The organism is Citrobacter sp. Cpo015, from assembly GCF_030333035.1.
GTDB classification, from domain to species: domain Bacteria; phylum Pseudomonadota; class Gammaproteobacteria; order Enterobacterales; family Enterobacteriaceae; genus Citrobacter; species Citrobacter portucalensis.
Map to the genome: position 1 here is coordinate 1 of NZ_JAOWGS010000023.1, position 109,553 is coordinate 109,553.

General features: G+C 52.3%; 94 protein-coding genes and 1 pseudogene. 35 read left to right on the forward strand and 60 right to left on the reverse strand.

The window, feature by feature from the left end:
- Window positions 1-52 precede the first annotated feature (52 nt).
- The 3 genes from OGY67_RS07155 to OGY67_RS07165 all read right to left on the reverse strand — a co-directional run bounded on the left by OGY67_RS07155 (window position 53) and on the right by OGY67_RS07165 (window position 4,742).
- Window positions 53-757, reverse strand: coding sequence for an IS6-like element IS26 family transposase (locus OGY67_RS07155; protein WP_001067855.1), 705 nt, complete (start codon window positions 755-757; stop codon window positions 53-55).
- 799 nt (window positions 758-1,556) lie between these two features.
- Window positions 1,557-3,104: a DEAD/DEAH box helicase family protein gene (locus tag OGY67_RS07160; protein ID WP_283090789.1), complete on the reverse strand. Its 1,548-nt coding sequence runs from the start codon at window positions 3,102-3,104 to the stop codon at window positions 1,557-1,559.
- 75 nt (window positions 3,105-3,179) lie between these two features.
- Window positions 3,180-4,742: a recombinase zinc beta ribbon domain-containing protein gene (locus OGY67_RS07165; protein ID WP_275377468.1), complete on the reverse strand. Its 1,563-nt coding sequence runs from the start codon at window positions 4,740-4,742 to the stop codon at window positions 3,180-3,182.
- 41 nt (window positions 4,743-4,783) lie between these two features.
- Here OGY67_RS07165 and ppdD point away from each other — a divergent pair, with 41 nt between their 5' ends.
- The 3 genes from ppdD to hofC are packed head-to-tail and all read left to right on the forward strand — an operon-like array spanning window position 4,784 to window position 7,772.
- Entirely contained in the window at window positions 4,784-5,185 is a 402-nt protein-coding gene (gene ppdD, locus OGY67_RS07170) for a prepilin peptidase-dependent pilin (protein ID WP_048227090.1), read from the forward strand.
- A gap of 9 nt (window positions 5,186-5,194) precedes the next feature.
- The gene (gspE, locus tag OGY67_RS07175; RefSeq protein WP_286573817.1) at window positions 5,195-6,580 is read left to right on the forward strand and encodes a type II secretion system protein GspE; all 1,386 of its coding nucleotides are present in this window, start codon (window positions 5,195-5,197) and stop codon (window positions 6,578-6,580) included.
- Complete coding sequence (gene hofC, locus OGY67_RS07180; protein ID WP_071446600.1) at window positions 6,570-7,772, forward strand: protein transport protein HofC; 1,203 nt, start codon at window positions 6,570-6,572, stop codon at window positions 7,770-7,772. Before gspE ends, hofC begins: the two co-directional genes overlap by 11 nt.
- A 57-nt stretch (window positions 7,773-7,829) precedes the next feature.
- Here hofC and OGY67_RS07185 read toward each other — a convergent pair whose 3' ends face one another.
- Window positions 7,830-8,873 carry a GMP reductase gene (locus OGY67_RS07185; protein WP_003829510.1) on the reverse strand — a complete coding sequence of 348 codons (1,044 nt, stop codon included), beginning with the start codon at window positions 8,871-8,873 and terminating at the stop codon, window positions 7,830-7,832.
- Between the two features lie 225 nt (window positions 8,874-9,098).
- Between OGY67_RS07185 and coaE the strand changes: the two genes are divergently transcribed.
- From coaE to yacG, 3 genes are read left to right on the forward strand one after another with little or no spacing between them, the layout of a single operon-like run.
- Window positions 9,099-9,719, forward strand: coding sequence for a dephospho-CoA kinase (gene coaE, locus OGY67_RS07190; protein WP_003829511.1), 621 nt, complete (start codon window positions 9,099-9,101; stop codon window positions 9,717-9,719).
- A complete protein-coding gene (gene zapD / locus OGY67_RS07195) occupies window positions 9,719-10,462 on the forward strand; it encodes a cell division protein ZapD (protein WP_003829513.1) in 744 nt (247 codons plus the stop codon). Before coaE ends, zapD begins: the two co-directional genes overlap by 1 nt.
- 9 nt (window positions 10,463-10,471) lie before the next feature.
- The gene (gene yacG, locus OGY67_RS07200; RefSeq protein ID WP_003018740.1) at window positions 10,472-10,666 is read left to right on the forward strand and encodes a DNA gyrase inhibitor YacG; all 195 of its coding nucleotides are present in this window, start codon (window positions 10,472-10,474) and stop codon (window positions 10,664-10,666) included.
- Between the two features lie 172 nt (window positions 10,667-10,838).
- Here yacG and mutT read toward each other — a convergent pair whose 3' ends face one another.
- The 23 genes from mutT to leuO form a co-directional block, all read right to left on the reverse strand.
- A complete protein-coding gene (mutT, locus tag OGY67_RS07205) occupies window positions 10,839-11,228 on the reverse strand; it encodes an 8-oxo-dGTP diphosphatase MutT (RefSeq protein WP_008786200.1) in 390 nt (129 codons plus the stop codon).
- A 56-nt stretch (window positions 11,229-11,284) separates the two neighbouring features.
- Window positions 11,285-13,990 carry a preprotein translocase subunit SecA gene (secA, locus tag OGY67_RS07210; protein WP_003829517.1) on the reverse strand — a complete coding sequence of 902 codons (2,706 nt, stop codon included), beginning with the start codon at window positions 13,988-13,990 and terminating at the stop codon, window positions 11,285-11,287.
- A 60-nt stretch (window positions 13,991-14,050) separates the two neighbouring features.
- Window positions 14,051-14,557, reverse strand: coding sequence for a secA translation cis-regulator SecM (gene secM, locus OGY67_RS07215; RefSeq protein ID WP_003829520.1), 507 nt, complete (start codon window positions 14,555-14,557; stop codon window positions 14,051-14,053).
- Between the two features lie 283 nt (window positions 14,558-14,840).
- Window positions 14,841-15,758 (reverse strand): UDP-3-O-acyl-N-acetylglucosamine deacetylase, encoded by a 918-nt coding sequence (gene lpxC / locus OGY67_RS07220; RefSeq protein WP_006686706.1) that lies wholly within the window; start codon window positions 15,756-15,758, stop codon window positions 14,841-14,843.
- Window positions 15,759-15,858: 100 nt separating this feature from the next.
- Window positions 15,859-17,010, reverse strand: a complete 1,152-nt coding sequence (ftsZ, locus tag OGY67_RS07225) for a cell division protein FtsZ (protein ID WP_003018753.1) — start codon at window positions 17,008-17,010, stop codon at window positions 15,859-15,861.
- Between the two features lie 62 nt (window positions 17,011-17,072).
- A complete protein-coding gene (gene ftsA, locus OGY67_RS07230; protein WP_003018755.1) occupies window positions 17,073-18,335 on the reverse strand; it encodes a cell division protein FtsA in 1,263 nt (420 codons plus the stop codon).
- Window positions 18,332-19,165 (reverse strand): cell division protein FtsQ, encoded by an 834-nt coding sequence (gene ftsQ / locus OGY67_RS07235; RefSeq protein ID WP_003018758.1) that lies wholly within the window; start codon window positions 19,163-19,165, stop codon window positions 18,332-18,334. Before ftsQ ends, ftsA begins: the two co-directional genes overlap by 4 nt.
- A 1-nt stretch (window position 19,166) precedes the next feature.
- Entirely contained in the window at window positions 19,167-20,087 is a 921-nt protein-coding gene (locus OGY67_RS07240) for a D-alanine--D-alanine ligase (RefSeq protein WP_008786198.1), read from the reverse strand.
- Entirely contained in the window at window positions 20,080-21,555 is a 1,476-nt protein-coding gene (gene murC, locus OGY67_RS07245; RefSeq protein ID WP_003018763.1) for a UDP-N-acetylmuramate--L-alanine ligase, read from the reverse strand. Before murC ends, OGY67_RS07240 begins: the two co-directional genes overlap by 8 nt.
- 51 nt (window positions 21,556-21,606) lie before the next feature.
- The gene (gene murG, locus OGY67_RS07250) at window positions 21,607-22,674 is read right to left on the reverse strand and encodes an undecaprenyldiphospho-muramoylpentapeptide beta-N-acetylglucosaminyltransferase (RefSeq protein WP_003829528.1); all 1,068 of its coding nucleotides are present in this window, start codon (window positions 22,672-22,674) and stop codon (window positions 21,607-21,609) included.
- Window positions 22,671-23,915: a cell division protein FtsW gene (ftsW, locus tag OGY67_RS07255; protein WP_003829529.1), complete on the reverse strand. Its 1,245-nt coding sequence runs from the start codon at window positions 23,913-23,915 to the stop codon at window positions 22,671-22,673. The genes murG and ftsW overlap by 4 nt, the downstream gene beginning before the upstream one ends.
- Entirely contained in the window at window positions 23,915-25,231 is a 1,317-nt protein-coding gene (gene murD, locus OGY67_RS07260; protein WP_286573818.1) for a UDP-N-acetylmuramoyl-L-alanine--D-glutamate ligase, read from the reverse strand. The genes ftsW and murD overlap by 1 nt, the downstream gene beginning before the upstream one ends.
- A gap of 2 nt (window positions 25,232-25,233) precedes the next feature.
- A complete protein-coding gene (gene mraY / locus OGY67_RS07265) occupies window positions 25,234-26,316 on the reverse strand; it encodes a phospho-N-acetylmuramoyl-pentapeptide-transferase (RefSeq protein ID WP_003018774.1) in 1,083 nt (360 codons plus the stop codon).
- On the reverse strand, window positions 26,310-27,668 hold the full coding sequence (gene murF / locus OGY67_RS07270) for a UDP-N-acetylmuramoyl-tripeptide--D-alanyl-D-alanine ligase (RefSeq protein ID WP_032942363.1): 1,359 nt from the start codon (window positions 27,666-27,668) through the stop codon (window positions 26,310-26,312). The genes mraY and murF overlap by 7 nt, the downstream gene beginning before the upstream one ends.
- The gene (gene murE / locus OGY67_RS07275; protein ID WP_008786196.1) at window positions 27,665-29,152 is read right to left on the reverse strand and encodes a UDP-N-acetylmuramoyl-L-alanyl-D-glutamate--2,6-diaminopimelate ligase; all 1,488 of its coding nucleotides are present in this window, start codon (window positions 29,150-29,152) and stop codon (window positions 27,665-27,667) included. Before murE ends, murF begins: the two co-directional genes overlap by 4 nt.
- Window positions 29,139-30,905, reverse strand: coding sequence for a peptidoglycan glycosyltransferase FtsI (gene ftsI / locus OGY67_RS07280; RefSeq protein WP_003829538.1), 1,767 nt, complete (start codon window positions 30,903-30,905; stop codon window positions 29,139-29,141). The genes murE and ftsI overlap by 14 nt, the downstream gene beginning before the upstream one ends.
- Before the next feature lie 15 nt (window positions 30,906-30,920).
- Window positions 30,921-31,286 carry a cell division protein FtsL gene (gene ftsL / locus OGY67_RS07285; protein WP_000625651.1) on the reverse strand — a complete coding sequence of 122 codons (366 nt, stop codon included), beginning with the start codon at window positions 31,284-31,286 and terminating at the stop codon, window positions 30,921-30,923.
- The gene (rsmH, locus tag OGY67_RS07290) at window positions 31,283-32,224 is read right to left on the reverse strand and encodes a 16S rRNA (cytosine(1402)-N(4))-methyltransferase RsmH (protein ID WP_003018789.1); all 942 of its coding nucleotides are present in this window, start codon (window positions 32,222-32,224) and stop codon (window positions 31,283-31,285) included. The genes ftsL and rsmH overlap by 4 nt, the downstream gene beginning before the upstream one ends.
- Before the next feature lies 1 nt (window position 32,225).
- Window positions 32,226-32,684: a division/cell wall cluster transcriptional repressor MraZ gene (gene mraZ / locus OGY67_RS07295; protein WP_003018792.1), complete on the reverse strand. Its 459-nt coding sequence runs from the start codon at window positions 32,682-32,684 to the stop codon at window positions 32,226-32,228.
- 613 nt (window positions 32,685-33,297) lie between these two features.
- Complete coding sequence (gene cra, locus OGY67_RS07300) at window positions 33,298-34,302, reverse strand: catabolite repressor/activator (RefSeq protein ID WP_003018794.1); 1,005 nt, start codon at window positions 34,300-34,302, stop codon at window positions 33,298-33,300.
- Window positions 34,303-34,567: 265 nt separating this feature from the next.
- Window positions 34,568-35,059, reverse strand: coding sequence for an acetolactate synthase small subunit (ilvN, locus tag OGY67_RS07305; protein ID WP_003829566.1), 492 nt, complete (start codon window positions 35,057-35,059; stop codon window positions 34,568-34,570).
- A gap of 2 nt (window positions 35,060-35,061) precedes the next feature.
- A complete protein-coding gene (gene ilvI, locus OGY67_RS07310; protein WP_020996230.1) occupies window positions 35,062-36,786 on the reverse strand; it encodes an acetolactate synthase 3 large subunit in 1,725 nt (574 codons plus the stop codon).
- 318 nt (window positions 36,787-37,104) lie between these two features.
- The gene (gene leuO, locus OGY67_RS07315) at window positions 37,105-38,052 is read right to left on the reverse strand and encodes a transcriptional regulator LeuO (protein WP_020996231.1); all 948 of its coding nucleotides are present in this window, start codon (window positions 38,050-38,052) and stop codon (window positions 37,105-37,107) included.
- 654 nt (window positions 38,053-38,706) lie between these two features.
- Here leuO and leuL point away from each other — a divergent pair.
- The 5 genes from leuL (at window position 38,707) to leuD (ending at window position 43,565) form a co-directional block, all read left to right on the forward strand.
- A complete protein-coding gene (gene leuL, locus OGY67_RS07320) occupies window positions 38,707-38,793 on the forward strand; it encodes a leu operon leader peptide (RefSeq protein ID WP_048998978.1) in 87 nt (28 codons plus the stop codon).
- A 90-nt stretch (window positions 38,794-38,883) separates the two neighbouring features.
- Window positions 38,884-40,455 (forward strand): 2-isopropylmalate synthase, encoded by a 1,572-nt coding sequence (gene leuA, locus OGY67_RS07325; protein ID WP_008786191.1) that lies wholly within the window; start codon window positions 38,884-38,886, stop codon window positions 40,453-40,455.
- Window positions 40,455-41,546, forward strand: coding sequence for a 3-isopropylmalate dehydrogenase (gene leuB / locus OGY67_RS07330; RefSeq protein WP_003829570.1), 1,092 nt, complete (start codon window positions 40,455-40,457; stop codon window positions 41,544-41,546). The genes leuA and leuB overlap by 1 nt, the downstream gene beginning before the upstream one ends.
- A 2-nt stretch (window positions 41,547-41,548) precedes the next feature.
- On the forward strand, window positions 41,549-42,949 hold the full coding sequence (gene leuC / locus OGY67_RS07335; RefSeq protein ID WP_008786189.1) for a 3-isopropylmalate dehydratase large subunit: 1,401 nt from the start codon (window positions 41,549-41,551) through the stop codon (window positions 42,947-42,949).
- A 10-nt stretch (window positions 42,950-42,959) separates the two neighbouring features.
- Window positions 42,960-43,565 carry a 3-isopropylmalate dehydratase small subunit gene (gene leuD, locus OGY67_RS07340; RefSeq protein ID WP_003829572.1) on the forward strand — a complete coding sequence of 202 codons (606 nt, stop codon included), beginning with the start codon at window positions 42,960-42,962 and terminating at the stop codon, window positions 43,563-43,565.
- Window positions 43,566-43,610: 45 nt separating this feature from the next.
- Here leuD and idnR read toward each other — a convergent pair whose 3' ends face one another.
- The 5 genes from idnR to sgrT all read right to left on the reverse strand — a co-directional run bounded on the left by idnR (window position 43,611) and on the right by sgrT (window position 48,486).
- Entirely contained in the window at window positions 43,611-44,603 is a 993-nt protein-coding gene (gene idnR, locus OGY67_RS07345; RefSeq protein ID WP_032944294.1) for a DNA-binding transcriptional regulator IdnR, read from the reverse strand.
- Window positions 44,604-44,685: 82 nt separating this feature from the next.
- Window positions 44,686-45,969 (reverse strand): MFS transporter, encoded by a 1,284-nt coding sequence (locus tag OGY67_RS07350; RefSeq protein WP_003829574.1) that lies wholly within the window; start codon window positions 45,967-45,969, stop codon window positions 44,686-44,688.
- Window positions 45,970-46,027: 58 nt separating this feature from the next.
- Complete coding sequence (gene idnO / locus OGY67_RS07355) at window positions 46,028-46,792, reverse strand: gluconate 5-dehydrogenase (protein ID WP_008786186.1); 765 nt, start codon at window positions 46,790-46,792, stop codon at window positions 46,028-46,030.
- Window positions 46,793-47,070: 278 nt separating this feature from the next.
- Window positions 47,071-48,249, reverse strand: coding sequence for a sugar efflux transporter (locus tag OGY67_RS07360; protein ID WP_003829576.1), 1,179 nt, complete (start codon window positions 48,247-48,249; stop codon window positions 47,071-47,073).
- Window positions 48,250-48,357: 108 nt separating this feature from the next.
- Window positions 48,358-48,486, reverse strand: coding sequence for a glucose uptake inhibitor SgrT (sgrT, locus tag OGY67_RS07365; RefSeq protein ID WP_020996233.1), 129 nt, complete (start codon window positions 48,484-48,486; stop codon window positions 48,358-48,360).
- A gap of 99 nt (window positions 48,487-48,585) precedes the next feature.
- Here sgrT and sgrR point away from each other — a divergent pair, with 99 nt between their 5' ends.
- The 4 genes from sgrR to thiQ all read left to right on the forward strand — a co-directional run bounded on the left by sgrR (window position 48,586) and on the right by thiQ (window position 53,793).
- Window positions 48,586-50,241: an HTH-type transcriptional regulator SgrR gene (sgrR, locus tag OGY67_RS07370; protein ID WP_057067388.1), complete on the forward strand. Its 1,656-nt coding sequence runs from the start codon at window positions 48,586-48,588 to the stop codon at window positions 50,239-50,241.
- A 300-nt stretch (window positions 50,242-50,541) separates the two neighbouring features.
- Window positions 50,542-51,525, forward strand: a complete 984-nt coding sequence (gene thiB / locus OGY67_RS07375; RefSeq protein ID WP_008786184.1) for a thiamine ABC transporter substrate binding subunit — start codon at window positions 50,542-50,544, stop codon at window positions 51,523-51,525.
- Window positions 51,501-53,111 (forward strand): thiamine/thiamine pyrophosphate ABC transporter permease ThiP, encoded by a 1,611-nt coding sequence (gene thiP, locus OGY67_RS07380; RefSeq protein ID WP_174770706.1) that lies wholly within the window; start codon window positions 51,501-51,503, stop codon window positions 53,109-53,111. The genes thiB and thiP overlap by 25 nt, the downstream gene beginning before the upstream one ends.
- Entirely contained in the window at window positions 53,095-53,793 is a 699-nt protein-coding gene (gene thiQ, locus OGY67_RS07385) for a thiamine ABC transporter ATP-binding protein ThiQ (RefSeq protein WP_032942352.1), read from the forward strand. Before thiP ends, thiQ begins: the two co-directional genes overlap by 17 nt.
- A gap of 97 nt (window positions 53,794-53,890) precedes the next feature.
- On the opposite strand, the gene OGY67_RS07390 is transcribed toward thiQ, so the two are convergent.
- The 4 genes from OGY67_RS07390 to araC form a co-directional block, all read right to left on the reverse strand.
- On the reverse strand, window positions 53,891-54,658 hold the full coding sequence (locus OGY67_RS07390; RefSeq protein ID WP_003829584.1) for a DedA family protein: 768 nt from the start codon (window positions 54,656-54,658) through the stop codon (window positions 53,891-53,893).
- Window positions 54,659-54,924: 266 nt separating this feature from the next.
- On the reverse strand, window positions 54,925-55,347 hold the full coding sequence (locus OGY67_RS07395; RefSeq protein ID WP_174770707.1) for a hypothetical protein: 423 nt from the start codon (window positions 55,345-55,347) through the stop codon (window positions 54,925-54,927).
- Window positions 55,348-55,349: 2 nt separating this feature from the next.
- On the reverse strand, window positions 55,350-56,207 hold the full coding sequence (locus OGY67_RS07400) for a hypothetical protein (protein ID WP_286573819.1): 858 nt from the start codon (window positions 56,205-56,207) through the stop codon (window positions 55,350-55,352).
- 166 nt (window positions 56,208-56,373) lie between these two features.
- Window positions 56,374-57,219: an arabinose operon transcriptional regulator AraC gene (gene araC / locus OGY67_RS07405; protein ID WP_286573820.1), complete on the reverse strand. Its 846-nt coding sequence runs from the start codon at window positions 57,217-57,219 to the stop codon at window positions 56,374-56,376.
- A gap of 339 nt (window positions 57,220-57,558) precedes the next feature.
- On the opposite strand from araC, the gene araB reads away from it, so the two are divergent.
- The 3 genes from araB (at window position 57,559) to araD (ending at window position 61,582) form a co-directional block, all read left to right on the forward strand.
- Entirely contained in the window at window positions 57,559-59,268 is a 1,710-nt protein-coding gene (gene araB / locus OGY67_RS07410; RefSeq protein WP_103285774.1) for a ribulokinase, read from the forward strand.
- Between the two features lie 10 nt (window positions 59,269-59,278).
- On the forward strand, window positions 59,279-60,781 hold the full coding sequence (gene araA, locus OGY67_RS07415; RefSeq protein ID WP_174770709.1) for an L-arabinose isomerase: 1,503 nt from the start codon (window positions 59,279-59,281) through the stop codon (window positions 60,779-60,781).
- A 105-nt stretch (window positions 60,782-60,886) separates the two neighbouring features.
- Window positions 60,887-61,582: an L-ribulose-5-phosphate 4-epimerase gene (araD, locus tag OGY67_RS07420; protein WP_048227105.1), complete on the forward strand. Its 696-nt coding sequence runs from the start codon at window positions 60,887-60,889 to the stop codon at window positions 61,580-61,582.
- 40 nt (window positions 61,583-61,622) lie between these two features.
- Here araD and OGY67_RS07425 read toward each other — a convergent pair whose 3' ends face one another.
- Window positions 61,623-62,009 carry a DUF4751 family protein gene (locus OGY67_RS07425; protein WP_286573821.1) on the reverse strand — a complete coding sequence of 129 codons (387 nt, stop codon included), beginning with the start codon at window positions 62,007-62,009 and terminating at the stop codon, window positions 61,623-61,625.
- A gap of 575 nt (window positions 62,010-62,584) precedes the next feature.
- On the opposite strand from OGY67_RS07425, the gene polB reads away from it, so the two are divergent.
- The 3 genes from polB (at window position 62,585) to rluA (ending at window position 68,691) form a co-directional block, all read left to right on the forward strand.
- Entirely contained in the window at window positions 62,585-64,936 is a 2,352-nt protein-coding gene (gene polB / locus OGY67_RS07430) for a DNA polymerase II (protein WP_286573822.1), read from the forward strand.
- 177 nt (window positions 64,937-65,113) lie between these two features.
- Window positions 65,114-68,020 carry an RNA polymerase-associated protein RapA gene (rapA, locus tag OGY67_RS07435; RefSeq protein WP_048236149.1) on the forward strand — a complete coding sequence of 969 codons (2,907 nt, stop codon included), beginning with the start codon at window positions 65,114-65,116 and terminating at the stop codon, window positions 68,018-68,020.
- Window positions 68,021-68,031: 11 nt separating this feature from the next.
- Window positions 68,032-68,691, forward strand: coding sequence for a bifunctional tRNA pseudouridine(32) synthase/23S rRNA pseudouridine(746) synthase RluA (gene rluA / locus OGY67_RS07440; RefSeq protein ID WP_003018849.1), 660 nt, complete (start codon window positions 68,032-68,034; stop codon window positions 68,689-68,691).
- Window positions 68,692-68,786: 95 nt separating this feature from the next.
- On the opposite strand, the gene djlA is transcribed toward rluA, so the two are convergent.
- Window positions 68,787-69,602 carry a co-chaperone DjlA gene (gene djlA / locus OGY67_RS07445; RefSeq protein WP_008786173.1) on the reverse strand — a complete coding sequence of 272 codons (816 nt, stop codon included), beginning with the start codon at window positions 69,600-69,602 and terminating at the stop codon, window positions 68,787-68,789.
- Between the two features lie 379 nt (window positions 69,603-69,981).
- On the opposite strand from djlA, the gene lptD reads away from it, so the two are divergent.
- From lptD to apaH, 6 genes are read left to right on the forward strand one after another with little or no spacing between them, the layout of a single operon-like run.
- Window positions 69,982-72,342 (forward strand): LPS assembly protein LptD, encoded by a 2,361-nt coding sequence (gene lptD / locus OGY67_RS07450; protein WP_137377563.1) that lies wholly within the window; start codon window positions 69,982-69,984, stop codon window positions 72,340-72,342.
- Between the two features lie 53 nt (window positions 72,343-72,395).
- Window positions 72,396-73,682: a peptidylprolyl isomerase SurA gene (gene surA / locus OGY67_RS07455; protein WP_032942346.1), complete on the forward strand. Its 1,287-nt coding sequence runs from the start codon at window positions 72,396-72,398 to the stop codon at window positions 73,680-73,682.
- Entirely contained in the window at window positions 73,682-74,674 is a 993-nt protein-coding gene (gene pdxA / locus OGY67_RS07460; protein WP_008786171.1) for a 4-hydroxythreonine-4-phosphate dehydrogenase PdxA, read from the forward strand. The genes surA and pdxA overlap by 1 nt, the downstream gene beginning before the upstream one ends.
- Window positions 74,667-75,488: a 16S rRNA (adenine(1518)-N(6)/adenine(1519)-N(6))-dimethyltransferase RsmA gene (gene rsmA, locus OGY67_RS07465; RefSeq protein WP_003829609.1), complete on the forward strand. Its 822-nt coding sequence runs from the start codon at window positions 74,667-74,669 to the stop codon at window positions 75,486-75,488. The genes pdxA and rsmA overlap by 8 nt, the downstream gene beginning before the upstream one ends.
- Before the next feature lie 2 nt (window positions 75,489-75,490).
- Entirely contained in the window at window positions 75,491-75,868 is a 378-nt protein-coding gene (gene apaG, locus OGY67_RS07470) for a Co2+/Mg2+ efflux facilitator ApaG/CorD (RefSeq protein WP_003018867.1), read from the forward strand.
- A gap of 10 nt (window positions 75,869-75,878) precedes the next feature.
- Complete coding sequence (gene apaH, locus OGY67_RS07475; RefSeq protein ID WP_003829612.1) at window positions 75,879-76,727, forward strand: bis(5'-nucleosyl)-tetraphosphatase (symmetrical) ApaH; 849 nt, start codon at window positions 75,879-75,881, stop codon at window positions 76,725-76,727.
- A 90-nt stretch (window positions 76,728-76,817) separates the two neighbouring features.
- Here the strand turns inward: apaH and folA are convergent, their stop codons facing one another.
- From folA to OGY67_RS07520, 9 genes are all read right to left on the reverse strand, one after another.
- Window positions 76,818-77,297, reverse strand: coding sequence for a type 3 dihydrofolate reductase (gene folA, locus OGY67_RS07480; protein ID WP_003018873.1), 480 nt, complete (start codon window positions 77,295-77,297; stop codon window positions 76,818-76,820).
- A 198-nt stretch (window positions 77,298-77,495) separates the two neighbouring features.
- Window positions 77,496-79,358, reverse strand: coding sequence for a glutathione-regulated potassium-efflux system protein KefC (gene kefC / locus OGY67_RS07485; RefSeq protein WP_003829616.1), 1,863 nt, complete (start codon window positions 79,356-79,358; stop codon window positions 77,496-77,498).
- Window positions 79,351-79,881 (reverse strand): glutathione-regulated potassium-efflux system oxidoreductase KefF, encoded by a 531-nt coding sequence (gene kefF / locus OGY67_RS07490; protein ID WP_003829618.1) that lies wholly within the window; start codon window positions 79,879-79,881, stop codon window positions 79,351-79,353. The genes kefC and kefF overlap by 8 nt, the downstream gene beginning before the upstream one ends.
- Before the next feature lie 103 nt (window positions 79,882-79,984).
- Window positions 79,985-80,218: a YgdI/YgdR family lipoprotein gene (locus OGY67_RS07495; protein WP_003018880.1), complete on the reverse strand. Its 234-nt coding sequence runs from the start codon at window positions 80,216-80,218 to the stop codon at window positions 79,985-79,987.
- A 91-nt stretch (window positions 80,219-80,309) separates the two neighbouring features.
- Window positions 80,310-81,653, reverse strand: coding sequence for an MFS transporter (locus tag OGY67_RS07500; RefSeq protein ID WP_286573823.1), 1,344 nt, complete (start codon window positions 81,651-81,653; stop codon window positions 80,310-80,312).
- Between the two features lie 147 nt (window positions 81,654-81,800).
- Window positions 81,801-82,088: a ferredoxin-like protein FixX gene (gene fixX, locus OGY67_RS07505; RefSeq protein WP_000203736.1), complete on the reverse strand. Its 288-nt coding sequence runs from the start codon at window positions 82,086-82,088 to the stop codon at window positions 81,801-81,803.
- Window positions 82,085-83,371 (reverse strand): FAD-dependent oxidoreductase, encoded by a 1,287-nt coding sequence (locus OGY67_RS07510; RefSeq protein WP_003018887.1) that lies wholly within the window; start codon window positions 83,369-83,371, stop codon window positions 82,085-82,087. Before OGY67_RS07510 ends, fixX begins: the two co-directional genes overlap by 4 nt.
- Window positions 83,372-83,419: 48 nt before the next feature.
- A complete protein-coding gene (locus OGY67_RS07515) occupies window positions 83,420-84,361 on the reverse strand; it encodes an electron transfer flavoprotein subunit alpha/FixB family protein (protein ID WP_032942344.1) in 942 nt (313 codons plus the stop codon).
- 15 nt (window positions 84,362-84,376) lie between these two features.
- Window positions 84,377-85,147, reverse strand: coding sequence for an electron transfer flavoprotein FixA (locus OGY67_RS07520; RefSeq protein ID WP_286573824.1), 771 nt, complete (start codon window positions 85,145-85,147; stop codon window positions 84,377-84,379).
- A gap of 479 nt (window positions 85,148-85,626) precedes the next feature.
- Between OGY67_RS07520 and caiT the strand changes: the two genes are divergently transcribed.
- From caiT to caiE, 6 genes are all read left to right on the forward strand, one after another.
- Window positions 85,627-87,144: an L-carnitine/gamma-butyrobetaine antiporter gene (caiT, locus tag OGY67_RS07525; RefSeq protein WP_003829695.1), complete on the forward strand. Its 1,518-nt coding sequence runs from the start codon at window positions 85,627-85,629 to the stop codon at window positions 87,142-87,144.
- 34 nt (window positions 87,145-87,178) lie between these two features.
- The gene (gene caiA / locus OGY67_RS07530) at window positions 87,179-88,321 is read left to right on the forward strand and encodes a crotonobetainyl-CoA dehydrogenase (RefSeq protein ID WP_003018898.1); all 1,143 of its coding nucleotides are present in this window, start codon (window positions 87,179-87,181) and stop codon (window positions 88,319-88,321) included.
- A gap of 123 nt (window positions 88,322-88,444) precedes the next feature.
- Window positions 88,445-89,662 (forward strand): L-carnitine CoA-transferase, encoded by a 1,218-nt coding sequence (caiB, locus tag OGY67_RS07535; RefSeq protein WP_003018901.1) that lies wholly within the window; start codon window positions 88,445-88,447, stop codon window positions 89,660-89,662.
- 61 nt (window positions 89,663-89,723) lie between these two features.
- Window positions 89,724-91,277: a crotonobetaine/carnitine-CoA ligase gene (gene caiC, locus OGY67_RS07540; RefSeq protein WP_286573825.1), complete on the forward strand. Its 1,554-nt coding sequence runs from the start codon at window positions 89,724-89,726 to the stop codon at window positions 91,275-91,277.
- 54 nt (window positions 91,278-91,331) lie between these two features.
- Window positions 91,332-92,117, forward strand: coding sequence for a crotonobetainyl-CoA hydratase (caiD, locus tag OGY67_RS07545; RefSeq protein WP_032942338.1), 786 nt, complete (start codon window positions 91,332-91,334; stop codon window positions 92,115-92,117).
- A gap of 55 nt (window positions 92,118-92,172) precedes the next feature.
- Window positions 92,173-92,769, forward strand: coding sequence for a carnitine operon protein CaiE (gene caiE, locus OGY67_RS07550; RefSeq protein WP_103285785.1), 597 nt, complete (start codon window positions 92,173-92,175; stop codon window positions 92,767-92,769).
- A 76-nt stretch (window positions 92,770-92,845) separates the two neighbouring features.
- Here caiE and caiF read toward each other — a convergent pair whose 3' ends face one another.
- The 5 genes from caiF to OGY67_RS07575 all read right to left on the reverse strand — a co-directional run bounded on the left by caiF (window position 92,846) and on the right by OGY67_RS07575 (window position 100,087).
- Window positions 92,846-93,241, reverse strand: coding sequence for a carnitine metabolism transcriptional regulator CaiF (caiF, locus tag OGY67_RS07555; protein WP_003829705.1), 396 nt, complete (start codon window positions 93,239-93,241; stop codon window positions 92,846-92,848).
- Window positions 93,242-93,518: 277 nt separating this feature from the next.
- Window positions 93,519-96,743, reverse strand: coding sequence for a carbamoyl-phosphate synthase large subunit (gene carB, locus OGY67_RS07560; protein ID WP_003829707.1), 3,225 nt, complete (start codon window positions 96,741-96,743; stop codon window positions 93,519-93,521).
- A gap of 17 nt (window positions 96,744-96,760) precedes the next feature.
- Complete coding sequence (carA, locus tag OGY67_RS07565; protein WP_003829709.1) at window positions 96,761-97,909, reverse strand: glutamine-hydrolyzing carbamoyl-phosphate synthase small subunit; 1,149 nt, start codon at window positions 97,907-97,909, stop codon at window positions 96,761-96,763.
- Window positions 97,910-98,364: 455 nt separating this feature from the next.
- The gene (gene dapB / locus OGY67_RS07570) at window positions 98,365-99,186 is read right to left on the reverse strand and encodes a 4-hydroxy-tetrahydrodipicolinate reductase (protein WP_048227117.1); all 822 of its coding nucleotides are present in this window, start codon (window positions 99,184-99,186) and stop codon (window positions 98,365-98,367) included.
- 268 nt (window positions 99,187-99,454) lie between these two features.
- The gene (locus tag OGY67_RS07575; RefSeq protein ID WP_198802690.1) at window positions 99,455-100,087 is read right to left on the reverse strand and encodes an alanyl-tRNA editing protein; all 633 of its coding nucleotides are present in this window, start codon (window positions 100,085-100,087) and stop codon (window positions 99,455-99,457) included.
- Window positions 100,088-100,179: 92 nt separating this feature from the next.
- Here OGY67_RS07575 and OGY67_RS07580 point away from each other — a divergent pair, with 92 nt between their 5' ends.
- A complete protein-coding gene (locus OGY67_RS07580) occupies window positions 100,180-101,088 on the forward strand; it encodes a LysR family transcriptional regulator (RefSeq protein WP_032942336.1) in 909 nt (302 codons plus the stop codon).
- Here OGY67_RS07580 and rihC read toward each other — a convergent pair whose 3' ends face one another.
- From rihC to OGY67_RS07615, 7 genes and pseudogenes are all read right to left on the reverse strand, one after another.
- Entirely contained in the window at window positions 101,089-102,003 is a 915-nt protein-coding gene (gene rihC / locus OGY67_RS07585) for a ribonucleoside hydrolase RihC (protein ID WP_286573826.1), read from the reverse strand.
- A 66-nt stretch (window positions 102,004-102,069) separates the two neighbouring features.
- Window positions 102,070-103,020, reverse strand: coding sequence for a 4-hydroxy-3-methylbut-2-enyl diphosphate reductase (ispH, locus tag OGY67_RS07590; protein WP_003018925.1), 951 nt, complete (start codon window positions 103,018-103,020; stop codon window positions 102,070-102,072).
- A gap of 1 nt (window position 103,021) precedes the next feature.
- Window positions 103,022-103,471, reverse strand: coding sequence for an FKBP-type peptidyl-prolyl cis-trans isomerase (fkpB, locus tag OGY67_RS07595; protein WP_003018929.1), 450 nt, complete (start codon window positions 103,469-103,471; stop codon window positions 103,022-103,024).
- A 117-nt stretch (window positions 103,472-103,588) separates the two neighbouring features.
- Complete coding sequence (gene lspA, locus OGY67_RS07600; RefSeq protein WP_003018932.1) at window positions 103,589-104,086, reverse strand: signal peptidase II; 498 nt, start codon at window positions 104,084-104,086, stop codon at window positions 103,589-103,591.
- On the reverse strand, window positions 104,086-106,902 hold the full coding sequence (gene ileS / locus OGY67_RS07605) for an isoleucine--tRNA ligase (protein WP_286573827.1): 2,817 nt from the start codon (window positions 106,900-106,902) through the stop codon (window positions 104,086-104,088). The genes lspA and ileS overlap by 1 nt, the downstream gene beginning before the upstream one ends.
- Window positions 106,903-106,939: 37 nt before the next feature.
- Window positions 106,940-107,878, reverse strand: a complete 939-nt coding sequence (ribF, locus tag OGY67_RS07610) for a bifunctional riboflavin kinase/FAD synthetase (protein WP_286573828.1) — start codon at window positions 107,876-107,878, stop codon at window positions 106,940-106,942.
- Window positions 107,879-107,885: 7 nt separating this feature from the next.
- Window positions 107,886-108,101: pseudogene (locus OGY67_RS07615) on the reverse strand (DUF2575 domain-containing protein).
- Window positions 108,102-108,206: 105 nt separating this feature from the next.
- Here OGY67_RS07615 and rpsT point away from each other — a divergent pair.
- Window positions 108,207-108,470, forward strand: a complete 264-nt coding sequence (gene rpsT, locus OGY67_RS07620; RefSeq protein ID WP_003018940.1) for a 30S ribosomal protein S20 — start codon at window positions 108,207-108,209, stop codon at window positions 108,468-108,470.
- A 330-nt stretch (window positions 108,471-108,800) separates the two neighbouring features.
- Here the strand turns inward: rpsT and OGY67_RS07625 are convergent.
- Window positions 108,801-109,498 (reverse strand): IS1-like element IS1B family transposase gene (locus OGY67_RS07625; protein ID WP_095033700.1). Its coding sequence is split into 2 segments (ribosomal slippage): window positions 108,801-109,249 and window positions 109,249-109,498, totalling 699 coding nucleotides; the frame shifts between segments, so codons are not numbered across the junction.
- Window positions 109,499-109,553: the final 55 nt, after the last annotated feature.

Here is a 109,553-nt window from a genome sequence, read left to right on the forward strand (position 1 = left end):
GGCACTGTTGCAAAGTTAGCGATGAGGCAGCCTTTTGTCTTATTCAAAGGCCTTACATTTCAAAAACTCTGCTTACCAGGCGCATTTCGCCCAGGGGATCACCATAATAAAATGCTGAGGCCTGGCCTTTGCGTAGTGCACGCATCACCTCAATACCTTTGATGGTGGCGTAAGCCGTCTTCATGGATTTAAATCCCAGCGTGGCGCCGATTATCCGTTTCAGTTTGCCATGATCGCATTCAATCACGTTGTTCCGGTACTTAATCTGTCGGTGTTCAACGTCAGACGGGCACCGGCCTTCGCGTTTGAGCAGAGCAAGCGCGCGACCATAGGCGGGCGCTTTATCCGTGTTGATGAATCGCGGGATCTGCCACTTCTTCACGTTGTTGAGGATTTTACCCAGAAACCGGTATGCAGCTTTGCTGTTACGACGGGAGGAGAGATAAAAATCGACAGTGCGGCCCCGGCTGTCGACGGCCCGGTACAGATACGCCCAGCGGCCATTGACCTTCACGTAGGTTTCATCCATGTGCCACGGGCAAAGATCGGAAGGGTTACGCCAGTACCAGCGCAGCCGTTTTTCCATTTCAGGCGCATAACGCTGAACCCAGCGGTAAATCGTGGAGTGATCGACATTCACTCCGCGTTCAGCCAGCATCTCCTGCAGCTCACGGTAACTGATGCCGTATTTGCAGTACCAGCGTACGGCCCACAGAATGATGTCACGCTGAAAATGCCGGCCTTTGAATGGGTTCATGTGCAGCTCCATCAGCAAAAGGGGATGATAAGTTTATCACCACCGACTATTTGCAACAGTGCCTGTTCAGGTGCTCAAGAGTAGCACGCATATCAATAAACGATCGATAAAAACGATCGATTAATGACTTATTGATCGCTATAATCTATCAATAACTATTAATTCAATACAAATCAATAGGTAAAATCGATCAAGAGGATTCGTCATCCATGAAAGGTGTTATGTATCTGATTTCAATACAGGGAGTATTAGCGATACCATCACGCAAACGCTCTTAAAGCGTCGCTACGGCGTTTTGTAGGGTTTTGGTCATTCATGTGTGTCAGTAATGAACATCGCATTCAGGGGCTTCCTGTGCATTTTGTCCGAAACACCATCATGAAGGGGGACAGATCGGATCGGAGTCGCTTCGCTCTGGTCAGTACTGACAGGGCTTTTCCAGTAACTGAAACAACAGATACCCCACTAAGTACACAAAGGAATCATTTGTAGAATAAGTAATGAAATAACAGTCAGTTATGTACTGAATAACAGAACAGAAAAACGCGATTGGTTCGCTCTGCCAGTGACTGAAAGGAACGAAGCAGTAGAACCTAATCCAGCGAACAGTACACGCAAAGCGGGTACTGTTTAATTGTTTTATCTATGTAAACAATGGGATAGCTATCAAGTACTCACTGCGTGAGCACTCTCACTAACTACCCGAAACAGTTCGCTTGCTTCGCCGCTCCTGCTTTCAGGTAGTTAACTCGCTTTCTCACCTGGACTGATGTCCGTTTTTTCACTTAAGCATATATTATTAGGGGTTATTTTTGGACATATCGTTGCTTTTCATGTCGGTGTTTCGGACTGAATCTGCGTCTCTTTTTTGTACTGCCTTTTCGAATCGTCTCAACATGGCAGTTTTATCTTCAGTACTGAGATCGCGGTTAGTATCATTGTTCTGAAACTCACGGAACGAGTCTATTTCAAGTCCCGGATTTTCTTTTTTCCAGCGACTGAAACGCCTCGATTTTGTATCACTCAATTTAGGTAGTCTGTTAGCGTTTTTGGCTCCCTTTGGCCTTCCTGGTACACCCGGTGCTACGTTTTCCAATACTCCAGGAATATGTTTAATATTTGTACTCAATGACTCAGCCTGCCATTTATCAAACACGTAGACGGTTTGCTGTTCTTTACTGTCAAACTGACGCGATACCCCTCGTAATGCAAACTGGTATAGATTCTCGTACTCTCTGGCGATTTGAATATCCTCGCCCGTAATTTCTAATAGCAATTCGCATAGGCTAGCTTCAGTAGTATCAGGACGCATACAGGCAAGCCAGACACATGTATTCAGTTCTTTATAATCGTTTAAACCTCTGGCATCAGGACTTATCTTTGTACCGTGATGAAGTTTATGCTTATCATTATTGTTATTCGTCCAGTAAAAATCCTTGCCTGCAAGTTCATTATTAAGGTAATCGTAAATTCTTTGAAGTTGTTCGGGGTTATTATCCTTCCATGTTTTTGACAATTTTATTTCTTCAGAAAAATAAAAAACCTCTAAGCGTTGCTCTAAAGGTACTGTTCTTTGCTGAAGATTATTAATTGCTATACTTTCAAATGCTTCACTTCTAGCTTTATAAATCAAGGAGTTTTCAAAGTTGGCCCCCATGAAAGTTATTGGTAGCCCGAGGTATTTCGTGATATCTTTCCACCCAAGAATACTTAATTGAATTTTATCTGCATCAGTGAAATAGTCATTATTCATGATAAAAATATCATTCTCACTAATAACGGATAACTCCTGATATATTTTGTTTAATAAATCTCCACTTACAGTTTTCTTTTGTGCTGTTAAGTACTTTTGCTCTCCATCATCAAGAATCTCATGTTCTTTCATTAAGTCGCAATAAATTAATTTCTTGATAATGTTATTCCCATCATTAACTCTTTTGAAAGAATGAAAGTTAGTCACATCATCAAGCCATATTTCCCAACCTTCTAATAAATCGACAGGGATTTTAAAAAATGTCTTGTCACTAATGATCAGTACTCGTTCATTAGGTGACTTTAGAAAGTCCAGTACTGAATTGATTACGTTTGTCTTAGTACTGACAAGATCGCTAATTAACAACTTGCAATTACTGAAATTCTTAGCCGTTTGTTTAGCAAGTTTTTGTGTATTCTGTACTATAATAAATTTGCGTGTACTATCTTTAATATAATTATTAATCATCTTGCATAAAGCAGTAGTTTTACCTGAACCACACTCAGCAGTTACGTACTTAAACTTGTTATAAATAGGTGTAGGATTAATCATTTGTACACGCTCCATATTGATTAATTTAGAAAGGTCAGCCATTCCAGTGTCTGGCCTTTCGTTGTTTTAGTTATTAGTATTTAGGCATTGAAAAATAATTTTATTTGGCATAGTAAATCATGATTTATTGATTAAATACTCCACCGATTTTAGGTCATCATTCTGAACTGCCATAAATTCCACATCACCAGTTTTACTATCAATTACCATTGCTTGCTTCTCATTAACACCAATATAATTCACAACTAACATAATAGCATTTCCTAAACGCTTCATTTTTATATTTTTAATAACACGTTTAATCTTCACATTAAAATTAAGTCTTAAATTAGTATTCTTAGAGTCGAGCAAATCATCAGTGCACGATTCTTTTAAATCGCTAAATTTTTCATAACCAATATTTGATTGTTTTAACCTAGTAATTTCAGTTCGTATTTCGCTAATACGACGTTGGAGGTTTTTTAGTATACGTCTATCATTAGGGTCAGGTATGTATTCCTTTTCCATGTCTGCGAGTATTTCGCTACTATAATTTTCTTTTGTAGCTAGCTCTATTGAAAGATAGTTTATTTTGATTTGTATATCATCATCGTTTGACCTCAACATAGAAAAGTCAAAATTCCTGATATGTTCCAATAAAGCATTTTCTATAATCTTGTATTTGAAACCTCTTTCTTTGCATTTATCAATTTTCAATAGACTCCCACCACAACGAAAGTATGTATCACCTTTTTTATCGACAGAATTAACTTGGACATATCTGCCACAATTCATACATATACATAATCCTGCAAATAAATTATTAGCTTTTACATTTACTTTTCCCAACGGGTTTCTCTGCTTTCGTAAATCATTTACAGTTTCAAATAATGATTGTTCAACAACCACTGGATAGATAATCATACCATCTAAAATTTTACGTCCCGTAGAATTGAATTTACCAATAAGTCTTTGATCTTTAATTATTTTAACCAAATGATTAATAGTCGGCTCACTTTCATTTATCTGCATTTTTTTCTTTTTTAGTTCATCACGGATTGCAGCAGGTCCAAATCCATCAGCATACATTTTAAAAATAAGGTTGAACTTCTCAGCCTCACCTTCTTTTATCACATACTTATTATTTTTAACTTCTATCCATGATGGCACTCGATGTGTTAAAACAGATGTTCCTTCGATAGTATTTTTTATTCTTTCATCCCAGTTTTTAATACTTAAGCGAGCTTTGCGTTTACTTTCATTATGTGCTCGCTGTAAACCTCCTGAAATAATATTCAGATCACTATATTGGTGATGTATCATTTCTGTTTCTACTTCATGAATATCGCATCCAGCATTAATCAAGCTCAAGAATAATCCTGCGGCTCGGTTGGGTGCGGCTCTACTAAAGCGGTCTAGGTTTTCAATGACTAACACTGAATTAGTGATCTTTTTCTGTAACACATCATCTATAAAGTTTTTCAGTACAGAACCATCTTCGATATTTTTTCCGCTATATGCAGATACACCTTCGGCATACAACCAACTAATATCCCCAAACTCATAGCCACGGTTATGTTGAGAATCATCGTATGCAGCAACGTAATCTCGCAGCATTGTTTGCTGTCTCGACATGCCATAGCCATCTTTAGCTTGTCCTCTCGAACTGACACGAGCGTAGCAATACACCGCTTTTTTCATTTTATTTTCCCTAAAATCATAACAGTAAAAAGCAGTATATCATGGTGGTGATTGGCATTATTGCCATCCTTAGCGCCATCGGCATTCCGGCATATCAAAACTATCTGCGCAAAGCCGCGCTGACGGACATGCTGCAAACATTTGTCCCCTATCGCACGGCGGTTGAGCTCTGTGCACTGGAGCATGGCGGAACAAATACCTGCGATGCCGGAACGAATGGTATTCCCTCTCCAACAACTACCCGTTACGTCTCAGCCATGAGCGTTGAAAAGGGAGTTGTCAGCCTTAGTGGGCAGGAAAGCCTGAACGGGCTAAGCATCACCATGACGCCAGGTTGGGACAATGCCAACGGCATTACCGGCTGGAACCGAAACTGCGTCATCCAGAACGACAGCGCATTGCAGCAGGCCTGTGAAGACGTTTTCCGCTTCGATACCCACTAAGGAACAGAGATGAACACCACCCAACTTACGGCACTATGCCAACGTTATCAGGCAATATTACTGGATGCAGACAATGAAGTGGTGCATATCGCCGTCGTAGACGCCCCATCACACGAGCTGCTGGATGCGCTGCATTTTGCCACCACCCGACACATCGACATTGTCTGCTGGACACGTCAGCAAATGGAAGGCCACACGCATACACCGCAGAAAATGCTCCCGGCAGTGGTCACGAAAAGCAGCGCCAGCGCAGCAGACTTGCTGAATCAGACGTTTCATTCCGCTCTGACGCAACGGGCTTCTGATATTCATTTTGAACCCGAGGAAAATCACTATCGAATCAGATTACGCGTAGATGGCGTGCTTCACGCGTTACCGGAAGTCACGACCGAGATGGGCATAGCCATCACCGCAAGGTTAAAAGTATTAGGCAGCCTGGATATCGCCGAGCATCGGCTTCCACAAGACGGACAATTTACCGTTGAGATTTCAGGAGAGCCGGTCTCGTTTCGCATCGCCACCCTGCCCTGTCGCTACGGCGAAAAAGTCGTGTTACGGCTACTTCATCAGGTCGATCAGTCACTGGAGATCGCGGCGCTGGGAATGCAAGACGCGCAGCTGGCCGCATTTTCGCAAGCCTTGCAGCAGCCTCAGGGGCTGATTCTGGTTACCGGGCCTACCGGAAGCGGCAAAACGGTCACGCTGTACAGTGCGCTGCAAACTCGAAACACCCCGGATGTGAATCTTTGTAGCGTGGAGGATCCGGTAGAGATCCCGATCGCAGGCCTCAACCAGACGCAAATTCACCCACGCGCCGGTTTGACTTTTCAGGGAGTCTTACGCGCGCTGCTGCGCCAGGATCCCGACATTATCATGGTGAGTGAAATCCGCGATGGCGAAACGGCCGAAATAGCCCTTAAAGCCGCACAAACAGGCCATCTGGTTCTTTCTACGCTGCATACCAATTCCACCAGTGAAACGCTGGTGCGCCTGCAACAAATGGGTGTCGCACGCTGGATGATCGCCTCCGCGCTGACGCTCGTTATTGCACAGCGGTTGGTCAGAAAGTTGTGCCCCCATTGCCGACAACGTCAGAGTACGCCTATCACGCTCCCGAAAACTGTCTGGCCTACACCACTACCGAATTGGCAGGCCCCTGGCTGCAAACATTGTTATCACGGATTTTATGGCCGTACGGCATTGTTTGAAGTGCTCCCTGTTACTCCGGCATTACGTCAGAGTATTGCCAGTGGCACATCCGTAGACGAAGTGGAATCTGATGCTCAGCAATCAGGAATGAGAACGCTTTTCGAGAATGGCTGTCAGGCCGTCGAGCAAGGGTTAACGACATTTGAAGAGCTGATTCGTGTACTGGGCATGCCTCATGTCCACTAAACAGCTTTGGCGCTGGCAAGGCATTAACAACGAAGGTAGATCGCTGGAAGGAACGCTATGGGCCGATACCCGACCGTCATTGATGCTGGCTCTTGAGAAACAACAGATTACGCCGCTGCGCATTAAACGTATGCGTGTCAAAACCTCGCACTGGAGCCGTACAAGAAGTGCCGAAACCATACACCAGCTGGCGACATTGCTAAAAGCAGGGTTAACGCTCTCAACAGGGCTAGCTCTGCTTGCTGAACAGCATCCCAGCACTCAATGGCAGGCGCTACTGCGTACGCTGGCTTACGATATGGAACAGGGCATAACCCTCTCCGCCTCGTTATCACAATGGCAACACGTTTTTCCGCCCCTTTACCAGGCAATGATCCGTACCGGAGAACTTACGGGTAAGCTGGACGACTGCTGTTTTGAACTCGCCTACCAGCAAAAGAAACAACAGCAACTTGCTGATAAAGTTAAAAAAGCCCTGCGCTATCCGATCATCATCATAACAATGGCGGTGATGGTCGTATTTGCGATGCTGCAGTTTGTACTCCCTGAGTTTGCCGCTATCTACCAGACGTTCAACACCCCGCTACCGGCGCTCACTCAGTGGATTATTACCATCGCACACTGTAGCAGCCAATGGGGATGGCTGGCGGTAGCGCTTGGTCTGGTAGCAGTTGCCACACATCATTTGATAAAGCAGAAACCGTACTGGCTCATTCTGCGCCAGAAATTGCTGCTCAGCCTCCCGGTCATAGGGCCGATGGTGAGAGGGCAAAAACTCACGCAGATATTCACTGTTCTGGCGTTAACGCAAAATGCAGGCATTCCCTTTTTGCAGGGGCTTGAGAGCGTTACCGAAACGCTGGCTAACCCTTTCTGGTCTCAACGTTTAGCACTGGTTCAGCAGGACATCAGCTCAGGAAAACCGATCTGGTTAGCGCTTAAAAATAGTGGTGAATTCAGCCCATTGTGTATACAGCTGGTCAGAACTGGTGAAGCTTCCGGCTCGCTGGATGCAATGCTGCGTAATCTTGCTCATCACCATGGCGAGAAAACCATGGCTCAGGCTGAGAATTTGGCTGCATTACTTGAGCCTGCGTTGCTGGTCATTACGGGGCTTATCATCGGTACGCTGGTCGTCGCGATGTATTTACCGATTTTCCATTTGGGAGATGCGATGAGCGGGGTGGGATAGATTCAAATGCCGGATGGCGGCGTAACGCCATCAGGCATTTCACAGAACTAGCTGTTCTTACAAACTATTGAAAACGCGGTTTTCTTGTTCCTGTACACGAATAAACGTTGTACGTTTGGTCAGCTCTTTCAGACGGGATGCGCCCACATAGGTACAAGCAGAACGCAAACCGCCGAGGATATCGCGAGCGGTATTATCAACCGGGCCGCGCAGTGGCAGCTTGACGGTTTTACCTTCTGCAGCGCGGTACTGTGCAACACCACCTACGTGACGCGTCATGGCAGATTCAGAGCTCATACCGTAGAACAGCATGAATTTCTCACCGTTCTCTTCAACAATTTTGCCGCCACTTTCTTCATGACCAGCCAGCATGCCGCCGAGCATCACGAAGTCTGCACCGCCACCGAACGCTTTTGCCACGTCACCCGGCATGGTGCAGCCGCCGTCGCTGACAATCATGCCACCCAGACCGTGGGCTGCATCGGCGCATTCAATAACCGCAGAAAGCTGTGGATAGCCAACGCCGGTTTTTACACGCGTGGTACATACAGAACCTGGGCCAATGCCGACTTTGACAATATCAGCACCGGAGAGCACCAGCTCTTCGCACATTTCACCGGTGACCACATTGCCCGCACAGATCGTTTTAGTCGGCCATGCTTCACGCGCTTTCGACACGAACTGAACAAAATGCTCTGAGTAGCCATTAGCCACATCAATGCAGATAAAGTTCAGCGCGGGGTTGAGCGCCAGAATCTGTTTAGTTTTTTCGAAATCTGCATCAGACGTACCGGTTGAAACCATTACGTGTTTAAGCACATCGGCAGAGCTCTCTGCGATGAAGGCGGCCCAGTCTTCAACAGAATAGTGTTTGTGCACAGCGGTCAGGATGTCGAAGGAAGCCAGTGCCGTTGCCATGGCAAACGTCCCGACAGTGTCCATGTTCGCGGCAATAATAGGTACGCCGGACCAGGTCTGACCTGAATGCTTAAAGGTAAATTGACGTTCCAGCTCAACATCGGAACGGCTTTTGAGAGTAGAACGCTTAGGGCGGATAAGAACGTCTTTGAAACCTAACTTCAGATCTTCTTCGATACGCATGTGCGGATTCCTGGGGTTAATGGCGAAAAATCGAAACTCACAACTCCAGTGACGCTATCATACGCACTAATCAATGCCGCGCAAGACTGCGAAATTCTCTTTTTTTACGCTACAATCCCATAAATTTACCTGGCGAATAGTAGGTTAATCCTGCAGCAGCCTCGCCTTCGCACGCATAACTTTTAACTGTTTGATAATCAAACTTAAACTCCAGGATCGGCATCTATGAGGTATACGGTAGCCTTAACCGGCGGCATTGGCAGTGGTAAAAGCACCGTTGCAAATGCGTTCGCTGACCTCGGAATAAACGTCATTGATGCAGATATTATTGCGCGCCAGGTGGTTGAACCCGGCACACCTGCTCTTAAGGCGATCGAAGAACATTTTGGTTCCGACGTTATAGCCGCAGACGGATCGTTGCAGCGACGCATTTTACGCGAACGCATTTTTTCCAATCCTGAGGAGAAAAGCTGGCTGAATGCCCTGCTTCATCCGCTTATTCAGCAGGAAACCCAGCGTCAGTTTCAGCAAGCAACCTCTCCTTATCTGCTATGGGTTGTCCCTTTGCTGGTGGAAAATTCGCTGTATAAAAAAGCCGACCGCGTACTCGTGGTGGATGTCACCCCCGAAACCCAGCTCAGACGCACCATGCAGCGTGATGACGTCACGCGTGAGCATGTTGAACAAATTCTTGCTGCCCAGGCAACGCGTGAAGCGCGGCTGGCCGTGGCAGACGATGTTATTGATAATAATGGCGCACCGGAAGCCATCGCCTCGGATGTCGCCCGCCTGCACGCGCTCTATTTGCAATGCGCGTCGCAGTTTGTCTCACAGGAAAAACCGTAATGCACACCCAGGTCCTTTTTGAACACCCTCTCAATGAGAAGATGCGTACATGGCTGCGCATTGAGTTTTTAATCCAACAGCTCTCCGTTAATTTGCCTATTGCTGACCATGCCGGCGCTCTGCATTTTTTCCGCAATATCGGAGATTTACTGGATGTATTTGAACGCGGCGAAGTCCGTACCGAACTCCTCAAAGAACTGGAGCGACAGCAGCGTAAACTCCAGGCCTGGGTCGAAGTTCCCGGCGTCGATCAAAGCAGAATCGACTCTTTGCGTCAGCAGCTAAAAAGTGCAGGTAGCATTCTGATTTCTGCCCCGCGTATTGGACAGACACTGCGCGAAGATCGTCTGATTGGTCTCGTACGTCAGCGTTTAAGTATTCCTGGCGGGTGCTGCAGTTTCGATCTGCCGACTCTGCATATCTGGTTACACCTGGCACAGTCGCATCGTGACGCGCAGGTTGAAACCTGGCTTGCCAGCCTGAATCCGCTCAACCAGGCGCTGTCGCTGGTACTGGATTTAATTCGCAACTCAGCACCGTTTCGTAAGCAAACCAGCCTGAATGGTTTTTATCAGGACAACGGCGAAGATGCAGATCTGCTACGCTTGCAGTTGCCGCTTGATTCGCTGCTTTATCCGCAAATTTCTGGTCATAAGAGCCGTTTTGCCATCCGCTTTATGCCGCTGGATAGCGAGAATGGTCAGGTGCCTGAGCGCCTCGATTTTGAACTGGCGTGCTGTTAAGGAGTCAACATGTCTGAACAAACCATCGTCAACTGCCCAACCTGCGGCAAGCCTGTAGTATGGGCTGAGGTCAGTCCGTTTCGCCCATTCTGCAGCAAGCGCTGCCAGTTAATCGATCTGGGAGAGTGGGCCGCAGAAGAGAAACGCATCCCAAGCTCTGGTGATCTGTCAGAAAGCGACGACTGGAGTGAAGAACAGAAGTAATTCTGCTAAAACGGTGGGTCGGATTAGGCAACGCCGCACCCGGCATTTTATGTTGTTTTGCCTGATGGCGCTGCGCTTATCAGGCCTACGAACTAAAACGTAGGGCGGGCAAGCGTAGCGCCCCGCCATAATTTGCCGGATGCGGCGTTGCCTTATCCGGCCTACAGCACCATTAGCCAGCTATCAGCTTTTCAATGACCGGTGCATTCGCGGGCGGGAAATCCTGCGCATTCAGAGCATCTTGCGCAATCCACTGCGCCGGTTGCCCCTCTTTTCCCCACGGCTCGCCTTCCCAGCTTTCAACCAGCCAGAACCACAGAGTGATATGCCTGTCCGGAAACTGATACTCCAGCTTTTCGAACAATGAGCTTTGAGTCGGCGTGATCCCCACTTCTTCCTGTAGCTCGCGAATCAGCGCCTGCTCCGGCGTTTCGCCCGCTTCAATTTTCCCGCCGGGGAATTCCAGCTTATTTGCCATGTGGGCATCAGCCGCACGCTGGGTGATAAAAATTTCATGTTGCTGATTACGAATAATCCCGACGGCGATTTGCAGTATTTTCATCTTTATCGTCCATAAAAAAGGCGCAGAATTCTGCGCCTTTTCAGTAAGTTATTTTCTTAGCTCAGACGGCCGTGGCACTGTTTGTATTTTTTGCCAGAGCCGCAAGGACACGGATCGTTACGACCCACTTTACGATCGCCGGTTTGTGCTGCCAGCTCTTCTGCTGCGGCAGAATCGTCGCCTTTATGACTCAACTGCTGCATCTGCGCTAAGCGCTCAGCTTCTTCACGACGCTGCTGCTCCATGGCTTCGACTTCTTCAGGCATACGCACCTGAACTTTGCTCAGGGTGCTGATCACTTCATATTTCAGTGATTCCAGCATTGACGCAAACATAGAGAAGGATTCACGCTTGTATTCCTGCTTCGGATCTTTTTGCGCATAACCACGCAGGTGGATACCCTGGCGCAGATAGTCCATCGCAGCAAGGTGCTCTTTCCACAGAGAGTCGAGAGTTTGCAGCATCACGCCTTTTTCGAAGTGACGCATCATCTCCGCGCCCACTACTTCTTCTTTACGCTGATAAACTTCGATGGCGTTTGCCAGGATACGTTCACGCAGCGTTTCTTCGTGCAGCTCAGGCTCTTTATCCAGCCACTCAGAAATCGGCATCTCAAGATCGAAGTCGTTTTTCAGACGTTCCTGCAGACCCGGGATATCCCACATTTCTTCCAGAGACTGCGGCGGAATATAGGCATCAATAGTTGCTTTGAAGACATCTTCACGGATGCTGTTGATGGTTTCGCTAACGTCAGTTACGTCCAGCAGTTCGTTACGCTGGGTGTAGATAGCACGACGCTGATCGTTGGCAACGTCATCATATTCCAGCAGCTGCTTACGAATATCGAAGTTGCGGCTTTCCACTTTACGCTGCGCGTTAGCAATTGCTTTGGTCACCCATGGGTGTTCAATGGCTTCACCTGGCTTCATACCCAGTTTACGCATCATGCCTGACACGCGGTCAGAGGCAAAAATACGCATCAGCGCATCTTCCATCGACAGATAGAAACGGGAAGAGCCCGCATCACCCTGACGACCTGAACGACCACGCAGCTGGTTATCGATACGGCGAGATTCGTGACGCTCGGTACCGATAATATGCAAGCCACCGGCAGCTAATACCGCGTCATGGCGAACCTGCCACTCGGCTTTAATCTGCGCGATTTGTTCCGGAGTTGGGTTTTCCAGCTCGGCTACTTCCGCCTGCCAGCTACCGCCCAGCACGATATCGGTACCACGACCGGCCATGTTCGTCGCGATAGTCACGGCTGACGGATAACCCGCCTGGGCGACGATTGCAGCTTCGTTGGCGTGGAACTTGGCGTTCAGAACGTTGTGTTTGATACCCGCTTTGCTCAGTTCGTTAGATACCACTTCCGATTTTTCAATGGAGATAGTACCTACCAGCACCGGCTGGCCATTTGCGGTACGCTCTTTAATATCTTCAATGATCGCCTGAATTTTTTCCGCTTCGGTCATGTACACCAGATCCGGTAAATCCTTACGGATCATCGGACGGTTGGTCGGCACAACCACGGTATCCAGTTTGTAGATGGAGCTAAATTCAAACGCTTCAGTGTCGGCTGTACCGGTCATACCGGCCAGTTTTTCGTACAAACGGAAGTAGTTCTGGAAGGTAATAGATGCCAGCGTCTGGTTCTCGTTCTGGATCTCTACGCCTTCTTTAGCTTCAACAGCCTGGTGCAGACCATCGGACCAGCGACGCCCCTGCATGGTACGACCGGTGTGTTCATCGACGATGATAACTTCGCCGTCTTTCACGATGTAGTCTACGTCGCGGGTAAACAGCACGTGCGCACGCAGTGCGGCAGTCACGTGGTGCATCAGCATAATGTTGCCTGGAGAGTACAGTGACTCGCCCTCGTCCATAATGCCTTCGTTAACCAGCAGCTCTTCAATCAGTACCAGACCACGTTCGGTCAGGTTAACCTGGCGCGCTTTCTCATCAACAGAGAAGTGGCCTTCGCCCTGGAACGTGTCGGAATCTTCCTTCTCCTGACGGATCAGGTGCGGGATGATTTTGTTCACTTTTTTGTACATTTCCGAGCTGTCTTCAGCCGGGCCGGAAATGATCAGCGGCGTACGCGCTTCATCGATCAGGATGGAGTCGACTTCATCGACCAGCGCATAGTGCAGTTTACGTTGAACACGCTCTTCCGGACTAAACGCCATGTTGTCACGCAGGTAGTCAAAGCCGTATTCGTTGTTGGTACCGTAAGTAATATCGGCGTTGTAGGCTTCACGCTTGGCTGGCGCAGGCAGGCCAGACATGTTGATACCAACGGTCATGCCGAGGAATTCAAACAGCGGGCGGTTATTTTCGGCATCACGCTGAGCCAGATAGTCGTTCACGGTAACCACGTGTACGCCCTTCCCGCTTAATGCGTTCAGGTAGGCTGGCAGCGTCGCGGTAAGGGTTTTACCTTCACCAGTACGCATTTCCGCGATGCAGCGATCGTTAAGCACCATACCGCCCAGCAGCTGAACGTCGAAGTGACGCATACCGAACACACGCTTACTCGCTTCACGCACTACGGCGAACGCTTCCGGGATCAGGCTCTCAACGCTGGCACCTTTTTCCAGACGGGCGCGGAATTCAGCGGTCTTCGCTTTCAGTTCATCATCGGAGAGTTTTTCCATCTCCGGTTCCATCGCGTTGATGACATTGACCACTTTACGCATACGACGCAGCGTACGCTCGTTACGGCTACCGAATACTTTCGTTAATAATTTGATTAGCATAATAAAATCTCAAACGCCCCGCGGTGCGGAGTCAAAAATTATAAGTTGGAAGGTTCTTTTTTAGCTGAGGCGTTGAGGACCAGCGCGGATACCCTGCAGCTGGCTGATCCAGACCGGAACGCTAAACGCGGCCTGAGAGGTAAAGTGTGCGTATGTCACGCGACTTACTGTCGCGGGCGGAGTGCCTTCCTGCGTCAGCATCGCGCTGAGCGTATTCAGTAACGCAAGATGGTGCGCCTGGATTGGCAATGGCTCTTCGGCAACGGGCAACGCCTGAGGTGCCATGGCAAAAGAAAGATGGCGGATAACCGTACGAATGGCATGTTGATGCCAGTAATCGACGGTAAAATTTGGGCGGCGATTGGTCGCTTCCAGCAAAGCAAGCTGGCTAAAGTTAACTTTAGCGCCTTGATCGTGATTGCTGGCGGTCGCCTTCGCGGGGGTATTAGGTTCAGCAGCATTACCGAGCGCGGGCAGGCCAAAACTAGCCGCGACCATCCCCAACAGGAGATGCGGCCAGAAGTACCGTCTGCCTAACTGTCGCCAGCGCGTCAGTATTCCACTCACGTTATTGCCACCTGATATACCCTGCGTTTGGGGTTACAAATGCAAAACCATTTTTTGCGCACAAATCTTACCATTAATGCGTTCGCACCACAGCAGTAATGACAGCAAGTCGCGGGTAAATATGCTTAAGAAAGCAGCGATCGAACGGTATTTTAATCTACCTGTGAGGAAAAAGTCGCTTCAGATAAGGTGGTTTGCACTCGGAAGATAAAAAAACGACTGGCTCACCTGGCCGGAGAGAGTGCCAGATTGACCAGTCGAATTTATGCGACAGCGTATGTCGTTATGCCAGTACGGTCGATGGTGCTTTGAACGCCAACGGCAGTTCTGCATCGTCCTGGAAGGTCACATATTCCCAGGCTTCCTGTTTTGCCAGGACCGCCTGCAACAGTTTGTTATTCAATGCATGACCGGATTTATACGCGGTAAATGCACCAATAATGTTGTGACCACACATGAACAAGTCACCGATCGCGTCGAGCATTTTGTGACGAACGAATTCATCTTCAAAACGCAGGCCGTCTTCGTTCAATACGCGATAATCGTCAACAACGATGGCACAATCGAAGCTGCCGCCCAGGCACAGGCCGCGGGACTGCAGATATTCGATATCACGCATGAAGCCGAAAGTACGCGCACGGCTGATCTGACGCATGAACGCATCCGCAGAGAAGTTCATCGCGTAGCGCTGCGTGCTGGAGTCGATCGCCGGATGGTTAAAGTCGATGGTGAAATCCAACGTAAAACCATTATACGGCTTAAACTCAGCCCACTTATCGCCATCTTCGACACGAACGGTCTCTTTGATGCGAACAAATTTTTTGGCGCTGCTCAGTTCTTCAATACCTGCATCAAGCAGCAGATAAACGAACGGAGCGGCACTGCCATCCATGATCGGGATTTCCGGTGCGTTAACTTCAATAACGATGTTATCGATACCTAAACCCGCCAGAGCAGCATTAAGGTGCTCTACGGTTGAAATCCGTACATCATGCTCATTGACCAGACACGTACAGAGCATGGTATCACGCACAGATTTGGCATCGGCCGGGAAATCTACCGGAGGATTCAAGTCGGTGCGACGATAGATGACCCCGGTGTTGGCCGGCGCAGGGCGTAATGTCAGGGTGACTTTTTTGCCGGTATGCAAACCGACGCCAGTCGCCTGAACGATACGTTTAAGAGTCCTTTGTTTGATCATCGTATAATCTCGCCAAATTACCTATCCAACCGAAGTGTACTATACATTCGGTGGGCCAGTTTAGCACAAAGAGCCACAATTCCCAAATTCCAGCTAATTCTTAATCAGCTTGCTTACGCAGGAATGCTGGGATATCCAGATAATCCGGCTCTTTGGTGGTTTGCGGCGTATTGTCGTTAACCACTTTCGCTACCGGTTTCTGCTCTTGCGTCAACGGCGCCATGCCGTGCTGCTGGTAACGATCCATTACCGGCTGCTGTACCTGCTTGTTGGTCACCAGAGTGATTTCAGGACGTTTGTCCATACCAATTCCAGTTGCAACAACGGTGACGCGCAGTTCGTCGTTCATATCCGGGTCCAGAGAGGTACCGATAACCACGGTCGCATTATCCGATGCAAAGGCACGAATCGTGTTACCGACGGTTTCGAACTCATCCAGACGCAGGTCGAAGCCCGCAGTAATGTTGACCAGCACGCCGCGCGCACCAGACAGATCGATGTCTTCCAGCAGCGGAGAAGAGATAGCCATTTCAGCCGCTTCTTCTGCACGGTCTTCACCGCTTGCCACGCCTGAACCCATCATCGCGTAGCCCATTTCGGACATCACGGTGCGCACGTCTGCAAAGTCGACGTTCATCAGGCCCGGACGAGTAATCAGTTCAGCGATACCCTGGACTGCGCCTTTCAGCACATCGTTCGCTGCGCCAAACGCATCCAGCAGGGAGATACCGCGACCCAGCACTTTCAGCAGTTTGTCATTCGGAATAGTGATCAGAGAGTCCACATGTTTGGACAGCTCGGTGATACCCTGCTCCGCGAATGCCATACGCTTCTTACCTTCAAAGTTGAAAGGCTTAGTCACGACAGCAACGGTCAGAATACCTAAATCTTTTGCTACTTCAGCAACCACTGGCGCTGCACCGGTACCGGTACCGCCGCCCATGCCAGCTGCGATAAACACCATGTCTGCGCCGTCAAGCGCTGCACGCAGAGCTTCACGATCTTCGTCTGCCGCATTACGGCCTACTTCCGGGTTTGCACCCGCGCCCAGACCTTTGGTGATGCCGCTACCAATCTGAATGGTCTGTCCAACCGCCGTTTTACGCAACGCCTGAGCGTCGGTATTCACCGCGAAGAATTCAACACCTTCGATGCGCTCGCGCACCATGTGTTCAACGGCATTACCGCCGCCGCCGCCGACGCCGATGACTTTAATCACCGCGTCATTGGTAAGTTCCATAGGTTCAAACATAGTTTCTCTCTCCGTTGTGCCTGTCGCCTGAGACCGTTAATGTGCGTTGGTCTCTTTAAAAATTAAAACTCTTTTCGCAGCCAGCTATTGAGTCGTTTGATCCACGAGCCAACTGATGCCGTAACGCGTTTTTCTACTTCAGCCTCACCACTCAAATGGGATTCTTTCCCGTAGTGAAGCAGCCCCACTGCCGTTGAATAATAAGGCTCCTGGGCATAATCCGTCAGACCAGTGATATTCAGCGGTGCGCCAATACGTACTTGCGTATGGAACACGCGCTGTGCGCAGGCCGCAAGACCTTCAATTTGCGCAGCGCCACCGGTTAACACAATCCCCGCCGCCAGATGATGTTTCACACCCTGCTGGCGAAGCTGTTCTTGTAATTGCAAAATTTCTTCGTTGACCAGGTTGAGCAGCTCGGTATAACGCGGCTCAATGACCTCTGCCAGGGTCTGACGTTGCAGGCTACGCGGTGGACGACCACCTACGCTTGGCACTTCAACGCTTTCGTCTTTACCCACGATGGAGCCCAGCGCGCAACCATGACGCACTTTGATGGCTTCAGCATCGCTCGGCGGCGTACCAAAGGCATACGCGATATCGCTGGTCACTACATTCCCTGCATAAGGGATAACTTTAGTGTGGCGCAACGCCCCGCCAGTATAAACGGCGATGTCCATTGTACCACCACCAATATCCACCACGCAGACACCCAGCTCACGTTCATCTTCCGTCAACACGGAATAACTGGCTGCCAACCCGGCAAAAATCAGTTGGTCAACTTTCAGACCACAACGTTCAACGGCTTTGACAATGTTCTTCGCCATGTCGTTGTGGCAGGTAATAAGATGGACTTTTGCCTGCATACGCACGCCGGAAAGACCGACCGGATTTTTAATGCCTTCCTGGTAGTCGATGGCGTATTCCTGCGGAATAACGTGCAGAACACGATGTTCATCGCGAACGCGTACGGATTTTGCCGTATGTACCACGTTTTCCACATCTTCCTGCGTCACTTCCTCTTCGGAAATGGGCACCATACCAATTTCATTTTGACAGCTAATATGTTTACCGGAAAGTGCCAGATACACCGAGGAAATCTGGCAATCTGCCATCAGTTCAGCCTGGTCAATGGCGCGCTGTACGCACTTCACCACTGACTCAAGGTCATTCACCCCGCCTTTATCCATACCTCGCGATGGGCAACTGCCCACGCCAATGATATTGACCATACCGTCGGGCAGAACTTCCCCTACTAAAGCGGCTACCTTCGCGGTGCCAATCTCCAGTCCAACTACCAGTTTTCTGTCCGTCGCCTTGATCATTGTTGTTCTGCCTGTGCCTGATTCTGTTGCTGATTAGATTCCTCAGGAGGCAAGGGAACCCAGCCTACTGCCGCTCCTGAGTCATAACGCAAATCAACGTAGCTAATCCGTTTGCCATCGGTTTGCGCCTGCTGCTGTAAAACCGGGTAGAGTTCCACAAAGCGAGCCAAACGTTTTATCGTATCGCCCCTGCCCAGATTCAGCTTAATATCGTTATTCAGCGTCAACTGCCAGGAACGACGAGCGGTCATCGCCGCTTCCTTCAGGGTGAATCTATCCTTAGCCAGCACCTGCCCCATATCGCGGAACCCTTGCAACACTTCACTTGCGCTGCCTTCCGGTCCATACAACATGGGTAATACCTGCTTATTGGCCCGACCGGTTGGAACACTGAACGTATTTCCTTCAGCATCCACCATATGTTGGTCATTCCAACGCGCAATGGGCACATATTCAACCAGATGAATCTTCAATTCATCGGGCCATTGCTTTCTGACGCTCGCCTGTTTAATCCAGGGGAGGCGTTCAATTTGACTCTGGATGATGTTCACATCCTGAGTCATAAAGGTTCCCGGAGCGCCCAGTGCCAAAATGGACTGACGAATATCGTCATTGCGCGTGTAATGCCGTTCGCCGGTTAACACCAGTTTCGATAAAGGCAAACGTTGCGCATCTTCCATCCATCCCAACACTACCCAGCCGCTGACAAACACGGTGCACAGCACTGTCAGCAGGAACAATATTCCTGCAAGACGCGTTCCATTATTGCGGCGTGAGGAGTTTACTTCTTCTTCATCACCGTTTCGCGTGTTCAGCGCAGCCTGCGACATATCAGTCCGCCAACTCCAGAATTCTTACCACCAACTGCGAGAAGCTCAGGCCCGCCTGACGCGCCGCCATCGGCACCAGACTGTGGCTGGTCATACCCGGAGAGGTATTCGCTTCCAGCAGATAAAACTGGCCATCGCTGTCCAGCATGACGTCAATGCGACCCCAACCTTTACAGCCCAATGTGGTCCACGCTTTCAGGACTAATTCCTGTAAACGGGCCTCTTGTTCGACTTCCAGACCGGCAGGGCAGAAATATTGTGTCTCATCAGAGAGATACTTCGCCTCATAATCATAGAAGGTTCCCGCAGGTTGGATACGTATTGACGGTAAAATTTCTTCACCAAGTATCGCAACTGTAAATTCCGGGCCACTGAGCCATTTTTCGATCAGTACTTCTTCATCATGCTGAAAAGCCAATGCTAATGCACCATGCAAAGCATTTTCTTCTTCAACTTTTGACATCCCTACGCTTGAGCCTTCACGGCTTGGCTTCACAATCAGCGGCAAACCTAGCGCAGAAATCTCCGTAACCACCTCATCACTAAGACCTTTTTCGAACTCAGCGCGGGTCAATGCGACCCAAGGCGCGACCGGTAAACCAGCCCCCTGCCACAACAGTTTGCTGCGCAGTTTGTCCATCGAAATCGCAGAAGCCATGACGCCACTACCGGTGTACGGCAGTCCAATCAGCTCCAGCATGCCCTGCAACGTGCCATCTTCACCACCACGACCGTGCAGTGCAATAAACACCTTTTGAAAACCCATCGATTTCAAAAGCGTGACATCAACCTCTTTTGGGTCAATTGGATGAGCATCCACACCACCTTCGCGTAACCCTGCCAGTACGGCCGCGCCGGAATTCAGCGAAACGTCACGCTCTGCGGAGGTTCCCCCTAACAGGACCGCGATTTTATCAGCCATGTTGTTCTTCCTCCGGGTTTTGCGGCTTCAGTTTGATTTCAGCTAAGGAACGCGCGATTTTGCCGATATTTCCAGCGCCCTGCACCAAAATCAGATCGTTGCCGGTTAATACCGGCGCCAGCATGTCTGCCACCTGAGCCGGATCGGATACCAGAATCGGGTCGATCTTACCGCGACCACGGATCGTACGGCACAGCGAGCGACTGTCGGCTCCTGGAATCGCGGCTTCACCCGCGGCGTACACATCCAGCATCAACAGCGCATCGACCTGAGTCAGCACGTTGGCAAAGTCGTCATACAGATCGCGAGTACGCGTAAAGCGGTGCGGCTGGAACAGCATCACCAAATTTTTGTCCGGCCAGCCCGCGCGTGCAGCTTTAATCGTGGCATCCACTTCCGTAGGGTGATGACCATAATCATCCACCAGCATCGCCGTCCCGGCTTTACCGTTTACCGGCTCAAGCGGGAATTCGCCGAGGAAGTCAAAACGTCGTCCGGTGCCCTGGAAACTTTCCAGCGCGCGCAGAATTGCGTCGTCTTCAATGCCTTCTTCTGTTGCAACTGCTACCGCCGCCGCCGCGTTCAGCGCATTGTGACGGCCCGGTGCGTTCAACGTCACGCGTAAATCGGCCATCCCCTGACGCAGCAGCGTGAAGTGCCCTTGTGGGCCAATCTGCTGATAATCTTCGACGCGCACATCAGCATCATCGCTGAAACCATAGGTTGTGGTTTGACGACCAACTCGCGGCAACAACTCGCGGATCACTGGGTCGTCAACGCACATCACCGCACGACCATAAAACGGCAAGTTATGCAGGAAATTAATAAACGTCTGCTTTAAATTTTCGAAGTCGCCATGGTAGGTATCCATATGATCGGCTTCGATATTGGTAACAATCGCTACCATCGGCTGCAAATGCAGGAACGACGCATCGCTCTCATCCGCCTCCGCTATTAAATAACGGCTATGACCCAGACGCGCATGGACGCCTGCGGCCTTCACCAGACCGCCGTTGACAAACGTCGGATCCAGCCCCGCTTCCGCGTAGATACTGGAGACCATCGCTGTGGTCGTGGTTTTACCGTGCGTCCCGGCAATGGCGATACCGTGACGAAAACGCATTAACTCCGCCAGCATTTCAGCACGACGGATCACCGGAATGCGCGCTTCATGCGCCGCAACAATTTCCGGGTTATCCGCAGAAATGGCGCTGGATACCACCACCACGCTCGCATCGCGCACGTTTTCCGGGCGATGGTTGAAGAAAATCGTGGCGCCCAGATTCGTCAACTGCTGCGTCACCGGGTTCGGCGCTAAGTCAGAACCGCTGATCTGATAACCTTCGTTGGCCAAAACTTCGGCAATACCGCCCATACCAGCACCACCGATGCCGACAAAGTGAATGTGCCGAACGCGACGCATTTCGGGCACGATGGAACGCAGTTTTGCCAGTTGTTGTGTATTCATTCTTTAGCCATTAACTTCTTAGTTCATGCGATGCAAAAGGCATCACCACAATTACGCCCGGGCAGCCCGGCTCACTTCATTAGCAACGCGCTCTGTAGCATCCGGAATGGAAGCGGCGCGCGCACGTTCTGCCATGGTTAATAAGGTTTCTCGCGACCACCCGGAAAGGGTGTTAGCGACGGCATCCACAGTAAACTGCGGCTGCTCAAGAATTTTGGCGGCGCCCGCTTTCTCCAGCGGCAGCGCATTCCAGTACTGCTGTCGGTCTTTGTGCTGGAAAGGCACAAACAGCGCAGGCAAACCTGCGGCGGCAATTTCGCTTACCGTCAGCGCGCCGGAGCGACAAACTACAACATCCGCCCACGCGTAGGCAGCTGCCATATCATCAATAAACTCAGTGACCTTGTGCTGCGGTTGTCCCGCGTCGGCATACGCCTGTTCAACGGTTTGCTGCGCGCCTTTGCCACTCTGATGCCAGATAGTCACCGCGTCACCAAGCTTTGCGGCAACCTGCGGCATCGTCTGGTTCAATACGCGTGCGCCCTGAGATCCCCCGACGACCAGCACGCGAACCGGGCCTTCACGCCCCGCCAGACGCGCTTCTGGCAACGGCAGCGCCAGAACGTCGGTGCGTACCGGGTTCCCCACCACTTCCGCATTCGGGAAAGCGCCAGGAAAAGCCTGCATCACCTTCGTTGCAATTTTCGCCAGCCACTTGTTAGTTAATCCCGCAATGCCGTTCTGCTCATGCAGTACAACCGGAATGCCTAATGACCAGGCAGCCAGACCGCCAGGGCCGGACACGTAACCGCCCATCCCCAGCACCACATCAGGCTTAAACTGCTTCATGATGGCGCGCGCCTGACGCCAGGCATTAAAAATACGCACGGGGGCGGCAAGCAGCGCGTTGACACCTTTGCCACGCAAACCGGAGATGCGAATAAAGTCAATTTCAATGCCATGCTTCGGCACTAAGTCCGCTTCCATACGATCGGCGGTGCCCAGCCAACGAACCTGCCAGCCCTGGGCCATTAAATGGTGCGCGACCGCCAGCCCCGGGAACACATGCCCGCCGGTACCGCCTGCCATCACCATTAACCGCTTCGGTTGACCACTCATCGTGCACCTCGTGTAAACGCCTGGGCTTTTTCCAGACGAGTTTCATAATCAATACGTAACAAAAACATGATGGCCGTCGACATAATCAACAAACTGGAACCACCATAACTGATCAGCGGTAACGTCAGACCTTTTGTTGGCAGCATGCCTGCTGCCGCGCCGACGTTTACCAGAGCCTGGAAGCTAAACCAAATCCCGATGGAGCAGGCTAAAAAGCCTGAAAAACGGTGGTCAATTTCCAGTGCTTTGCGACCGATCGACATCGCGCGAAAAGCGACGAAGAATACCATTAAAAGCGCCAATACCACACCGATATAACCCAGCTCTTCCCCAATGATGGCGAAGATGAAGTCGGTGTGCGCTTCCGGTAAATACTCCAGTTTTTGCACTGAATTACCTAACCCCTGACCCCAAACCTCACCGCGACCAAAAGCCATCAGCGATTGCGTTAACTGATACCCGCTGCCAAACGGATCTTCCCATGGGTTCCAGAAAGAGGTTACGCGGCGAATACGATACGGTTCGGCAAGGATCAGCAGCACCACCGCCGAAATCCCCATGCCGATAATGGCAATGAACTGCCACAGTTTCGCACCAGCGAGAAACAGCATCGCCAGCGTCGTGACAAACAGTACCACTACCGTACCAAGGTCAGGCTGCGCCAGCAGTAAGACTGCCAGCACCAGAATCACACCCATCGGTTTTAAGAAGCCGCGCAGGTTATTACGCACTTCATCGACTTTACGCACAAGGTAGTTAGCGAGATAACAGAACAGCGACAGCTTGGTGAATTCCGCAGGCTGAATACGCAGTGGACCCAGCGCGATCCAGCGCGATGCCCCGTTAACGGAGCTCCCCACCACCAGCACGATCAACAACATGATGATCGAGGCGATCAGCATCGTTGTGCTGTACTTTTGCCAGAACTCCATCGGCAGACGCAGCGTCACCATCGCCAGACAGAACGCGAGGAAGATATACAGCGCGTCACGCTTAGCAAACAGGAAGGGATCGCCTGCCAGGCGTTGCCCTACGGGCATCGATGCCGATGTCACCATCACAAAACCGATCGCTGCCAGACCAAAAGTCAGCCACAGCAGCATGCGGTCATACATGATCAGGCTGTCCGCGTCTTTATCACGCGAAGCCATCACCCAGCCTTTAAGTGCCGCGAAGATCCACGCCAGGACACCCAGTCCCGGTACGCGCGGCATTTTCAGACGAGGGAGAGAGAAGCGCATCAACCCAACTCCTTCGCTAAACGGGTAAAGACGTCACCGCGTTGCTCAAAGTTCTTGAACTGGTCAAGGCTGGCGCAGGCTGGCGACAGCAGCACCATATCGCCCGACTTCACACGCGGTGCGAGCAGACGCATTGCCTGCTCCATGGTTTCAGTGTGTTCCGCAACCTCAGGACGCAGAGCGGCAAGCTGCGCGCCATCGCGACCAAAGCAGTACAGACGAATGTTGTCGCCAGTCAGGTAGCGTTGCAGCGGCATAAAGTCGGCGGATTTCCCATCGCCGCCCAGCAGCAGGTGCAACGTACCGTCAACGTGCAGACCATTCAGCGCCGCTTCGGTGCTGCCAACGTTGGTGGCTTTTGAATCGTTGATCCAACGCACACCGTTATGATTCAGTACCAACTGGAAACGATGCGCCAGACCGGTAAAGGTAGTCAGCGCTTTCAGGCTGGATGCCCGCGGCAGACCCGCAGCATCCGCCAGCGCCAGCGCCGCCAGGGCGTTGGTATAGTTATGCTGGCCGGTAAGCGTCATCTCTTTCACGTTCAGGACTTTTTCGCCCTTCACCCGCAGCCAGGTTTCACCCTGCTGACGATTGAGATGATAGTCACCCATGTTGATGCCAAAGCTCACGCAGCGCTCATCCGCCCCGCGAATCGGCATGGTCAGCGCATCATCGGCATTAACCACGCACACTTTCGCATTCTCATAGACGCGCAGTTTGGCCGCACGGTACTGCTGCAAGCCAAACGGATACCTGTCCATATGATCTTCGGTGACGTTCAAAATGGTAGCGGCTACGGCCTGTAAGCTGAAGGTTGTCTCCAGCTGGAAGCTCGACAACTCCAGTACATACAGCTCACGTTCGTCATCCAGCAACATCAGCGCGGGCAGACCGATATTTCCGCCAACACCCACGTTCACACCAGCCGCTTTCGCCATTTCTCCCACCAACGTGGTGACGGTGCTTTTCCCGTTGGAACCGGTGATCGCGACGATCGGCGCCTGCGCTTCACGACAGAACAGCTCGATGTCACCGACAATTTCGATCCCTGCATCAGCAGCGGCGCTCAGAGAAGGATGCGCCAGGGCAATACCAGGGCTGGCGACGATGAGATCGGCGGCCAGCAGCCAATCATCATTCAGGCTGCCAACATGACGCTCAACCGCTTCCGGCAATTTATCCAGGCCAGGTGGCGTTGCGCGGGTATCCATCACACGCGGCGTCACGCCACGCGCCAGAAAGAAATCCACGCAGGACAGCCCGGTCAATCCCAGACCGATAATGACGACTTTTTTACCCTGGTAATCAGCCATGATTAACGTACCTTCAGCGTTGCCAGGCCAATCAGCACCAGCATCAGCGAAATAATCCAGAAGCGCACAATTACGCGCGGTTCCGGCCAGCCTTTCAGTTCATAGTGATGGTGAATCGGCGCCATACGGAAGATGCGCTGTCCGCGCAGCTTAAAGGAGCCAACCTGCAGAATGACCGACAGCGTTTCCACAACAAATACGCCGCCCATGATTACCAGCAGGAATTCCTGACGCAGCAGCACGGCAATAATGCCCAGCGCGCCGCCCAGCGCCAGAGAACCGACGTCGCCCATAAAGACCTGCGCCGGATAGGTGTTAAACCACAGGAAGCCTAACCCCGCACCGACAATCGCCGTACAGACGATCACCAGTTCGCCGGCATGGCGTAAATAGGGAATGTGCAGGTAGTTGGCAAAGTTCATGTTACCTGTAGCCCATGCCACCAGCGCAAAACCTGCGGCCACGAACACGGTCGGCATAATCGCCAGACCATCCAGGCCATCGGTGAGGTTTACCGCGTTGCCAGTGCCCACAATCACGAAGTACGCCAGCAGCACGTAGAACAGCCCCAATTGCGGCATGACATCTTTAAAGAACGGCACCACCAGCTCGGTAGCCGGGGTATCTTTACCGGCGAGGTACAGCGCAAAGGCTACACCCAGCGCAATCACCGACATCCAGAAGTACTTCCAGCGGGCAATCAGCCCCTTGGTATCTTTGCGCACCACTTTGCGGTAGTCATCGACAAAACCGATAATGCCGTAGCCAATCAATACCACCAGCACGCACCATACGTACGGGTTCGACGGATATGCCCACAACAGAACGGAGATAACAATCGCGGTGAGGATCATGATCCCGCCCATGGTTGGCGTACCGCGTTTACTGAAGTGCGATTCCGGGCCGTCGTTACGTACGACCTGTCCAAAGGACATTTTTTGCAAGCGGGCAATCATGCGCGGGCCCATCCACAAAGAGATGAACAGCGCGGTCAGCAGGCTGACGATGGCGCGAAACGTCAGATAGGAAAAGACGTTAAAGCCGGAATAATATTTGACCAAATGTTCGGCCAGCCAAACTAACATGTCCCATTCTCCTGTAATGCGCGTACTACCTCTTCCATGGCGGCACTACGTGAACCCTTCACTAAAATCGTCATGACCTGATGTTCTGCAATCAATGCTTTAAGATGCGCGGCCAGCGCGCTTTTATCCGCAAAATGTTCGCCAACGCCGCTGGCGTCGCTAATTGCCTGACTCAATTTTCCTGTACTCAGTACGCGGTCGATACCTGCTGCTTTCGCAGCAACACCAACCTGTACATGGCATGCTTCACTTTCTGCGCCAAGCTCTGCCATATCGCCAACGACCAGTACGCGATAGCCCGGCATTTCAGACAGCACCTGCACCGCTGCGGTCATCGAACCGACGTTCGCGTTATAGGAGTCGTCCAGCAGCAGCTGATTTTCTGCGAGTTGAATCGGGAACAGACGTCCCGGTACCGCTTGCAGATCCTTCAAACCCGCTTTGATCGCCTCGTGCGTCGCGCCTACCGCCATAGAAAGCGCCGCCGCCGCAAGGGCGTTAGCGATATTGTGGCGACCCGGCAACGGCAGCAGGACATCAATGCTTCCGGTCGGCGTTTGCAGAGAAAATTCTGTGCCATGCGAGGTCACATGAACGTTGGTAGCAGAAAAGTCGCTGTTGGCCGCATTCGGGGAGAAGCGCCAGACTTTGCGTTCGCCGATGATGCTTTGCCAGTTCAACCAGTCGTTGTTGTCGGCATTCATAATGGCGATACCATTCTCAGACAGGCCGGTAAAAATCTCACCTTTTGCCTTCGCAACGCCCGCCAGAGATCCGAAACCTTCCAGGTGCGCGGCGGCCAGATTGTTCACCAGCGCCGCTTCCGGACGCGTCAGGCCGACGGTCCAGGCGATTTCGCCCTGATGGTTGGCGCCGAGCTCAATCACGGCATAGTCGTAATCGTTATTTAAGCGCAGCAGCGTCATCGGTACGCCGATGTCGTTATTCAGATTGCCCGCTGTATATAGGGTGTTACCACACTGGCTCAGAATGGCAGCCGTCATCTCTTTGACGGACGTTTTACCGGATGAGCCGGTCAGCGCGACAACGCGCGCCGGAACCTGAGCGCGAACCCACGCCGCCAGTTCACCAAACGCCAAACGCGTATCTTTAACAATCAGCTGCGGCAGGTTGGTGTCCAACGGGCGGCTGACCAGCAGCGCACCCGCCCCGCTCTCTTGCGCTTTGTCTGCAAAATCATGGGCATCAAAGCGTTCGCCTTTCAGCGCCACAAACAGGCAGCCCGGCGTCACTTTACGCGTATCGGTTGTTACGGCATCAAGGGTCAGATCGGCCCCTTTCAGTTCGCCACGGAGGATCTCCGCCAGTTGGCTGAGCGTTACGCTAATCATGCGATAACCCCCAGCAGACGCGCTGCGGTCACGCGGTCAGAATAGTCGAGACGCTGCGAGCCGACGATCTGGTAATCTTCGTGACCTTTCCCGGCCACCAGCACCACGTCGTTTTCTTTCGCCTGCATAATGGCGTTTGTCACGGCTTCTGCGCGCCCTTCCATCACCTTCGCCTGTCCGGCATCCAGCATACCCGCCAGAATGTCGTTAATAATGGCGCGCGGCTCTTCGGTACGCGGGTTGTCATCAGTCACCACGACAACATCTGCAAACTGCTCAGCGATTGCGCCCATCAACGGACGTTTGCCTTTATCGCGATCGCCGCCGCAGCCAAAGACGCACCACAGTTTGCCAGTACAGTGCAGACGTGCCGCCTGCAGTGCTTTTTCCAGCGCATCTGGCGTATGGGCGTAATCAACCACCACGGTGGTTTTACCCGGCGCGCTGAACACTTCCATACGCCCGCAAACCGGCTGCAATTGTGTCGCCGTTTTCAGTAAATCAGCTAACGGATAGCCCAGTGCCAACAGCGTTGCCAGCGCCAGCAAAAGATTGCTGACGTTAAACGCCCCCATCAGGCGGCTTTCAATTTCGCCGTCGCCCCATGAGGAGGTAAAACGAATCGTTGCCCCGCTGTCGTGATACTTCACGTCAACCGCTTTTAACCAACGACCATGACAGTTCGGGTTGATGTGGTCTTCCATCGAAACGGCAACCGCATCCGGGAGTTTCGCCAGCCAGCGACGGCCGACCTCATCATCCGCATTGACGATGGCCTGGCCGCAATGGTGCGTGGAATACAGCAGCCATTTCGCGGCTTCGTAATGTTCCATGTCGCCGTGGTAGTCGAGATGGTCACGGCTTAAGTTAGTAAATACTGATGCGGCAAACTTCAGCGCCGCCACGCGATGCTGAACCAGGCCGTGTGAAGAGACTTCCATCGCGCCAACCGTTGCGCCCTGCGCAGCCAGCCCCGCCAGCACATGCTGGACATCAACGGCTGAACCGGTGGTATTTTCCGTCGGGATCACTTTGCCCAGCAGGCCATTACCTACTGTTCCCATTACCGCGCTGGTTTCGCCAAGCAGTTGGCTCCACTGGGCCAGCAATTGGGTGGTGGTGGTTTTACCGTTAGTCCCGGTTACGCCGACCAGACGCATTTTCTCAGAAGGCTCGTGGTAAAAACGGCCCGCCAGTGCAGATAAACGTTCGTTAAGCTGACTGAGATAGATGACCGGAACGCCATGCATTTCACGGATTTCACCATCAGTAGCTTCATCTTTTGCTTCTGCAATAATGGCAGCCACACCTTGCGCTATCGCCTGCGGGATATACCGACGCCCGTCCGCCTGATGACCCAATACTGCGACAAAGAGATCGCCTGATGCAGCCACACGGCTGTCAAGCGTCATCTCCCGCAGTGCTCGCTCCGGTGCACCCGGCACCCATGGAGCAAGAAGGTCGCGCAAATTACGATCTGCCACCTGTTGCCTCGCCTTGATTATTCACAAATTCATTTTTATCGCCCGTTGTCAGCGCATCCGGCTCGATGTTCATGGTGCGCAGTACGCCGCCCATGATGGCACCAAAGACCGGCGCGGAAACGGCGCCACCGTAGTATTTACCCGCCTGCGGATCGTTGATAACAACAACCAGCGCGAAGCGCGGCTGACTCGCAGGCGCAACGCCTGCGGTATAAGCAATGTATTTGTTGATGTAGCGGCCATCCGGCCCTACTTTTTTCGCTGTACCGGTTTTAATAGCGATGCGATAGCCTTTAATCGCCGCCTTCACGCCGCCGCCGCCCGGCAGCGCCACGCTTTCCATCATATGCACGACGGTACGCACGGTATCTTCCGGGAAGATACGCTCACCCGGAACAGGAGGGTCTACTTTGGTAATCGACAGTGGACGATAAACGCCGTAGCTGCCGATCGTTGCATAGACTCGCGCTAACTGTAACGGCGTTACCATTAGCCCGTAGCCGAAAGAGAAGGTGGCCCTCTCTATGTCAGACCACCGTTGTTTTTGAGGATATAAGCCACTGCGTTCTCCGACCAACCCCAAATTGGTCGCTTTTCCCAGCCCAAAACGTGAGTAAGTATCTACTAACGCTGAGGACGGCATCGCTAACGCCAGCTTGGAAACACCGACGTTACTCGACTTCTGCAAAACCCCGGTGAGGGTTAATTCGCTATAACGCGCCACGTCTTTGATTTCGTGACCATTAATTCGGTAAGGGATAGTGTTAAGGACGGTATTTTCGCGTACCACGCCACGCTGCAGCGCGGTCATCACCACCATCGGTTTAACGGTAGAACCCGGTTCAAACACGTCGGTGATGGTACGGTTACGCATCGCGTCTTTTGGCGTACCGGTGAGATTGTTCGGGTTGTAGGACGGACTGTTGGCCATGGCCAGCACTTCACCGGTGTTTACATCCACCAGTACCGCACTGCCTGACTCCGCCTTGTTGAACGCCACGGCGTTATTCAGTTCACGGTAGACCAGTGCCTGTAAACGCTCATCAATGCTCAACGCGAGGTTATGCGCCGCCTGGCTGTCGGTAGAGGAGATATCTTCAATGACGCGGCCATAACGGTCTTTACGTACAATACGTTCGCCCGGTTGTCCGGTGAGCCACTTGTCGAAGCTCTTCTCTACGCCTTCAATCCCCTGGCTGTCGACGTTAGTAAAGCCGATGAGGTGAGCAGTCACTTCTCCGGAAGGATAGTAACGGCGGGATTCTTCGCGTAGGTGGATACCTGGCAGCTTCAGTTTCTTGATGTAGTCGGCCATGTCAGGGTTTACCTGACGCGCCAGATAGATGAAGCGCCCTTTCGGGTTGGCGTTAATGCGGGAAGCCAGTTGATCGAGCGGGAGATTCAGCGCGGTTGACAGCGCTCTCCAGCGTTCGCCAACGCTCACGCCGCCTGCATCATGTACTTCTTTCGGGTCGGCCCATATCGCTTTAACCGGAACGCTCACCGCCAGCGGGCGACCAGAGCGGTCGGTAATCATTCCGCGTGATGTAGACACTTCCTGGACGCGTAGAGAGCGCATATCACCCTGACGCACCAGCATGTCCGGCGCGATGATTTGCAGCCAGGCAACGCGCCCCAGCAGAAAACCCAGTGCCAGCAAAATACAGCCGCACAGTAACGCAAAACGCCAACTGATAAAGTTGGCTTGTTCTTCCTGGCGTTTTGGTTTGTGCGTTTTTGCCGCTGCTTTCATGCGTCGCGTTTATCCTTATTTTTGTACTACGATATTTTCTTGTGAGGGATCGACATGCTGCATTTGCAGCTTTTCCGTTGCGATCCGTTCAACACGGCTATGGTCGCCGAGCGCGTTCTCCTCAAGGATCAAGTTGCGCCATTCGATATCCAGCGCATCTCGCTCCAGAACCAGCTGCTCACGCTGCGCAGTCAGTAACCGCGTATGGTGTGCTGTTGTCACGACGGTAACCGCCGTCAAAATAATGCAAATGAACAGGCAGAGTGGCAGCTTCCCAAACCGCAAAAGATCGTCACCGATCACGCCAGGCAAGGCATGGCGCTCGTTGCTTCCTATCGATCCTTTAACTTTGCTGAGGGCTTCTGTCACTCTGCTGATCATGCGTTCGTCCTCTCTGCAATACGCAGAACTGAACTACGGGCACGAGGATTCTCAGCTACCTCTTCTTCACCCGGCATCATCTTGCCTAGTGCTCTTAACTCACGGCCGCCCAGCTTTTTGATCTGCGCTTCGGTCATCGGTATTCCAGCCGGTACCTGAGGACCACGGCTTTGTTCACGCATAAAGCGTTTCACAATGCGGTCTTCAAGCGAATGGAAACTGATGATCGAAAGGCGACCACCTGGAGCCAGCACGCTGAGCGAGCTTTTTAGCGCCTGCTCTATCTCCTCCAGTTCACTGTTCACCCAAATGCGCACCGCCTGGAAGGTACGGGTCGCGGGATGTTTGAATTTGTCCTTCACCGGCATTGCCGCTGCAATAACTTCCGCCAGCTCTTTGGTGCGGGTCATCGGTTCGATGCGGTTGCGCTCCACGATGGCGCGCGCAATGCGTTTGCCGAAGCGCTCTTCGCCAAAGGTTTTAATCACCCAGGCAATGTCTGCTTCATCGGCGGTTTGCAGCCATTCGGCCGCTGACTGACCGCGTGTTGGGTCCATACGCATATCTAACGGACCGTCACGCATAAACGAGAAACCGCGCTCTGCATCATCGAGCTGCGGTGAAGAAACGCCGAGATCGAGAAGAATCCCGTCGATCTTACCGGTCAGTCCACGCTCGGCGACATAGTCAGCCAGCGCAGAGAAAGGTCCATGTACGATGGAGAAACGGGGATCGGTAATCGTTTTTGCAACAGCAATAGCCTGCGGATCGCGATCGATTGCCAGTAAACGTCCCTCTTCGCCAAGCTGGGAGAGGATCAGACGTGAGTGACCACCGCGACCAAATGTCCCGTCAATGTAGATGCCGTCTGGACGAATATTCAGGCCGTTTACGGCTTCATCCAGCAACACCGTTGTATGTTTATAATTTTCCGTCATTTTATAGAGACAAATCCTGCAATCGTTCCGACAACGCGCCAGTAACAGACTGCTCAGCGTCGATATCTTCCTTGACCTGTTGATACCAGGTCGTTTCATCCCACAGCTCAAACTTATTGAACTGCCCAACCAGCATCACTTCTTTCGTTAGCCCTGCGTGTTGCCGCAGAATGGGTGCTATCAGTAATCGACCAGCGTTATCCATCTGACATTCGCTGGCATGACCCAACAATAAGCGCTGTACGCGGCGCTCAACTGGATTCATGCTCGACAGACGCGATAGCTTCTGCTCGATTATTTCCCATTCAGGCAGGGGGTACAGCAGCAGGCACGGGTGATGGATGTCAATGGTGCAAACCATTTGACCGGTAGCGCTCTCAAGCAGTTGATCCCGATAACGGGTAGGCACGGATAAGCGCCCTTTACTGTCGAGATTAACTAACGTTGCTCCCCGGAACATGCCAGTCTCACCCCCAATTACCACTTTATCCCACAAATTCCCACTTAAAGGAGTTTACGGAGCGGAGGAAAACCTTGTCAAGCAAGTCGCGGCGCTTAGCGGAGCAAAAAACCCATTGTTTACGGCTAATATCAGCGTTGAACAAATTCCGTACAGCAAACGAAGCAAATTAACGTCATGAATATTTGTAAGAAAAAAATCCAACAACTCATCATTGTTTAAAACAACTGAATATCATCCAAAGAAAATATAAAGTGTCAGTTTGCGACGCGAGCGGCATTTTAGGACAATATGCAGCGAGTTAACAGTACCAGTTAATCGGTCTGTACGCCGCGCAGAGCCGAGGTAAGCACCAGATGGCCGCAATACGAGAGCAAAGTGTTTGTTAATTCGGCAAATCCATACATGCATGTAACAAAATAATACAAGCGTAACGCGTCGTTACGTATCAATAACCCAAAAATGGATAGTTGCATTTTTAATTCGGGGTATTTCAAGAATGAATTTCAGATAATTCTAAAGAATATTCTTAAATATAATGCGGTTATTTCTGAGAATAGAAAAATTGAAGACGTCAGAGGCTTATCCCGCCGACGTCATCAATTGAGGAAACTTAGTTACGGCTGAGAATACCGCGACGGTACAGATTACGCCGTATACGCGTTAAACCTGGTTTTGGTTTACGCGGTTCGTCCAGACTTGCCAGTACAATCTCCAGCACGCGTTCTGCGACATCGCGATGGCGCTGTGCCACTGCCAGTACCGGGCACTGCAGGAAGTCGAGCAGTTCGTGATCGCCAAAAGTCGCAATCGCTAAATCAGACGGCAGTTGCCCATCACGACGCAGGGTCACATCCATCACGCCCTGCAACAGGGCAAACGACGTGGTAAACAACGCCTGAGGCATTGGGTGCGTTTCCAGCCATTTATCAAACAGCTGCGCAGCCGCTTCCCGCTCATAGCTGTTGGCGTACAGGAAATGGACTTCACGCGGATCGTCCTTCCACGCGGTACGAAAACCCTGCTCGCGCAGGAAACTGACGGATAATTCAGGAAGCGCGCCCAGATAGAGGACGGTTTCAGCAGGGAATTTGCGTAACTCCTCTGCCAGCATTTCCGCATCATCCTGATCCGCACCCACAACGCTGGTAAAATGTTCGCGATCCAGTGCACGGTCCAGCGCCACAATCGGGAATGAACTGTTTGCCCAGCGTTGGTAGAACGGATGCTCAGGCGGCAAAGAAGTCGACACAATAATGGCATCGACCTGGCGCTGTAAAAGATGCTCAATACAGCGCATTTCGTTATCCGGCTGATCTTCAGAGCAGGCAATCAACAGCTGATACCCACGCTGACGCGCCTGGCGTTCCAGATAGTTTGCGATCCGGGTATAGCTTGTGTTCTCAAGATCCGGGATCACCAGCCCGATAGAACGTGTGCGTCCAGCACGCAGCCCGGCCGCCACGGCATTCGGGTGGTAATTATGCTCACGCACCACCGCCATGACTTTTTCAACCGTTTTGTCGCTTACGCGATATTGCTTTGCTTTGCCATTAATAACGTAGCTTGCAGTCGTTCGCGAAACGCCGGCCAACCGAGCGATTTCATCCAGTTTCACAATTGCCCCTTGCGTAAAATGTACAAACCATAACCTTTTAGATGGCATGGGTTAAACTTCTTAACATCTAAGCGCAGAATAATGACTGCGGCAACCGCTTTTGTCTCTGGTTACTGCTGATTTCGCAAAAAAAAAGTGCAACCAGAAGCATCAGCGAAAGCGGGTTCGTTACCAGCAGGTAGGATAAGGCGTTTACGCCGCTATCCGGCATGACCTCCACGATGAGGCCTGATAGCGCTTTGCTTACCAGGCCTACGGTTGACGATTAGCGCATAATTTTATCGCCACGGGAGAGTCCCACCACACCGGAACGAGCAACTTCCACAATTTTGGCGACTTCACGTAGAGTTGCCAGAAACGCATCCAGCTTGTCGCTGGTGCCCGCCAGTTGTACGGTGTAGATAGACGGCGTCACGTCGATGATTTGCCCGCGGAAAATCTCCGTGTTGCGTTTCACCTCCTCCCGGCCATAACCGCTGGCCTGGATTTTCACCAGCATGATTTCTCGTTCAACATGGGCACCCTGCCCCAGCTCGCTAACGCGCAGAACATCCACCAGTTTGTGGAGCTGCTTTTCGATCTGCTCAAGGACTTTCTCATCCCCTACCGTCTGAATCGTCATCCGCGATAAGGTGGGGTCGTCGGTCGGCGCGACGGTCAGGCTTTCAATGTTGTATCCACGCTGGGCGAAGAGGCCAATCACCCGCGACAATGCACCCGACTCATTTTCCAGCAATACTGATAATATCCGGCGCATAATCAGGTCCTCTCCGTTTTGCTTAGCCACATTTCATCCATCCCGCCCCCACGAATCTGCATCGGGTAGACATGCTCACTGCCGTCGACGGTGACGTCGACAAACACCAGACGATGGTTACGCACATGCTCCAGCGCTTCACCCAGCTTGCTCTCCAGTTCATCTGGATGATTAATCTGGATACCGATATGCCCATAAGCCTCAGCAAGGCGCACAAAATCGGGCAGCGACTGCATGTAAGACTGGGAGTGACGCCCGGAGTAGATCATGTCCTGCCATTGTTTGACCATGCCGAGATAACGGTTGTTAAGGTTGAGCACCAGCACCGGCAGTTCATACTGCAGCGCCGTCGACAGCTCCTGGATGTTCATCTGAATGCTGCCATCCCCGGTGACGCACACTACCGTTTCATCCGGCAACGCCATTTTCACCCCTAACGCCGCAGGTAAACCGAATCCCATCGTGCCGAGGCCGCCTGAGTTAATCCAGCGACGCGGTTTATCGAACGGATAATAAAGTGCGGCAAACATCTGATGCTGGCCAACGTCAGAGGTCACATACGCTTCCCCTTTCGTCAGACGCCAGATGGTTTCAATCACCGCCTGCGGCTTAATGCTTTCGCTTTGCGTGTCGTATTTCAGACACTGACGGGCGCGCCAGTGCTCAATCTGTTGCCACCAGTCACGGTTATCATCCAGTGGCTGCTGTGATTTCTCTTGCTCCAGCAGTTCGAGCATTTGATCCAGCACCAGACGGGCATCACCCACAATCGGAATATCCGCAGTAACGGTTTTAGAAATAGAGGTCGGATCGATGTCGATATGCAGCACGGTCGCATTCGGACAGTATTTTGCCAGGTTATTTGTCGTTCGATCGTCAAAGCGAACGCCGACAGCAAAGATCACATCGGAATGATGCATGGTCATATTCGCTTCGTATGTACCGTGCATCCCTAACATGCCCAGCGCCTGACGATGCGTGGCAGGAAACGCGCCCAACCCCATTAGCGAGGAGACAACCGGCAGATTCAGCGCTTCAGCAATCTGAGCTAACTGCTCATGGCAAGCAGCATTGACCGCGCCACCGCCCACATAGACAACCGGTTTCTTCGCCGCGACCAGCGTCTGTAGCGCCCGTTTGATCTGTCCTTTGTGCCCCGTCGTCGTCGGATTATACGAGCGCATACTCACCGAGTCCGGCCAGCTATAAGGCAGTTTCTTCGCCGGATTCAGAATATCCTTCGGCAAATCCACCACCACTGGCCCTGGGCGACCGCTTGCTGCCAGCCAGAAGGCTTTTTTCAGCACCTGTGGGATATCTTCCGTTTGTTTGACCAGGAAGCTGTGTTTTACCACCGGGCGGGATATACCTACCATGTCGCACTCCTGGAAGGCATCGTAGCCAATCAGCGACGTTGCGACCTGTCCGGAGAGGATCACCAGCGGAATGGAATCCATGTAAGCCGTTGCGATTCCGGTAATCGCGTTGGTCGCCCCCGGTCCGGAGGTAACTAATACGACCCCCACTTCTCCCGTGGCACGCGCAAGGCCATCAGCCATATGTACCGCCGCTTGTTCATGGCGGACCAGCACATGATCAATACCGCCGACCGTATGCAGCGCATCATAAATATCGAGGACGGCCCCCCCGGGATAACCGAATACCTGCTTCACACCCTGATCGATGAGCGATCGGACGACCATCTCGGCTCCAGACAACATCTCCATGGCTTGCCTCACTCTTATAATGAATTACGGTTTAACAACACATTAACCGCTGACGATGACGCATGGCAATTGACTCCGAAGGGGTGTCACTGGAGTAAATAAGAATAAAAAGGAGGAAAGACGCGAATAAACGGAGAATTAAACCAGCATAAGCAATCAGTATGATAAATAATCGCTTAAAAATGGGAACTTACAGCAATTACTCTATTTTTTGACACTTTTGGACAGACGTAAAAAATAGAGTTCAGCATAAAATTTCAGTTATAAAGACAAAAGCAGAATAAACAGGATGTATTGTCCGGTTTACTCTGCCAAGTGCTACTGCTTACAAACGGAGACTAACAGCTCTTCCATCCATTGATGTCCTTTATCCCGGCCCGCGGCTTCATGCCAGGAAAGATAGCATGTGCGGCTGTTCAATTTTAACGGTAAAGGTAAGATCTGTAGTTCTAAAGAATCGGCAAATTCTTCTGCTAACCAACGCGGCGCAATAGAGACCAAATGCGTTTGCGACACAATATTAAGAACGCTAATTAATGCCATGCCCTGATAAGCTACGCAGGATTGTTTATCCGGTGTGTCATACCATGGTTGGCTGAATGATGCGAAGCGATCAAGTGACACCACCGCATGCTGTTCATTATAGACATCGCTTTCCAATAACGGACCACTAATGCGCGGATGCTTTTTACTTGCGACTAACACCATTTCGTCATTGAATAACGGAATACTGGTAAATTCAGGACGACGGAATTCTTCATAGCTAATAACGAATTCTGTTTCCTGGTAACGTAATTGATGCTCTGTATTTTGATTGAGTGAAGATTTAAATACGACATGAATGTTTGGTGCAACTTGCTCAACCCGATTATAAATCAACGACGTCAGAATATTATCCAATGGGCTGCATACGCAAAGATTGAATACGCGCTCGCTGCTGGCTGGCTCAAAACCCGATCCAGGCAGTTCATTTTGCACTAATTGCAATGCCTGGCGAACAGAACCAAATAGCTGGAAAGCTCTTGCTGTCGGCTGGATACCGCGTCCATAACGAACAAAAAGCTCATCATTAAACATCACTTTCAGGCGCGCGACCGCATTACTGACAGCAGGTTGCGACATTCCTAAAGTATGCGCGGCACGGGTAATATTTTGTTCTTGCATCACCGCATCAAAGACGGTTAATAAATTAAGATCAACCATGCGAAGCTGTGGCTTCCCCATATCTATAATATTTGTTTTATCTATTATTTTTACTTCTGGCATATTTAACTCCACTGTCACTCTAAACTCCCTTTTCCCAGACGGAGTGAAGAAATAATCTCCGTTAATATGATTTACCATACATATAAGATGAGAAAAAGAAAAAACATTAAAATTAGGAAAACATAAAGGTACAAACCTAAATGAACAAAAGACCAATGCGAGCGCAGTGTGGCAGGTGTCACTGCACGGTGATTCATATGTTTAAATTTCAAAAACAATATAACCATAAGCATGGCGAATATACAATCATACGTATCGTGAATACGTATTTAAGTTTTAATTAAATGTTTATATTATTAATACATTAAAAGTTAACATTAATTTATCAATTATGTGGTGTTACACTGCCCATAGCCATTCATGATTACTATAAAAACAGATAAATCATAAAGATATGAAATCCTAAGGGCGACCTTTTCTTCAGTTCGCCGTTACAATAAATGCAAATAATTATGCTCAAATATGTCAAACCATGAAAAGTATGTACAACCATCAACTGATTAATTTTATGTACTCCGAAAAATTCAGCACAATTCGCTTAAGTTTTGCAGAAACTTCTCCCCTCAAGTAAGGCATTTGCAGGAGTGAGGGTTGACATCAGTCTTCATATCCAGTACCACTAAAAGCATATCGCATTCGCCTGGAGCTTAATTGATGACTTACATTGCTCGTTTTAACGGTCTACTACTACTAAACGCATCTTCATTGCGCGGTAGACTGGTGGACGACATTCAGCATTAAGTCAGCTCCAGTTAAGACAAAAACCCGCGCCGTTGCGCGGGTTTTTTTATGCTCGAAGCAAGGCGCCCTAAGAAACCAAGGACCTAAACCATGAGCCAGCAAGTCATTATTTTCGATACCACCTTACGCGATGGTGAACAAGCGTTACAGGCAAGCCTGAGTGTGAAAGAAAAACTGCAGATTGCGCTGGCCCTTGAGCGTATGGGCGTGGACGTGATGGAAGTGGGTTTCCCCGTTTCTTCACCGGGCGACTTTGAGTCAGTGCAGACCATTGCTCGTCAGGTTAAAAACAGCCGCGTTTGCGCCTTAGCACGCTGCGTAGAAAAAGATATCGATGTTGCCGCAGAATCGCTGAAAGTTGCTGAAGCTTTCCGTATTCATACGTTTATCGCCACCTCGCCGATGCACATTGCGACGAAATTACGCAGTACGCTGGATGAGGTCATTGAGCGCGCGGTCTACATGGTTAAGCGTGCGCGTAATTATACCGATGACGTGGAGTTCTCCTGCGAAGATGCAGGCCGTACCCCTATCGCCGATCTGGCTCGCGTTGTTGAAGCTGCTATTAACGCAGGTGCCAAAACCATTAACATCCCCGATACCGTCGGTTACACCATGCCTTTCGAATTTGGGGCAATCATTTCTGGCCTGTATGAACGCGTACCAAATATCGATAAAGCCATCATCTCCGTACACACCCATGATGATTTAGGTTTGGGCGTCGGCAACGCGCTGGCAGCCGTTCACGCCGGAGCGCGTCAGGTGGAAGGCGCGATGAACGGTATCGGCGAACGCGCCGGTAACTGCTCACTGGAAGAAGTGATCATGGCGATCAAGGTGCGTAAAGATATCCTGAATGTACAGACCCGCATCAATCACCAGGAGATCTGGCGTACCAGCCAGTTAGTCAGCCAAATCTGCAACATGCCCATTCCGGCAAACAAAGCCATTGTCGGCAGCGGTGCCTTTGCCCACTCCTCCGGCATCCATCAGGACGGCGTACTGAAAAACCGTGAAAACTACGAAATCATGACGCCTGAATCAATTGGTCTGAACCAGGTACAGCTGAACCTGACCTCCCGTTCCGGACGCGCCGCGGTGAAACACCGTATGGATGAGATGGGATATAAAGAAAATGAATACAGCCTGGACAACCTGTATGACGCATTCCTGAAACTGGCGGATAAAAAAGGTCAGGTATTTGATTACGACCTGGAAGCGCTGGCCTTCATTAATAAACAGCAGGAAGAACCAGAGCATTTCCGTCTGGATTACTTCAGCGTGCAGTCCGGCTCAAACGACATCGCCACCGCCTCCGTCAAGCTGGCCTGCGGTGACGAAGTCAAAGCCGAAGCGGCGAACGGTAACGGTCCGGTCGATGCTATTTATCAGGCCATCAACCGTGTAACTGAGTACAACATCGAACTGGTGAAATACAGCCTGACCGCCAAAGGGCACGGTAAAGATGCGCTGGGTCAGGTGGATATCGTTGCCAACTATAACGGTCGTCGTTTCCACGGCGTCGGTCTGGCGACAGATATCGTCGAATCTTCTGCTAAAGCGATGGTGCATGTGCTGAACAACATCTGGCGCGCCGAAGAAGTCGAAAAAGAATTGCAACGCAAAGCTCAGAACAACGAGAACAACAAGGAAACCGTGTGATGTCGAAGAATTATCATATTGCTGTTTTGCCGGGTGACGGTATTGGCCCGGAAGTAATGGCGCAAGCCCTGAAGGTACTGGACGCAATCCGCAACCGTTTTAACATGCGCATTACCACCAGCCACTACGACGTGGGTGGTGCCGCGATCGATAACCACGGTCAGCCGCTGCCACCTGCAACGGTTGAAGGCTGTGAACAAGCTGACGCCATTCTGTTTGGCTCCGTTGGCGGCCCGAAATGGGAAAACTTACCGCCAAACCAGCAGCCAGAGCGTGGCGCACTGCTGCCATTGCGTAAGCACTTCAAATTATTCAGCAACCTGCGCCCGGCTAAGCTCTACCAGGGGCTGGAAGCGTTTTGCCCTCTGCGCGCAGATATTGCCGCGAACGGTTTCGACATCCTGTGCGTACGCGAACTGACTGGCGGGATTTACTTCGGTCAACCAAAAGGCCGCGAAGGCAGCGGACAACATGAAAAAGCCTTTGATACCGAGGTTTATCACCGTTTCGAGATCGAACGTATTGCGCGTATAGCGTTTGAATCCGCTCGCAAACGTCGCCGTAAAGTTACGTCGATTGATAAAGCTAACGTACTGCAAACGTCTATTCTGTGGCGCGAAATTGTCAATGAAATTGCTAATGAATACCCGGACGTTGAACTGGCGCATATGTACATCGACAACGCGACTATGCAATTAATTAAAGATCCATCCCAGTTCGACGTGTTGCTGTGCTCTAACCTGTTTGGTGACATTCTGTCTGATGAGTGCGCCATGATCACCGGTTCAATGGGCATGTTACCGTCCGCCAGCCTGAATGAGCAGGGCTTCGGTTTGTACGAGCCTGCTGGCGGCTCCGCTCCGGACATCGCCGGGAAAAATATTGCCAACCCTATCGCCCAGATCCTGTCGCTGGCGCTGCTGCTGCGCTACAGCCTGGATGCCAATGATGCGGCAACCGCAATTGAGAGCGCCATCAACCGCGCATTAGAAGAAGGCATTCGCACCGGTGACTTAGCCCGTGGCGCTGCCGCAGTCAGTACCGATGAAATGGGCGACATCATTGCCCGTTACGTCGCAGAAGGGGTGTAATCATGGCCAAAACGTTGTACGAAAAATTGTTTGATGCGCACGTCGTCTTTGAGGCGCAAAACGAAACCCCACTGTTGTACATCGACAGGCATCTGGTGCATGAAGTGACCTCTCCGCAGGCGTTTGATGGTCTGCGCGCGCATGGCCGTCAGGTGCGCCAGCCAGCTAAAACCTTTGCCACCATGGATCACAACGTCTCGACCCAAACCAAAGACATCAACGCGTCGGGTGAGATGGCGCGCATCCAGATGCAGGAGCTGATTAAGAACTGTAACGAATTTGGCGTCGAGCTGTACGACCTGAACCATCCGTATCAGGGTATCGTTCACGTGATGGGGCCAGAACAAGGCGTGACGTTGCCGGGTATGACCATCGTCTGCGGCGATTCCCACACCGCTACACACGGCGCGTTCGGCGCACTGGCATTTGGCATTGGCACCTCTGAAGTTGAACACGTTCTGGCGACGCAGACCCTGAAACAGGGGCGCGCCAAAACCATGAAGATTGAAGTCAACGGTAAAGCAGCCGCTGGCATTACCGCAAAAGATATCGTGCTGGCGATTATCGGTAAAACCGGTAGCGCAGGCGGTACCGGACACGTCGTTGAGTTTTGTGGCGAAGCCATCCGTGCATTGAGCATGGAAGGCCGGATGACCCTGTGCAACATGGCCATTGAAATGGGCGCCAAAGCGGGTCTGGTCGCACCGGATGAAACGACCTTTAACTATGTTCAGGGTCGTTTACACGCACCGAAGGGCGAGGATTTTGACCACGCGGTTACATACTGGAAAACCCTGAAAACCGACGACAACGCGACGTTTGATACCGTCGTTACCCTGCAGGCAGAAGAGATCGCTCCGCAGGTCACCTGGGGAACAAACCCAGGTCAGGTCATCTCGGTGAACGATAATATTCCCGACCCGGCGTCATTTACCGATCCCGTTGAGCGTGCATCAGCTGAAAAAGCGCTGGCGTATATGGGGCTGAAACCGGGTATTCCGTTAACGGAAGTGGCTATCGATAAAGTGTTCATCGGTTCCTGCACCAACTCGCGTATTGAAGATTTACGCGCCGCGGCAGAAATCGCCAAAGGGCGCAAAGTTGCGCCGGGCGTGCAGGCACTGGTGGTGCCGGGCTCTGGTCCGGTGAAAGCGCAGGCGGAAGCAGAAGGTCTGGATAAGATCTTTATCGAAGCCGGTTTTGAATGGCGTTTACCGGGCTGTTCCATGTGCCTGGCGATGAACAATGACCGCCTGAACCCAGGCGAACGCTGCGCATCCACCAGCAACCGTAATTTTGAAGGTCGTCAGGGCCGCGGTGGTCGCACGCATTTAGTCAGCCCGGCCATGGCCGCCGCTGCCGCCGTAACCGGTCATTTTGCCGACATTCGCAGCATCAAATAAGGAAACTACCATGGCAGAGAAATTTACCCAGCATACCGGCCTGGTTGTCCCACTGGATGCCGCCAACGTTGATACCGACGCAATTATCCCTAAACAGTTTTTGCAGAAGGTTACGCGCACCGGTTTTGGCGCCCATCTGTTTAACGACTGGCGTTTCCTGGACGAAAAGGGCCAACAGCCGAATCCTGAGTTCGTTTTAAACTTCCCGGAATATAAAGGGGCATCAATTCTGCTCGCACGGGAAAACTTTGGCTGCGGCTCTTCACGCGAACATGCGCCGTGGGCACTGACCGATTACGGCTTTAAAGTGGTGATCGCACCAAGCTTCGCCGACATCTTCTACGGCAACAGTTTCAATAACCAACTGTTGCCGGTGACCCTGAGCGACGCGCAGGTAGATGAAATGTTCGCGCTGGTGAAAGCCAATCCGGGCATTAAATTTGAAGTGGATCTGGAAGCGCAGGTGGTGAAAGCAGGCGATAAGTCCTATAGCTTTAAAATCGACGACTTCCGCCGCCACTGCATGCTGAACGGTCTGGACAGCATCGGGCTGACGCTGCAACATGAAGCGGCAATCACCGAGTACGAAGACAAGCAGCCAGCGTTTATGCAGTAATCTCTTCCGCTGGTCACCACACGGTGGCCAGCCCCTTCTCTTCGCCTACAGCGTATCGCCGTAATAGATTTGGTAGCCAAGATTGACGCTGCCCGGCGCATCTTTCCCGTTCAAACGCTTAATCAGAATATCCGCCGCCGTTTTGCCAATCTCAAAGCGTGGCGTAATCACGCTGGCGATTTTTTGCAGCCGCGCACGGCCAATTTCCAGCCCGTGGAAACCGGCAATCGCCATTTTTCCCGGCACATCGTACTGTTGTGCCTGACACTCCAGCAGCGCGCCAACCGCCAGGTCATCGTTGGTACAGAAAATAGCGTCAATATCCGGCTTTTCCGCCATCGCCTGCTGGAACATCTTACGTCCCAGCGCCACCGACGAAATAGTTTTTGGCGCCAGGTGGTACGCTTCCAGTCCCTGCGCCGCCAGCGCTTTCTCGGTGCCGCGAAAACGGCTAAGGTCTCGGGGGTCATCCATCGAGCCAAAGAAAGCAATGCTGCGTTTACCGCTGTCGATAAAAGCCTGCGTCATTTCAAACGCGGCTTTTTCGTTATCAAACCCAACCTGAATATCAAGATACTGGCCGCTAATATCCATCAGTTCCGCCACCGGTACGCCGCTGGCGCGCACGTACTGGATCATCCGCTCGGTATGCAGCTTTCCCGTGAGGATCAGGCCGTCGATATTGTAAGAGAGCAGGTTCAGCACCTCGCGTTCTTCACGCTCGGCATCATATTCGTAGTTGGCGATCAGCGTCTGGTACTGGCAGGCCGAGGTGACTGATTCAATCCCTGCAAGCACGTCGGCAAAGATCTGATTACGAAACGAGGGGATCAGCACACCAATGGTTTTGCTGCGTGCGTTGAGCAGAATTTCCGGGGCGCGGTTGGGGATGTAGTTGTTCTCTTCCATCACTTTCGAAATCAATTCGCGGCTGCGTTGCGACACCTGATTCGGGTCACGCAGATAACGGCTGACCGTCATCTTATTCAGCCCGGCCAGATTAGCGATATCCTGTAATGTCATCCGATTGTTTTTCATGAGGTTCTCTACGACCAACAGCCCATTATGCTCGCAGAGAACCTTATCACAGCCGGTTAGCGACTGCACTCCTCGCTCAACCTTAACGCGTAGCCATCTCAGCCGACGGCGACGTGGTTTCATTTTGCGCACGAACGCAGTACATCAGCACCACCGACGCCAGCAGAGCAATCGCCATGAAGGTGTAGGAGACGCCCGGCCCGCCGGTCACGCCGTTGAGGTAACCCACCAGCCACGCGCCGAGGAATGCCCCTAACGCGCCAAAACTGTTGATCATCCCCATCGACACGCCGGAGACGTTGCGCGGCAGCAGTTCGGGGATCAGCGCAAAGAACGGCCCGTAAGGCGCATACATACAGGCGGCGGCCACAACCAGCAGCGCGTAGGAGAGCCAGAAGGACTGGTTGCCCAACAGCCACGAGGCAAAGAACGCGATGGCGGCAATCAACAGCAGCGGCCAGATAAACAGCTTACGGTTCTGGAACTTATCGGACAGCCAGGAGACGGTCAGCATCAGGCAGATCGCCGCCAGATACGGCACCGCTGCCAGCCAGCCCACCGCCACAATGTCCATCTGCGCCGCATTTTTGAGGATTGACGGCATCCACATCATGAAGCCATACACCCCGATGCTCCACAGCGCATGCACCGCGCAAAGCATAATGACGCTGCGTGAACGCATCGCTTCACCGTAGTTACGCATCGGTTTGATGTCGCGCTGCTCGCGATCCATCGCCTGCTGTAATGCCTGTTTCTCCTGCTCGCTCAACCAGCCCGCATCCGCCGGTTTGTCGCGTACCAGAATCACCCAGCAGAACGCCCAGATCACCGCCGGGATACCTTCGATAATAAACATTTCGCGCCAGCCCCAGGCTTCAATCAGGTAGCCGGAGACAATCGACATCCACAGCACTGTGACCGGGTTGCCGAGAATTAAAAAGGTGTTGGCGCGCGAGCGTTCAGTTTTGGTAAACCAGTTGCTGATATAAATCAGCATCGCGGGCATCACCGCCGCTTCGACGATGCCGAGAATAAAGCGGATCGCCATCAGCGTTGGGATATTGCTGACAAAGCCGGTCGCCGCGGCACAAAGCCCCCATAGGATCAGGCTGTAAAAAATCATTTTGCGCACGCTATGCTTTACGGCGTACATCGCGCCCGGCACCTGGAAAAAGAAATAGCCCAGGAAGAATAACGCGCCAATTAACGATGCTGTTCCCTGAGTAATCCCTAAGTCATGTTCAATACCGGCGGCAGCGGCAAAGCCGTAATTGGCGCGGTCGAGATAAGCTAAGCTGTAGGTAATAAAAATAATCGGCATTAAATACCACCAGCGACGCGCTGGCAGTTTTGCGAGCATATTCATACTCACTCCTTGGATTATTGTTTTATCGCTCAGGCCGCGCGTTGCGGCCCATTATTGATCAGACCGCGGCCAGCATGCCGCCGTCCACAAACAGAAGATGCCCATTCACAAAGTCAGAAGCGGGCGCGGCAAGATAAACCGCCGCGCCGATCAGCTCCTCCGGGTTCCCCCAGCGAGCGGCGGGCGTGCGCTGGAACAGCCAGGCGGAGAATGCTTCATCGTTGACCAGCGCGGTGGTCATGTCGGTGGCGAAATAGCCGGGAGCAATGCCATTGACCTGAATATTGTATTCCGCCAGTTCCACGCACATGCCACGGGTTAACATTTTGACCGCGCCTTTTGACGCCGCGTATGGAGTAATGGTTTTACGACCTAATTCGCTTTGCATTGAGCAGATATTAATAATCTTCCCGCGGCGGCGTTGCACCATGTAGCGGGAAACCTGCTGCGACACCAGAAAGACCGATTTCTGGTTTACATCAATCACTTTGTCCCATTCAGCCTCCGGGAATTCTGTGAAGGGAAAACGACGCTGAATTCCGGCATTGTTAATTAAAATATCAATGGCCCCAACTTCCTTTTCGATTTGCGCGATGGCGCGCGCAACCTCTTCCCCGTTGGTGACATCAAATCCATAGCCAACGGCGCGATAGCCTTCGGCAACCAGTTTGTCCGCCGCCGCCTGAGCGCGCTGCTGGGTAATATCGTTAATCACAATCTCAGCACCGTGCGCCGCCAGACCGTTGGCCAGCAGGTTACCAATGCCCTGAGCGGAACCGGTAATCAGCGCGCGTTTACCGGTCAGGTCGAATAGGTTCTTCATAAAAAACTCCTTTTTTAATAACTGTTACGCGTAACTGTATACGCGTAACAGTAGAAAAAAGAAGATCTAGGAAGAGGAAAATGATCGTTATGTGATCAACATTGCATTTACGTGCAAGATGAAAAAAAGAGGGATTAGCCTGATAAGCGTAACGCGATCAGGCCGTAAGGACAGGTTGCCGGATGGCGGCGTAAACGCCTTATCCGGCCTACAAAAACGACAAAAGCGAATACGAAATGTCGTCCGGTCGAGCACTGCAACGCCGGGACTGCACCGGACTAAACATCCTTCACCCGCCCGGTCATCCATAGCGTCACCACCGAAATCACCGCAATTACCCAATAGACGGCATAGTGACCGTAGCTTTGCGCAACAGCCCCCTGAATCACCCCTGCCAGAATGACTCCCGTTGAAATACTGTTGGTAAATAATGTGGTCGCTGACCCCGCACGTCCGGGCATCAGATCCTGAAACCACAGCATGCCTATCCCGGCGATAATACCGATAAATACCGCGTTAAACAGTTGCAGCACCAGCAACGCCGTACGGCTGTGAAAGAAGATCAAACCAAGATAAAACAGCACGCCTGCTGCTACGGCGGCGATCATCATTCGCCGTTTGCCAAAGCGTTTCACGTAATAGCCCGCCAGAATCATCGCCGGAATTTCCAGCCCAGCCGCCGTCCCCATTAGAATCCCGGCCAGCTTGTCCGGCAAGCCCAGTTCGAGGCTTATCCACAGCGGCATATCGATGATGTACATGGTGTTGCAGGTCCACATCAGCGTGGAGGCAATAAACAACATACGCACATTTTTGTCCTGCCAACCACCGGTCTGTTCCAGCGGCACGTCTACAGGCTGCTCCACCCGAGCAACTGACGGCAGTATCAGCGCAATCAGCACCAGGCTAATGGCAAAAATCCCTGCGGCAATGGAAAACATCGCCGTAAAGCCGTAATTCAGCGCCAGCATAAAAGCCAGCGGTGGGCCAATTACCCAGGCCAGTGAAAGCTGCGCACGCATCACCGAGCTAAACATCACCACTTCACGCGCGGAGTTATCAGCATATTCCCGCGCCAGCGCAAACAGCTGCGGCATGGCGGTGTTCGCCAACGAGGCCAGCAGCACACCACAGGTGATCAGCGTAAGATAGTGACGATTAAAGGCAAACAGCAACGCATTGCCAATTGCCATCAGGCAGCAGAACATGATCAACTTACGTCGATCGCCCTGGCTGTCGGATCGTTTCGCGAGGCCAAGGCTGACGACGATCCCGACAATCGCATTGACGGTGTAAAACAGCCCGACCCAAAATGGCTGCGCCCCGACTTCACGGCTCAGGAACAGACTCAGCGTGGGTGCCTGCAATGCCCCCGCCACGCCCATCATAAAAGCGACCAGCATAAATGCTGCGTAAACGCCGTTGAGGCGCCGTCCCATGGTCATAATCCAGAGCATATCTTTCCTTTTAAGCGCAGCTGAAACGAAAAAAGCCAGCAGATGATACCTGCTGGCGCGGCGATTAACACCAATACTCAGTCACACATGATGTCTGCAATTTCCAATTCAGGAGTCAGATGTCATCTCCCACTGCATCAGCTCTTCGAGCATCTTTAAGCGCTGCGGGGCACTCAGGCAAGCCAACCAGGACGATTTTTCTGTCGCGGTAAAGTACTTCAACCAGAACTGACGCATAGATGACCCCTTCGTTGTCTCATCGCTTCATCGGAATCTATTATTGGCTTAATATAGGGATTATAAAATTGCTGAGTTTTCCGCAGGAGTTCCCCTTTTATGTCTTCTGGTCGTTTGCAACAACAGTTCATCCGTCTGTGGCAATGCTGTGACGGCAAGACGCAAGAAACGACGCTCAACGAGCTGGCGGATCTGCTGAGCTGCTCGCGCCGCCATATGCGTACGCTGCTTAATACCATGCAGGATCGTGGCTGGTTAACGTGGGAAGCTGAAGTTGGACGAGGCAAACGCTCGCGACTGACATTCCTCTATACTGGGCTGGCGCTCCAGCAGCAGCGCGCGGAAGACCTACTGGAACAGGATCGCATCGATCAACTAGTGCAGCTTGTCGGTGACAAAACGGCCGTCCGGCAAATGCTGGTCTCCCACTTGGGCCGCAGCTTTCGCCAGGGTCGGCATATCATGCGCGTTCTCTATTATCGCCCGATGCACAACCTGCTCCCCGGTACAGCATTACGCCGCTCCGAAACCCATATCGCCCGCCAAATTTTCAGTGCCTTAATTCGGGTAAATGAGGAAAATGGGGAACTGGAAGCGGACATTGCCCATCACTGGCAGCAAATTTCACCTTTGCATTGGCGATTCTTCCTGCGCCCGGGGATCCATTTTCATCATGGCCGCGAGCTGGAAATGGAAGATGTTATCGCCTCGCTGAGGCGCATTAACGCCCTACCACTGTACTCACACATCACGCAGATCGTCTCTCCCACGGCCTGGACGCTGGATATCCATCTGGCCCAGCCAGATCGCTGGCTTCCCTGGCTATTGGGGCAGGTCCCGGCCATGATCCTGCCGCGAGAATGGGAAACGCTAAACAACTTTTCCAGCCACCCGATTGGTACCGGTCCGTATGCGGTAATGCGCAATACCAATAACCAACTGAAAATTCATGCATTTGATGATTACTTTGGCTACCGGGCGCTGATTGACGAAGTTAACGTTTGGGTATTACCCGACATCGGAGAAGAGCCTGGCGGCGGGTTGACGCTAAAAGGTCCAACAGAGGATGAAAAGGCGATCGAAAGCCGCCTCGAAGAAGGTTGCTACTACCTGTTGTTTGATGCGCGTAGCCACCGTGGCGCGAACCAGGAGGTTCGCGAGTGGGCAAGCCGCGTTCTCTCGCCAACGAATTTAATCTGCCACGCCGATGAACAGTACCAGCGGTTGTGGTTTCCCGCCTACGGTTTGCTTCCCCGCTGGCATCACGCCAAACCTGGCCATGGTGAAAAACCCGCCGGGCTGGAAACGCTGACGATCACCTACTATCGCGATCATATCGAACACCGGATTATCGCGCAGATCATGAAAACGTTGCTGGCGCAGCATCAGGTACAGTTGAATATTCAGGAGATCGACTACGATCAATGGCATGCAGGTGAAATCGTCAGCGATATCTGGCTCAACAGCGCCAACTTTACCCTCCCGCTGGACTTCTCACTGTTCGCACATTTGTGCGAAGTCCCTTTGCTGCAAAACTGTATCTCGCGGGACTGGGAAAACGATGCGGCTCGCTGGCGAACGGGCGAAATGAGCCTGGCAGCATGGTGCCAACAGCTGCTTGCCACAAAGGCCATTGTGCCATTAATCCACCACTGGCTGATCATTCAGGGGCAGCGCAGTATGCGCGGGCTGCGCATGAATACCCTCGGCTGGTTTGATTTTAAATCGGCGTGGTTTGCGCCGCCGGATCCATAAGAGCCAGCTCTTAATTGCTGCCCGGCAACAAAATCACTACACTAACGCCGTTCTCAACGGGGTGCTAAATAAAAAACATACACAAGATCATTCATGATGCATCAAGGCGGCAAGCGAGTGAGTCCCCAGGAGCATAGATAACTATGTGACTGGGGTGAGCGAGCGCTGCCAACACAGAGGCAGCGTGAATGATGAAGTGTATGGGCTGAGAGATACCCGTCGAACCTGATCCGGATAATGCCGGCGAAGGGATTTGAGGCTTATCTCAAGTCCTTTGCCACCCAACTCTTGAGGTGCAAAGTGTTTAAAAAATGTCTTCCGCTTTTACTGCTGTGCGCAGCGCCTGCTTTCGCTAAACCTGTACTGACCGTCTATACCTACGACTCGTTCGCAGCTGACTGGGGCCCGGGCCCGACAATCAAAAAAGCCTTTGAAGCTGACTGCAACTGCGAGCTAAAACTGGTCGCGCTGGAAGATGGCGTTTCGCTGCTTAACCGCTTGCGCATGGAAGGAAAAAACAGCAAAGCCGACGTCGTACTGGGTCTGGATAACAACCTTCTGGAAGCCGCTACACAAACCAAACTGTTTGCCAAAAGTGGTGTTGCAAACGACGCCGTTAACGTACCCGGCGGCTGGAAAAACGATACCTTCGTTCCGTTTGATTACGGCTATTTCGCCTTCGTTTATGATAAAAACAAGCTGAAGAATCCGCCCAAAAGCCTGAAAGAACTGGTAGAGAGCGACCAAAAATGGCGCGTCATTTATCAGGATCCGCGCACCAGCACGCCGGGATTGGGTCTGCTGCTATGGATGCAGAAAGTCTATGGCGATAAAGCGCCAGAGGCGTGGCAGAAACTGGCAGCCAAAACCGTCACCGTCACCAAGGGCTGGAGCGAAGCCTACGGCCTGTTCCTGAAAGGTGAAAGCGATCTGGTGCTCAGCTACACCACCTCTCCGGCCTATCACATCATCGCCGATAAAAAAGACAACTACGCCGCAGCCGACTTTAGCGAAGGCCATTATTTGCAGGTGGAAGTCGCCGCCCGTACCGCGGCCAGCAAGCAGCCGGAACTGGCCGAGAAATTCCTGAAGTTTATGGTATCCCCGGCATTCCAGAATGCGATTCCGACCGGCAACTGGATGTATCCCGTGACGCAAGTCGCCCTACCGCCAGGATTCGAGCAACTGAATAAACCGGCCACCGCGCTGGAATTTACGCCGCAGCAGGTTGCGGCTCAACGTCAGGCATGGATTAGCGAATGGCAACGCGCCGTCAGCCGTTAATTCCCGGCTGGCTGTTTCCTGGGCTTACCGCCGCCACGCTGATGGTGGCCGTTGCCCTGGCCGCATTTTTGGCACTGTGGTTTAACGCCCCGCAGGGAGAATGGCTCTCGCTGTGGCAAGATGACTACCTGTGGCACGTGGTGCGCTTTTCTTTCTGGCAGGCATTTTTATCCGCTGTGCTGTCGGTTGTCCCGGCGATTTTCCTTGCCAGAGCGCTCTATCGTCGCCGTTTTCCTGGACGTATGGCGCTGCTGCGTCTGTGCGCGATGACGTTAATCCTGCCAGTGCTGGTCGCGGTATTCGGTATTCTTAGCGTCTACGGTCGCCAGGGTTGGCTGGCCTCGCTCTGGCATACATTCGGGCTGGAGTGGACGTTTTCGCCATACGGTTTGCAGGGCATTCTGCTGGCGCATGTCTTTTTCAATCTGCCGATGGCCAGCCGCCTGCTGTTACAGTCGCTGGAGAATATTCCCGGCGAACAGCGGCAGTTAGCCGCTCAGTTGGGTATGCGTGGCTGGCATTTCTTCCGTTTTGTTGAATGGCCGTGGCTGCGTCGTCAGATCCTGCCCGTCGCGGCACTTATCTTTATGTTGTGCTTCGCCAGCTTCGCCACCGTTCTGTCGCTTGGCGGCGGGCCACAGGCCACCACCATCGAGCTGGCTATCTATCAGGCGCTGAATTTTGATTACGATCCTGCCCGCGCAGCCATGCTGGCGTTGATCCAGATGGTTTGTTGTTTGGCGCTGGTGCTCCTCAGCCAACGTCTGAGCCGCGCGATTGCTCCCGGTGCTACCCTGGTACAAGGCTGGCGCGATCCCGACGATCGCCTGCACAGCCGACTGGCTGACGCAATCCTGATTATTCTTGCCCTGTTGCTGTTACTGCCGCCGTTGCTGGCGGTGATTGTCGATGGCTTAAACCGCCATGTTCTGGATGTACTGATGCAGCCAGTGCTGTGGCAGGCGCTGGGAACCTCGCTGCGCATCGCATTAGCAGCAGGAGCGTTATGCGTCGTACTCACCATGATGCTGTTATGGAGCAGTCGTGAACTTCGTGCCCGACAGCAACTGCTGGCAGGTCAGATGCTGGAGTTGAGCGGCATGATGATCCTCGCCATGCCGGGCATCGTGCTGGCAACCGGCTTCTTTCTGCTGCTCAATAACACCATTGGTCTTCCTGAATCTGCCGACGGCATTGTCATTTTTACCAATGCATTGATGGCGATCCCTTACGCACTGAAGGTACTGGAAAACCCAATGCGTGACGTCACTGCGCGCTACAGTATGTTGTGCCAGTCGTTGGGCGTTGAGGGATGGTCGCGCCTGAAAGTGGTTGAACTGCGCGCCCTGAAGCGCCCGCTGGCGCAGGCGATGGCGTTTGCCTGCGTCCTGTCGATTGGCGATTTTGGCGTAGTGGCGTTATTTGGTAATGAGGATTTCCGTACCCTGCCGTTTTATTTATATCAGCAGATTGGCTCTTATCGCAGTCAGGATGGCGCGGTTACGGCGTTATTACTGCTGATCCTGTGCTTTACGCTGTTTACCGTTATTGAGAAATTGCCGGGTCGAAATGTTAAAACTGATTGATATCACATGGCTTTATCACCATTTGCCTATGCGCTTTACGCTGTCGGTCACGCGCGGTGAGCAAATAGCTGTACTCGGGCCCAGCGGCGCCGGGAAAAGTACGCTGCTGAATCTGATTGCCGGCTTTCTCACGCCTGCCAGCGGTACCATGATGATTGACGGTGAAGATCACACCACCACGCCGCCCTCACGCCGTCCCGTTTCCATGTTGTTTCAGGAAAATAACCTGTTCAGCCATCTGAGCGTACAGCAAAACATCGGCCTGGGCCTGAATCCGGGATTGAAGCTGAACACATCGCAGCGGGAGAAAATGCACCACATCGCTCAACAAATGGGACTCGACTCTCTGCTGGAACGCCTCCCCGGTGAGCTTTCCGGCGGGCAGCGGCAGCGCGTGGCGCTGGCGCGTTGTCTGGTGCGAGAACAACCTATTTTACTGCTTGATGAACCGTTCTCAGCGCTCGATCCCGCGCTGCGCCAGGAGATGCTAACGCTGGTCGCCGAAGTCTGTCGCGAGAAGCAGCTGACGTTGCTGATGGTTTCTCACAGCGTAGAAGATGCCGCGCGAATTGCGTCCCGCTCGATTGTGGTCGCCGATGGGCGCATCGCGTGGCAGGGCAAAACGGACGATCTGTTAAGCGGCAACGCCAGCGCCTCGGCGCTATTGGGCATTAAAGCATAATGCGTTGCCGGATGACGGCGTGAACGCCTTATCCGGCCTGTAGGTCGCACATTTTGTAGGCCGGATAAGGCGAAGCCGCCATCCGGCAAAGGTATCGTCAGTAACCTACAACCTTACGCAGAATGTCGATATACACCGGCATCAGCGGATGGCGCAGTAACGCCACCAGCGCGACCACGCCGATCCCGAGCGTTAACGGCGCCAGATACAGCAAACGGCTGCGGGGGAAATACGCCGTTAAGCGATCAACAGCCGCTTTGCCACTACGCCATAGCCGCCAGCAAAACCAGCCGCCCACCCAGAGCAACACCGCCGTCGCCAGCAGCAACCATTTAAAATCCCCGCTCTGCATATCAGAAGGGATATCAATTGCCGCTCCCGCCAGGATCCCCGGCAGGAAGTAGAACGGTGGCCACAGCACGCAGCCAATAATATTCGGGACGATAAATTTAGCGACAGGCAGATCCAGCATGCCTGCTACCATCGGCACCAGCGGGCGCGTCGGTCCGACAAAACGCCCCACCAGAATAGTAAACATGCTGTGTTGATGCAGGGCGTGCTCGGTTTTATCCAGCAGCGCCTTGTTCTTTTTCATGAATGACCAACGGTGCAGCGGCTTTTTAAAGCGCCAGCCCAACCAGAAGGAGATCCAGTCCCCCAACAGGCAGCCGACAATGCCCGCAAGCCAGGCATGCCAGAAGTTCAGTTCGCCGCTGCCAATCAGCGCGCCCAACCCCGCCATCATCACGGTCCCGGGCAGAATCAGACCAACCAGCGCCAGCGACTCCAAAAAAGCCACCAGAAGTACGGCGATCAGAGAGTACAGGGCGGACTGGAGAATAAAGTGTTCCAGCAATGCTTGCATAATGTGTCCGTCAAATTTACGAAGCAGGGATTTTGATAACCCCTCTCAACTTCGTCAAGCCATCAATTGTCTGAATAGATTGCGAGTTATGACAACTTTCAGGATACATCATTCACTTTTTCTTTACATCAAGGTCTGTTTACCGCAAATGACACGCAATTTGCCGAGTTTCGGCGCATCCTGGATCAATCGCTGGCCGAAAAGAAAGGGTGATTTAATGCGCGATAAGTATTCATGGTGAAAGACTTAGAGCCAGGCCCATTAGTTCATTTCACCGTGTCAAAATACTCCAGCTCAAGAGAGTCCCATTTTTGGGATATACAATAGCGTTGATAGTTATCAGCATAGTTATGCGGGTCATGATAAAACCATATACAATTATATTTTATTGAAGGATTTAGTTTCTGCAAAAAACCGATTAAGTACGTTTTTTTAGCAGCGATATCATTAATATTACTCCACTTTACAATAACTCTCATTTGCTGATTATCCAGATTATATTCATAATTATACTCAACATCTTCTGATATTAATGGTACATTTTTCAGAACATCAGGCGTATATAGCCAGTAAGAAAAAATATCACTACGTTCGTAATGATGTTCCCCAGACGTTAGAGCAAACCAAATTAAAAAACACAGAAATGGTATAGTAAGTAGTATTACAAATAATAAAATCCATTTTTTCATATTCACCAATGCCTCTGTGGTGAATGTGGATTAAGCAGAAAAAAAAGTGGACGGTCAAATGGCGAATCAGCATAGTTCATAGTATCAGATACTGAGACAGAGCCATAAACCTCATGATTTATCCTATTTTTATTTTTATTTTTAAAAAAACCATCAATCGGATTACTATGAAACTGATTACACATTAAACCGGAGAAAGATTCATTTAATGGTTTTATATAATTCATCCAGTCTGGCAGATTTTTCTTAATCGGTTCTCCATATTTGAAAGGTGGATGAGTTGAAAAAAGAAAAGGCAAAAAGTCTCTATTCTTAAAAGTACCAATTGGATCATGAGCATCCCATATTTGTGCGGCTGTTTCATAGGATACAGGCTTCGCCAGATAAAATGGATCTGGCCCGGTTCCAAAAACACGATAAAAACCCACTAAATCAGAAACTAAATCCTCGACACTAAAACCACTATCGGTATACCAATTGAAGAGAATAGAGTCTTGCCAGGCTTCGAATCTTTTTGCAGTCCCATACATAATAGTCAGAGCAATTCGGGCCTTAACCGCAGGTGAAAGGCATGAACGCACCATGACCTGTGTATGTACACCAGAATGAAAAGTCAAACCTAAACCAAATAACTTCTTCCTTATCCCCATTTCCTGATAGTAATCTACTGGAAAGTACCAATCATTGAGTTTCTTGTAATATTTTGCTCGTTGCTCTTGTTCAAGTTTTCTCTTCAGGATTCTGGCATCATTTCCCTGTGCATGACCTAAATCGATCCACCCCAGCTCTTCAGTGTAAACTAACCCATATTTTTTTGTTGTCGCAAACATTCCATCAGTAATATCAAAACGCTTACTCATTTAAAACCTCCTTGACAGGAAGTTTATAGCAAGAATATTTTCATCAAACAAATGCTGATTTTTTATTATTTATAGATATATATTCATCATAAAATCACCGCGCATCTCAGATGCCAAATTTTAATGCGCTGAAAGAAGTTTAATACTCGCAGCGCACAAGCTAAATTTATTCACATCCAGCGCGAAACTCACTCGGACTGGCACCGGTACATTTTTTGAAAACACGAGAGAAATAGAGCTGGTCGTCAAAACCAACATTGCGACCTACGGTGGCGATAGGCATACGTGTGGTACTCAGCAGTAGCTTCGCCTGGCTGATGCGCTGGTCCTCGCGCCAGCTTAATACGCTGATCCCCAACTGCTGACGGAACAGATGCGACAAACGGGAAGGCGACAGGCAGACGTGCTGCGCGACGCTGGCGATATCAAAATTGCTGTCCGCCAGGTGATCGCTGATGTACTGGCAGGCATCGCGGACGCGGTTGTCCATGGGCGGGTGTAGCGATTCATTGATGGCTTCCATACGTCGGAGCAACAACTGCTCCAGTAAATTAATCGCCAGCAGTTCGGAATAACGACCTTCTCCCTGCCCGGCGTTAATTATCTGCCCAAACAGTTCGTTAAAATGCGGCTGATGCGCTTCATCCAGGCGGAAAAAGCCGGTCTGGCCAAAAATGGCCGGCCAGGTCAGCCACTCCTGCCAGTAGGCGCGCGGACGAAAGTAAACCCACTGGTGATACCACTCGCTGGCATCAGGGTGGCGCCCGTAGTGATGAATTTCTCCAGGTGGAAACAACAGAATATCGCCAGGCCGGCAGACAAACTGCTTGCCCTGATTATTGATAACCCCTTCGCCACGGATGGTGAGATTGAGGATATAACCCTTCATACCCAGCGGCCTGTCGATAAAAAAATCCAGGTATCCGTTCGCCTCAATGGGGGTTAATCCGGCCACCAAATGCGCGTTAAACGAATAACCTGGCAACAGGGGATCGTTTTGCGTTTCAGCCATAATTTCAATACTCCCTATGTCCTGCCAAGAAACAATTTGTCCATATTACGCCAGACATCATCGCTGTCGCCCCTGCGGGCCGCTGTATTTGCGGCAATGGACCACCAACCCCGCTTGTGAAAAGCTCTTTGTAAAAAACATGTACTACGCCAACGTCAAAATCGGCTAACAAAAGTGTCTATAACTACGGCAGAAATGTCCACATTGATTATTTGCACAGCGTCACACTTTGTGATGTCACAGCATTTTAGTCCATAAGATTAGCGGATCCTGCCTGACGGTTTTTATCGCTACTCACTACTGTTTATCCATACCCGTATTTTTGGATGGAGTAAGACGATGGCGATTGCAATTGGCCTCGATTTTGGTAGTGATTCAGTACGCGCTTTGGCGGTGGAATGTGCCACCGGCGAAGAGATCGCCACCAGCGTTGAGTGGTACCCACGTTGGCAGGAAGGGCAGTATTGCGATGGCCCAAACAACCAGTTTCGCCATCATCCGCGCGACTACATTGAGTCCATGGAAGCGGCGCTGAAAACCGTCCTGGCCGAGCTGAGCGCGGAACAACGCGCGGAAGTGGTCGGGATTGGCGTTGACAGTACCGGCTCAACCCCGGCACCCATCGATGCAGACGGTAATGTACTGGCGCTGCGTCCGGAGTTCGCGGAAAACCCGAATGCGATGTTTGTCCTGTGGAAAGATCACACCTCAGTAGAAGAAGCCGAAGAAATCACCCGCCTGTGCCATACACCGGGCAAGATCGATTACTCCCGCTATATCGGTGGCATTTATTCCAGCGAATGGTTCTGGGCCAAAATCCTGCATGTAACTCGTCAGGACCACGCAGTTGCCGAAGCTGCGGTTTCGTGGATTGAGCTATGCGACTGGGTTCCAGCCCTGCTCTCCAACACCGTACGCCCGCAGGATATTCGTCGCGGTCGCTGCAGCGCCGGGCATAAATCCCTGTGGCATGAAAGCTGGGGGGGTCTGCCGCCAGCCAGTTTCTTTGACGAACTCGACCCCATCCTCAACCGCCATCTGCAATACCCAATGTTTACCGATACCTTCACCGCGGATCTGCCGGTTGGCACCCTGTGCGCCGAGTGGGCACAGCGTCTGGGGCTACCGGAGAGTGTGGTGATTGCAGGCGGTGCTTTTGACTGCCATATGGGCGCGGTCGGCGCAGGTGCACAGCCTAACACGCTGGTGAAAGTCATCGGCACGTCAACCTGCGACATTCTGATTGCCGACAAGCAAAGCGTTGGCGAGCGTGCGGTGAAAGGCATTTGCGGCCAGGTTGATGGCAGCGTGGTACCTAATTTTATTGGCCTTGAAGCTGGTCAGTCTGCATTCGGTGACATCTATGCCTGGTTTAGCCGTGTATTGAGCTGGCCGCTGGAACAGCTTGCGGCGCAGCACCCGGAACTGAAAACACAGATTAAAGCCAGCCAAAAACAGCTGCTGCCTGCGCTCACCGAAGCCTGGGCGAAAAATCCGTCGCTGGATCACCTGCCGGTCGTGCTCGACTGGTTCAATGGTCGTCGTACGCCGAATGCCAACCAGCGTTTGAAAGGCGTCATTACCGACCTGAATCTGGCAACCGATGCGCCAGCGCTGTTCGGTGGTCTGATTGCCGCCACGGCCTTTGGCGCACGCGCCATCATGGAATGCTTCACCGAACAAGGCATTGCGGTTAACAACGTGATGGCGCTTGGCGGTATCGCGCGCAAGAACCCGGTCATCATGCAGGCCTGCTGTGACGTGCTGAACCGTCCGCTACAGATTGTCGCTTCAGACCAGTGCTGCGCACTCGGTGCAGCTATCTTCGCCGCCGTTGCCGCGAAAGTACACGCCGATATCCCTGCCGCTCAGCAGCAGATGGCAAGCGCCGTGGAAAACACGCTGCAACCTCGCCCAGAGCAGGCTCAACGTTTTGAACAGCTTTACCGCCGCTATCAGCAGTGGGCAGTAAGCGCTGAACAGCAATACCTTCCGACTGCCGCTCCGGCGCAACAAGCCCCGGTAGACCTGGCAACCCTGACACATTAAGGACACGACAATGACGATTTTTGATAACTATGAAGTGTGGTTTGTGATTGGTAGCCAGCATCTGTATGGCCCTGAAACCCTGCGTCAGGTAACCCAACATGCCGAGCACGTCGTTAACGCACTGAATACTGAAGCCAAACTGCCCTGCAAGCTGGTATTAAAACCGCTGGGCACTTCCCCTGATGAGATTACCGCTATCTGTCGTGACGCGAACTACGACGATCGCTGTGCAGGGATGGTGGTCTGGCTGCATACCTTCTCCCCGGCCAAAATGTGGATTAACGGCCTGACTATCCTCAACAAGCCGCTGATGCAGTTCCACACCCAGTACAACGCCGCCCTGCCGTGGGACAGCATTGATATGGACTTTATGAACCTGAACCAGACTGCGCACGGCGGTCGTGAGTTCGGCTTCATCGGCGCGCGTATGCGTCAGCAGCATGCCGTGGTCACCGGTCACTGGCAGGATAAACAAGCGCACGAACGCATTGGCTCCTGGATGCGCCAGGCCGTGTCCAAACAAGATACCCGCCACCTGAAAGTCTGCCGTTTTGGCGACAACATGCGTGAAGTTGCGGTCACCGATGGCGATAAAGTCGCTGCGCAGATCAAGTTCGGCTTCTCGGTAAACACCTGGGCCGTGGGCGATCTGGTGCAGGTAGTGAACGCAATTAGCGACGGTGAAATCAACGCGCTAATCGATGAGTACGAAAGCACCTACACCATGACGGCGGCGACGCAAGTCCACGGCGAAAAACGTCAGAACGTCCTGGAAGCGGCCCGTATTGAACTGGGGATGAAGCGCTTCCTGGAACAGGGAGGATTCCACGCCTTCACCACCACATTTGAAGATTTACACGGACTGAAACAGCTCCCTGGTCTGGCCGTACAGCGTCTGATGCAGCAAGGCTACGGCTTTGCGGGCGAAGGCGACTGGAAAACCGCCGCTCTGCTTCGCATCATGAAGGTGATGTCAACCGGTCTGCAGGGCGGCACCTCATTTATGGAGGATTACACCTACCACTTCGAAAAAGGCAACGATCTGGTGCTCGGCTCGCACATGCTGGAAGTGTGCCCGTCCATCGCGGTGGAAGAGAAACCGATCCTCGACGTACAGCACCTCGGCATTGGTGGTAAAGACGATCCTGCCCGTCTGATCTTCAACACCAAAACCGGCCCGGCAGTGGTTGCCAGCCTGATCGATCTCGGCGATCGCTATCGCCTGCTGGTTAACTGCATCGACACGGTACAAACGCCGCATTCCCTGCCAAAACTGCCTGTCGCTAACGCGCTATGGAAAGCTCAACCGGATCTGCCAACCGCTTCTGAAGCTTGGATCCTGGCCGGTGGCGCGCACCACACCGTGTTCAGCCACGCGCTGGATCTGAACGACATGCGTCAGTTCGCTGAAATGCACGATATCGAGATCGCGGTGATCGATAACGATACCCGCCTGCCGGCCTTTAAGGACGCGCTGCGCTGGAACGAAGTGTATTACGGCTTCAAACGTTAACAACTGCCGGATGACGGCGTAAACACCTTATCCGGCCTACAAGAATGTGCGATTTGTAGGCCGGATAAGCGTAGCGCCATCCGGCAAGATTCATCGGAGAGCATCATGTTAGAAGATCTCAAACGTCAGGTACTGGAAGCCAATCTGGCGTTGCCTAAGCACAATCTGGTCACCCTGACCTGGGGGAATGTCAGCGCCGTCGATCGCGAGCGCGGCGTGTTTGTGATTAAACCTTCAGGAGTCGATTACAGCGTAATGACCGCCGACGATATGGTGGTAGTCAGTATCGCCACGGGTGAAGTTGTAGAAGGTACGAAGAAACCTTCCTCAGATACCCCAACACATCGTTTGCTGTATCAGGCATTCCCGACCATTGGCGGCATTGTTCACACCCATTCGCGCCATGCAACCATCTGGGCGCAGGCGGGTCAGTCGATTCCGGCAACGGGGACCACCCATGCGGACTATTTCTACGGTTCGATTCCCTGCACACGCAAAATGACCGACGAAGAAATCAATGGCGAATATGAATGGGAAACCGGTAACGTAATCGTTGAAGCCTTTGAAAAACAAGGTATTGATGCCGCACAGATGCCTGGCGTGCTGGTGCACTCTCACGGTCCATTTGCCTGGGGAAAAAATGCCGAAGATGCGGTGCATAACGCCATCGTGCTGGAAGAAGTAGCCTATATGGGGATTTTCTGCCGCCAGCTCGCGCCGCAATTACCGGATATGCAGCAAACCCTGCTAGATAAACACTACCTGCGCAAACACGGTGCAAAAGCGTATTACGGGCAGTAAAAGAAATAAGCGCGCAGATAATCTACGCGCTCCTTTATAGTTATTCGCTATAATATTCGGCGAATGAACCTTGGTATACACAATCATTTGAACAGATATAATCAATTACATTATCATATTGTCCATGTGCCTTATTTCCTTCCAGACAATGGAAAAAGATATAATCTGTAATCGTCGCCTGCCACTTCTGCCCGTTCAGCAGATAATTAATCACTGTATCTTTGTGCCCCTTACTTTTGTCATTACCCTGCCAGTGAAAAAAAGCGCTACCATTATCAATAATTTCAGCATTCCACAACTTACCGTCCCATGTTTTATATAAAATATACTTGCTCACAATTTTAATCGCTGGATTAGAAATCATTGTGTTAACAAACATATAGTTCTGATACTTAATGCCAAGCTGATGTTTGGAAAGAACGTTCATAAAAACTCCATTTTTTCAAAATTAATATCAAAAGGACAAAAAAATGCACAAGCCATCGAAAAAAAATAAAATTATATTCACAGAGAATTTCCCGACGAAATTGAATTGAAACTGCTTATTTAGAGCAATAACAATCCTATTTAAATATATTATATTTAAGATGATGGCCCAAACATTTCGAATGAAAGTTTTACACTAACAGCTAATAAAAACAAATAAAAATATAATTTTTTTACTAATCCGAGAAATATGTAGCAAAATCAAATGAGCACTATTCCTAAAAAACAGAAAAAGTATGAAAACGAACTTGTAATTAACAATTAAAACATAAACAACGTAATTAATGGAAACTAATGTACAAATACCAGCTATAACATATCTATCTGTAGCCTATCAAAGCTATTTTATTCATATATTGCATATGAATATAACATTGTCAGGTAGGAATAATTATTTTACTCAGGAAAGCGTATTTCGGGCAGTAACCTCTTCTGAGCATGACAACTGTATAAAATCACAGCTAACCTATCAGAACCAGGCTATAATAATGCCTGGTTTTTTGACGGATACGCAGCGTGGCGCAAGCAGGTTTTATTTTAACCCGGCACTGGCGGGACACCCCGCAGGGAACTGAGGTCTCATTCTGGCTGGCTACAGACGATGGGCCGCTGCAGGTCACGCTCGCGCCTCAGGTGTCGGTCGCGTTTATTCCCACCAGTCAGGTTCCTCGCGTAATGTCATTATTACGCACTGAAAACGGCTATCGCCTGAAATCGCTGCAATTGCAAGACTTCCACCGCCATCCTGTTTCCGGCCTGTATTGCCGCTCACATCGCCAGCTCATGCGGTTGGAAAAACTGCTGCGCGAAAACGCAGTCACCGTCTATGAGGGCGATGTACGCCCACCTGAGCGGTATCTGATGGAGCGCTTTATCACCTCTCCTGTTTGGGTCGAAGGCGACAGACATAATGACATGCTGGTGAATGTCCGCCTGAAGCCGAACCCTGACTTTCGACCACCGCTAAAATGGGTATCGCTGGATATCGAAACCACGCGCCACGGCGAACTCTATTGCATCGGTCTTGAAGGCTGTGGGCAGCGTATTGTCTACATGCTCGGCCCGGCAAACGGCGACGCCTCTACGCTTGATTTTGAACTTGAGTACGTTGCAAGCCGCCCGCAGTTGCTGGAAAAACTCAATGACTGGATTGCCCGTCACGATCCTGATGTGATAATCGGCTGGAACGTCGTGCAATTCGATTTACGCGTCCTGCAAAAGCACGCCGAACGTTACCGCATTCCCCTGCGTTTTGGTCGTGATAGCAGCGAGCTTGAGTGGCGCGAGCATGGCTTCAAGAACGGCGTATTCTTCGCTCAGGCTAAGGGGCGCCTGATTATCGACGGTATTGAGGCGCTAAAATCAGCGTTCTGGAATTTCTCGTCATTCTCGCTGGAAACGGTGTCGCAAGAATTGCTGGGTGAAGGCAAGTCGATTGATAACCCGTGGGACCGAATGGACGAAATTGACCGTCGGTTTGCCCAGGATAAACCCGCGCTCGCCACCTACAATCTCAAAGACTGTGAGCTGGTCACGCGTATTTTTCATAAAACCGAGATCATGCCATTTCTGCTGGAGCGCTCGACGGTCAACGGTCTGCCGGTCGACCGTCACGGTGGTTCGGTTGCCGCCTTCGGCCACCTCTACCTGCCACGAATGCACCGGGCGGGTTATGTGGCGCCGAATCTGGGTGAAGTCCCCGCGCACGCCAGTCCCGGCGGCTACGTGATGGACTCGCGCCCAGGCTTATACGACTCCGTACTGGTGCTGGATTACAAAAGCCTGTATCCCTCAATAATTCGTACTTTTTTAATCGATCCGGTGGGGCTTATCGAAGGGATGGCGCAGCCGGATCCGGAACACAGCACCGAAGGTTTCCTTGACGCCTGGTTTTCACGCGAAAAGCACTGCCTGCCTGAAATCGTTACTCAGATCTGGCACGGGCGCGAAGAAGCAAAACGCCGCGGCAATAAGCCACTCTCGCAGGCGTTGAAAATCATCATGAACGCATTTTACGGCGTGCTGGGCACCACCGCCTGTCGCTTTTTCGACCCGAGACTGGCCTCGTCCATTACCATGCGCGGCCATGCGATCATGCGCCAGACCAAAGCGTTAATTGAGGCTCAGGGTTACGATGTCATTTATGGCGATACCGATTCCACCTTTGTCTGGCTGAAAAAGGCGCACTCAGAAGACGATGCAGCCCGAATTGGTCGGGAACTTGTGAGCTATGTCAACACCTGGTGGGCGCAATCGCTGAAGCAACAAAATCTGACCAGCGCGCTGGAGCTGGAATTTGAAACCCATTTTTGTCGCTTTCTGATGCCGACCATTCGCGGTGCAGATACCGGCAGTAAAAAACGCTATGCAGGGATGATTCAGGACGGTGCAGAGCAACGTATGGTGTTTAAGGGACTGGAAACAGTACGAACCGACTGGACGCCGCTGGCCCAACAGTTTCAGCAGGAGCTATACCTGCGAATTTTTCGTAACGAACCTTATCAGGAGTTTGTTCGCGAGACTATTGCCCGTCTGATGGCCGGTGAAATGGATGAACAACTGGTGTACCGCAAGCGCCTGCGCCGCCCGTTAAGCGAATACCAGCGAAATGTTCCACCACACGTTCGTGCCGCGCGACTTGCCGATGAGCAGAATGTAAAACTGGGGCGTCCACCGCAGTATCAGAATCGCGGAACCATAAAATATGTCTGGACGGTCAATGGCCCAGAACCTGTTGATTATCAGCTATCTGTGCTCGACTACGAGCATTATCTGACCCGCCAGATCCAACCCGTTGCCGAGGGAATTCTTCCCTTTATTGACGATAATTTTGCTACACTACTCACAGGACAACTGGGGTTATTTTGACGCGTGACGAAACCGCCGCCATCCAGTACCATAGCGCCCTTTCCATTCCTGGACCCATTTAACACCACTACCACTGATTTATTAGCCTGGTAGCGGGGTCGTATGCTCTCAATAACGGGGATTAGCCCGGAAAATGACGAGTATTGCCTGCAATTAAAGATATAGAGCCGAACATATATGCCTTTTACACTTGGTCAACGCTGGATCAGCGATACAGAAAGCGAATTGGGACTTGGTACTGTTGTCGCCATGGATGCGCGAACCGTCACTTTACTTTTCTCATCGACGGGCGAAAACCGTCTGTATGCGCGCAGTGATTCCCCCGTGACCCGCGTGATGTTCAATCCTGGCGATACGATAACAAGCCATGAAGGCTGGCAGCTGCATGTCGATGAAGTAAAAGAAGAAAACGGCCTGCTTGCCTATATCGGAACCCGCCTGGATACCGAAGAAACCGGTGTCATGCTGCGTGAAGTACTGCTCGACAGCAAACTGGTATTCAGCAAACCACAAGATCGCCTGTTTGCTGGCCAGATTGACCGCATGGATCGCTTTGCTCTGCGCTATCGCGCACGTAAATTTCAGAGCGAACAATACCGTATGCCGTGGAGTGGGTTGCGTGGTCAACGTACCAGCCTGATTCCTCACCAGCTGAACATTGCCCATGATGTTGGCCGTCGTCATGCCCCTCGCGTTTTACTGGCAGATGAAGTGGGTTTAGGTAAAACCATTGAAGCCGGGATGATCCTGCATCAACAACTGCTGTCCGGTGCCGCAGAGCGCGTGCTGATCATCGTCCCGGAGACATTACAGCACCAGTGGCTGGTCGAAATGCTGCGCCGCTTCAACCTGCGTTTTGCACTGTTTGATGATGAGCGTTATGCAGAAGCGCAGCACGACGCCTACAACCCGTTTGAAACCGAACAACTGGTCATCTGCTCGCTGGACTTTGCCCGTCGTAATAAACAACGTCTGGAGCACCTGTGTGACGCCGAGTGGGATCTGCTGATTGTCGATGAAGCCCATCACCTTGTGTGGAGCGAAGACGCGCCCAGCCGCGAATATATGGCCATTGAACAGCTGGCAGAACGTGTGCCGGGCATCCTGCTGCTAACCGCTACACCGGAGCAGCTGGGCATGGAAAGTCACTTTGCACGCCTGCGCCTGCTGGACCCGAGCCGTTTCCATGATTTCGCCCAGTTTGTTGAAGAGCAAAAAAATTATCGTCCGGTCGCCGACGCCGTCGCCATGCTGCTGGCTGGTAACAAGCTGAGTAACAATGAGCTGAACATGTTAGGCGACATGATTGGCGAGCAGGACATTGAGCCGCTATTGCAGGCGGCAAACAGCGACAGCGAAGACGCCCAGAGCGCGCGTCAGGAGCTGGTTTCGATGCTGATGGACCGCCATGGCACCAGCCGTGTGCTGTTCCGTAACACCCGTAACGGTGTAAAAGGCTTCCCGAAACGCGAGCTGCATACCATCAAGCTGCCGCTGCCGACCCAATACCAGACGGCGATTAAAGTCTCCGGCATTATGGGCGCGCGTAAAAGTGCAGAAGACCGGGCGCGCGACATGCTCTACCCGGAACAGATTTATCAGGAATTCGAAGGCGACACCGGCACCTGGTGGAACTTTGACCCGCGCGTGGAATGGCTGATGGGCTACCTGACCAGCCACCGCTCGCAAAAAGTGCTGGTTATCTGCGCGAAAGCCACTACCGCGCTTCAGCTGGAACAGGTTCTGCGCGAACGCGAAGGTATCCGCGCCGCCGTATTCCATGAAGGGATGTCGATCATTGAACGTGACCGCGCCGCGGCCTGGTTTAGCGAAGAAGATAGCGGCGCCCAGGTAATGCTGTGCTCTGAAATCGGCTCCGAAGGGCGTAACTTCCAGTTCGCCAGCAATCTGGTGATGTTTGACCTGCCGTTCAACCCGGACCTGCTGGAACAGCGTATTGGCCGTCTTGACCGTATTGGTCAGGCGCATGATATTCAGATTCACGTTCCGTACCTGGAAAAAACCGCGCAATCCGTGCTGGTGCGCTGGTACCACGAAGGTCTGGATGCGTTCGAACACACCTGTCCGACCGGCCGTACTATCTATGACACGGTCTATAACAATCTGATCGGCTACCTGGCTGAACCAGAAAATACCGAGGGCTTTGACGATCTGATCAAAACCTGCCGCGAACAGCATGACGCGCTGAAAGCACAGCTGGAGCAAGGTCGCGATCGCCTGCTGGAGATCCACTCTAACGGCGGCGAAAAAGCACTGGCGTTGGCTGAAAGTATTGAAGAACAGGACGACGATACCAGCCTGATCGCCTTCGCCATGAACCTGTTTGATATCGTCGGTATTAATCAGGATGACCGTGGCGACAATTTGATCGTACTGACGCCGTCCGATCATATGCTGGTGCCGGATTTCCCTGGGCTGCCGGAAGATGGCTGCACCATTACGTTCGAGCGCGATGTCGCCCTGTCGCGTGAAGATGCCCAGTTCATTACCTGGGAGCATCCGCTGATCCGCAATGGTCTGGATCTGATCCTCTCCGGCGACACCGGAAGCAGCACTATTTCGTTGTTGAAAAACAAAGCATTACCTGTTGGCACACTGCTGGTTGAGCTGGTCTATGTTGTTGAAGCGCAAGCGCCGAAACAACTGCAGCTAAACCGCTTCCTGCCACCAACGCCGGTACGCATGCTGCTGGATAAAAACGGCAATAACCTTGCTGCACAGGTTGAGTTCGAAACCTTTAACCGTCAGCTCAGCGCCGTTAACCGCCACACCGGCAGCAAACTGGTCAACGCCGTGCAGCAGGATGTTCATGCCATTCTGCAACTCGGTGAAGCGCAGGTGGAAAAATCAGCCCGTGCGCTGATCGACGCAGCGCGTAAAGAAGCTGACGAGAAGCTGACGGCAGAACTTTCCCGTCTCGAAGCGCTGCGTGCCGTTAACCCGAACATCCGTGATGACGAACTTAGCGCAATTGAAAGCAACCGTCAGCAGGTGATGGAAAGCCTGGATCAGGCGGGCTGGCGTCTCGATGCCCTGCGCTTGATCGTCGTGACGCACCAGTAACGGAGCCATACATGGGGATGGAAAACTACAATCCGCCGCAGGAACCCTGGCTGGTCATCCTGTATCAGGATGAGCACATTATGGTGGTCAACAAGCCGAGCGGCTTGTTGTCTGTGCCAGGTCGTCTGGATGAGCACAAAGACAGCGTGATGACGCGTATTCAGCGCGATTATCCGCAGGCTGAATCCGTGCATCGTCTGGATATGGCAACCAGCGGCGTGATTGTAGTCGCGCTAACCAAAGCGGCAGAGCGCGAGCTAAAACGCCAGTTTCGCGAGCGCGAACCGAAAAAACAGTATGTCGCACGCGTCTGGGGGCATCCTGCTCCGGCCGAGGGTCTGGTTGATTTACCGCTGATTTGCGACTGGCCGAACAGGCCAAAGCAAAAAGTGTGTTATGAGACCGGGAAATCGGCGCAGACCGAGTATGAAGTTGTGGAGTTCGCGGCGGATAACACCGCCCGGGTCGTGCTCAAACCCATTACCGGACGCTCCCACCAGCTGCGTGTGCATATGCTGGCTTTAGGGCATCCTATCCTGGGCGACCGCTTCTATGCTCCGCCGGAAGCTCTGGCGTTAGCGCCGCGCCTGTTGCTGCATGCAGAGATGTTAACCATCACGCATCCCGAATACGGCAACAGTATGACGTTTAAAGTCCCGGCAGATTTTTAAATTCTGAGCCAATTTATGCCGGGGGCGCTTCGCTTGCCCGGCCTACGTTAATGAATGTAGGCCGGATAAGGCGCTAGCCGCATCCGGCAATTCAATCACTTGAATCCTTTTTGATCCTTAATCAGCTCGTAAGCTTTTTGGATTTCCTGCGCTTTTTGCTTCGCCATTTCCATCATCTCTGGCGGCAGACCTTTCGCAACCAGTTTGTCCGGATGGTGCTCGCTCATCAGCTTACGGTAAGCGCGCTTGATGGTGGTCGCATCGTCGGTCGTTTTCACACCCAGCACATTACAGGCGTCTTCCAGCGTCGGGCCGCGTTGCGCCTGCTGCCAACCACCGCCGCCAGACTGCTGCTGATATCCGCCGCCAAACTGTGCGCCGCCCTGCATCATGCGCAGGAACTGATCAAATTGGGTGCGTGAGATCCCCAACTCTTCAGCAATCACATACAGCACTTCACGTTCGTTAGGATGCAACGACCCATCGGCAAATGCCGCCTGGATCTGAATCTCCAGAAACATGCGGATCAGATCGAATCGACCAAAACAGACGCTGCGAAACTGACGCATCTTTTCACGTAATGGGTAATTATCCGATTTTCCTACCCGGAAGGCATGTTGTGCAGCCGTTCGCGAGTCACCGTGCAAATTCATCCGATCCATCAACTGGCTGGCGATATGTATATCGGCTTCCGTGACGCGACCTTTGGATTTGGTCAGATGTCCCATCACCTCAAAAGTGGTGGCAAAAAACAGCGCCTGGCGTTCACGTTGGTTGGCAAACCACGCCATTTTGCGCATGCGGGCTTTGTCGAACATGTGGCCAACTAACAGCCCCAGAACCACACCCCAGAAGCCGCCGCCCATCATTAAGGCCACGGCTACACCAATTATCTTTCCCCAATACTGCATAGACTCCCCAAATCTTTCCGCTCTCAGCCAGGCTATGTCCCACAATATAAGGTGCTTTTACCGATTTACGGCTGCGGTCAATTGTGGGACATCGCCTATAATTTGCATTATCATACCTGTCATTCAATGCCGTGCCTAACACCACAAACGCTATACCCGTTGGATTTCGAGTTGCAGCAAGGCGGCAACGTAGTGAGTCCCCTGGAGCTTACCCATGTAAGCGACGGGGGTGAACGAGGAAGACAACGAAGATGCTGCTTGAAAGGTGGCGGGTATAAAATGGGCAGGATTAATACTAGCGAAGTGAAGATGAGATAAGTTAGGCTGTGACCGTTTGTCACGCGCGACGCTACTGATGATGGAACAATAAATACAACGTATGAAAAAACGTATTCCCACTCTTCTGGCCACCATGATTGCCAGCGCCCTCTATAGCCATCAGGGCCTGGCAGCCGATCTCGCCTCACAGTGTATGCTGGGCGTGCCGAGCTATGACCGTCCTCTGGTACAGGGCGAGACTAATGAGTTACCCGTCACCATCAATGCCGACAACGCAAAAGGGAATTATCCCGATGACGCGGTGTTTACCGGCAACGTGGATATCGCACAGGGTAACAGCCGCCTGCAGGCCGACGAAGTACAGCTTCATCAGAAACAGGCTGAAGGCCAGCCGGAGCCAGTACGTACCGTCGATGCGTTGGGCAATGTCCATTATGACGACAATCAGGTTATTCTGAAGGGACCGAAGGGCTGGTCCAATCTGAATACCAAAGATACCAACATCTGGGAAGGTGATTACCAGATGGTGGGCCGTCAGGGGCGCGGGAAAGCCGACCTGATGAAACAGCGTGGGGAAAACCGTTATACCATTCTGGAAAACGGTAGCTTTACCTCCTGTCTGCCAGGTTCCGATACCTGGAGCGTCGTCGGTAGCGAAGTTATCCACGACCGTGAAGAACAGGTCGCGGAGATCTGGAACGCCCGTTTTAAACTGGGTCCGGTTCCGGTCTTTTATAGTCCTTATTTACAGTTACCCGTCGGCGATAAACGCCGTTCCGGTTTCCTGATCCCGAACGCAAAATATTCCACCAATAACTATTTTGAGTTCTACCTCCCGTATTACTGGAACATTGCGCCCAATATGGACGCCACTATCACGCCACATTATATGCACCGTCGTGGCGGGATCATGTGGGAGAACGAATTCCGCTACCTCACCCAGGCGGGTGCGGGCTTGATGGAGTTCGACTATCTGAATTCCGATAAAGTGTACGAGGACGAACATCCGAAGGATGACAATTCACGCCGCTGGCTGTTCTACTGGCAGCACGCCGGTGTACTGGACCAGGTGTGGCGTTTCAACGTCGACTACACCAAGGTCAGCGACACCAGCTACTTTAACGATTTCGATAATAAATACGGTTCCAGTACCGACGGCTACGCCACGCAGAAATTCAGCGTCGGCTACGCGGTACAAAACTTTGACGCTACGGTATCGACCAAGCAGTTCCAGGTCTTCGACGCACAAAACAGTAATAGCTACTCTGCTCAGCCGCAGTTAGACGTCAACTACTACCAAAACGACGTTGGTCCGTTTGATACCCGTATTTATGGCCAGGCGGTCCATTTCGTCAATACCAATGACAACATGCCGGAAGCAACGCGTGTTCACCTGGAACCGACGATCAATCTGCCGTTGTCGAATAACTGGGGCAGTATCAATACCGAAGCGAAGCTGCTGGCGACACACTATCAGCAGACCAATCTGGATTGGTACAACAACAACCCGAGTAACGTTAACAAGCTCGACGAGTCAGCCAACCGCGTCATGCCGCAGTTTAAAGTTGACGGCAAAATGGTATTCGAGCGCGACATGCAAATGCTGGCACCGGGCTATACCCAGACGCTGGAGCCACGCGCGCAGTACCTGTACGTACCGTATCGCGACCAGAGTCATATCTATAACTATGACTCATCCTTGCTGCAATCTGACTACAGCGGCCTGTTCCGTGACCGTACTTATGGCGGTCTGGACCGTATTGCTTCTGCCAACCAGGTGACGACCGGGGTCACATCTCGCGTTTATGATGACGCTGCCGTTGAACGTTTTAATATTTCTGTGGGTCAAATCTACTATTTCACCGAGTCTCGCACCGGCGATGACAACATTAAATGGGAGAATGACGACAAAACGGGTTCACTGGTATGGGCGGGCGACACCTACTGGCGTATCTCCGATCGCTGGGGTTTACGCAGTGGGATCCAGTACGACACGCGTCTGGATAGTATCGCCAACAGCAGCAGCAGTATCGAATACCGTCGCGATGAAAACCGGATGCTGCAGTTGAATTACCGTTACGCCAGCCCGGAATATATCCAGGCGACTCTACCGTCTTACTACTCTACGGCAGATCAGTATAAAAACGGGATTTCGCAGGTGGGCGCGGTGGCAAGCTTCCCAATTGCTGAGCGTTGGTCGATTGTTGGCGCTTACTACTTCGATACCAACGTGAACAAAGAAGCAGATTCAATGCTGGGCTTACAGTACAACTCCTGCTGTTACGCCATTCGCTTCGGCTACGAGCGTAAGCTGAACGGTTGGGATGACAAACAGCAACACGCGATTTATGACAACACGATCGGCTTTAATATCGAACTGCGCGGTCTGAGCTCCAACTACGGTCTCGGCACCAACCAAATGCTGCGTTCGAACATTTTGCCGTATCAAAGCTCTTTATGATCTGATTGATTTACAACGTAATCCGCATTGCGGTTAATTGAAATGGAAAAAGTATGAAGAACTGGAAAACGCTGCTTCTCGGTATCGCCATGATCGCGAATACCAGTTTCGCTGCCCCACAGGTAGTCGATAAAGTTGCAGCCGTCGTCAATAACGGCGTCGTTCTGGAAAGCGACGTCGATGGCTTAATGCAGTCAGTAAAACTGAATGCAGGTCAGGCAGGTCAGCAATTACCGGATGACGCTACGCTGCGTCATCAGATCCTGGAACGTTTGATCATGGATCAAATCCTCCTGCAAATGGGTCAGAAGATGGGGGTGAAAATCTCTGACGAGCAGTTGGATCAGGCTATTGCCAACATCGCCAAGCAGAACAACATGACGCTGGATCAGATGCGCAGCCGCCTGGCACAGGATGGCTTAAGCTATTCAACCTATCGTAGCCAGATCCGCAAAGAGATGACCATCTCCGAAGTGCGTAACAACGAAGTTCGCCGTCGCATCACCATCCTGCCTCAGGAAGTAGATGCCCTGGCGCAGCAGGTAGGCAACCAAAACGATGCCAGCACCGAGCTGAACCTGAGCCACATTCTGATCCCATTACCAGAAAACCCAACGTCCGACCAGGTTAACGCGGCTGAAAGCCAGGCGCGCTCGGTTGTTGATGAAGCGCGTAACGGTAGTGATTTCGGCAAACTGGCTATTACTTATTCCGCTGACCAGCAGGCGCTGAAAGGCGGTCAGATGGGTTGGGGACGTATTCAGGAGCTGCCGGGTATCTTTGCCCAGGCGTTAAGCACTGCGAAAAAAGGCGATATCATTGGCCCAATTCGTTCCGGTGTCGGCTTCCACATCCTGAAAGTCAACGATATGCGTGGCCAAAGCCAGAGCATCTCCGTGACTGAAGTTCATGCTCGCCACATTCTGCTTAAGCCGTCGCCGATCATGACCGATCAGCAGGCGCGTCTGAAGCTGGAACAAATCGCGGCAGATATTAAGAGCGGTAAAACTACCTTCGCGGCAGCCGCTAAAGAGTTTTCTCAGGATCCAGGCTCTGCCAACCAGGGCGGCGATCTGGGCTGGGCTGCTGCGGATATTTTCGACCCTGCTTTCCGCGATGCGCTGACCAAACTTAACAAAGGCCAGATGAGCGCCCCGGTGCACTCCTCTTTCGGTTGGCATCTGATCGAACTGCTGGATACGCGTAACGTTGATAAAACTGACGCAGCGCAGAAAGACAGAGCTTACCGTATGCTGATGAACCGTAAATTCTCGGAAGAAGCAGCAACCTGGATGCAGGAACAGCGCGCCAGCGCTTACGTTAAAGTTCTGAGCAACTAATGACTCGTGCTCAACGCGTTGTTATCACTCCCGGCGAACCCGCCGGGATTGGCCCGGACCTGGTGGTTCAGCTCGCCCAGCGCGATTGGCCTGTAGAACTTGTTGTCTGTGCGGATGCAGCACTCCTCAATGACCGGGCAGCGATGCTCGGTTTACCGCTTTCACTCCTCCCCTACTCTCCAGATACCCCAGCCAAACCGCAATCAGCAGGCACATTGACGCTGTTACCGATTGCGCTGCGGGCACCTGTTGTCGCGGGTCAGTTGGCGGTAGAAAACGGGCAATATGTGGTGGATACGCTGGCTCGCGCCTGCGATGGCTGTCTGCAAGGTGAGTTTGCGGCGCTGATCACCGGCCCGGTTCACAAGGGCGTTATCAATGACGCTGGCGTCCCGTTTACCGGACATACCGAGTTTTTTGAAGAGCGCTCACAGGCAAAGAAAGTTGTTATGATGCTGGCGACCGAAGAGCTGCGCGTTGCCCTGGCAACCACGCATTTGCCGCTCAGAGCCGTTGCCGACGCCATTACGCCCGCCCTGCTTCAGGAAGTGATCGGCATTTTGCATCATGATTTACGCACCAAGTTCGGCATTGCCGATCCGCATATTCTGGTATGCGGTCTTAACCCGCATGCTGGTGAAGGCGGTCATATGGGAACGGAAGAGATAGATACCATCATTCCGGTACTCGATGAACTGCGTGCGCAGGGAATGAAATTAAACGGTCCGCTGCCCGCAGATACGCTGTTTCAGCCCAAATATCTCGACCACGCGGATGCCGTGCTGGCAATGTACCACGATCAGGGTCTCCCCGTGCTAAAATACCAGGGATTTGGTCGCGGTGTGAATATCACGCTGGGCCTGCCCTTTATTCGCACATCCGTCGATCACGGCACCGCACTTGAACTCGCGGGCCGTGGACAAGCAGATGTCGGCAGTTTTATTACGGCGCTTAATCTCGCCATCAAAATGATTGTTAATACCAATGAATAATCGAGTCCATCAGGGCCATTTAGCCCGTAAACGTTTCGGGCAGAACTTCCTCAACGATCAGTTTGTGATCGAAAGTATTGTCTCTGCTATCAACCCGCAGAAAGGTCAGGCTATGGTCGAAATCGGCCCAGGCCTGGCGGCATTGACCGAACCAGTAGGCGAACGTCTGGACAAGCTCACGGTCATTGAACTCGACCGCGATCTGGCAGCACGCCTACAGACACACCCGTTTTTAGGGCCTAAGCTGACGATTTATCAGCAAGATGCCATGACCATGAACTTCGGCGAACTGGCACAAACGATGGGACAGCCGCTGCGCGTATTCGGCAACCTGCCGTACAACATCTCCACGCCGCTCATGTTCCATCTTTTTTCCTATACTGATGCCATTGCCGACATGCATTTCATGTTGCAAAAAGAGGTGGTGAATCGTCTGGTTGCAGGGCCAAACAGTAAAGCGTATGGTCGATTAAGCGTCATGGCGCAGTATTACTGCAATGTGATCCCGGTACTTGAAGTACCGCCTTCCGCATTTACGCCAGCGCCTAAAGTTGATTCAGCCGTTGTGCGTCTGGTGCCTCATACGACGATGCCGTACCCGGTTAAAGATGTTCGTGTGCTGAGCCGTATTACCACCGAAGCGTTTAATCAGCGCCGTAAAACGGTACGTAACAGTCTCGGCAACCTGTTTAGCGTTGAAGTACTGACAGAGCTGGGCATTGATCCGGCGATGCGAGCGGAAAATATCTCTGTCGCGCAATACTGCCGGATGGCTAACTATCTGTCAGAAAACGCGCCATCGAAGGAGAGTTAAACATGATCAATTCGCCCCGAGTGTGCATTCAGGTACAAAGCGTCTACATTGAGGCGCAATCCTCACCTGATGATGAACGTTACGTTTTTGCTTACACCGTAACTATCCGCAATTTGGGGCGAGCGCCTGTGCAGCTGTTGGGGCGTTATTGGTTGATCACTAATGGTCATGGCCGCGAAACCGAAGTTCAGGGTGAAGGCGTGGTTGGCGTCCAGCCCCACATCGAACCCGGCGAAGAGTACCAGTACACCAGCGGTGCGGTGATTGAAACGCCGCTGGGCACCATGCAGGGTCATTACGAAATGATCGATGAACAAGGCATCGCCTTTACCATCGATATTCCCGTATTCCGACTCGCCGTTCCAACACTCATTCATTAAAACAATAATTATGGCGACATACCTTATTGGCGACGTTCACGGTTGTTACGATGAACTGGTAGCCTTGCTGCATCAGGTAGACTTTAATTCCGAAAAAGACACCCTATGGCTCACCGGCGATCTGGTCGCTCGTGGACCGGGCTCGCTGGACGTTTTGCGCTACGTGAAATCACTGGGCGACAGCGTGCGGTTAGTATTGGGTAATCACGATTTACACCTGCTGGCCGTATTTGCTGGTATCAGTCGTAATAAACCTAAAGACAGGGTCACATCGCTGCTCGAAGCACCGGATGCCGACGAATTACTTAACTGGCTCCGCCGTCAACCGCTGTTGCAGGTAGATGAAGAGAAGAAGCTGGTGATGGCGCATGCCGGTATCACCCCACAGTGGGACCTGCAGACGGCAAAAGACTGTGCTCGCGATGTTGAAGCCGTGCTGTCGAGCGACTCGTATCCCTTCTTCCTTGATGCGATGTACGGCGACATGCCCAATAACTGGACCCCGGAACTGACCGGGCTGGCGCGCCTGCGTTTTATTACCAACGCCTTTACCCGCATGCGTTACTGCTTCCCTAACGGTCAGTTGGATATGTACAGCAAAGAGTCACCAGAAGACGCACCTGCCCCGCTGAAGCCGTGGTTTGCCATTCCTGGACCTGTCAGTGAAGCATACAGCATTGCATTCGGGCACTGGGCATCGCTGGAGGGTAAAGGCACGCCAGAAGGTATTTACGCGCTGGATACGGGGTGTTGCTGGGGAGGCGATCTCACCTGTCTGCGCTGGGAAGACAAACAGTACTTCGTGCAGCCGTCAAATCGCCATCTGAATCTGGATCCTGGCGAAGCGGTCAACGCCTGATAGTCGTTTGCCGGATGCGGTGCTCGCACCTTATCCGGCCTACATTAGCTGGATGATAAGGCGTTTCGCCGCCATCCGGCACTTACAGTATTAACGACGTTCCAGAATCTCGAAGCAGTAGCTGTGAGAGTTTTGCGCGTCGGCATCGTGGAATTCACTGAACACCGATTCCCAGTCATCCGGTTCGTAGTCCGGGAAATGCGTATCCCCTTCCACTTCCGCATCAATGTGCGTCAGATACAGTTTCTGTGCTTTTGGCAGGAACTGCTCATACACACGCCCACCGCCAATTACCATAATTTCAGGTTCATCGCCGCAGGCCGCAATTGCTTCATCCACAGACTTCACCCACTGCACGCGATCGTCGGTGCCAGGCTTACTGCTGATGACGATATTTTTACGCCCAGGTAACGGTCGCCCGATGGATTCCCAGGTGTGGCGTCCCATGACAACCGGCTTGTTTAAGGTATTACGTTTAAACCAGGCGAGATCGGCAGGGAGGTTCCACGGCATGGCGTTCTCCATACCGATGACGCGATCTACCGCTAACGCCGCAATCAGACTGATCATTGAATATTTCCCGGATACAAAAAAATTGTCGCCACTATACGGAAAGCGCAATCTTTCGTCGACTGGCGGAAAGAGGATGAACAGGAAAATTTTCCGTTCTGCTGGCGAACCGACCTATTTAAGGTGGTACGCCAGCATTACAGTAGTTCAAAAACAGCCAATTAGCAGTAAAGTTTGCAGAACATCACATTTTTTACCCTATGCTGACGGTTTCACTTCCGGCTCATCGGCGACGTCGCCCGTATGCTTACCTTCATCCGTGCCTTGCCAGCCATGGCGTTGAATTAACGATAAGTGCTGACGATCTTCCGCAATAATTTCACTCAGCATTGCGCTGGTGCGTTTATAAACGGCCGCGCGGGAAGTCGCGTCATTTTCCCCTTTCACCATCTCCTCTACCATCATGGTATTGAATCGGCGGAATACGTCAGCCCGCTCACGTGCCTCATAGCGCCCTAGCCCGAGACCTTCCAGCGCCAGACGTCCGGTCTTCAGTGCACCTTCAAAGGTTTCACGTTCCGGCATATCCACGCCCGCCTGGCGCAGGCGGATGTAATGATCCACGTCGCGCGCACGAGCAATAATTTGCAGATGCGGGAAATGCTCTTTCACCATTTCGGTTAATTGCAGACTGGTTTGCGGATCGTCAATGGCATTAATAATGACTTCAGCTTTCGCCGCCCCGGCAGACTCCAGCAGATCCATCCGGGTCGCGTCGCCATAGAAAACCTTCATCCCGAATTTACGCAGCGTTTCGATATGATCCGGGTCATGATCAAGAACCACCATTTTGACCCCGCTCGACAACAGCAAACGACCGGTTATCTGGCCAAATCGCCCAAACCCGGCGATGATCACCCTAGGTTGTTCCTCATCGATTTCATCGGCTTCGCGCTCTTCCTCAGTCGCCGATTTTTCCAGACGCGTCAGAATCACCAGTAAAATCGGCGTAGCCGCCATCGACAACGCCACCGCCAGCGTCAGCGATTTCGCCCAGTCAGGATCGAGCACATTTGCCATTTGCGCCGCGCCAAACACCACAAAGGCAAACTCACTGCCCTGCCCTAATAATACGGCAAACCAGCGACGCTGCTTGTTCGGCACCTGCAACGGTTTCGCTATCAACCACAGCATGACGGTTTTGATAACCAGGAAACCGACCAGTAGAATGATAATGCGCAAGGGATTATCAATCAGCGTACCAAAGTCGATAGACATCCCTACACCGATGAAGAACAGCCCCAGCAGCAGTCCTTTAAATGGCTCAATGTCGCTTTCCAACGCGTGGCGATACTCAGAGCTTGCCAGCAGCACCCCGGCCAGGAATGCCCCCATCGCCATCGACAATCCAACCTCTTCCAACAGCAGACCGAAGCCAAACACGAGGAACAGCGCAACGGCACTGAACACTTCCCGCAGGCCCGAACGGGCGACAAAACGCAAGGCAGGACGTGTGACATAACGACCTAACAGCACCACCAGCACCAGTGCGCCCGCTACCTTAAGGGCAGACAATGCAAACGCCCCAAGCGTTGTTGATGCGCCACTCGCTGCCAATAATGGGATCATCGCCACCAGTGGAATAGCAGCGATGTCCTGGAACAGCAGCACGGCAAACGCGCTGCGGCCCATTTGCGAAACCATCAGGTTGCGTTCATTCATTGCCTGCATAGCGATGGCCGTAGAGGAAAGTGCCAGCGTCATGCCGATCAGCTCCGCTACCTGCCAGCGCAGGCCGAGGAACATACAGAACACACCAATCAGGCCTCCGCAGACCACCATTTGCAATGCGCCGCCGCCGAACACCGAAGCTCGCAGTTTCCACAAACGTTGCGGATCCAGCTCCAGACCAATGACAAACAGCATCAGCACCACACCGATCTCCGCAAAATGCAGGATGGATTCGGCGTCCGTCACCAGCCTCAGGCCCCATGGGCCGATAATGCACCCGGCGATGAGATACCCCAGTACCGACCCGAGTCCCAGCCGTACGGCGATGGGGACAATCAGTGCCGCCGATCCGAGATAAATCAGCGCCTGTATCAGCGTATGGCTATCCATGGTGTGCCTCCTGCCATTCCATCAGACGCTGTTTGTAGTGACGCGCCTGCGCTTGCAGGGTTTCATCATCACAGATAAACGTACAGTGCATCGCAAACGGCGGTAGCCATTTGAGGCCACAATAAAGTGCCGTCGCCTGTAAGGGTTGAGAAAGCACATCAAATCCGGGATGGGAGCCAATATCGAAGTGGTTTTCACCGCCGCCGGTCGTCACCGCCCACAGCAGATGTTTACCGTGCAGCGCAGTACCGCCATGACCATACGCCCAGCCGTGCGAAAGGACTTTATCCATCCACAGCTTGAGTAATGGAGGTGTGCTGTACCACTGCATCGGATGCTGCCAGATGATCAAATCAGCGCGTGCCAGCGCATCCTGTTCAGCGGCAATATCGATATTGAAGTCGGGGTAGAGCTGGTAGAGCGAGCGGATCTCCACGCCCTCCAGCGTCCTTGCCTGTTCAAGCATCCGCTTATTCGCATGCGAGTGCTGCGGATAGGGATGCGCATAAATGATGAGGATCATGATTAGCCTGTTTCACTGCATTATTGTAATAACAGTGAGTTTAGTCACTTAATCCACAGGCTAACAGTCAATATTATTGAGTGGCTGAATGGAGAAAACTGAACTAGTTATCCAGTTCACTCATATCTTTAACCTGATCGCGGTTAATCTGTTCCGTCTTACCCGTTTGCGCATTTTTATACGACACCAGGCCAGTATCATCATCGACTTGCGGTTTGCCGTCAGTGACGATTGTTTTGCCATCGGTGGTTTTAACCGCCTGGTTTGAGGAACAACCGGCCACGGTAAACAGTGCTGCTGCGGTAAAAATTGAGGTGATCAGGATATGTTTTTGCATGGTGTTCTCCCTGCTTTTCAGTTGTTTTCAGTGATATACCCAGTTAACTGTAGGCTAACTGACTGAGTTGCAGGGAAAATACAGAACACTCCTAATAACTCGCCCTGGTCATGGGCTTACTGCGAATCGTCATTTGACTGGTTTGCGTCAGCGTCAGACCTCGCGTTTCCGGGGCGAAAGCGATGGACACAAGCAGGCCAATCAGCGAAATTCCTGCGCCCATCAGCATGACATTGCTGATCCCGTATTTGGTAATGAACACCGGCAGCGCCCATGTTGAAACAATGGTGCCGATGCGGCTTAAGGACATAATCACCCCGACGGCAGATGCGCGAATGTCGGTAGGGAACAGTTCATTTGGGTACAGCCACTGAAGATTTCCCGGTCCCCCCGAGAAAAAGGCGTACACGGCAAACGCCAGCACCACCAGCCACGCTCCCATATCAGGAATTAACCCCAGCACGGCCAGCGCCAGCGTCATCATAATAAAGCTGCCAATTAACAATGGCCGACGGCCCGCGCTATTGAGCCAGAACATGGGTGGAATGCACCCCAGCATAAAGCACAGGCTTATCACCACATTGCCCAACGCCGCGCTTTTCCCGGCACCAAGCCCCAACAGTCCAACAATCTGCGGACCAAAGGTATAAATGGCGAACATCGGGATCACCTGACAGGTCCAGATAGCGGCGACAAACAGGACAAACGGGAAATGACGGCGGTTAAACAGCTGCAGGAAGCGCGTCTCCTGCGGCGCCTCTTCGTCGAACACCACCGGTTCGCCGAAAAGTTTGATCATCATCGCTTCACACTCTTTCACCCGACCTTTACGCAGCAACCAGCGCGGCGATTCAGGAAGATCGAAGCGCCCAATCAGGATCAAAATACAAGGGATCACCGCGCTGCCCAGCATCCAGCGCCATCCTCCCTCAACATCATACAGCCAGTAACCGACCAGATCGGCACAGGTGGCGCCGACATACCACATCGCGGCGATAAAACCGATGGAGAAAGCGCGCTGGCGGGTATTGGAGAACTCGGTAATCATCGAGGTAGCAATCGGATAATCGGCACCAATCACAATGCCGATCAGCACACGCATTACCAACAGCTCAATGGGTGAGGAAACAAACATGGTTGCCGCCGATATCACGCCAATGGCGATAATATCGATGATGAACATTTTGCGCCGCCCGACCTTATCGGAAATGTAGCCAAACAGCGACGTCCCCACAAACAGACCGGCGAGCGTGCCGGCCCCCAGCAGACCAATCCACTGTGCGTCCAGTTTCAATGCTGGCGTGAGCTGTTCCAGTGCCACGCCAATCATCACCAACACATAACCATCCAGAAATGGCCCACCGCTTCCCCACAGCATTATCCGGCGGTGAATAGAGGTAAATTTGATGTCATCAAAGTTCCTGGGCTGCTGCATAGCGACTTCCTGTTTCAACACGGGCAAAGCGTCATCTGTAGGCCGGATAAGGCGTTTACGCCGCCATCCGGCATTGGCGCCACATGATTGCCGGATGGCGACGCTACCGCGTCTTATCCGACCTACGGGTGCACAACCTCATACTTATTAGCCGTAGCGAAACTCCACGCCAAATGTCCCGCGCGGGTATTCCCACTTTTCGAGCGCTGTATCAAGTCCGAGAATGCGGCACGTTCCGCACTCCAGGCATCCGGCGTAATCAAAACGGACGCTGCCGTCGTCCTGTTTTTTATACAGTCCGGCCGGACAGGCCTTAATCAGTACTTCCAGCGCCTGTTTATCAGGATCGGTTTTGAGAATGATGTGCGGGCTGTCTTCATCCACATTGAACTTATTGACGCCCAGTTTGACGTCCACATTGACGGGAGATGTCATAATACGGTCACTCCTTTCAGGCCATCTTTCATCAGGTTGATGAAGCCCACTTTCTTCGCATGACGCAGGATTTTTTTGCGCATTGGCACCGGAGCAGAGCCATCTACGGTGAACAGGTCGCGCGCGATGCTGACCGCCATTTCGGGATAGGCGGTAAACATGCGTGGGTTATCTAGGAAAGCGGGAAGCTTCTGATACATGCGCATATCGCGCATTGGACCATCATCGAGATGCTGACGGTATTCGCCCAGCGACTGTTTGCTGAAGTCGTCGCGCTTCATTGCGGAAAGCACCGTTTTCGCGGCCGCTTCGCCTGCGGATATGGCGAGATCCATACCGCGGATGGTAAAGCCGAGGTTCATACACATTCCGGCAGCATCACCGGCAATCAGCACACCGTCACCCACCAGTTCAGGCTGCATATTCATACCGGCCTCCGGTACGACGTGCGCGGCATATTCCACCAGCTTGCCACCGGCGATCAGTGGGGCAACCGCCGGATGCTGTTTGAAATCTTCCAGCATTTGTGGGACCGATTTTTTAGCATCTTTCAGATGATGAAGACCGCAGACCAGCCCCAGAGAAAGGGTCGTTTCATTAGTATAGAGGAAGCCCCCGCCCATCAACCCATCGGTTGGAGAACCGGCAAACAGGCAAGCTGCACCTTCGTTCCCCTGTAACTGGAAACGATCTTCAATCACCGATTTTGGCAATTCGATCAGCTCTTTTACGCCAACGGCAACATGCGATGCCTCAACGCGCTTTGCCATGCCCAGTTTTTCTGCCAACAGAGAATTCACCCCGTCAGCGAGGATCACCACTTTGGCTTCCAGAATATCGCCGTCGGCTTCCACGCCCACGACTTTGCCTTCGCGCTGCACAACGTTATCCACCCGAATACCGGTGATAAGCTGGGCTCCCGCCTCCTCGGCCTGCTCCATCAGCCAGGCGTCAAATTTGCTGCGTAAGACGGAATAAGAAACCTGCGACGATGCAGCCTCTTCACCATTGCAATAGTCGATGGTCATCGCCCCTTTGTCGGTCATAAAGGCGAGTTTTTCGTGGGTGATTATGCGTTCAATGGGGGCCTGCTCAGCAAAGCCGGGAATGATGCGTTCCAGGCTATGGGCATACATGCGCCCACCGGTGACATTCTTCGCGCCAGCAGAATTGCCGCGCTCGATGACCAGCACCTGTGCACCTTCCCGAGCCAGCACCAGCGCCGCAACCGAACCGGCCAGACCTGCACCCACGATGATGGCATCAAAGATATCTTCGGACATACGTACTCCTGTCAGTGGCAGGATACTTTCGCACCCTGCCCGAATGGTTTAACGCGCCAGAGCAGCCGTCAGCGCAGGCAGGATCTTCAGCGCATCGCCAACGATGCCAAAATCTGCGTACTGGAAGATCGGCGCATTTTTATCTTTGTTGATGGCGAAAATCGTCTGCGCGCCGTTGGCGCCGACCATATGTTGGATCTGCCCGGAGATCCCCACGGCCAGGTACAGTTCTGGTTTGAGCATCAGGTTGGAAATGCCGACGTAGCGTTCGTGCTCCATCCACTTCTCGTTTTCCGCCACTGGACGGGAACAGGCCAGCTCAGCGCCAATCGCCTGGCACAGCGCTTCGGCCAGCGAGATATTTTCTTTGCTACCAATACCGCGTCCCACGCTGACCACCAGACGGGCTTTGTCGAGATCGACGCTGTTGCTCTGACGCGCCTGCGTTGCCGTACGGGTCACGGCGATAGTCGGAGCCTGCCACTGAACGGTGTGCACCTCGCCGCTGCGGGCGGTATCCGGTTGCTGCGCGTCAAACGTTCCGCTACTGAGAGTGATCACGGCAAACGGTGAAGCGATTGTTTCTGCTCCCATCGCCAGGCCGCCGTAGACCATATGTTTGACCGCCGCTTTTCCGTCCTGTACTTCGACTGCGCTGGCGTCGTTTGAGACTGCAGCCGACAAGCGAAAGCCCAGCTTTGCCGCTAACAGCTTGCCCCGACGCGTATTCGGCAGCAGCACCGCGCCGCCCTCGCTGTGCTGACGAATGGTTTCGGCCATCGCATCGGCGTAGTCTTCAACCATACGGTCTTCTGGTTTGCCGCTGAGCAGCCAGACATGATCCGCACCTAAATGGCATGCCGCCGCGCTGTCCTCATCGCTGAGCACAAACGTGTTAACGTTTTCACCTAAAGCCTGCGCACCATTCATCAGTTCCGGCAGACGAGAAGGGGTATCGCTGAATACCCAGACACTGGAAAATTTGTTCATAACATCCCCTGATAATTAAATGATTTTGCGAAGATTCTCGACAAACGCGGCAATCTGTTCTTCACCGTCACCTTCAATCACAACGCGCTGACGCTCGCGCTGCTTCGGTGCGGCAACCTGTTGTTCGGAATACGCTTTCGCGCCGTTCAGCCCAATGTCCGCAGACGACCAGACCTGGACCGGTTTTTTCGCTGCACCAAGAATGGCTTTCATGGAAGGGATTTGAGGGGTGTTGATGTCGGTAGAGACCGCGATCACCGCCGGAAGCGGGATACTCAGGGTTTCAACTTCATCTTCCAGTTCACGCTCTACCGTCAGCGTGCTGTCGGTAAGAGAGAGGATTTTACTCACGCCGTTAATCGCCGGCACGTTCAGCATTTCGCCCACCAGCAGACCAACCTGCTGTGCATAAAGATCGGAAGAACCGTCGCCGCAAATAAGCAGATCAAAACCTGATTTTTGTCCGGCGGCAGCCAGCGCAGTGGCGGTTTGTTGCGGCAGCGCCTGTTCAAATTGATCGTCAATGACAACAATCAGTTCATCAGGGCCACGGGAGAGCACATCTTTGCGCCCTTTTGCATTGGTCAGCGCTTTGCCGCCGACGCTCATGGCCACAACCTGAGCCTCTCCCACCTGCTGTTTTAACTGGCAAGCCGCTTCGATCGCATTCAGATCATATTGGCTGATTTTGCCATCTGCTTTGCTGAAATCGAGTGTTCCATCAGCATTATTAATCGCAATATCCTGCTCATCAGGTACGCATTTGTAGCAAGTAATTATCTTCATTGCATCTCCAGAAATCATGAAGGAAACGTATTTATATCGGCGGTGTTAAATACAGATATCACGCTCTTTAATTCGGAAATAAAACATTAATCACCAATATTGAAAATGTCACACATTGATATTCGTAACTTTCAATAGTGTTATGCACCTCACCAATATTGAAAGAAACATGTCAAATACGAAAATTTTCAATATTGTTTGCTGGTTCAACAATATTGAACGTCAGTCACTTAAAAAAGTTAAAAAAGCAACATCAACATTATGATTAATAAGTGAATTATTTGTATTTTCAGACAAAATAACCAGCATAAGAAAGTGTGACACAGATAACAGAATAGCCGGAAATGAATACCCATTATGAGTTACTCACTGAGGCGCCCAGAGGTTAAAAGGTTATCAACAAATCATTAATAATAAATAAACAAACGATCACATACGGGCACGCGAAATAAATTTCGTTTTCACACTGGAATTCACTTATGAAAAATGAAAAGAGAAAGTCGGGAATTGAACCGAAGGTTTTTTTTCCGCCATTAATAATTGTTGGGATACTTTGTTGGTTAACAGTAAGAGATCTTGATGCCGCTAACGTCGTTATTAATGCGGTATTCAGTTATGTCACCAACGTCTGGGGTTGGGCATTCGAATGGTATATGGTCGTCATGCTCTTCGGCTGGTTCTGGTTGGTCTTTGGCCCGTATTCGAAAAAGAAATTAGGCGACGAAAAACCTGAGTTTAGTACCGCCAGCTGGATTTTTATGATGTTCGCTTCCTGTACATCCGCCGCGGTGCTGTTCTGGGGTTCCATCGAGATCTACTACTATATCTCTACCCCGCCGTTTGCCCTCGCCCCCAACTCCGTTGGCGCAAAAGAGATAGCTCTGGCGTACAGCTTGTTCCACTGGGGACCGCTGCCGTGGGCGACCTACAGCTTCCTTTCAGTCGCGTTCGCCTACTTCTTCTTTGTACGCAAAATGGACGTTATCCGCCCCAGTTCCACGCTGGTACCGTTAGTTGGCGAGAAGCATGCTAAGGGCTTGTTCGGCACCATCGTCGATAACTTCTATCTGGTGGCGCTGATCTTCGCGATGGGCACCAGCCTCGGTCTCGCTACCCCGCTGGTAACCGAGTGTATGCAATGGCTGTTCGGTATTCCGCATACGCTGCAACTCGACGCCATCATCATTACCTGCTGGATCATATTGAACGCCATTTGCGTGGCCTGCGGCCTGCAAAAAGGGGTCAAGATCGCCAGCGACGTACGTAGTTATCTGAGCTTCCTGATGCTCGGCTGGGTGTTTATCGTCAGTGGCGCCAGCTTCATCATGAACTACTTCACCGACTCGGTCGGCATGCTGCTGATGCATCTGCCGCGCATGCTGTTCTATACCGATGCCATCGGCAAAGGCGGCTTCCCGCAGGGCTGGACTGTTTTCTACTGGGCGTGGTGGGTTATTTACGCTATCCAGATGAGTATCTTCCTGGCACGTATTTCTCGGGGTCGTACCGTACGTGAACTGTGTTTCGGGATGGTACTGGGCCTGACCGCTTCCACCTGGATCCTGTGGACCGTCCTTGGCAGCAACACGCTGCTGCTGATGGATAAAAACATTCTCAACATCCCACAACTGATTGAACAACACGGCGTGGCGCGCGCCATTATCGAAACCTGGGCTGCTTTACCGCTCAGCACCGCCACCATGTGGGGATTCTTTATCCTCTGCTTTATTGCCACCGTCACGCTGATTAACGCCTGCTCCTACACCCTGGCGATGTCCACCTGTCGCGAAGTTCGTGATGGTGAAGAACCGCCGCTGTTGGTGCGTATCGGTTGGTCCGTTCTGGTCGGCGTCATCGGCATCGTTCTGCTGGCGCTGGGTGGGCTGAAGCCCATTCAGACCGCAATTATCGCCGGGGGATGTCCGTTGTTCTTCGTCAACATCATGGTGACGCTGTCCTTTATTAAAGACGCCAAAGTGCACTGGAAAGACAAGTAATTCTTATTAACCCAATTGATCAAGAGGCTGAAAGATGGATTTCAACTTAAATGACGAGCAGGAACTGTTTGTCGCCGGTATTCGTGAACTGATGGCCAGTGAGAACTGGGAAGCTTATTTTGCCGAGTGCGATCGCGACAGCGTCTACCCTGAGCGTTTTGTAAAAGCGCTGGCGGATATGGGCATCGATAGCCTGTTGATCCCAGAAGAACACGGCGGCCTGGAAGCCGGTTTTGTCACCGTTGCCGCCGTCTGGATGGAACTCGGACGTCTTGGCGCACCGACTTACGTGTTGTACCAATTACCGGGAGGTTTTAACACTTTCCTGCGTGAAGGGACTCAGGAGCAAATTGATAAAATCATGGCGTTCCAGGGCACCGGTAAGCAGATGTGGAACTCTGCTATCACCGAACCGGGAGCGGGATCGGATGTTGGCAGTCTGAAAACCACTTATACACGCAAAAATGGTAAGGTTTATCTTAATGGCAGTAAGTGCTTTATCACCAGTAGCGCCTATACCCCGTACATCGTAGTGATGGCGAGAGATGGTGCATCACCGGATAAACCTGTTTATACCGAGTGGTTTGTTGACATGAGCAAAGCGGGTATCAAGGTCAACAAACTGGAGAAACTCGGTCTGCGCATGGATAGCTGCTGTGAAATCACCTTTGATGACGTTGAACTGGACGAGAAAGACATGTTCGGTCGGGAAGGTAATGGCTTCAACCGTGTGAAAGAAGAGTTTGACCATGAACGCTTCCTCGTCGCGCTGACCAACTACGGTACGGCAATGTGCGCTTTTGAAGACGCCGCGCGCTACGCCAACCAACGCGTACAGTTTGGCGAAACGATCGGCCGTTTCCAGCTGATCCAGGAGAAGTTCGCACACATGGCGATCAAACTGAACTCCATGAAAAACATGCTGTTGGAAGCCGCATGGAAAGCGGATAACGGCACCATTACTTCTGGTGACGCGGCAATGTGTAAATACTTCTGCGCCAACGCCGCGTTTGAAGTGGTAGACACCGCCATGCAGGTACTGGGAGGTGTTGGTATCGCGGGCAACCACCGCATCACGCGTTTCTGGCGTGACCTGCGCGTTGACCGTGTTTCTGGTGGTTCTGACGAAATGCAGATCCTGACGTTAGGTCGTGCGGTACTCAAGCAATACCGATAGAACGACGCAACCTGTAGGCCTGATAAGACGCCTTAGCGTCGCCATCAGGCAATCAATGCCGGATGGCGGCGCGAGCGCCTTATCCGGCCTACATGGACACCCATAAATGCCAGGAGAAAAATGATGAATCATTTACCAATGCCAGCCTTCGGCCCGCTTTCCGGGGTACGCGTTGTCTTTTCAGGGATCGAAATTGCCGGTCCGTTCGCCGGACAGATGTTCGCCGAATGGGGCGCTGAGGTTATCTGGATTGAAAACGTCGCATGGGCCGATACCATCCGCGTACAGCCTAACTATCCGCAGCTCTCACGCCGTAACCTGCACGCCCTGTCGCTGAATATTTTCAAAGATGAAGGCCGGGAAGCGTTTCTGAAGCTGATGGAAACCACCGATATTTTCATTGAAGCCAGTAAAGGTCCGGCCTTTGCCCGCCGAGGTATTACCGATGAAGTGCTGTGGGAACATAACCCGAAACTGGTTATCGCCCACCTTTCCGGCTTCGGCCAGTTTGGTACCGAGGAGTACACCAATCTTCCGGCGTATAACACCATCGCACAGGCGTTCAGCGGCTATCTGATCCAAAACGGCGACGTGGATCAGCCAATGCCCGCCTTCCCGTACACCGCCGATTACTTCTCCGGGATGACCGCAACGACAGCAGCGCTGGCGGCCCTGCACAAAGTGCGCGAAACGGGTAAAGGTGAAAGCATCGATATCGCTATGTACGAAGTGATGCTGCGCATGGGTCAGTATTTCATGATGGATTACTTCAACGGCGGCGAAATTTGCCCACGCATGACCAAAGGCAAAGACCCGTATTACGCTGGCTGCGGCCTGTATAAATGCGCCGATGGCTATATCGTCATGGAGCTGGTCGGCATCACGCAAATCAACGAATGCTTCAAGGATATTGGCCTCGCCCACATTCTTGGCACACCGGAAGTCCCGGAAGGCACCCAGCTTATCCATCGTGTGGAATGCCCTTACGGCCCGCTTGTGGAAGAGAAACTGGACGCCTGGCTGGCAACGCACACCATCGCCGAAGTCCAGGCGCGCTTTGCTGAGCTGAACATCGCCTGCGCGAAGGTGCTGACTATTCCTGAACTGGAAGGCAACCCGCAGTACGTTGCCCGTGAATCTATTACGCAGTGGCAAACAATGGATGGCCGCACCTGCAAAGGGCCAAACATCATGCCGAAATTTAAAAACAACCCGGGGAAAATCTGGCGTGGCATGCCGTCACATGGCATGGATACTGCCGCCATTCTGAAAAATATTGGTTATAGCGAAGCAGACATAAATGAGCTGGTCGGCAAAGGCCTGGCCAGAGTTGAGGAATAAACGCGACGCGCTGACCCCTCGATGGTTAGCGCTCACGCCTGATTTCAGTGGATAAAGCAATATGGATATCGTTGGCGGACAAAACTTACGTCAGATGTGGGACGACCTGGCCGGGGTGTACGGAGATAAAACGGCGTTAATTTTCGAATCCTGCGAAGGAATCGTTCGGCAGTTTAGCTATGCCTCGCTCAATGAAGAGATTAACCGCACGGCAAACCTGTTCCATTCCTTAGGGATCCGCAAGGGCGATAAGGTCGCATTGCATCTGGATAACTGTCCGGAATTCATTTTTTGCTGGTTTGGGCTGGCAAAAATTGGCGCCATCATGGTACCGATTAATGCCCGCTTGCTGGGTGAAGAAAGTGCCTGGATCCTGCAAAATAGCCAGGTAAGTCTGCTGGTCACCAGCGCCCAGTTTTATCCTATGTACCGCCAGATACGACTGGAAAATAGCACCCCGCTTAATCATATCTGTCTGATTGGCGAACAGCTTCCGGCTGACGACGGTGTGAGTCACTTTACCCAACTGCAATCCCGCCAGTCCACCACGCTGTGCTATACGCCCGCGTTATCCACTGACGATACGGCGGAAATTCTGTTTACCTCAGGCACCACCTCGCGGCCTAAAGGGGTGGTAATTACCCACTACAACCTGCGGTTTGCAGGCTACTACTCTGCCTGGCAAATCGCCCTGCGCGATGATGACGTCTACATGACGGTGATGCCCGCGTTTCATATCGATTGTCAGTGTACCGCCGCAATGCCCGCATTCTCCGCTGGCAGCACCTTTGTGCTGCTAGAGAAGTACAGTGCCAGGGCGTTCTGGAATCAGGTGCATAGATATAAGGCGACGGTTACCGAATGCATTCCGATGATGATCAGAACGCTAATGGTGCAGCCCGCTGCACCAACCGACAGACAGCATCACCTGCGCGAAGTGATGTTCTATCTCAATTTATCCGAGCAGGAAAAAGACGATTTTACCGAACGCTTTGGCGTCAGGCTGCTGACCTCCTACGGTATGACTGAAACCATCGTCGGTATTATCGGCGACCGTCCCGGAGACAAACGACGCTGGCCCTCCATTGGCCGCGTGGGATTTAGCTATGAAGCCGAAATCCGCGACGATCACAACCGTCCCCTGCCCGCCGGAGAAATTGGCGAAATCTGTATTAAAGGCGTGCCGGGCAAAACAATCTTCAAAGAGTACTACGCGCAGCCGGAGGCTACCGCCAAAGCGCTGGAACCTGAGGGATGGTTACATACCGGTGATTCGGGCTATCAGGATGAGGATGGCTATTTTTATTTCGTCGACAGGCGCTGCAACATGATTAAACGCGGCGGGGAAAATGTCTCCTGCGTCGAGCTGGAAAATATTATTTCTGCGCATCCCAAAATTCAGGACATTGTGGTTGTCGGTATTAAAGATTCAATCCGTGATGAAGCCATTAAAGCGTTTATCGTCCTTAATGAAGGTGAAACATTAAGCGAAGCCGAGTTCTTCAGCTTCTGCGAAAACAATATGGCGAAATTCAAGGTTCCCTCTTTTATGGAGGTAAGAACCGACCTGCCGCGCAATTGTTCAGGAAAAATAATCAAAAAAAATCTGAAATAACCCTTCCGACAGGAACTCCTCCTGCCGGGAAATCTATTTATCTGGAGATGAACTATGAGTGATTCATTACATCTGACCCGTAACGGCCCGATCCTGGAAATTACCCTCGACCGGCCTAAAGCCAATGCCATTGACGCCAAAACCAGCTTTGCCATGGGTGAAGCGTTTCTTAATTTTCGTGACGACCCGGAATTACGCGTAGCGATTATCACCGGCGGCGGTGAGAAATTCTTTTCTGCGGGCTGGGACTTAAAAGCGGCAGCTGAAGGTGAAGCGCCAGATGCCGATTTTGGCCCAGGCGGCTTCGCCGGTTTAACCGAAATTTTCGATCTCGATAAGCCGGTCATCGCTGCGGTAAACGGCTATGCGTTTGGCGGTGGTTTTGAATTGGCGCTGGCAGCGGATTTTATTGTCTGCGCGGAAAACGCCAGCTTCGCACTGCCGGAAGCCAAGCTCGGGATCGTGCCTGACAGCGGCGGCGTACTGCGTCTGCCTAAGCTGCTGCCACCGGCAATCGTCAACGAAATGGTGATGACCGGCAGACGAATGAGCGCCGAAGAAGCGCTGCGTTGGGGTATCGTCAACCGCGTTGTCAGCCAGGGCGAACTGATGGATAGCGCGCGTGAACTGGCGCAGCAGTTGGTCAATAGCGCCCCGCTGGCTATCGCCGCACTGAAAGAGATCTATCGCACCACCAGCGAAATGCCGGTGGAAGAAGGCTACCGCTACATCCGCAGCGGCGTGCTGAAGCACTATCCATCTGTACTGCATTCGGAAGATGCGCTTGAAGGACCGCAGGCGTTTGCCGAAAAACGCGACCCGGTGTGGAAAGGTCGTTAATGTGCCGATGCCGGATAGCGATTCGCTTATCCGGCAATAAAACCGAGATAAAACGATGAGCTACTACGCCTTTGAGGGCCTGATTCCGGTGGTACATCCGGATGCCTTTGTCCATCCCAGCGCCGTGCTGATTGGCGATGTCATAGTGGGTGCCGGAGTTTATATTGGCCCGCACGCGTCATTGCGCGGTGACTATGGTCGCTTGATCCTGGAGGCAGGTTCTAATTTGCAGGATGGCTGCATCATGCACGGCTACTGCGACACCGACACCATCGTGCATGAGAACGGACACATCGGCCATGGCGCAATCCTGCACGGTTGCGTGGTGGGCAGAGATGCGCTGATCGGTATGAACAGCGTCATTATGGACGGCGCAGTAATTGGCGAAGAGAGCATTGTCGCCGCCATGAGCTTTGTCAAAGCCGGATTTCAGGGAGAGGCAAGGCAGATGCTGGTTGGCTCACCCGCTCGCGTATTGCGTGAAGTCACGGACCAGGAACTGCACTGGAAACGGCTAAACACCAAAGAGTATCAGGATCTTGCAACTCGCTGCCACACAGGTCTACACGAAACACTGCCCTTAACGCGGGTCGAAGAAAACCGGCCACGCCTGAAAGGCACAACGGACGTAAAACCCAAATCAGCACAGTAATTGATGCCGGATGCGCTCACGCTTATCCGGCCTACGCGTCAATCACCGTTTATGCCGCCATCAGTCAAACTGATTATTAGCGACGCATACTCTTGGAGAGCATCATCTGCCATTTCTGCTCACGGTTGAGCTCTGTTGGAGGAACGGCAGACAGGCGTGGCGTTTTCGCCATGCTCACCTTTTTCTCCTGCAAATTGTGATTCAGTCGGCTATAGAGATGAGAGTCAATACTCACGACTTTCACCAGACGCTGGCACTGACAACCCCGACCGGCAATCTGATTAGGGATCATCTTAACTTCACAAACAATTTCTCCCACTTCCGACAGAATATAAGAGAGCGTATTAATTGCTTTGCAGTGCTCGATATCAAAATGGCGGGAAATTTCCTTTGCGGTGATCCAACGATCCTCGGCCATCATCCAGTCAGCAATTAACAAATAAAGCGGTCTTTCAACATATTTTTCACACATAAGCACACCATTTTCACAAATTAAAAATCTGGCTACGGCCTGTCCAAATTAATAAAAACTAAGCCATATTAAAATTGTGGATATAAAGGATAGTATGCGACTTGAATGTTGATTAGTGTGAGCAATATCGTGCTTATTACATTGAAAATGTGGTTACGGAAACGGACTTGTCCAGGAATGACCTTACGCAAGACAAAAAAAGGGTTTCTTTACAGAAACCCTTTCAAAATTATATTACAGATCCGGTTAGAGCAATATTCACCGGACCTTTTGTTTATTACTTTTTGATCTGCGCGTGCATTTCCTGCACCGAGGTTACCTTCTCGGTGGCATCGGCATTCAACGCCATCGCGGTGGCGAAACCGCCGTTCAGCGTAGTGTCATAATGCACTTTGTACTGCAGCGCGCTGCGGCGAATAAGCTTGGAGTCTTCAATCGCCTGACGACCTTCGGTGGTGTTGATGATATAGGTGTACTCGCCATTCTTGATACGATCCTGAATGTGCGGACGACCTTCATGCACCTTGTTCACCAGACGTGGATTGATACCCGCTTCACCCAGAACAATCGCGGTCCCGTGCGTCGCATCCAGCTCGAAGCCAAACTTCAGCAGTTTCGCTGCCAGGTCAACCACGCGCTCTTTATCGCCTTCGCGAACGGAGAGCAGTGCACGACCCTGTTTTTTCATGGTGGAGCTGCTGCCCAACTGTGCCTTGGCGAACGCTTCCGCGAAGGTACGGCCCACGCCCATCACTTCCCCGGTAGAGCGCATTTCTGGCCCTAACAGCGGGTCAACGCCCGGGAACTTGTTGAACGGCAGCACCACTTCTTTTACCGAGTAGTACGGCGGGATAACTTCTTTGGTTACGCCCTGCTGTGCCAGCGTTTTCCCGGCCATCACGCGCGCCGCGACTTTCGCCAGCGGTACACCAGTTGCCTTGGAGACGAACGGAACGGTACGTGCCGCACGCGGGTTCACTTCAATCAGGTAAACTTCGTTATTCTTCACCGCAAACTGGACGTTCATCAGACCGCGAACCTGCAGTTCGAAGGCCAGTTTCTGCACCTGTTGGCGCATCACATCCTGAATTTCCTGGCTCAGGGTGTAAGCAGGCAGAGAACATGCGGAGTCACCGGAGTGCACGCCCGCCTGTTCGATGTGCTCCATGATGCCGCCAATCAGCACCATTTCACCGTCGCAGATAGCGTCCACGTCCACTTCAACCGCATCGTCAAGGAAACGGTCCAGCAGTACCGGCGCATCGTTAGAAACGCTGACTGCGGTCTGGAAGTAGCGACGCAGGTCGGCTTCGTCGTAGACGATTTCCATCGCGCGACCACCGAGAACATACGACGGACGCACTACCAGCGGGTAGCCAATCTCTTTCGCCTTCTCAACAGCCTGTTCGATAGCCGTTACGGTAGCATTCGCCGGTTGTTTCAGCTTCAGACGGTCAACCGCCTGCTGGAAACGCTCGCGGTCTTCCGCGCGGTCGATGGCATCCGGGCTGGTACCGATAACCGGTACACCTGCCGCTTCCAGCGCACGCGCCAGCTTCAGCGGGGTCTGTCCGCCGTACTGTACGATGACGCCTTTCGGCTTCTCGATACGAACGATTTCCAGTACGTCTTCCAGCGTGACCGGTTCGAAGTACAGGCGGTCAGAGGTGTCGTAATCAGTTGAAACGGTTTCCGGGTTACAGTTGACCATGATGGTCTCGTAACCGTCTTCGCGCAGCGCCAGCGAGGCGTGTACGCAGCAGTAGTCAAACTCAATACCCTGACCGATACGGTTTGGACCACCGCCCAACACCATGATTTTATCGCGGTCAACGGACGGGTTCGCTTCGCACTCATCTTCATAGGTGGAGTACATGTAAGCGGTGTCGGTGGCAAATTCTGCCGCACAGGTATCCACGCGTTTGTAGACCGGGTGCAGATTGTACTGGTCGCGCAGTTTGCGGATTTCCGCTTCGCGAACGCCGGCCAGTTTCGCCAGACGCGCATCGGCGAAGCCTTTGCGCTTCAGTACGCGCAGGAAGTCAGCGTCGAGGCCGTTGATGCCAAGGTCGGTGACTTTTTCTTCCAGACGTACCAGCTCTTCAATCTGCACCAGGAACCAGCGGTCGATGTTGGTCAGATTGAACACGCCATCGACGGACAGGCCAGCACGGAAGGCATCGGCGATGTACCAGATACGCTCAGCGCCAGCGTCTTTCAGCTCGCGACGGATTTTAGTCAGTGCTTCCGGGTCGTCCAGGCTTACTTTCGGGTCGAAGCCGGTCGCGCCCACTTCCAGACCGCGCAGCGCTTTCTGCAACGATTCCTGCTGGGTACGGCCAATCGCCATCACTTCACCGACAGATTTCATCTGCGTGGTCAGGCGGTCGTTAGCACCAACGAATTTCTCGAAGTTGAAGCGTGGAATTTTGGTCACAACGTAGTCGATGGACGGTTCAAACGAAGCCGGAGTACGGCCACCGGTGATGTCGTTCATCAGTTCGTCGAGGGTGTAACCTACGGCCAGCTTGGCGGCAACTTTTGCAATCGGGAAGCCAGTAGCTTTGGACGCCAGCGCCGAGGAGCGGGATACGCGCGGGTTCATCTCGATGACAATCAGGCGACCGTTTTTCGGGTTTACCGCAAACTGGACGTTAGAGCCGCCGGTTTCTACGCCGATTTCACGCAGTACCGCCATCGAGGCGTTACGCATGATTTGATATTCTTTGTCGGTCAGCGTCTGGGCAGGTGCTACGGTGATGGAGTCACCGGTATGGATGCCCATCGCGTCGAAGTTTTCGATGGAGCAGACGATGATGCAGTTGTCGTTTTTATCACGCACCACTTCCATCTCGTACTCTTTCCAGCCAATCAGTGATTCATCAATCAGCAGCTCGTTGGTTGGGGAAAGATCCAGACCGCGTTCGCAGATTTCTTCGAACTCTTCGCGGTTGTAGGCGATACCGCCACCGGTGCCGCCCATGGTGAAGCTAGGGCGGATAATGCACGGGAAGCCAACGTCAGCGGCAACCGCCAGCGCTTCTTCCATGGTGTGAGCGATGCCTGAACGTGCGGTGTCGAGACCAATCTTCTTCATCGCGATATCGAAGCGACGACGGTCTTCCGCTTTATCAATGGCATCCGCCGTTGCGCCAATCATGGTCACGCCGAACTCAGCCAGTACGCCCTGGCGTTCCAGTTCCAGCGCACAGTTCAGCGCTGTCTGACCGCCCATGGTTGGCAGCACCGCATCCGGGCGTTCTTTCTCAATAATTTTGCGCACCACTTCCCAGTGAATCGGCTCGATGTATGTGGCATCGGCCATTTCCGGGTCGGTCATGATGGTTGCCGGGTTGGAGTTCACCAGAATAACGCGGTAACCCTCTTCACGCAGGGCTTTACACGCCTGCGCACCGGAATAGTCAAACTCACACGCCTGACCGATAACAATCGGACCCGCGCCCAGAATCAGGATACTTTTTATGTCTGTACGTTTTGGCATGGCTCTTTTACTCCTGATTATTTCGCGGACTGACGGTATTGCTCAATTAACTCGATAAAGTGGTCGAACAACGGTGCAGCGTCGTGCGGACCCGGACTCGCTTCAGGGTGCCCCTGGAAGCTAAACGCCGGTTTATCGGTACGATGAATCCCCTGCAAGGTGCCGTCGAACAGTGACTTGTGAGTCACGCGCAGGTTGGCAGGCATGGAGGCTTCATCTACGGCAAAACCGTGGTTCTGTGCGGTGATCATCACGGTATTGTTATCAATATCTTTTACCGGATGGTTACCGCCGTGGTGGCCAAACTTCATCTTAATGGTCTTCGCACCGCTCGCCAGCGCCAGCAGCTGATGGCCGAGGCAGATGCCAAATACCGGAATATCGGTTTCGAGGAATTTCTGAATCGCGGTAATTGCGTAGTCGCACGGCGCCGGGTCGCCAGGGCCGTTGGACAGGAAAATACCGTCCGGATTCATCTTCAGAACGTCTTCTGCTGAGGTTTTCGCCGGTACAACCGTCAGGCGGCAGCCGCGGTCCGCTAACATACGCAGAATGTTACGTTTGGCGCCGAAATCGTAAGCCACAACGTGGAACGGCATTTCATCGGCAGATTTCGCTTCCGGCAGGTCACCGGCTAGCGTCCAGCTCCCCTGCGTCCAACTATAAGGCTCCGCGGTGGTCACTTCTTTCGCCAGATCCATACCGTTCAGGCCTGGGAAAGCTTTTGCTTTTTCCAGTGCCAGCGCCGCATCCGGGTTATCGCCCGCGATGATGCAGCCGTTCTGTGCGCCCTTTTCACGCAGCAAACGCGTCAGCTTACGAGTATCGATATCAGCAATCGCCACAATGTTATGGCGCTTGAGGTAAGAAGAGAGGTCTTCAGTATCGCGGAAGTTGCTGGCAATCAGCGGCAGGTCGCGGATGACCAGGCCTTGCGCATGTACCTGAGAAGATTCTGCATCGGCTTCATTGGTGCCGACATTACCGATATGAGGATAAGTAAGAGTGACGATTTGGCGGGAATAGGAAGGATCAGTGAGGATTTCTTGATAACCGGTCATTGAAGTATTGAAAACGACTTCCCCAACCGCCGAACCTGTTGCCCCTATGGCCCGACCGTGAAACTGGGTTCCGTCTTCCAGAACCAATAGCGCTGACTTAATCAAAACACCCTCCAGAGAATATTCACTCACTTTATTTGCATATTAATTCATTAACACCTCATGAATCAATGCAAATTTGCTTACCTATGGATTTCTGGCAAACGGCGGCATTCTAGAGATAGCTCACACAAAAGTCTACCCAAAAGGGCTTTTTTTATTATTATTTTGCGCCACTGGGATAAAACACACGATTTAACAGGCAAAAAGATCAGCTAACTCAGGGTAGAAAACGCTTGCGGTAGGCAAAGAGTGTAAAAACAGAATGCAAGAGAGAAAAAAGTGGACCATTTGGTCAAAATTTACATTGAGATAACAGAATCACCCAACAAAACATAGACAAATAACCACTTAAAAGAAAAAACACATTCAGAAGCCAAAAATAAAAGGGCAATAAAATATTGCCCTATGTAATCAAATAATTATGATTACAATAACCACATCACGAAGGGTAATGAAAGCTATAAACTGCGTAAATCAAGCACATCTTTCATGTCAAAAAGACCATTTGACTTTGATTTTAGCCAAATTGCCGAACGCACTGCGCCATTGGCAAAAGTCATGCGGCTGGACGCTTTATGCGTGATCTCAATACGCTCGCCAATATCAGCAAACATCGCGGTATGCTCACCGACGATATCCCCCGCCCGCACCGTGGCAAAACCGATCGTGCCCGGTACGCGCTCGCCGGTGTAACCTTCACGCGAATAGACGGCACACTCTTTTAAATCTTTATCCAGCGCCCCGGCAATCGCCTCGCCCATCGCCAGCGCAGTGCCTGACGGCGCATCAACTTTATGGCGGTGGTGAGCTTCAATAATCTCAATATCGGTGTAATCGCCCATCACTTTCGCCGCCTTCTCCAGCAGCTTAAGCATAACGTTCACGCCGACGCTAAAGTTCGCGGCGAAAACGATCGCAATCTCCTGCGCGGCATCACGAATAGCCTGTTTACCGGCATCATCAAAGCCGGTGGTGCCAATCACCATCCCTTTACCGTGCTGGCGGCAAAACGCCAGATGCGCCAGCGTGCCTTCCGGGCGGGTAAAATCGATGAAAACATCGAAATCATCTTTCACCGCGTCAAGGCTGCTTTGCACGGTAACGCCCGTTTTTCCGGCCCCCGCTAATTCTCCGGCATCGCTTCCCAGTAAGGACGAGCCTTCGCGCTCTAACGCCGCACCGAGCTGTACGCCTTCCATGCCGAGAGTGGCCTGAATCAACTGACGCCCCATGCGTCCTCCGGCTCCCGCGATGGCAACGCGGATTTGTGCATCATGCATAGCTATTCTCTTTTATAAAAATTGCGTAAACCGTTTTCAGAGTAACCAGCGCGCCCGGAGGCCGCTAGCTGAAAACACCCATAATTAGAATTTAATGATAAACAGAGGGGAATATCAGTAAAAGACATGATTCATCCCGCAGGATGAATCATTGCTGGAGTACAGGAAAGAAGTCAAACTTACTCAGTATGGCGCAAAATGATGGGAAAACGATGGAAATACGAGCAGAAATCAGCCAGTCTGCGTAGATATTTTCGCGAGTGTGGTTTTATGGCACGAGCGTGTAGTTGACGATCATTTGCCCTTTTTTCATCTTCACCTGAGTAATCGTCACCGGTCCAATCTCAGAGAGATGGGCAACATGCGTCCCTCCGCAGGGATAAGCGAGGAGATGACCAAATCCAACCTGCCGCAACCCGTCGGTGAATGTCACTTGTCTGGCGAGATTGTCTGCCTGCCAGGCGTTGATTTTCTCCTGCAACGATAGCGTATCCGGTAACGTGCCGTTTTCACCGGCGGCGAAAGTAATGCGCCCCTCATTGGGCCAATGGTGTGCTTTCACCGGGAGCCAGCCAAACGCTGTACCCGCCAGGCCGATAAGATGTCCTGCCGAGTGCAGGCGGGCGTGCAGTTGACGCAACGCGACATCCACACGCAGGTTCACGATGCCGGGGAGGAGCGGTTTTGCCACAATGTGCACCACATCGTCACCGCGCGCGAGGACTGTTTCAACCCGCTCATCATCAATCCAGCCCGCATCCGCAGGCTGCCCGCCTCCCTGCGGGTGAAAAAGGGTTCTATCCAGTACAACCGCGTACCGTCCATCCGGCTCAGCCGAGCAACTCAGTAAGTTAGCCTGGCCTTCAGTGTTATCGCTGGTGTAATAAAGACGTTCAGTCATGATTGCTCTCCTATTGATGGGAAGAGTATATTCACTTTACTGACGGCGATAATCCTGCGCTGGTTCAATGCATCTTTGCCTGGTACGCACAAATGAACCCTAATCTTCTTCCCGACCTTGCCACCTTTGTGTTGATTATCGACCAGGGGAGCTTCTCCGCCGCCGCCAAAGCCTCGGGTGCTACGCCTTCCGCTATTAGCCGCAGCGCTTCACGCCTCGAGAAGGCGTTGGGCAGTAAGCTGCTGCACCGTACGACGCGCAAGCTGGCGCTCAGCGAAACGGGCAAAATTGTGTATGCACACGCGCAGGAAATGCTGCATGCGGCACAAATGGCCGTCGACTCAGGCAGCAGTCGACAAACCATCGCGCAAGGGCAACTGACCCTCAGCGTGCCGAAAGCGGTGGGGCGATTTGTCATTCATCCACTGATGGCCGAATTCTTTACGCGCTACCCGCAAGTGGACGTCTGCCTTCGGCTGGAAGACCGGTATATGGATTTAATCGACGACGGCGTCGACCTTGCACTGCGCATCAGTCAGTCGCCCTCCCCGGGCCTGTACGGGAAACCGCTGATGCCGGTCAGCCATGTGATATGCGCAACCCCCGAATACTTACGCAAGCACGGTACACCCGAGCACCCGCAGGCACTGCGAGAGCATAGCTGTATCAGTCTTGGCGAGACACCTGCGGATTCACGCTGGAAGTTTCGACGCGGTGAGCGCATGGAGACCATTCAGACTCATGGCCGCTACGCCGCCAACCACACCGGTGTACGTCTGGACGCGGTAAAAAAGGATCTGGGAATCGGCAGCCTGCCACTGTTCACCGCCAGCGAGGCACTCGCCAATGGCGAGATTGTCCAGGTACTGCCAGAATGGGAATTTATCAGCGACTACAGCGGGGAACTGTGGCTGCTATGGACGCGCAATCAACATATGCCCGCCAGAATGCGGGCGATGATTGATTATCTCAGCGAGAAGGTGCCGTTGCACAACACCTGATTACAGCGCGCGGGAAAATACCTCTGCCACCCACTGCTGGAAACCTTCAACGTTCAGGCCCAGCGCAACCTGCGCATTTGCCGGATGCCCCAAGCGTCCTTCAATGTCCACTACCGTCGTACCCGAGGTATATTCGCCCTGGGTTTCAACCGCCACGAAACACGACTGCAGGGTAAACAGTTCCGGGCGCACCAGCCAGGCAATGGCGCACAGATCGTGCATTCGCAACCCTGTACTCATACTGCCGCTACGGTAATGGCTAAACAGCGCATGCAGCATTTTTCCCGTCTGGTTAAGCTGAGGCAACGTCGCCAGATAGTCCGGGGCAAGCATAGCCTGATTAGTGACATCCAGCCCACACATCACAATCTCCAGCCCACTCTGGAAGACTTTCGCGGCGGCCTCGGGATCGATAGCAATATTAAACTCGGCGTTGGGTGTGAAGTTCCCGCGTCCGGCAGAGCCGCCCATAATCACCAGACGCTGAATGTTGAATACGCATTCAGGATAATGGGTCAGCAGCAGCGCAATGTTGGTCAGCGGGCCAATCGCCACCAGCGTCACGGGCTGCGGGGCATGCATCAGCGCATCGCGAATCGCCTGGAAGGCGGGTTTTGCCATCGCCTGGCGGTCGTGTTCGACAAATTCATACCCTTCCATACCGGACTCGCCGTGCACGGAAGCGGCATCACGCAGCGGCCGCACCAGCGGCATTGATGCTCCCTGCGCTAGCGGAACATCCGCATTCCAGAAGTGCAGCAGTTGCAACGCATTACGGGTGGTTTTTTCCACCGACACATTGCCTGCTACCGTGGTCATCAGTTGCAGATCCAGCTCAGGGGCAAACAGCGCAGCAGCAATGGCGGCGACATCATCAATGCCGGGATCGGTATCAAGAATGATCGGTAAGCGCATGGTTTCTCCATAAAAAAATGCCAGACGTTAAGTCTGGCATCTTCTCATAATCGTAACCGGAAAGACTTACTCTACTTCACGAACATCCACACGCAGCTCTTTCGGCACTTCGAAAACGATGTTCTCTTCGCGGCCTTCCAGTGGGATCGCTTCCCCACCACCAAGCTCTTGCAGGCGAGCAATCACGTTTTGCACCAGGATATCCGGCGCCGAGGCTCCGGCCGTCACGCCCACACACTTCGCTTCTTTCACCCACGCTTCCTGAATGTCGGTCGCATCGTCAATCAAATACGCCGCTTTCCCCATTCGCTGGGCCAGTTCAGCCAGACGGTTGGAGTTAGAGGAGTTCTTAGAGCCGACCACCAGCACAACATCAGCCTGTTCCGCCAGCGCGCGAACCGCTTCCTGACGGTTGGTGGTGGCATAACAGATATCGTCTTTGCGCGGCCCGACAATTTTCGGGAAGCGTTGACGCAGCGCATCAATAACGTCAGAAGTGTCGTCAACGGAAAGCGTTGTCTGCGTCATGAAGGATAATTTTCCTTCATTTTTCACATTCAGTTTCAGCACATCATCCGGTGATTCAACCAGATACATTCCCCCTTGCGGGTTGCTGTACTGGCCCATTGTGCCTTCGACTTCCGGGTGTCCGGCGTGACCAATCAGAATGGATTCTTCGCCACGACGACTGGCGCGGGCAACTTCCATATGCACCTTCGTTACCAGCGGGCAGGTCGCATCAAAAACCGTGAGGTCACGGCCTTTGGCTTCGTTACGCACCGCCTGAGATACGCCATGAGCGGAGAAAATCAGGATCGCGCCATCCGGCACTTCGCTGATTTGCTCGATAAAAATAGCGCCGCGCTCGCGCAGGCTATCCACCACATAGCGGTTATGCACCACCTCGTGACGGACATAAATCGGTGCGCCATAAATAGCCAGCGCGTTTTCCACAATGCTGATAGCGCGGTCTACGCCAGCGCAAAAACCGCGCGGGTTGGCCAACAGGATCTGCATTTTACGCCTCCAGTGCCGGTTCGACTTCCAGCACTTCAATATCAAAATGAACGGTATGCCCGGCCAGCGGATGGTTGAAATCAACCGTGATCGAATCACCGTTGATTTCGCGGATCACGCCAGGCATCTCACTGCCGTCCATTGCGGTAAAGAGCATGATAGCGCCAATTTCTGGCTCGCCCGCGTCCATAAACTCCCGACGCGAGAAATACTGAATTAAGTCCGGACTTGACACGCCAAAGGCGGCATCCGGTTCCAGAGCAAAAGTGGTTTTATCACCTTCTTTTAGCCCCAGCAGGTGTTGTTCCAGTCCTTCAGACAGAGAACCGTCGCCCAGGCGAAACAGCGCAGGCTTGCCGTTATTGCGGGTTGACTCTGCGGTTGAGCCATCGTCGAGCTTAAGGGTGAAGTGCACCAGCACCGCACTGTTACTCTGTACTGATTTAGACATGCAGGTTGCTCTTTAAAATTGCTGCCGCCTGTTTGCCCGGTGGCGATACGCTTACCGGGCCAACAAGGATCGCAGTATATTGTAGGCCGGATTAGCATAGCGCCATCCGGCATTTTTTTATGCGGCTTTTTTCTCTTTCGACGGCAGGAAGCCTTCGAGAACAATCAATGCCGCGCCGATACAGATAGCAGTATCGGCCAGATTGAAGGTCGCGAAATGCCAGTCGCCGACGTAAAAGTCAATCATATCAACCACGAAGCCGTGCCACAGGCGGTCGAACAAGTTGCCCAGTGCACCGCCAATGATTAACGCATACGCGATGTTGTTCAGCTTCTGGGTCGCCTTCGAGCGATACATCATCACCATCAGGATGACGCAAATACCGATGGCGATGCCGGCAAAGAACCAACGTTGCCAGCCGCCGCTGTCGGCTAAGAAGCTAAACGCCGCACCATAGTTACGCGCGTAGTGCAGATTAAGCGACGGAAACAGCGACACCGTATCCCCCAGAGCAAAGTTCTGGAGGATCAGGTATTTGCTGCCTAAATCGATAATCAGCACGACTACCACCAGCCACAGCCAGCGTAGTCCTGTTGAACAAAGAGGCTTACTCATCAGGCAAACTTACGTTGTTCGCCATCACCGGCGATGTTGCTGACACAGCGTCCGCAGATATCTGCATGTTCCGCCACCTGGCCGACGTCGGTAGTGTAATGCCAGCAGCGCGGGCATTTCTCACCTTCGGCTTTGCTCAGTACGATTTTCAGACCTTTGAGCAGTTCGCTCTGCTGAGCATCAGCAGGAGCCGCTGCATAATCCGCAACCGTCGCACCAGAGGTCAGCAGTACAAAACGCAACTCTTCGCCCAGCGCGGTCAGTTTCGCCGCCAGCTCAGGTTCAGCGTACAGGGTCACTGAAGCCTCCAGAGAACCACCGACTTTCTTATCCGCACGCGCCTGTTCGATGACTTTGTTCACTTCGCCACGCACTTTCAGCAGCTCGTCCCAGAAGGCATCGTTCATCGCTTCGGTTTCGCCTAAGCCAAACAGACCTTCGTACCATTCACCGGTAAAGACATACTTCTCACGATCGCCCGGCAGGTAGCCCCAGATTTCATCGGCGGTGAAGGACATGATCGGCGCCATCCAACGAACCAGCGCTTCAGCGATATGGAACAGCGCTGTCTGGCAGCTACGACGCGCCACGCTATCCGCTTTCGCGGTATACTGACGGTCTTTGATGATGTCGAGGTAGAACGAACCCATTTCGACGGAGCAGAAGCGCATCAGGCGCTGTACCACTTCGTGGAAGTCATAGGCTTCATAGGCTTTCAGGATTTCGTCCTGCGCCGCTTGCGCACAACCTACCGCCCACCTGTCCAGCACCACCATCTCTTCCGGTTTCACCATGTCTTTAACCGGATCGAACCCATTCAGGTTCGCCAGCAGGAAGCGCGCGGTGTTACGGATACGACGATAGCTGTCGGCAGCACGTTTCAGAATTTCGTCAGAAACGGCCATTTCACCGGTATAGTCGGTTGAAGCCACCCACAGACGCAGAATATCCGCGCCCAGTTTGTTCATCACATCCTGCGGAGAAACGGTGTTACCGATAGACTTGGACATCTTACGGCCCTGACCATCAACGGTGAAACCGTGGGTCAGTACCTGGCGATAAGGTGCTTTGCCTTTCATGGCGGTGGAGATCATCAGAGATGACATGAACCAGCCACGGTGCTGGTCAGAGCCTTCCAGATACATATCGGCCGCATGGCCTGCAAACTCAGGACGCACGTCCACGACGGAGGAGTGGGTTGAACCGGAGTCGAACCACACGTCCAGCGTATCCGGGACTTTGACATACTGGTCAGCTTCGTCGCCGAGGATATCTTTCGGATCGAGATCCCACCACGCCTGGATGCCGTCAACTTCAACGCGTTTGGCGACTTCTTCCATCAGTTCGACAGCGCGCGGATGCAGCTCTTCGGTGTCTTTGTGAACAAACAGAGACATCGGCACACCCCACGTACGCTGACGGGAGATACACCAGTCAGGACGGTTAGCAACCATCGATTCAATACGCGCCTGGCCCCAGTCCGGGATCCACTGCACGCCTTTGATCTCTTTCAGCGACTGTGCGCGCAGGCCTTTCTGATCCATGCTGACGAACCACTGTGGGGTTGCGCGGAAGATGATCGGTGACTTGTGACGCCAGCAGCATGGGTAGCTGTGCTGCATCTTCTCAACGTGCAGCAGCGCACCTTTTTCGCTCAGCAGCGCAACGATTTTGTCGTTGGCTTTAAAGACGTTCACGCCGTCCAGATCCGGATAAGTACCCGCCAGGTATGCGCCGTCCGGGCCAACCGGGTTAGCGATTTCCAGACCGTATTTCTGGCTGATGACGTAGTCATCCGGACCGTGACCGCCAGCGGTATGAACCGCACCGGTACCCGCATCCAGCGTAACGTGATCGCCAAGGATAGCTGGCACATCAAAGCCCATAAACGGATGGGTAAAGCGCAGCAGTTCCAGCTCAGCGCCTTTAACGGTGCCGAGAATGGTGTATTCAGCCGCGCCAATACGCTGCATGACGCTTTCAACCAGATCTTTCGCCAGAATCACAGCCTGGCCGTCAATCTGCACCAGCGCATAGTCAAAATCCGGTGCCAGAGAGATTGCGCGGTTCGCCGGTAACGTCCACGGGGTAGTGGTCCAGATAACCAGAGAGATCGGGCCGTTGACGTCAGAAACGCCAAATTTCGCTTTCACCGCGTCCTGATCGGCGGCGTGGAACGCCACGTCGATGGACGGGGAGGTTTTGTCATAATACTCAACTTCCGCTTCCGCCAGCGCGGAACGGCAGTCAACGCACCAGTGCACCGGCTTCGCACCTTTGTGCAGGTGACCGTTACCGATGATTTTACCCAGCGCACGAATGATGTTGGCTTCGGTTTTGAAGTCCATGGTCAGGTACGGATGCGACCAGTCGCCCAGTACGCCAAGACGGATAAAGTCTTTACGCTGACCGTCAACCTGGGTCGCTGCGTATTCGCGGCACTTGGCACGGAACTCAGCGGCGGTAAACTTCTCGCCCGGTTTGCCGTATTCCTGCTCTACTTTCAGCTCGATCGGCAGACCGTGGCAGTCCCAGCCCGGAACGTAAGGCGAGTCATAACCCGTGAGTCCTTTGGACTTCACGATAATGTCTTTCAGAATCTTGTTAACCGAGTGACCAATATGAATGCTGCCATTCGCATAAGGAGGGCCATCATGCAGAATGAAGGTTTTTTTGCCTTTTTTGGCCGCACGAATGATGCCGTACAGGTCATCATCAGTCCAACGCGCCAGCATTCCCGGTTCGCGCTTGGCGAGATCGCCGCGCATCGGGAACCCTGTTTCCGGCAAATTCAGGGTTGATTTATAGTCACTCATCAGATTCTCGGTTCCGTATTTAAAACTCGTATAGGCATTAAGCCGGTTTTGTTAGCCCCAAAAATTCACGGGCAGTCAACTCATCACGCGCAATCTGCGCTTTTAGCTCATCCAGCGAGGCAAATCGCTGTTCACTGCGTATTTTTTTACGCAGTACTACATCTATATGGCGACCATACAGGTCCATTACAACGTCCAATAGATGCACTTCCAACTGTTGGCGTACGCCTGCTACCGTCGGGCGGGTGCCGATGTTGGCGACGCCGGGCAACGGTTTGTCACCCAGTCCCATCACTTCAACCGCATAAACCCCTTTCACCGGAGAAACCTGGCGACGCAGCGGTAAGTTTGCCGTCGGAAAACCGATGGTGCGCCCTAATTCATCACCGTGAACGACACGTCCTGAGATAGTAAAAGGATGCCCAAGCAGGCTTTCGGCCAGTTGCAGGTTATCTTCTGCCAGCGCCTGACGTACCGCGGTGCTGCTAATGCGCACACCGCCTTCGCAGAAGGTTTGGGTGCTGGTGATATCAAAACCATACTCAGCGCCCGCTTCCTGTAATAACAAGAAATCGCCCGCACGGCTAGCGCCAAAGCGGAAATCATCACCAACGGCAAGAAATTGTACACCAAGGCGCTTAACCAGCAGATCGCTGATGAAGGTCTGCGCCGTTAATGCCGCAAAGCGCCTGTCAAAACGCACGCACAGCACGTAGTCCACGCCGCATTCCGCCAGATAACGCAGTTTTTCGCGCAGGCGAGTGAGGCGCGCAGGTGACTTGTCGGTCGCAAACAGCTCTAGCGGCTGCGGCTCGAAAATCATCACCATCACCGGTAAATTGCGTTTGCGCCCTTCTTCCCGTAAACCCTGCAGCAACGCACGGTGGCCACGGTGCACGCCGTCGAAATTACCAATAGTCAGCACACACCCATGCGGGGCCTGACTGAGATTATGTATGCCTCGTATCAGCTTCATGTCTGGCTCAAAACAGTGAAAATCGTGAAAGTATACCCTGTACCGCGGTCAACGTTAACCGGCGATTGTTTCTACGAAACAGAAAGAGGATTGTTTTCATTGTTATGAAACAAATTGCAGACCTTCATGGGCACGCCAATACAATTTTTCTCGTGGAAAAGCTGTATTCACGCCACGCAAGCTGGTAGAATCCTGCGCCATCACTACGCAACGAGTGCTGCAATTTAAACGGCGCTTATTTGCACAAATCCATTGACAAAAGAAGGCTAAAAGGGCATATTCCTCGGCCTTTGAATTGTCCATATAGAACACATTTGGGAGTTGGACCTTGGCTAATATCAAATCAGCTAAGAAGCGCGCCGTTCAGTCTGAAAAGGCCCGCAAGCACAACGCTAGCCGTCGCTCTATGATGCGTACTTTCATCAAGAAAGTATACGCAGCTATCGAAGCTGGCGACAAAGCTACTGCACTGAAAGCATTTAACGAAATGCAACCAATCGTGGACCGTCAGGCTGCTAAAGGTCTGATCCACAAAAACAAAGCTGCACGTCATAAAGCAAACCTGACTGCACAGATCAACAAACTGGCTTAATCGCCTGCTTGTTGTCGCTTTGTGAAAAAACCCGCGCAAGCGGGTTTTTTTATGCCTGCTATCTGACGTTTTTCTCTTTAGCCACTGATGTTGTTCTCGCTCGTTCACGCTCTTCCTGACCAGCCTGTTTTTTCAGCTATCCCTTCCTCAGTCGCGTCGCGTAATACGTGAAAGTTATTTTCTTTCACTGTTTTCCTTTTTTTATTTCATTATTAAAAAAACTGTGACCACCTTAGCAAATAGAAACATCGTTCATTCAAAAACGAATAAACGCAATCCTGATGTAAGATTTGATAATTGATTGCTGCGGTAGGGGGTAATGACTCCAACTTATTGATAGTGTTTTATGTTCAGATAATGCCCGATGACTTTGTCATGCAGCTCCACCGATTTTGAGAACGACAGCGACTTCCGTCCCAGCCGTGCCAGGTGCTGCCTCAGATTCAGGTTATGCCGCTCAATTCGCTGCGTATATCGCTTGCTGATTACGTGCAGCTTTCCCTTCAGGCGGGATTCATACAGCGGCCAGCCATCCGTCATCCATATCACCACGTCAAAGGGTGACAGCAGGCTCATAAGACGCCCCAGCGTCGCCATAGTGCGTTCACCGAATACGTGCGCAACAACCGTCTTCCGGAGCCTGTCATACGCGTAAAACAGCCAGCGCTGGCGCGATTTAGCCCCGACGTATCCCCACTGTTCGTCCATTTCCGCGCAGACGATGACGTCACTGCCCGGCTGTATGCGCGAGGTTACCGACTGCGGCCTGAGTTTTTTAAATGGCGGAAAATCGTGTTGAGGCCAACGCCCATAATGCGGGCGGTTGCCCGGCATCCAACGCCATTCATGGCCATATCAATGATTTTCTGGTGCGTACCGGGTTGAGAAGCGGTGTAAGTGAACTGCAGTTGCCATGTTTTACGGCAGTGAGAGCAGAGATAGCGCTGATGTCCGGCGGTGCTTTTGCCGTTACGCACCACCCCGTCAGTAGCTGAACAGGAGGGACAGCTGATAGAAACAGAAGCCACTGGAGCACCTCAAAAACACCATCATACACTAAATCAGTAAGTTGGCAGCATCACC

What these genes read in the sequence shown, in the direction of transcription:
- OGY67_RS07155 (WP_001067855.1), bottom strand. Translation starts at nt 757, where the DNA reads ATGAACCCATTCAAAGGCCGGCATTTTCAGCGTGACATCATTCTGTGG.
- OGY67_RS07160 (WP_283090789.1), bottom strand. Translation starts at nt 3,104, where the DNA reads ATGGCTGACCTTTCTAAATTAATCAATATGGAGCGTGTACAAATGATT.
- OGY67_RS07165 (WP_275377468.1), bottom strand. Translation starts at nt 4,742, where the DNA reads ATGAAAAAAGCGGTGTATTGCTACGCTCGTGTCAGTTCGAGAGGACAA.
- ppdD (WP_048227090.1), top strand. Translation starts at nt 4,784, where the DNA reads ATGGTGGTGATTGGCATTATTGCCATCCTTAGCGCCATCGGCATTCCG.
- gspE (WP_286573817.1), top strand. Translation starts at nt 5,195, where the DNA reads ATGAACACCACCCAACTTACGGCACTATGCCAACGTTATCAGGCAATA.
- hofC (WP_071446600.1), top strand. Translation starts at nt 6,570, where the DNA reads ATGTCCACTAAACAGCTTTGGCGCTGGCAAGGCATTAACAACGAAGGT.
- OGY67_RS07185 (WP_003829510.1), bottom strand. Translation starts at nt 8,873, where the DNA reads ATGCGTATCGAAGAAGATCTGAAGTTAGGTTTCAAAGACGTTCTTATC.
- coaE (WP_003829511.1), top strand. Translation starts at nt 9,099, where the DNA reads ATGAGGTATACGGTAGCCTTAACCGGCGGCATTGGCAGTGGTAAAAGC.
- zapD (WP_003829513.1), top strand. Translation starts at nt 9,719, where the DNA reads ATGCACACCCAGGTCCTTTTTGAACACCCTCTCAATGAGAAGATGCGT.
- yacG (WP_003018740.1), top strand. Translation starts at nt 10,472, where the DNA reads ATGTCTGAACAAACCATCGTCAACTGCCCAACCTGCGGCAAGCCTGTA.
- mutT (WP_008786200.1), bottom strand. Translation starts at nt 11,228, where the DNA reads ATGAAAATACTGCAAATCGCCGTCGGGATTATTCGTAATCAGCAACAT.
- secA (WP_003829517.1), bottom strand. Translation starts at nt 13,990, where the DNA reads ATGCTAATCAAATTATTAACGAAAGTATTCGGTAGCCGTAACGAGCGT.
- lpxC (WP_006686706.1), bottom strand. Translation starts at nt 15,758, where the DNA reads ATGATCAAACAAAGGACTCTTAAACGTATCGTTCAGGCGACTGGCGTC.
- ftsZ (WP_003018753.1), bottom strand. Translation starts at nt 17,010, where the DNA reads ATGTTTGAACCTATGGAACTTACCAATGACGCGGTGATTAAAGTCATC.
- ftsA (WP_003018755.1), bottom strand. Translation starts at nt 18,335, where the DNA reads ATGATCAAGGCGACGGACAGAAAACTGGTAGTTGGACTGGAGATTGGC.
- ftsQ (WP_003018758.1), bottom strand. Translation starts at nt 19,165, where the DNA reads ATGTCGCAGGCTGCGCTGAACACGCGAAACGGTGATGAAGAAGAAGTA.
- OGY67_RS07240 (WP_008786198.1), bottom strand. Translation starts at nt 20,087, where the DNA reads ATGGCTGATAAAATCGCGGTCCTGTTAGGGGGAACCTCCGCAGAGCGT.
- murC (WP_003018763.1), bottom strand. Translation starts at nt 21,555, where the DNA reads ATGAATACACAACAACTGGCAAAACTGCGTTCCATCGTGCCCGAAATG.
- murG (WP_003829528.1), bottom strand. Translation starts at nt 22,674, where the DNA reads ATGAGTGGTCAACCGAAGCGGTTAATGGTGATGGCAGGCGGTACCGGC.
- ftsW (WP_003829529.1), bottom strand. Translation starts at nt 23,915, where the DNA reads ATGCGCTTCTCTCTCCCTCGTCTGAAAATGCCGCGCGTACCGGGACTG.
- murD (WP_286573818.1), bottom strand. Translation starts at nt 25,231, where the DNA reads ATGGCTGATTACCAGGGTAAAAAAGTCGTCATTATCGGTCTGGGATTG.
- mraY (WP_003018774.1), bottom strand. Translation starts at nt 26,316, where the DNA reads ATGTTAGTTTGGCTGGCCGAACATTTGGTCAAATATTATTCCGGCTTT.
- murF (WP_032942363.1), bottom strand. Translation starts at nt 27,668, where the DNA reads ATGATTAGCGTAACGCTCAGCCAACTGGCGGAGATCCTCCGTGGCGAA.
- ftsI (WP_003829538.1), bottom strand. Translation starts at nt 30,905, where the DNA reads ATGAAAGCAGCGGCAAAAACGCACAAACCAAAACGCCAGGAAGAACAA.
- ftsL (WP_000625651.1), bottom strand. Translation starts at nt 31,286, where the DNA reads ATGATCAGCAGAGTGACAGAAGCCCTCAGCAAAGTTAAAGGATCGATA.
- rsmH (WP_003018789.1), bottom strand. Translation starts at nt 32,224, where the DNA reads ATGACGGAAAATTATAAACATACAACGGTGTTGCTGGATGAAGCCGTA.
- mraZ (WP_003018792.1), bottom strand. Translation starts at nt 32,684, where the DNA reads ATGTTCCGGGGAGCAACGTTAGTTAATCTCGACAGTAAAGGGCGCTTA.
- ilvN (WP_003829566.1), bottom strand. Translation starts at nt 35,059, where the DNA reads ATGCGCCGGATATTATCAGTATTGCTGGAAAATGAGTCGGGTGCATTG.
- ilvI (WP_020996230.1), bottom strand. Translation starts at nt 36,786, where the DNA reads ATGGAGATGTTGTCTGGAGCCGAGATGGTCGTCCGATCGCTCATCGAT.
- leuO (WP_020996231.1), bottom strand. Translation starts at nt 38,052, where the DNA reads ATGCCAGAAGTAAAAATAATAGATAAAACAAATATTATAGATATGGGG.
- leuL (WP_048998978.1), top strand. Translation starts at nt 38,707, where the DNA reads ATGACTTACATTGCTCGTTTTAACGGTCTACTACTACTAAACGCATCT.
- leuA (WP_008786191.1), top strand. Translation starts at nt 38,884, where the DNA reads ATGAGCCAGCAAGTCATTATTTTCGATACCACCTTACGCGATGGTGAA.
- leuB (WP_003829570.1), top strand. Translation starts at nt 40,455, where the DNA reads ATGTCGAAGAATTATCATATTGCTGTTTTGCCGGGTGACGGTATTGGC.
- leuC (WP_008786189.1), top strand. Translation starts at nt 41,549, where the DNA reads ATGGCCAAAACGTTGTACGAAAAATTGTTTGATGCGCACGTCGTCTTT.
- leuD (WP_003829572.1), top strand. Translation starts at nt 42,960, where the DNA reads ATGGCAGAGAAATTTACCCAGCATACCGGCCTGGTTGTCCCACTGGAT.
- idnR (WP_032944294.1), bottom strand. Translation starts at nt 44,603, where the DNA reads ATGAAAAACAATCGGATGACATTACAGGATATCGCTAATCTGGCCGGG.
- OGY67_RS07350 (WP_003829574.1), bottom strand. Translation starts at nt 45,969, where the DNA reads ATGAATATGCTCGCAAAACTGCCAGCGCGTCGCTGGTGGTATTTAATG.
- idnO (WP_008786186.1), bottom strand. Translation starts at nt 46,792, where the DNA reads ATGAAGAACCTATTCGACCTGACCGGTAAACGCGCGCTGATTACCGGT.
- OGY67_RS07360 (WP_003829576.1), bottom strand. Translation starts at nt 48,249, where the DNA reads ATGCTCTGGATTATGACCATGGGACGGCGCCTCAACGGCGTTTACGCA.
- sgrT (WP_020996233.1), bottom strand. Translation starts at nt 48,486, where the DNA reads ATGCGTCAGTTCTGGTTGAAGTACTTTACCGCGACAGAAAAATCGTCC.
- sgrR (WP_057067388.1), top strand. Translation starts at nt 48,586, where the DNA reads ATGTCTTCTGGTCGTTTGCAACAACAGTTCATCCGTCTGTGGCAATGC.
- thiP (WP_174770706.1), top strand. Translation starts at nt 51,501, where the DNA reads ATGGCAACGCGCCGTCAGCCGTTAATTCCCGGCTGGCTGTTTCCTGGG.
- thiQ (WP_032942352.1), top strand. Translation starts at nt 53,095, where the DNA reads ATGTTAAAACTGATTGATATCACATGGCTTTATCACCATTTGCCTATG.
- OGY67_RS07390 (WP_003829584.1), bottom strand. Translation starts at nt 54,658, where the DNA reads ATGCAAGCATTGCTGGAACACTTTATTCTCCAGTCCGCCCTGTACTCT.
- OGY67_RS07395 (WP_174770707.1), bottom strand. Translation starts at nt 55,347, where the DNA reads ATGAAAAAATGGATTTTATTATTTGTAATACTACTTACTATACCATTT.
- OGY67_RS07400 (WP_286573819.1), bottom strand. Translation starts at nt 56,207, where the DNA reads ATGAGTAAGCGTTTTGATATTACTGATGGAATGTTTGCGACAACAAAA.
- araC (WP_286573820.1), bottom strand. Translation starts at nt 57,219, where the DNA reads ATGGCTGAAACGCAAAACGATCCCCTGTTGCCAGGTTATTCGTTTAAC.
- araB (WP_103285774.1), top strand. Translation starts at nt 57,559, where the DNA reads ATGGCGATTGCAATTGGCCTCGATTTTGGTAGTGATTCAGTACGCGCT.
- araA (WP_174770709.1), top strand. Translation starts at nt 59,279, where the DNA reads ATGACGATTTTTGATAACTATGAAGTGTGGTTTGTGATTGGTAGCCAG.
- araD (WP_048227105.1), top strand. Translation starts at nt 60,887, where the DNA reads ATGTTAGAAGATCTCAAACGTCAGGTACTGGAAGCCAATCTGGCGTTG.
- OGY67_RS07425 (WP_286573821.1), bottom strand. Translation starts at nt 62,009, where the DNA reads ATGAACGTTCTTTCCAAACATCAGCTTGGCATTAAGTATCAGAACTAT.
- rapA (WP_048236149.1), top strand. Translation starts at nt 65,114, where the DNA reads ATGCCTTTTACACTTGGTCAACGCTGGATCAGCGATACAGAAAGCGAA.
- rluA (WP_003018849.1), top strand. Translation starts at nt 68,032, where the DNA reads ATGGGGATGGAAAACTACAATCCGCCGCAGGAACCCTGGCTGGTCATC.
- djlA (WP_008786173.1), bottom strand. Translation starts at nt 69,602, where the DNA reads ATGCAGTATTGGGGAAAGATAATTGGTGTAGCCGTGGCCTTAATGATG.
- lptD (WP_137377563.1), top strand. Translation starts at nt 69,982, where the DNA reads ATGAAAAAACGTATTCCCACTCTTCTGGCCACCATGATTGCCAGCGCC.
- surA (WP_032942346.1), top strand. Translation starts at nt 72,396, where the DNA reads ATGAAGAACTGGAAAACGCTGCTTCTCGGTATCGCCATGATCGCGAAT.
- pdxA (WP_008786171.1), top strand. Translation starts at nt 73,682, where the DNA reads ATGACTCGTGCTCAACGCGTTGTTATCACTCCCGGCGAACCCGCCGGG.
- rsmA (WP_003829609.1), top strand. Translation starts at nt 74,667, where the DNA reads ATGAATAATCGAGTCCATCAGGGCCATTTAGCCCGTAAACGTTTCGGG.
- apaG (WP_003018867.1), top strand. Translation starts at nt 75,491, where the DNA reads ATGATCAATTCGCCCCGAGTGTGCATTCAGGTACAAAGCGTCTACATT.
- apaH (WP_003829612.1), top strand. Translation starts at nt 75,879, where the DNA reads ATGGCGACATACCTTATTGGCGACGTTCACGGTTGTTACGATGAACTG.
- folA (WP_003018873.1), bottom strand. Translation starts at nt 77,297, where the DNA reads ATGATCAGTCTGATTGCGGCGTTAGCGGTAGATCGCGTCATCGGTATG.
- kefC (WP_003829616.1), bottom strand. Translation starts at nt 79,358, where the DNA reads ATGGATAGCCATACGCTGATACAGGCGCTGATTTATCTCGGATCGGCG.
- kefF (WP_003829618.1), bottom strand. Translation starts at nt 79,881, where the DNA reads ATGATCCTCATCATTTATGCGCATCCCTATCCGCAGCACTCGCATGCG.
- OGY67_RS07495 (WP_003018880.1), bottom strand. Translation starts at nt 80,218, where the DNA reads ATGCAAAAACATATCCTGATCACCTCAATTTTTACCGCAGCAGCACTG.
- OGY67_RS07500 (WP_286573823.1), bottom strand. Translation starts at nt 81,653, where the DNA reads ATGCAGCAGCCCAGGAACTTTGATGACATCAAATTTACCTCTATTCAC.
- fixX (WP_000203736.1), bottom strand. Translation starts at nt 82,088, where the DNA reads ATGACATCTCCCGTCAATGTGGACGTCAAACTGGGCGTCAATAAGTTC.
- OGY67_RS07510 (WP_003018887.1), bottom strand. Translation starts at nt 83,371, where the DNA reads ATGTCCGAAGATATCTTTGATGCCATCATCGTGGGTGCAGGTCTGGCC.
- OGY67_RS07515 (WP_032942344.1), bottom strand. Translation starts at nt 84,361, where the DNA reads ATGAACAAATTTTCCAGTGTCTGGGTATTCAGCGATACCCCTTCTCGT.
- OGY67_RS07520 (WP_286573824.1), bottom strand. Translation starts at nt 85,147, where the DNA reads ATGAAGATAATTACTTGCTACAAATGCGTACCTGATGAGCAGGATATT.
- caiT (WP_003829695.1), top strand. Translation starts at nt 85,627, where the DNA reads ATGAAAAATGAAAAGAGAAAGTCGGGAATTGAACCGAAGGTTTTTTTT.
- caiA (WP_003018898.1), top strand. Translation starts at nt 87,179, where the DNA reads ATGGATTTCAACTTAAATGACGAGCAGGAACTGTTTGTCGCCGGTATT.
- caiB (WP_003018901.1), top strand. Translation starts at nt 88,445, where the DNA reads ATGAATCATTTACCAATGCCAGCCTTCGGCCCGCTTTCCGGGGTACGC.
- caiC (WP_286573825.1), top strand. Translation starts at nt 89,724, where the DNA reads ATGGATATCGTTGGCGGACAAAACTTACGTCAGATGTGGGACGACCTG.
- caiD (WP_032942338.1), top strand. Translation starts at nt 91,332, where the DNA reads ATGAGTGATTCATTACATCTGACCCGTAACGGCCCGATCCTGGAAATT.
- caiE (WP_103285785.1), top strand. Translation starts at nt 92,173, where the DNA reads ATGAGCTACTACGCCTTTGAGGGCCTGATTCCGGTGGTACATCCGGAT.
- caiF (WP_003829705.1), bottom strand. Translation starts at nt 93,241, where the DNA reads ATGTGTGAAAAATATGTTGAAAGACCGCTTTATTTGTTAATTGCTGAC.
- carB (WP_003829707.1), bottom strand. Translation starts at nt 96,743, where the DNA reads ATGCCAAAACGTACAGACATAAAAAGTATCCTGATTCTGGGCGCGGGT.
- dapB (WP_048227117.1), bottom strand. Translation starts at nt 99,186, where the DNA reads ATGCATGATGCACAAATCCGCGTTGCCATCGCGGGAGCCGGAGGACGC.
- OGY67_RS07575 (WP_198802690.1), bottom strand. Translation starts at nt 100,087, where the DNA reads ATGACTGAACGTCTTTATTACACCAGCGATAACACTGAAGGCCAGGCT.
- OGY67_RS07580 (WP_032942336.1), top strand. Translation starts at nt 100,180, where the DNA reads ATGAACCCTAATCTTCTTCCCGACCTTGCCACCTTTGTGTTGATTATC.
- rihC (WP_286573826.1), bottom strand. Translation starts at nt 102,003, where the DNA reads ATGCGCTTACCGATCATTCTTGATACCGATCCCGGCATTGATGATGTC.
- ispH (WP_003018925.1), bottom strand. Translation starts at nt 103,020, where the DNA reads ATGCAGATCCTGTTGGCCAACCCGCGCGGTTTTTGCGCTGGCGTAGAC.
- fkpB (WP_003018929.1), bottom strand. Translation starts at nt 103,471, where the DNA reads ATGTCTAAATCAGTACAGAGTAACAGTGCGGTGCTGGTGCACTTCACC.
- lspA (WP_003018932.1), bottom strand. Translation starts at nt 104,086, where the DNA reads ATGAGTAAGCCTCTTTGTTCAACAGGACTACGCTGGCTGTGGCTGGTG.
- ileS (WP_286573827.1), bottom strand. Translation starts at nt 106,902, where the DNA reads ATGAGTGACTATAAATCAACCCTGAATTTGCCGGAAACAGGGTTCCCG.
- ribF (WP_286573828.1), bottom strand. Translation starts at nt 107,878, where the DNA reads ATGAAGCTGATACGAGGCATACATAATCTCAGTCAGGCCCCGCATGGG.